General features: G+C 57.8%; 127 protein-coding genes and 3 tRNA genes (1 of these 130 running past the window's edge). 75 read left to right on the top strand and 55 right to left on the bottom strand.

Translation table 11 applies throughout. From position 1 onward, the window contains the following. The 3 genes from FKG95_RS09550 to FKG95_RS09540 all read left to right on the top strand — a co-directional run. Positions 1 to 744: the 3' portion of a DUF4437 domain-containing protein gene (locus FKG95_RS09550; protein ID WP_179954076.1), read on the top strand. Its footprint begins 96 nt before the window's first position; only the last 744 of its 840 coding nucleotides appear in the window; the start codon falls outside the window, past its left edge; the stop codon is at positions 742 to 744. 55 nt (positions 745 to 799) lie between these two features. Beyond that, positions 800 to 2149: an adenylate/guanylate cyclase domain-containing protein gene (locus FKG95_RS09545; protein WP_142896130.1), complete on the top strand. Its 1350-nt coding sequence runs from the start codon at positions 800 to 802 to the stop codon at positions 2147 to 2149. Positions 2150 to 2324: 175 nt separating this feature from the next. Continuing rightward, complete coding sequence (locus FKG95_RS09540; RefSeq protein WP_142896129.1) at positions 2325 to 2837, top strand: DUF2867 domain-containing protein; 513 nt, start codon at positions 2325 to 2327, stop codon at positions 2835 to 2837. 100 nt (positions 2838 to 2937) lie between these two features. On the opposite strand, the gene FKG95_RS09535 is transcribed toward FKG95_RS09540, so the two are convergent. Further along, the gene (locus tag FKG95_RS09535) at positions 2938 to 3333 is read right to left on the bottom strand and encodes a DUF805 domain-containing protein (RefSeq protein ID WP_142896128.1); all 396 of its coding nucleotides are present in this window, start codon (positions 3331 to 3333) and stop codon (positions 2938 to 2940) included. A 117-nt stretch (positions 3334 to 3450) separates the two neighbouring features. On the opposite strand from FKG95_RS09535, the gene FKG95_RS09530 reads away from it, so the two are divergent. The 3 genes from FKG95_RS09530 to FKG95_RS09520 all read left to right on the top strand — a co-directional run bounded on the left by FKG95_RS09530 (position 3451) and on the right by FKG95_RS09520 (position 6719). Beyond that, positions 3451 to 3996, top strand: a complete 546-nt coding sequence (locus tag FKG95_RS09530) for a cupin domain-containing protein (protein ID WP_218940147.1) — start codon at positions 3451 to 3453, stop codon at positions 3994 to 3996. Positions 3997 to 4129: 133 nt separating this feature from the next. Further along, on the top strand, positions 4130 to 6103 hold the full coding sequence (locus FKG95_RS09525; RefSeq protein WP_142896127.1) for a bifunctional 2',3'-cyclic-nucleotide 2'-phosphodiesterase/3'-nucleotidase: 1974 nt from the start codon (positions 4130 to 4132) through the stop codon (positions 6101 to 6103). 49 nt (positions 6104 to 6152) lie between these two features. Continuing rightward, entirely contained in the window at positions 6153 to 6719 is a 567-nt protein-coding gene (locus FKG95_RS09520) for a gamma carbonic anhydrase family protein (protein WP_218940146.1), read from the top strand. On the opposite strand, the gene FKG95_RS09515 is transcribed toward FKG95_RS09520, so the two are convergent. Both FKG95_RS09515 and FKG95_RS29600 read right to left on the bottom strand, forming a co-directional pair. Beyond that, positions 6689 to 8512 (bottom strand): PHA/PHB synthase family protein, encoded by a 1824-nt coding sequence (locus FKG95_RS09515; protein WP_142896126.1) that lies wholly within the window; start codon positions 8510 to 8512, stop codon positions 6689 to 6691. The genes FKG95_RS09520 and FKG95_RS09515 overlap by 31 nt on opposite strands. Before the next feature lie 643 nt (positions 8513 to 9155). Continuing rightward, a complete protein-coding gene (locus FKG95_RS29600) occupies positions 9156 to 9596 on the bottom strand; it encodes a hypothetical protein (protein ID WP_179954017.1) in 441 nt (146 codons plus the stop codon). A 32-nt stretch (positions 9597 to 9628) separates the two neighbouring features. Here FKG95_RS29600 and FKG95_RS29595 point away from each other — a divergent pair, with 32 nt between their 5' ends. From FKG95_RS29595 to FKG95_RS09475, 8 genes are all read left to right on the top strand, one after another. Next, positions 9629 to 9997: an OmpA family protein gene (locus FKG95_RS29595; protein ID WP_179954016.1), complete on the top strand. Its 369-nt coding sequence runs from the start codon at positions 9629 to 9631 to the stop codon at positions 9995 to 9997. 136 nt (positions 9998 to 10133) lie between these two features. Continuing rightward, positions 10134 to 11354, top strand: coding sequence for an LL-diaminopimelate aminotransferase (locus tag FKG95_RS09505; protein WP_142896124.1), 1221 nt, complete (start codon positions 10134 to 10136; stop codon positions 11352 to 11354). Then, the gene (locus FKG95_RS09500; protein ID WP_142896123.1) at positions 11351 to 12643 is read left to right on the top strand and encodes a homoserine dehydrogenase; all 1293 of its coding nucleotides are present in this window, start codon (positions 11351 to 11353) and stop codon (positions 12641 to 12643) included. The genes FKG95_RS09505 and FKG95_RS09500 overlap by 4 nt, the downstream gene beginning before the upstream one ends. A 113-nt stretch (positions 12644 to 12756) precedes the next feature. Beyond that, a complete protein-coding gene (gene glpX / locus FKG95_RS09495; RefSeq protein ID WP_142896122.1) occupies positions 12757 to 13725 on the top strand; it encodes a class II fructose-bisphosphatase in 969 nt (322 codons plus the stop codon). A 13-nt stretch (positions 13726 to 13738) separates the two neighbouring features. Beyond that, positions 13739 to 15541 (top strand): single-stranded-DNA-specific exonuclease RecJ, encoded by a 1803-nt coding sequence (recJ, locus tag FKG95_RS09490; RefSeq protein ID WP_142896121.1) that lies wholly within the window; start codon positions 13739 to 13741, stop codon positions 15539 to 15541. Between the two features lie 15 nt (positions 15542 to 15556). Then, the gene (locus FKG95_RS09485; protein WP_142896120.1) at positions 15557 to 16465 is read left to right on the top strand and encodes a DUF1194 domain-containing protein; all 909 of its coding nucleotides are present in this window, start codon (positions 15557 to 15559) and stop codon (positions 16463 to 16465) included. A gap of 62 nt (positions 16466 to 16527) precedes the next feature. Then, positions 16528 to 16603: transfer RNA gene (locus FKG95_RS09480), tRNA-Glu, on the top strand. Positions 16604 to 17350: 747 nt separating this feature from the next. After that, a complete protein-coding gene (locus FKG95_RS09475; protein WP_142896119.1) occupies positions 17351 to 17833 on the top strand; it encodes a PAS domain-containing protein in 483 nt (160 codons plus the stop codon). Between the two features lie 59 nt (positions 17834 to 17892). Here the strand turns inward: FKG95_RS09475 and FKG95_RS09470 are convergent, their stop codons facing one another. Further along, positions 17893 to 18483, bottom strand: coding sequence for a PAS domain-containing protein (locus FKG95_RS09470; protein ID WP_142896118.1), 591 nt, complete (start codon positions 18481 to 18483; stop codon positions 17893 to 17895). 417 nt (positions 18484 to 18900) lie between these two features. Here FKG95_RS09470 and FKG95_RS09465 point away from each other — a divergent pair, with 417 nt between their 5' ends. Further along, positions 18901 to 19278 (top strand): hypothetical protein, encoded by a 378-nt coding sequence (locus tag FKG95_RS09465; protein ID WP_142896117.1) that lies wholly within the window; start codon positions 18901 to 18903, stop codon positions 19276 to 19278. A 33-nt stretch (positions 19279 to 19311) separates the two neighbouring features. Here the strand turns inward: FKG95_RS09465 and FKG95_RS09460 are convergent, their stop codons facing one another. From FKG95_RS09460 to FKG95_RS09445, 4 genes are all read right to left on the bottom strand, one after another. Continuing rightward, positions 19312 to 19659 (bottom strand): DUF5658 family protein, encoded by a 348-nt coding sequence (locus tag FKG95_RS09460; RefSeq protein ID WP_142896116.1) that lies wholly within the window; start codon positions 19657 to 19659, stop codon positions 19312 to 19314. A gap of 157 nt (positions 19660 to 19816) precedes the next feature. Beyond that, complete coding sequence (locus FKG95_RS09455; RefSeq protein ID WP_142896115.1) at positions 19817 to 20062, bottom strand: hypothetical protein; 246 nt, start codon at positions 20060 to 20062, stop codon at positions 19817 to 19819. Between the two features lie 382 nt (positions 20063 to 20444). Beyond that, the gene (locus FKG95_RS09450) at positions 20445 to 20945 is read right to left on the bottom strand and encodes a PaaI family thioesterase (protein WP_246116734.1); all 501 of its coding nucleotides are present in this window, start codon (positions 20943 to 20945) and stop codon (positions 20445 to 20447) included. Continuing rightward, positions 20908 to 21594 carry a TetR/AcrR family transcriptional regulator gene (locus FKG95_RS09445; RefSeq protein WP_142896114.1) on the bottom strand — a complete coding sequence of 229 codons (687 nt, stop codon included), beginning with the start codon at positions 21592 to 21594 and terminating at the stop codon, positions 20908 to 20910. The genes FKG95_RS09450 and FKG95_RS09445 overlap by 38 nt, the downstream gene beginning before the upstream one ends. A gap of 265 nt (positions 21595 to 21859) precedes the next feature. Here FKG95_RS09445 and FKG95_RS09440 point away from each other — a divergent pair, with 265 nt between their 5' ends. Next, on the top strand, positions 21860 to 22282 hold the full coding sequence (locus FKG95_RS09440; RefSeq protein ID WP_142896113.1) for a PilZ domain-containing protein: 423 nt from the start codon (positions 21860 to 21862) through the stop codon (positions 22280 to 22282). Between the two features lie 18 nt (positions 22283 to 22300). Here the strand turns inward: FKG95_RS09440 and FKG95_RS09435 are convergent, their stop codons facing one another. Next, the gene (locus FKG95_RS09435) at positions 22301 to 24334 is read right to left on the bottom strand and encodes a hydantoinase/oxoprolinase N-terminal domain-containing protein (protein WP_142896112.1); all 2034 of its coding nucleotides are present in this window, start codon (positions 24332 to 24334) and stop codon (positions 22301 to 22303) included. 310 nt (positions 24335 to 24644) lie between these two features. Between FKG95_RS09435 and FKG95_RS09430 the strand changes: the two genes are divergently transcribed. The 3 genes from FKG95_RS09430 (at position 24645) to FKG95_RS09420 (ending at position 28575) form a co-directional block, all read left to right on the top strand. After that, positions 24645 to 26195: a BCCT family transporter gene (locus FKG95_RS09430; protein ID WP_142896111.1), complete on the top strand. Its 1551-nt coding sequence runs from the start codon at positions 24645 to 24647 to the stop codon at positions 26193 to 26195. Positions 26196 to 26212: 17 nt separating this feature from the next. Beyond that, complete coding sequence (locus FKG95_RS09425) at positions 26213 to 28051, top strand: glycine betaine ABC transporter substrate-binding protein (RefSeq protein ID WP_142896110.1); 1839 nt, start codon at positions 26213 to 26215, stop codon at positions 28049 to 28051. Positions 28052 to 28122: 71 nt separating this feature from the next. Continuing rightward, on the top strand, positions 28123 to 28575 hold the full coding sequence (locus FKG95_RS09420; protein ID WP_142896109.1) for a universal stress protein: 453 nt from the start codon (positions 28123 to 28125) through the stop codon (positions 28573 to 28575). An 84-nt stretch (positions 28576 to 28659) separates the two neighbouring features. Here FKG95_RS09420 and FKG95_RS09415 read toward each other — a convergent pair whose 3' ends face one another. Further along, the gene (locus FKG95_RS09415; RefSeq protein ID WP_142896108.1) at positions 28660 to 29187 is read right to left on the bottom strand and encodes a PAS domain-containing protein; all 528 of its coding nucleotides are present in this window, start codon (positions 29185 to 29187) and stop codon (positions 28660 to 28662) included. A gap of 261 nt (positions 29188 to 29448) precedes the next feature. Here FKG95_RS09415 and FKG95_RS09410 point away from each other — a divergent pair, with 261 nt between their 5' ends. Together FKG95_RS09410 and FKG95_RS09405 are read left to right on the top strand one after the other, a co-directional pair. Then, positions 29449 to 30063 carry a 2-hydroxychromene-2-carboxylate isomerase gene (locus tag FKG95_RS09410; RefSeq protein ID WP_179954015.1) on the top strand — a complete coding sequence of 205 codons (615 nt, stop codon included), beginning with the start codon at positions 29449 to 29451 and terminating at the stop codon, positions 30061 to 30063. Position 30064: 1 nt separating this feature from the next. Next, positions 30065 to 31102: an isopenicillin N synthase family dioxygenase gene (locus FKG95_RS09405; RefSeq protein ID WP_142896106.1), complete on the top strand. Its 1038-nt coding sequence runs from the start codon at positions 30065 to 30067 to the stop codon at positions 31100 to 31102. Between the two features lie 17 nt (positions 31103 to 31119). Here the strand turns inward: FKG95_RS09405 and FKG95_RS09400 are convergent, their stop codons facing one another. The 3 genes from FKG95_RS09400 to ppa all read right to left on the bottom strand — a co-directional run bounded on the left by FKG95_RS09400 (position 31120) and on the right by ppa (position 38276). After that, positions 31120 to 35532, bottom strand: coding sequence for a translocation/assembly module TamB domain-containing protein (locus FKG95_RS09400; protein WP_179954014.1), 4413 nt, complete (start codon positions 35530 to 35532; stop codon positions 31120 to 31122). Between the two features lies 1 nt (position 35533). Further along, positions 35534 to 37456: an autotransporter assembly complex protein TamA gene (locus FKG95_RS09395; RefSeq protein ID WP_142896104.1), complete on the bottom strand. Its 1923-nt coding sequence runs from the start codon at positions 37454 to 37456 to the stop codon at positions 35534 to 35536. Positions 37457 to 37739: 283 nt separating this feature from the next. Continuing rightward, positions 37740 to 38276, bottom strand: a complete 537-nt coding sequence (gene ppa / locus FKG95_RS09390) for an inorganic diphosphatase (protein WP_142896103.1) — start codon at positions 38274 to 38276, stop codon at positions 37740 to 37742. Between the two features lie 307 nt (positions 38277 to 38583). Between ppa and FKG95_RS29590 the strand changes: the two genes are divergently transcribed. Then, positions 38584 to 39039 carry a bactofilin family protein gene (locus FKG95_RS29590; RefSeq protein WP_179954013.1) on the top strand — a complete coding sequence of 152 codons (456 nt, stop codon included), beginning with the start codon at positions 38584 to 38586 and terminating at the stop codon, positions 39037 to 39039. A 26-nt stretch (positions 39040 to 39065) separates the two neighbouring features. Here the strand turns inward: FKG95_RS29590 and fghA are convergent, their stop codons facing one another. From fghA to FKG95_RS09365, 4 genes are all read right to left on the bottom strand, one after another. After that, entirely contained in the window at positions 39066 to 39914 is an 849-nt protein-coding gene (gene fghA, locus FKG95_RS09380; RefSeq protein ID WP_142896101.1) for an S-formylglutathione hydrolase, read from the bottom strand. A 51-nt stretch (positions 39915 to 39965) separates the two neighbouring features. Beyond that, on the bottom strand, positions 39966 to 41075 hold the full coding sequence (locus FKG95_RS09375) for an S-(hydroxymethyl)glutathione dehydrogenase/class III alcohol dehydrogenase (protein ID WP_142896100.1): 1110 nt from the start codon (positions 41073 to 41075) through the stop codon (positions 39966 to 39968). 271 nt (positions 41076 to 41346) lie between these two features. Further along, positions 41347 to 43284, bottom strand: coding sequence for a methyl-accepting chemotaxis protein (locus FKG95_RS09370; RefSeq protein WP_142896099.1), 1938 nt, complete (start codon positions 43282 to 43284; stop codon positions 41347 to 41349). A gap of 482 nt (positions 43285 to 43766) precedes the next feature. Beyond that, positions 43767 to 44735 (bottom strand): ATP-grasp domain-containing protein, encoded by a 969-nt coding sequence (locus tag FKG95_RS09365; RefSeq protein ID WP_142896098.1) that lies wholly within the window; start codon positions 44733 to 44735, stop codon positions 43767 to 43769. A gap of 310 nt (positions 44736 to 45045) precedes the next feature. Between FKG95_RS09365 and FKG95_RS09360 the strand changes: the two genes are divergently transcribed. Continuing rightward, complete coding sequence (locus FKG95_RS09360) at positions 45046 to 45849, top strand: alpha/beta hydrolase (RefSeq protein WP_179954012.1); 804 nt, start codon at positions 45046 to 45048, stop codon at positions 45847 to 45849. 28 nt (positions 45850 to 45877) lie between these two features. Here FKG95_RS09360 and FKG95_RS09355 read toward each other — a convergent pair whose 3' ends face one another. Beyond that, the gene (locus FKG95_RS09355) at positions 45878 to 46267 is read right to left on the bottom strand and encodes a RidA family protein (protein ID WP_142896096.1); all 390 of its coding nucleotides are present in this window, start codon (positions 46265 to 46267) and stop codon (positions 45878 to 45880) included. A 224-nt stretch (positions 46268 to 46491) separates the two neighbouring features. Here FKG95_RS09355 and FKG95_RS09350 point away from each other — a divergent pair, with 224 nt between their 5' ends. From FKG95_RS09350 to FKG95_RS09330, 5 genes are all read left to right on the top strand, one after another. Beyond that, the gene (locus FKG95_RS09350; protein WP_142896095.1) at positions 46492 to 47472 is read left to right on the top strand and encodes a TAXI family TRAP transporter solute-binding subunit; all 981 of its coding nucleotides are present in this window, start codon (positions 46492 to 46494) and stop codon (positions 47470 to 47472) included. A gap of 286 nt (positions 47473 to 47758) precedes the next feature. Next, positions 47759 to 49996, top strand: coding sequence for a TRAP transporter permease (locus FKG95_RS09345; RefSeq protein ID WP_142896094.1), 2238 nt, complete (start codon positions 47759 to 47761; stop codon positions 49994 to 49996). Between the two features lie 238 nt (positions 49997 to 50234). Further along, positions 50235 to 51698, top strand: coding sequence for a sodium:proton antiporter (locus FKG95_RS09340; protein ID WP_246116733.1), 1464 nt, complete (start codon positions 50235 to 50237; stop codon positions 51696 to 51698). Positions 51699 to 51844: 146 nt separating this feature from the next. Continuing rightward, entirely contained in the window at positions 51845 to 52318 is a 474-nt protein-coding gene (locus FKG95_RS09335) for a MarR family winged helix-turn-helix transcriptional regulator (RefSeq protein WP_142896092.1), read from the top strand. 3 nt (positions 52319 to 52321) lie between these two features. Beyond that, complete coding sequence (locus FKG95_RS09330; protein ID WP_142896091.1) at positions 52322 to 52780, top strand: GFA family protein; 459 nt, start codon at positions 52322 to 52324, stop codon at positions 52778 to 52780. Between the two features lie 16 nt (positions 52781 to 52796). Here FKG95_RS09330 and FKG95_RS09325 read toward each other — a convergent pair whose 3' ends face one another. The 7 genes from FKG95_RS09325 to FKG95_RS09295 all read right to left on the bottom strand — a co-directional run bounded on the left by FKG95_RS09325 (position 52797) and on the right by FKG95_RS09295 (position 58009). Beyond that, the gene (locus FKG95_RS09325) at positions 52797 to 53453 is read right to left on the bottom strand and encodes a CDP-alcohol phosphatidyltransferase family protein (protein WP_142896090.1); all 657 of its coding nucleotides are present in this window, start codon (positions 53451 to 53453) and stop codon (positions 52797 to 52799) included. Positions 53454 to 53456: 3 nt separating this feature from the next. Then, the gene (locus tag FKG95_RS09320) at positions 53457 to 53855 is read right to left on the bottom strand and encodes a hypothetical protein (protein WP_218940145.1); all 399 of its coding nucleotides are present in this window, start codon (positions 53853 to 53855) and stop codon (positions 53457 to 53459) included. Then, the gene (locus FKG95_RS09315; protein WP_142896089.1) at positions 53843 to 54790 is read right to left on the bottom strand and encodes a phosphatidate cytidylyltransferase; all 948 of its coding nucleotides are present in this window, start codon (positions 54788 to 54790) and stop codon (positions 53843 to 53845) included. The genes FKG95_RS09320 and FKG95_RS09315 overlap by 13 nt, the downstream gene beginning before the upstream one ends. Then, on the bottom strand, positions 54787 to 55434 hold the full coding sequence (locus FKG95_RS09310) for a lysophospholipid acyltransferase family protein (protein ID WP_218940144.1): 648 nt from the start codon (positions 55432 to 55434) through the stop codon (positions 54787 to 54789). The genes FKG95_RS09315 and FKG95_RS09310 overlap by 4 nt, the downstream gene beginning before the upstream one ends. Before the next feature lie 38 nt (positions 55435 to 55472). Beyond that, positions 55473 to 56300 (bottom strand): universal stress protein, encoded by an 828-nt coding sequence (locus FKG95_RS09305; protein ID WP_142896088.1) that lies wholly within the window; start codon positions 56298 to 56300, stop codon positions 55473 to 55475. Positions 56301 to 56429: 129 nt separating this feature from the next. Next, positions 56430 to 57179 carry an ABC transporter permease gene (locus tag FKG95_RS09300; protein WP_218940143.1) on the bottom strand — a complete coding sequence of 250 codons (750 nt, stop codon included), beginning with the start codon at positions 57177 to 57179 and terminating at the stop codon, positions 56430 to 56432. Then, entirely contained in the window at positions 57176 to 58009 is an 834-nt protein-coding gene (locus tag FKG95_RS09295) for an ABC transporter ATP-binding protein (RefSeq protein WP_246116732.1), read from the bottom strand. Before FKG95_RS09295 ends, FKG95_RS09300 begins: the two co-directional genes overlap by 4 nt. Positions 58010 to 58171: 162 nt before the next feature. Between FKG95_RS09295 and FKG95_RS09290 the strand changes: the two genes are divergently transcribed. Continuing rightward, positions 58172 to 59290, top strand: a complete 1119-nt coding sequence (locus FKG95_RS09290; RefSeq protein WP_246116731.1) for an acetoin utilization protein AcuC — start codon at positions 58172 to 58174, stop codon at positions 59288 to 59290. Between the two features lie 35 nt (positions 59291 to 59325). Beyond that, positions 59326 to 59790, top strand: coding sequence for a DUF192 domain-containing protein (locus FKG95_RS09285; RefSeq protein ID WP_142896087.1), 465 nt, complete (start codon positions 59326 to 59328; stop codon positions 59788 to 59790). 8 nt (positions 59791 to 59798) lie between these two features. On the opposite strand, the gene FKG95_RS09280 is transcribed toward FKG95_RS09285, so the two are convergent. Then, complete coding sequence (locus FKG95_RS09280) at positions 59799 to 60260, bottom strand: DUF6882 domain-containing protein (protein WP_142896086.1); 462 nt, start codon at positions 60258 to 60260, stop codon at positions 59799 to 59801. Continuing rightward, positions 60257 to 60922, bottom strand: a complete 666-nt coding sequence (locus tag FKG95_RS09275; RefSeq protein ID WP_142896085.1) for a class I SAM-dependent methyltransferase — start codon at positions 60920 to 60922, stop codon at positions 60257 to 60259. The genes FKG95_RS09280 and FKG95_RS09275 overlap by 4 nt, the downstream gene beginning before the upstream one ends. Before the next feature lie 221 nt (positions 60923 to 61143). Between FKG95_RS09275 and FKG95_RS09270 the strand changes: the two genes are divergently transcribed. Together FKG95_RS09270 and FKG95_RS09265 are read left to right on the top strand one after the other, a co-directional pair. After that, complete coding sequence (locus tag FKG95_RS09270) at positions 61144 to 62763, top strand: peptide chain release factor 3 (protein WP_218940142.1); 1620 nt, start codon at positions 61144 to 61146, stop codon at positions 62761 to 62763. A gap of 26 nt (positions 62764 to 62789) precedes the next feature. Continuing rightward, on the top strand, positions 62790 to 63257 hold the full coding sequence (locus tag FKG95_RS09265; RefSeq protein ID WP_142896084.1) for an Lrp/AsnC family transcriptional regulator: 468 nt from the start codon (positions 62790 to 62792) through the stop codon (positions 63255 to 63257). A gap of 10 nt (positions 63258 to 63267) precedes the next feature. Here FKG95_RS09265 and FKG95_RS09260 read toward each other — a convergent pair whose 3' ends face one another. From FKG95_RS09260 to FKG95_RS09250, 3 genes are all read right to left on the bottom strand, one after another. After that, positions 63268 to 64317: a diaminopropionate ammonia-lyase gene (locus tag FKG95_RS09260; RefSeq protein ID WP_142896083.1), complete on the bottom strand. Its 1050-nt coding sequence runs from the start codon at positions 64315 to 64317 to the stop codon at positions 63268 to 63270. Positions 64318 to 64454: 137 nt separating this feature from the next. Next, positions 64455 to 65204, bottom strand: coding sequence for an SIMPL domain-containing protein (locus FKG95_RS09255; protein ID WP_142896082.1), 750 nt, complete (start codon positions 65202 to 65204; stop codon positions 64455 to 64457). Positions 65205 to 65313: 109 nt separating this feature from the next. Continuing rightward, the gene (locus FKG95_RS09250) at positions 65314 to 65652 is read right to left on the bottom strand and encodes a DUF1491 family protein (protein WP_142896081.1); all 339 of its coding nucleotides are present in this window, start codon (positions 65650 to 65652) and stop codon (positions 65314 to 65316) included. Positions 65653 to 65832: 180 nt separating this feature from the next. Between FKG95_RS09250 and FKG95_RS09245 the strand changes: the two genes are divergently transcribed. From FKG95_RS09245 to FKG95_RS09225, 5 genes are all read left to right on the top strand, one after another. Then, on the top strand, positions 65833 to 66411 hold the full coding sequence (locus FKG95_RS09245; protein ID WP_142896080.1) for a GNAT family N-acetyltransferase: 579 nt from the start codon (positions 65833 to 65835) through the stop codon (positions 66409 to 66411). Continuing rightward, complete coding sequence (locus FKG95_RS09240) at positions 66408 to 66926, top strand: GFA family protein (protein WP_218940141.1); 519 nt, start codon at positions 66408 to 66410, stop codon at positions 66924 to 66926. The genes FKG95_RS09245 and FKG95_RS09240 overlap by 4 nt, the downstream gene beginning before the upstream one ends. A gap of 143 nt (positions 66927 to 67069) precedes the next feature. Further along, positions 67070 to 67146 (top strand) — tRNA-Pro (locus FKG95_RS09235). Between the two features lie 192 nt (positions 67147 to 67338). After that, on the top strand, positions 67339 to 67683 hold the full coding sequence (locus FKG95_RS09230; protein ID WP_342779215.1) for an ETC complex I subunit: 345 nt from the start codon (positions 67339 to 67341) through the stop codon (positions 67681 to 67683). Positions 67684 to 67841: 158 nt separating this feature from the next. Then, positions 67842 to 67918: transfer RNA gene (locus FKG95_RS09225), tRNA-Arg, on the top strand. A gap of 79 nt (positions 67919 to 67997) precedes the next feature. Here the strand turns inward: FKG95_RS09225 and FKG95_RS09220 are convergent. The 17 genes from FKG95_RS09220 to FKG95_RS09140 all read right to left on the bottom strand — a co-directional run bounded on the left by FKG95_RS09220 (position 67998) and on the right by FKG95_RS09140 (position 75600). Beyond that, positions 67998 to 69098 carry a tyrosine-type recombinase/integrase gene (locus FKG95_RS09220; protein WP_142896079.1) on the bottom strand — a complete coding sequence of 367 codons (1101 nt, stop codon included), beginning with the start codon at positions 69096 to 69098 and terminating at the stop codon, positions 67998 to 68000. Continuing rightward, complete coding sequence (locus tag FKG95_RS09215) at positions 69079 to 69333, bottom strand: hypothetical protein (RefSeq protein WP_142896078.1); 255 nt, start codon at positions 69331 to 69333, stop codon at positions 69079 to 69081. The genes FKG95_RS09220 and FKG95_RS09215 overlap by 20 nt, the downstream gene beginning before the upstream one ends. A gap of 194 nt (positions 69334 to 69527) precedes the next feature. Then, on the bottom strand, positions 69528 to 69755 hold the full coding sequence (locus FKG95_RS09210; protein ID WP_142896077.1) for a hypothetical protein: 228 nt from the start codon (positions 69753 to 69755) through the stop codon (positions 69528 to 69530). 407 nt (positions 69756 to 70162) lie between these two features. Continuing rightward, a complete protein-coding gene (locus tag FKG95_RS09205) occupies positions 70163 to 70597 on the bottom strand; it encodes a DUF1367 family protein (RefSeq protein ID WP_142896076.1) in 435 nt (144 codons plus the stop codon). Between the two features lie 8 nt (positions 70598 to 70605). Next, a complete protein-coding gene (ssb, locus tag FKG95_RS09200) occupies positions 70606 to 71088 on the bottom strand; it encodes a single-stranded DNA-binding protein (protein WP_142896075.1) in 483 nt (160 codons plus the stop codon). After that, positions 71085 to 72101: a phage recombination protein Bet gene (gene bet, locus FKG95_RS09195; RefSeq protein WP_142896074.1), complete on the bottom strand. Its 1017-nt coding sequence runs from the start codon at positions 72099 to 72101 to the stop codon at positions 71085 to 71087. The genes ssb and bet overlap by 4 nt, the downstream gene beginning before the upstream one ends. Continuing rightward, positions 72098 to 72652 carry a siphovirus Gp157 family protein gene (locus FKG95_RS09190; RefSeq protein WP_142896073.1) on the bottom strand — a complete coding sequence of 185 codons (555 nt, stop codon included), beginning with the start codon at positions 72650 to 72652 and terminating at the stop codon, positions 72098 to 72100. The genes bet and FKG95_RS09190 overlap by 4 nt, the downstream gene beginning before the upstream one ends. Beyond that, complete coding sequence (locus FKG95_RS09185; RefSeq protein WP_142896072.1) at positions 72649 to 72888, bottom strand: hypothetical protein; 240 nt, start codon at positions 72886 to 72888, stop codon at positions 72649 to 72651. Before FKG95_RS09185 ends, FKG95_RS09190 begins: the two co-directional genes overlap by 4 nt. Continuing rightward, positions 72885 to 73235: a hypothetical protein gene (locus FKG95_RS09180; protein ID WP_142896071.1), complete on the bottom strand. Its 351-nt coding sequence runs from the start codon at positions 73233 to 73235 to the stop codon at positions 72885 to 72887. Before FKG95_RS09180 ends, FKG95_RS09185 begins: the two co-directional genes overlap by 4 nt. Then, entirely contained in the window at positions 73232 to 73444 is a 213-nt protein-coding gene (locus FKG95_RS09175) for a hypothetical protein (RefSeq protein WP_142896070.1), read from the bottom strand. The genes FKG95_RS09180 and FKG95_RS09175 overlap by 4 nt, the downstream gene beginning before the upstream one ends. Further along, complete coding sequence (locus tag FKG95_RS09170) at positions 73437 to 73739, bottom strand: hypothetical protein (RefSeq protein ID WP_142896069.1); 303 nt, start codon at positions 73737 to 73739, stop codon at positions 73437 to 73439. Before FKG95_RS09170 ends, FKG95_RS09175 begins: the two co-directional genes overlap by 8 nt. Before the next feature lie 109 nt (positions 73740 to 73848). Next, a complete protein-coding gene (locus tag FKG95_RS09165; protein WP_142896068.1) occupies positions 73849 to 74154 on the bottom strand; it encodes a hypothetical protein in 306 nt (101 codons plus the stop codon). Then, entirely contained in the window at positions 74151 to 74360 is a 210-nt protein-coding gene (locus FKG95_RS30445) for a DUF551 domain-containing protein (RefSeq protein ID WP_179954011.1), read from the bottom strand. Before FKG95_RS30445 ends, FKG95_RS09165 begins: the two co-directional genes overlap by 4 nt. A gap of 159 nt (positions 74361 to 74519) precedes the next feature. Then, positions 74520 to 74825 (bottom strand): hypothetical protein, encoded by a 306-nt coding sequence (locus tag FKG95_RS09155; protein WP_142896066.1) that lies wholly within the window; start codon positions 74823 to 74825, stop codon positions 74520 to 74522. Position 74826: 1 nt separating this feature from the next. Further along, the gene (locus tag FKG95_RS09150; protein WP_142896065.1) at positions 74827 to 75162 is read right to left on the bottom strand and encodes a hypothetical protein; all 336 of its coding nucleotides are present in this window, start codon (positions 75160 to 75162) and stop codon (positions 74827 to 74829) included. After that, positions 75162 to 75371, bottom strand: coding sequence for a hypothetical protein (locus FKG95_RS09145; RefSeq protein ID WP_142896064.1), 210 nt, complete (start codon positions 75369 to 75371; stop codon positions 75162 to 75164). Before FKG95_RS09145 ends, FKG95_RS09150 begins: the two co-directional genes overlap by 1 nt. 7 nt (positions 75372 to 75378) lie before the next feature. Further along, positions 75379 to 75600, bottom strand: coding sequence for a hypothetical protein (locus FKG95_RS09140; protein ID WP_142896063.1), 222 nt, complete (start codon positions 75598 to 75600; stop codon positions 75379 to 75381). A 316-nt stretch (positions 75601 to 75916) separates the two neighbouring features. Here FKG95_RS09140 and FKG95_RS09135 point away from each other — a divergent pair, with 316 nt between their 5' ends. Both FKG95_RS09135 and FKG95_RS09130 read left to right on the top strand, forming a co-directional pair. Then, the gene (locus FKG95_RS09135; RefSeq protein ID WP_142896062.1) at positions 75917 to 76183 is read left to right on the top strand and encodes a type II toxin-antitoxin system HicA family toxin; all 267 of its coding nucleotides are present in this window, start codon (positions 75917 to 75919) and stop codon (positions 76181 to 76183) included. 2 nt (positions 76184 to 76185) lie between these two features. Further along, positions 76186 to 76626 carry a type II toxin-antitoxin system HicB family antitoxin gene (locus FKG95_RS09130; protein WP_142896061.1) on the top strand — a complete coding sequence of 147 codons (441 nt, stop codon included), beginning with the start codon at positions 76186 to 76188 and terminating at the stop codon, positions 76624 to 76626. Positions 76627 to 76661: 35 nt separating this feature from the next. Here the strand turns inward: FKG95_RS09130 and FKG95_RS09125 are convergent, their stop codons facing one another. From FKG95_RS09125 to FKG95_RS09115, 3 genes are read right to left on the bottom strand one after another with little or no spacing between them, the layout of a single operon-like run. Further along, positions 76662 to 77177, bottom strand: a complete 516-nt coding sequence (locus tag FKG95_RS09125; protein ID WP_142896060.1) for a thermonuclease family protein — start codon at positions 77175 to 77177, stop codon at positions 76662 to 76664. Between the two features lie 22 nt (positions 77178 to 77199). Continuing rightward, complete coding sequence (locus FKG95_RS09120) at positions 77200 to 77790, bottom strand: hypothetical protein (protein ID WP_142896059.1); 591 nt, start codon at positions 77788 to 77790, stop codon at positions 77200 to 77202. A 2-nt stretch (positions 77791 to 77792) separates the two neighbouring features. After that, on the bottom strand, positions 77793 to 78404 hold the full coding sequence (locus FKG95_RS09115) for a site-specific DNA-methyltransferase (RefSeq protein WP_142896058.1): 612 nt from the start codon (positions 78402 to 78404) through the stop codon (positions 77793 to 77795). 209 nt (positions 78405 to 78613) lie between these two features. On the opposite strand from FKG95_RS09115, the gene FKG95_RS09110 reads away from it, so the two are divergent. Then, positions 78614 to 79339: an alpha/beta fold hydrolase gene (locus tag FKG95_RS09110; RefSeq protein WP_142896057.1), complete on the top strand. Its 726-nt coding sequence runs from the start codon at positions 78614 to 78616 to the stop codon at positions 79337 to 79339. Here FKG95_RS09110 and FKG95_RS09105 read toward each other — a convergent pair. Beyond that, positions 79336 to 79851 (bottom strand): helix-turn-helix domain-containing protein, encoded by a 516-nt coding sequence (locus tag FKG95_RS09105; protein WP_142896056.1) that lies wholly within the window; start codon positions 79849 to 79851, stop codon positions 79336 to 79338. The genes FKG95_RS09110 and FKG95_RS09105 overlap by 4 nt on opposite strands. 136 nt (positions 79852 to 79987) lie before the next feature. Between FKG95_RS09105 and FKG95_RS09100 the strand changes: the two genes are divergently transcribed. Beyond that, entirely contained in the window at positions 79988 to 80242 is a 255-nt protein-coding gene (locus FKG95_RS09100) for a hypothetical protein (protein WP_142896055.1), read from the top strand. A gap of 10 nt (positions 80243 to 80252) precedes the next feature. Here the strand turns inward: FKG95_RS09100 and FKG95_RS09095 are convergent, their stop codons facing one another. Then, positions 80253 to 81101 carry a DUF4145 domain-containing protein gene (locus FKG95_RS09095; protein ID WP_142896054.1) on the bottom strand — a complete coding sequence of 283 codons (849 nt, stop codon included), beginning with the start codon at positions 81099 to 81101 and terminating at the stop codon, positions 80253 to 80255. 61 nt (positions 81102 to 81162) lie between these two features. Between FKG95_RS09095 and FKG95_RS09090 the strand changes: the two genes are divergently transcribed. From FKG95_RS09090 to FKG95_RS09040, 11 genes are all read left to right on the top strand, one after another. Then, positions 81163 to 81660, top strand: coding sequence for a phage regulatory CII family protein (locus FKG95_RS09090; protein ID WP_142896053.1), 498 nt, complete (start codon positions 81163 to 81165; stop codon positions 81658 to 81660). After that, positions 81657 to 82175 carry a hypothetical protein gene (locus FKG95_RS09085; RefSeq protein ID WP_142896052.1) on the top strand — a complete coding sequence of 173 codons (519 nt, stop codon included), beginning with the start codon at positions 81657 to 81659 and terminating at the stop codon, positions 82173 to 82175. Before FKG95_RS09090 ends, FKG95_RS09085 begins: the two co-directional genes overlap by 4 nt. A gap of 121 nt (positions 82176 to 82296) precedes the next feature. Further along, positions 82297 to 82797, top strand: a complete 501-nt coding sequence (locus FKG95_RS09080; protein WP_142896051.1) for a hypothetical protein — start codon at positions 82297 to 82299, stop codon at positions 82795 to 82797. Beyond that, on the top strand, positions 82790 to 83038 hold the full coding sequence (locus FKG95_RS09075; protein WP_142896050.1) for a hypothetical protein: 249 nt from the start codon (positions 82790 to 82792) through the stop codon (positions 83036 to 83038). Before FKG95_RS09080 ends, FKG95_RS09075 begins: the two co-directional genes overlap by 8 nt. Further along, entirely contained in the window at positions 83035 to 83385 is a 351-nt protein-coding gene (locus tag FKG95_RS09070) for a hypothetical protein (protein WP_142896049.1), read from the top strand. Before FKG95_RS09075 ends, FKG95_RS09070 begins: the two co-directional genes overlap by 4 nt. After that, positions 83382 to 83714 carry a LexA family protein gene (locus FKG95_RS09065; RefSeq protein WP_142896048.1) on the top strand — a complete coding sequence of 111 codons (333 nt, stop codon included), beginning with the start codon at positions 83382 to 83384 and terminating at the stop codon, positions 83712 to 83714. Before FKG95_RS09070 ends, FKG95_RS09065 begins: the two co-directional genes overlap by 4 nt. After that, the gene (locus FKG95_RS09060; RefSeq protein ID WP_142896047.1) at positions 83711 to 84055 is read left to right on the top strand and encodes a hypothetical protein; all 345 of its coding nucleotides are present in this window, start codon (positions 83711 to 83713) and stop codon (positions 84053 to 84055) included. The genes FKG95_RS09065 and FKG95_RS09060 overlap by 4 nt, the downstream gene beginning before the upstream one ends. After that, the gene (gene dnaB / locus FKG95_RS09055; protein WP_142896046.1) at positions 84052 to 85497 is read left to right on the top strand and encodes a replicative DNA helicase; all 1446 of its coding nucleotides are present in this window, start codon (positions 84052 to 84054) and stop codon (positions 85495 to 85497) included. The genes FKG95_RS09060 and dnaB overlap by 4 nt, the downstream gene beginning before the upstream one ends. After that, complete coding sequence (locus tag FKG95_RS09050; RefSeq protein WP_142896045.1) at positions 85494 to 86366, top strand: hypothetical protein; 873 nt, start codon at positions 85494 to 85496, stop codon at positions 86364 to 86366. The genes dnaB and FKG95_RS09050 overlap by 4 nt, the downstream gene beginning before the upstream one ends. A gap of 31 nt (positions 86367 to 86397) precedes the next feature. Next, complete coding sequence (locus FKG95_RS09045; protein WP_142896044.1) at positions 86398 to 86883, top strand: hypothetical protein; 486 nt, start codon at positions 86398 to 86400, stop codon at positions 86881 to 86883. Between the two features lie 436 nt (positions 86884 to 87319). Next, the gene (locus FKG95_RS09040) at positions 87320 to 87769 is read left to right on the top strand and encodes a hypothetical protein (protein ID WP_142896043.1); all 450 of its coding nucleotides are present in this window, start codon (positions 87320 to 87322) and stop codon (positions 87767 to 87769) included. Positions 87770 to 87867: 98 nt separating this feature from the next. On the opposite strand, the gene FKG95_RS30440 is transcribed toward FKG95_RS09040, so the two are convergent. Next, positions 87868 to 88083, bottom strand: coding sequence for a helix-turn-helix domain-containing protein (locus FKG95_RS30440; protein ID WP_425456750.1), 216 nt, complete (start codon positions 88081 to 88083; stop codon positions 87868 to 87870). Then, positions 88083 to 88523 (bottom strand): hypothetical protein, encoded by a 441-nt coding sequence (locus FKG95_RS09030; RefSeq protein ID WP_142896041.1) that lies wholly within the window; start codon positions 88521 to 88523, stop codon positions 88083 to 88085. The genes FKG95_RS30440 and FKG95_RS09030 overlap by 1 nt, the downstream gene beginning before the upstream one ends. A 115-nt stretch (positions 88524 to 88638) precedes the next feature. On the opposite strand from FKG95_RS09030, the gene FKG95_RS09025 reads away from it, so the two are divergent. From FKG95_RS09025 to FKG95_RS29575, 23 genes are all read left to right on the top strand, one after another. Then, positions 88639 to 88893, top strand: coding sequence for a hypothetical protein (locus FKG95_RS09025; protein ID WP_142896040.1), 255 nt, complete (start codon positions 88639 to 88641; stop codon positions 88891 to 88893). A gap of 296 nt (positions 88894 to 89189) precedes the next feature. Continuing rightward, on the top strand, positions 89190 to 89756 hold the full coding sequence (locus FKG95_RS29585) for a terminase small subunit-like protein (protein ID WP_342779214.1): 567 nt from the start codon (positions 89190 to 89192) through the stop codon (positions 89754 to 89756). Positions 89757 to 89835: 79 nt separating this feature from the next. Continuing rightward, positions 89836 to 90360: a terminase large subunit domain-containing protein gene (locus tag FKG95_RS09020; RefSeq protein ID WP_218940140.1), complete on the top strand. Its 525-nt coding sequence runs from the start codon at positions 89836 to 89838 to the stop codon at positions 90358 to 90360. Beyond that, on the top strand, positions 90360 to 90536 hold the full coding sequence (locus FKG95_RS29580) for a hypothetical protein (RefSeq protein ID WP_179954009.1): 177 nt from the start codon (positions 90360 to 90362) through the stop codon (positions 90534 to 90536). The genes FKG95_RS09020 and FKG95_RS29580 overlap by 1 nt, the downstream gene beginning before the upstream one ends. Next, complete coding sequence (locus FKG95_RS09015) at positions 90536 to 91282, top strand: phage terminase large subunit family protein (protein ID WP_142896039.1); 747 nt, start codon at positions 90536 to 90538, stop codon at positions 91280 to 91282. Before FKG95_RS29580 ends, FKG95_RS09015 begins: the two co-directional genes overlap by 1 nt. Then, positions 91282 to 93342 (top strand): portal protein, encoded by a 2061-nt coding sequence (locus FKG95_RS09010; RefSeq protein ID WP_142896038.1) that lies wholly within the window; start codon positions 91282 to 91284, stop codon positions 93340 to 93342. The genes FKG95_RS09015 and FKG95_RS09010 overlap by 1 nt, the downstream gene beginning before the upstream one ends. An 18-nt stretch (positions 93343 to 93360) precedes the next feature. Then, on the top strand, positions 93361 to 94239 hold the full coding sequence (locus tag FKG95_RS09005; RefSeq protein WP_142896037.1) for a hypothetical protein: 879 nt from the start codon (positions 93361 to 93363) through the stop codon (positions 94237 to 94239). A gap of 77 nt (positions 94240 to 94316) precedes the next feature. After that, complete coding sequence (locus FKG95_RS09000) at positions 94317 to 95504, top strand: P22 phage major capsid protein family protein (RefSeq protein WP_142896036.1); 1188 nt, start codon at positions 94317 to 94319, stop codon at positions 95502 to 95504. A 73-nt stretch (positions 95505 to 95577) separates the two neighbouring features. Next, positions 95578 to 95997, top strand: coding sequence for a hypothetical protein (locus FKG95_RS08995; RefSeq protein WP_142896035.1), 420 nt, complete (start codon positions 95578 to 95580; stop codon positions 95995 to 95997). 187 nt (positions 95998 to 96184) lie between these two features. Further along, the gene (locus tag FKG95_RS08990) at positions 96185 to 98560 is read left to right on the top strand and encodes a M14 family metallopeptidase (RefSeq protein ID WP_142896034.1); all 2376 of its coding nucleotides are present in this window, start codon (positions 96185 to 96187) and stop codon (positions 98558 to 98560) included. After that, positions 98557 to 98964, top strand: coding sequence for a hypothetical protein (locus FKG95_RS08985; RefSeq protein ID WP_142896033.1), 408 nt, complete (start codon positions 98557 to 98559; stop codon positions 98962 to 98964). The genes FKG95_RS08990 and FKG95_RS08985 overlap by 4 nt, the downstream gene beginning before the upstream one ends. Then, positions 98957 to 100081: a hypothetical protein gene (locus FKG95_RS08980; RefSeq protein ID WP_142896032.1), complete on the top strand. Its 1125-nt coding sequence runs from the start codon at positions 98957 to 98959 to the stop codon at positions 100079 to 100081. The genes FKG95_RS08985 and FKG95_RS08980 overlap by 8 nt, the downstream gene beginning before the upstream one ends. Then, entirely contained in the window at positions 100081 to 101478 is a 1398-nt protein-coding gene (locus FKG95_RS08975; protein ID WP_142896031.1) for a hypothetical protein, read from the top strand. Before FKG95_RS08980 ends, FKG95_RS08975 begins: the two co-directional genes overlap by 1 nt. Next, positions 101475 to 101723, top strand: coding sequence for a hypothetical protein (locus tag FKG95_RS08970; RefSeq protein WP_142896030.1), 249 nt, complete (start codon positions 101475 to 101477; stop codon positions 101721 to 101723). The genes FKG95_RS08975 and FKG95_RS08970 overlap by 4 nt, the downstream gene beginning before the upstream one ends. Continuing rightward, the gene (locus tag FKG95_RS08965) at positions 101720 to 102301 is read left to right on the top strand and encodes a hypothetical protein (RefSeq protein WP_142896029.1); all 582 of its coding nucleotides are present in this window, start codon (positions 101720 to 101722) and stop codon (positions 102299 to 102301) included. The genes FKG95_RS08970 and FKG95_RS08965 overlap by 4 nt, the downstream gene beginning before the upstream one ends. A 9-nt stretch (positions 102302 to 102310) precedes the next feature. Continuing rightward, positions 102311 to 103546: a hypothetical protein gene (locus FKG95_RS08960; protein WP_142896028.1), complete on the top strand. Its 1236-nt coding sequence runs from the start codon at positions 102311 to 102313 to the stop codon at positions 103544 to 103546. Further along, complete coding sequence (locus FKG95_RS08955) at positions 103539 to 104990, top strand: hypothetical protein (RefSeq protein WP_142896027.1); 1452 nt, start codon at positions 103539 to 103541, stop codon at positions 104988 to 104990. The genes FKG95_RS08960 and FKG95_RS08955 overlap by 8 nt, the downstream gene beginning before the upstream one ends. 209 nt (positions 104991 to 105199) lie before the next feature. Beyond that, entirely contained in the window at positions 105200 to 106663 is a 1464-nt protein-coding gene (locus FKG95_RS08950) for a hypothetical protein (protein WP_142896026.1), read from the top strand. 10 nt (positions 106664 to 106673) lie between these two features. Beyond that, complete coding sequence (locus FKG95_RS08945) at positions 106674 to 107060, top strand: hypothetical protein (protein ID WP_142896025.1); 387 nt, start codon at positions 106674 to 106676, stop codon at positions 107058 to 107060. A 20-nt stretch (positions 107061 to 107080) separates the two neighbouring features. Next, positions 107081 to 107332, top strand: coding sequence for a hypothetical protein (locus tag FKG95_RS08940; protein WP_142896024.1), 252 nt, complete (start codon positions 107081 to 107083; stop codon positions 107330 to 107332). Positions 107333 to 107335: 3 nt separating this feature from the next. After that, positions 107336 to 107521, top strand: coding sequence for a hypothetical protein (locus tag FKG95_RS08935; RefSeq protein WP_142896023.1), 186 nt, complete (start codon positions 107336 to 107338; stop codon positions 107519 to 107521). Positions 107522 to 107529: 8 nt separating this feature from the next. Further along, positions 107530 to 107844, top strand: a complete 315-nt coding sequence (locus tag FKG95_RS08930) for a hypothetical protein (protein WP_142896022.1) — start codon at positions 107530 to 107532, stop codon at positions 107842 to 107844. Continuing rightward, a complete protein-coding gene (locus FKG95_RS29575; RefSeq protein WP_179954008.1) occupies positions 107834 to 108010 on the top strand; it encodes a hypothetical protein in 177 nt (58 codons plus the stop codon). Before FKG95_RS08930 ends, FKG95_RS29575 begins: the two co-directional genes overlap by 11 nt. A gap of 259 nt (positions 108011 to 108269) precedes the next feature. Here the strand turns inward: FKG95_RS29575 and FKG95_RS08925 are convergent, their stop codons facing one another. Further along, entirely contained in the window at positions 108270 to 108497 is a 228-nt protein-coding gene (locus tag FKG95_RS08925; protein ID WP_142896021.1) for a hypothetical protein, read from the bottom strand. Positions 108498 to 108998: the final 501 nt, after the last annotated feature.

Genomic DNA, 108998 nt, shown 5'->3' with positions numbered 1-108998 from the left:
GACGTCTCTTTTCAGGCTCTCAATCCGCTTCGGGGGGAGGCGAGCCCAAAAGCGGGTGTGCTCTGGGGGGATATCAGGAATCCGGCTGCGACCGGAACCCTGGTCCAGTTCCGCGACGGATTTTCGTCACCACCGCATATCCACAACATCACCTATCGGGCGGTCGTTATCAGTGGTGAAGTTCATAACGATGATCCCGAAGCCGCACAGCTGTGGATGGGACCGGGGTCGTTTTGGACGCAGCCCGCCGGCGAAACGCATGTCACGTCAGCTCAAGGCGAGGCGACCAAGATATTTCTCGAGATCCTGGAGGGACCGTATCTGGTTCGACCTAAGGAGGAGGCCTTCGACAACGGCGAACGTCCTGTCAATATCGAAGCCCGCAACGTTGTTTGGTTAGATCCATCGGATGTTTCCTGGATCGATGCCCCGCGCGACGCGCTCGGACCTCAAATGGCGTTTCTGTGGGGTGAACCGGGAGACAACGGACGCAACGGTACATTTCTTCGGCTGCCGGCCGGATTTGACGGGATCCTGAGTAGCGCGGGAGACTGGCTTAAGGCAGTCGTCATTGAGGGGATCATCACCCATCAACGGACCGATAGCAAAACTCGAACGCGCCTGGAACCGGGGAGTTACTTCGGTACGCCCACAGACATCGACCACGCGCTTGCCTGCGATTCTTCGGCTGGATGCTTGTTGTATGTAAGTGCCAAAGGGAAGTTTGCCTTCTCGTCTCGATAACAGGGCGCCTTTGCAGGGGCGCCGAGACACGAGAAGAGTTTGGGAGAACAAGCGATTGCAGAGGTCGTCGGCAGAGGGTGCTTCAGATAAGTCTCGTATTGCGACCGAAGCGATAGCGCGGGAGCAACGCATTGGTTTGTCCTTCATGCTCTGGGGGCGGCTGGCGGTGCTGGGCCTTTTGGCGATCTGGGTGCTGGTGACTGTTTCCGGGGAACGTGCGGGCACATATCTCGCGTTGATAGCGGTCTTTGCATTTCTCGGGACCTTGCCTTACCTGCTTGCCCGCAAAGGCAGCGGCGGATTTGTCATCATCGCCGCACTTTTGGTGTTGGAAGCCGGCGCGCTGAGTTACATCGTCACAATTCCAATGCCCTTCGAAATCGAGAGCTGGACACGGCAACTGAATCTTCGCTTGCCCGGTTTTTTGTATCTGGGGGTGTTCCTCGTCTCGATTGGCTTGAGCTACTCACCTGCGCTCGTGATTTGGGCTGGCGCGGCGTCAATACTTGCCTGGTCGGCCGGCTATCTTTGGATCGCAAACCTGCCTGACACCATCCCTATGTGGCCATTGGATTTGCTGAACGAGGGCATAAACTCGGAGGAGTTCATCGATCGATATCTGGATCCGCACGTGGTCCGCCCGAACTTCTTTTTGAACCAGATCGCGTTTCTTTCTGCCGTCACTGTTGTTTTAGCTCTTACGGTGTGGCGCTCTCGGACTTTAGTCTACCGAGTCTTATTTGCCGAGCAACAACGCAAAGACGCACTTGAGCAGCAGCACTTCATTCGCGAGACGTTCGGCAAGTTCGTGCCGGATACAGTCGTTACAGAGATTCTGCGCGATCGTGGTCAGTTGCTGCCTAAAAAGCGGCTCGCGACTGTTCTTTTTGCAGACCTGGAAGGCTTTACAGAACTGAGTAAACGCGTCCCGCCGGAAAAGCTTTTGCGTGTCCTGAACGAATTTTTCGAGGCAGCTGGCGCAATCATAACCAAACATGGTGGGACTATTACCCAGTTTCAGGGGGATGCCTTGCTCGCCAGCTTTAACGTACCGATCACCGACGAGAAGCACGCGTTTCATGCAGTCAGCGCGGCGAAGTCTCTCGTGTTATTGGTTGCATCGAGAGCGTTCGAAGATGTGACTTTGCGGGTTCGGATCGGAATTAACACCGGAGACGTTGCGGCGGGTGCCGTGGGTGGCGGTAATCGGCTTACATACACGATCTACGGTGAGTGCGTTAATATCGCATCGAGGCTTGAACAGCTTAACAAGCGGACCAACACGCAAATCCTGATGACAGCGGCAACTGCCGATGCAATCAAAGGGGTGCTGAAATGCGAACCTTTAGGGACATTTGAGATCCGGGGCGTTGCAGAACCGCTTGAATTGTATTCGACGAAGTAGAATTCGGCCCCAAAGTCCTACGACCTCTTTTTACGGACAAATCTTCAGAAGTGTAAAACTCCAGGATTAGATGAGCCCTTTTCGGCGGCACCTATTCGACGGGGGAGTGGCATGTTGTCGCTCGCCCGGTTTGCGTTTGCAGTTCGCAGACCGTTCCGAATAGCCTGCAATTGCTATGACAGTCAGAAAGACAAATCTGGCGGCAGGCAGTGAACTGCATCGTTTTGTAAGAGCGGGCGATTTTCTGGACTGCTACGCCACCGACATCGAACGCACGGGCCTGCCGATAGGAGACATCGCGCAACGGATTTTTACCGGACTGCCCGGCTGGATTAGAGCGCTGCTGGCAACGCGCGATTTAGGGGTCAAGGCCTTTGGCCTGAAATCAACCGCACAATTGCCCACCGACAACGACCGCCGGTCTCCGGTTCAGGTCGGTGAGCCCATCAACTTCTTCTGTGTGCGCAGTATCACTGAGAATGAAATCATTCTCGGAGAAGATGACGCGCATTTGGACTTTAAGATTTCGGTCTTCCGGGAGAGCGAGGATTCCAAACAGATTTCGCTCGCAACCTGGGTTCACACCCACAACCCGCTCGGCAGGGTTTACCTGCGCGGCATTTACCGATTTCACGTCATGATCGTCAAATCAAGGCTGAGGGCGCTATCGCGCGAGCTTGCAGGTTAATCGGTTCGAAGTGAAGAGCGCCCGTTGCCGTTCAAGGTCAACGAACCGCTCTTTTCCAAACAGCCTTGATCGTCTTGCTGCATCAGTGGCGCGAACGCAGTTAGCCCGCGTTGCTGAAAACCGCCGGGGCTTCGGACGAGATCCGTGCCGAGACACCGGGCGCAATGAGCAGTATCAGGCTCGTGATCAGGCTTACGAGTGGGATGATTGAGAGGAACGCGATTGTCTTGCTCATGCCGGCATCACGGGCCCGCTGAACGTAACGTTGCATAACAGGATAAGTCAGCGCGAGGGAAACGGCCAAACCTGCAAATAATCCGCCTGCGAGGTTGCCGATACCCGGTAGCAAGAGCAAGGCCGCCATCCAACCCAGGAAAGGCAAACGGCCTATCGTCTTATCTGACTCCTCGAACAGAACAGCGAGGATCGAGACGGTTAATATCGCGAGTCCAAAGCCGAAAAAGATCAAAAGATCGGTACTCGTAATGCTTTCCACGATAGTCTCCTTTCGATCATTGCAGGTTCGCCACGACGGAGAGTGAACTCTCTGCGTTCAAGCGGGCCCGCGCCTACAACCGACGTTCCGTTAAAGTTGTTCACAAAATGATAAAGAGTGACTTTTAGTAGAATTTTGCAAAACGGCGGCAGGATCGAAACGGCGGATGTCGTTCAAGTCAAAGTGAATGCGAACAACGGGATACCCAATAATCCTGATCTGCCGGCGCTGATTTATCCTCAAGCCCTTGGCGGTGAGCTCGTCAGCGGCGATATCATCGCGCTCTATGCCGTGAACCACTGGGACAAAGCATGGGTTTACGGGATTTTCGACTTTCACCACTACCACTACGCGGCGCACGAGGTTCTCGCGGTCATCGCCGGTCAAGCGACCCTTCAACTCGGCGGCCAGGATGGCCCTTGCCATGAGGTGAGGGAGGGTGACGTGGTCATTCTTCCAGCCGGGTTCGGCCACAGGCTTGTGGAAGCGACGCGGGGCTTTACTGTGGTTGGGGCCTATCCTGAAGGGCAGGAGGACATCGGGTTTGCGCGGCCCGGCGATGGTGTCCGGCTATCGTCTCGTGAAGCCGCCCGGGTCCCGGCCTCCGATCCGATTTACGGCGCAGACGGGCCTCTTGGTGCGCTCTGGCACTCGCCCCGGTAGATCCCGCATTTCATCGCTCGTAACTTCTTTTCCCACTTTAATTTCAAGCGTATCGTAAAGGATCGCATGCCGAGGAGAATCCCGGCGAGGCGAGTCGTTCGGCGTGAGTCTGTGACCAAGCGGGAGAGTCGAAATGTCTGCGTCCATCGGAAGAAGTCCGCGCCCCACAATTGCCGTCGCCGCATTCTGCCTCGGGTTCATGGCATTTTCTGGCTCTGCACTGAGCGAGACGACCGCGACGCTGAGGATCATGCAAACCACGGACATTCATGTTCATGTGGCCGATTACGATTATTACGCCAATAAACAGTCGGCATCGGTCGGTCTGGCCAAGGTTGCGACCCTGATCGAGCAGGCCCGCGCGGAAAATCCTAATCACCTGATGATCGATAACGGAGATCTCATTCAGGGCAATCCGCTTGGCGACTACATGGCGAAGCGGCGCGGCTTGCAGAAGGACGAGGTTCATCCGGTTTTCAAAGCCATGAACCTGATTGATTACGATGTCGGCAACATCGGAAATCACGAGTTCAACTATGGCCTGGAATACCTGGGGATAGCGCTTGCGGGCGCTAAGTTTCCCTATGTGAGCGCCAACGTTTTCTATGATGATGGTGATCTGGACCCGACAAACGACAAACCCTACTTTGCACCCTACGTGATTCTGGAGCGTGAGCTTCTGGCCGCAGATGGCCAACGTTATCCCATTAAAATTGGCGTGATTGGTTTTGTGCCGCCTCAGATTATGCAGTGGGATAAGGCTCATTTATCCGGCAAGCTGATCGCGCGCGACATTATTGATTCTGCCCATCGTTACGTTCCTGAGATGGAGGCGATGGGCGCCGACGTCATTGTGGCCGTGCCGCATTCAGGACTTACCGCGGAACGTCCGAAAGTCCTGGATGAAAACGCAACCTACGAGTTGAGTCTCGTGCCCGGGATCGATGCCATTCTCTTCGGTCACGCGCACCAGGTTTTCCCCTCTGAAACCTATGCCGATCTTCCAGGTGTGGACGTCAAGACAGGAACGATCAATGGCGTTCCCGCGACCATGCCCGGGTTCTGGGGCAGTCACCTGGGGCTCGTGGATCTTGAGCTTCGCCGCAGCACGGTCGGGAAATGGTATGTGAACGGGGGCGAAGGCAAGGTGCGCGCGACCTATAAACGTGAGGGGCGCGAGAAAATCGCTCTGGTCGACGCGGATCCGAAGATCATGGCGGCGATCGCCGAAGAGCATCAGGCGACGATCGCTTACATGAGCGAAGCGGTGGGCAGAACCGAAGCGCCGATCAACAGTTACTTCGCGCTTGTGGCCGACGATCCTTCCATTCAGATCGTGACCAACGCGCAGAAGTGGTACGTTGAGCGGTTGATCAAAGGGACGGAATACGACGGATTGCCCGTGCTCTCGGCGGGCGCGCCCTTCAAGGCCGGCGGGCGGGGTGGCCCCGAATACTATACGGCGATCGAAAGCGGCGATATCGCACTGCGCAACGTTGCCGACCTCTATATCTACCCCAACACACTGCGCGCCGTCCTTCTCACGGGAGCCCAGGTGCAGGAATGGCTGGAGATGTCGGCGGGCGCTTTCAACCAGATCGATCCTGGCACCAGGTCTGAACAGGCGCTTCTGAACCCCGAATTTCCCTCATACAATTTTGATGTCATCGATGGCGTAACCTATCGGATCGATCTCACACAGCCTGCGCGCTATGCCAGGGACGGGTCCCTGACGGATCCCGACGCCCGGCGGATTGTCGATCTGCAGTTTCAGGGGGCCGCAATCGATCCCGAAGCGAAGTTCATCGTGGCGACCAACAACTACCGTGCCGGTGGCGGCGGTAATTTTCCGGCCCTTGATGGAACGACAACCATTATCGAAGCACCGGATGAAAACCGCACGGTTTTGGCGAACTACATCTTCGAGCTCAAAAGCTTCAACCCCTCGGCTGATATGAACTGGTCTTTCGAGCCGGTATCGGGCGATGTCAACGTCACCTTCTCCTCCTCACCCGCGGCAGCGAAGGTGCTGGACGGCAGCCTGCCGATCGAAGCGGCGGGGGAGGCCGATGACGGTTTCGCGAAGTACCGGATGATCATGCAGTGATCACAGACGGGATTTTTCAGGTGAATGCCGGCGGGCGGGTAGAAAGATCGTGAGCGGTGTTCTTCGGCCTTATCGCGGCATTATGCCCAAGATCCATGAGACCGCTTTTGTGGCTGAGAACGCGATCATCATCGGCGATGTCGAAATTGGCCCCCACGCCTCGATCTGGTATGGCTGCGTCATCCGAGGCGATGTCAATGCCATCAGGATCGGCGCGGAAACAAACATCCAGGATGGCAGCGTTGTTCATGCAACCCATGACCGGAACGGCGACTACAGGCAGACCGGCGGCGGTGTGCCGACGCTGATCGGGGAGGGCGTGACTGTCGGTCATATGGCGCTTCTGCATGCCTGCGAGGTGCAGTCCCGGGCTTTTATCGGCATGCGCTCCGTGGTGATGGATAGAGCCGTGGTTGAGAGCGGGGCCATGGTGGCCGCGGGGGCTGTCGTGACGCCGGGAAAACGCGTTCCGGGAGGCGAGCTCTGGTCCGGGACACCTGCGGCATTCATGCGCAGTCTCAGACCGGAGGAAGTGGACATGATCCCCTACCTGCGGGACAACTACCTTCAGCTTGCCGCTTCGTATCAGGACTCGGGTTCGTCCGAGGGTTCGTGAAGAATGCTGACCCTGACGTAACTGCCTGGTGCGTCTTCGATCACCTTGATTTTGCCGCCGCCCGGTTTGCGGGCGGCGACGTCTTTGCCCTGGTGTTTATGCAGCCATTTCGCCCAATCGTTCCACCAGGAGCCATCATGTTTCTTGGCGTTTTTGTACCAGACTTCGGGATGTTTGGCGCGCCGGCTGTTGGTCCAGTAGGCGTATTTGTTTTTATGGGGAGGATTGACGACGCCTGCGATGTGTCCCGCCGCCGTGAGCACAAAACGGATCGGTCCGTTAAAGAGGTCAATGGCCAGATAAGTGGAGCGCCAGGGTGCGATGTGGTCTTCTCTGGCTGAAACCATGTAGACGGGAACCTTGATCTTTGCGAGATCGATCGGAACTCCCCCGAGTTCAATGCCGCCCGGCACCGCCAGCAGGTTCTCCAGATACATTTTTCGAAGGTAAAAGGAATGCATGGCCGCGGGCATGCGGGTCGCGTCTTCATTCCAATAAAGCAGATCGAAAGGAAAGGGTTCCTTGCCGAGGAGGTAGTTGTTCACGACGAAAGACCAAATAAGATCGTTGGCGCGTAAGAGATTGAAGGTCGCGGCCATGTCTTTGCCTTCGAGATAACCCTTTTCGGCCATCTTCTCTTCCAGCAACGTGACCTGTTCGTCATCGATGAAGACGCCCAGTTCGCCCGGTTCTGAGAAATCGGTCAGCGTCGCGATGAAGGTTGCTGCATGCACCAGCGGTTTTTTCTTCACCGCCAGATACGCCAGTGTCACGGAAAGCAGCGTCCCGCCCAGGCAGTAGCCGACGGCGTTCACATCCTTCCGTCCTGTTGCCTTTTGTATGACGTCGATCGCAGCGAGGGGACCTTCGAACATGTAGTCCTCAAAGGTCTTCTGGGCCAAAGTCTCGTCAGGATTGACCCAGGAGATACAGAATACGGTCTGGCCCTGATCGACCATCCACTGGATAAAGGAGTTCTCCGGCCGCAGATCGAGGATGTAGTATTTATTGATCCACGGCGGGATGATCAGGACCGGCCGCTCGGCCACCTTTTTGGTCGAGGGCTCGTATTGGATAAGCTGGATCAGGTCGTTCTGGAAGATGACTTTACCCGGGGTGATCGCAACGTTTTCACCCAAAGCGAAAGCGTCGTCATCGGTCATGCTGATTTTAAGCTGACCGCCACCGCGCCTGAGATCATGGAGCAGATGATCCAGGCCCTTCAAGAGGTTCTGGCCCCCGCTTTCCATGGTCGCCTCCAGAACTTCAGGATTGGTGAGCATGAAGTTTGACGGGGCAAGGGCGTCAACAAACTGTCGGGTAAAGAAATCAATTTTCTCGGCTTCATGCTCGTCTTTGCCGTGCAGGGTCTTCACGGTCGAACGCAGCCATCGCGCGCTAAGAAGATAAGACTGTTTGATGTAGTCGAAGAGTTCGTTGTCTTCCCAGGCTTCATGGCGAAACCGCCGGTCATGCTGCTCAGGTTCGATCGTCGGTTCTACATCGTGGCCCAGCATGCGTTGGGTTGTCGAATGCCAGAGATCCATGTGGCTTTTCCACAGAGACATCTGCGCTTGAACCAGAAGCGCCGGATTGGTCATCATGCGGGTGGTCAATTCCAGGAAGGCACCGCCGATGTTGAGGGGATCGACCTGTGACGCATAATCGATGCCATAGGTCTCCTTCAGGAAATCACTGACCATCTCGCTGCTTTGCTCTGCAATGGTGCTCAGCGTGGTCGCGAGATCCTGTGTTTCTTCTGAGGTGTCGTCGGCGGACGGTTGCTCAACCATGAAGCCTTGCCTATGATTCCAGCGAATCGAACGTAAAGCGGTCTAACGGCAACTGTTATAATGATCTCATCCAACACTGCGATGAAAGACATGCTTATTCAAATCCAGAATAACAGCTTCTAACGGCCCTATAAGGGGGCAAACAATGCTTGTTGTGGATTTTTAAAGCTTCGTAACGTTATAAGGACTGAGTTTGCGCCAATTATGCGTAATGGATCTAGGGGATAAGGCTGGAATATGACTGTGGCCAGCGATAATACGTTCGAAGACAAACGTCGTGGTTTCTGGTGCAGAAGCTCCGCGTTCTTGGCCGTTGCGATCATTTTAACGGGCTGTTCATCCGGTATAGATGAGGTGTTCTCCAGCGATGATGAGCCAGGCACGACGGTTACTGCTCCTGACGGAGCCGAGCCGGCTGAGGGTTTTCCTAATCTATCGAGTGTTCCCGGCGAATCGCCAGCGGCATCGACGCGCGCCGAGCGCGAGAGCCTGAGCGAGGGCTTGTCGGCGGATCGCTCGAACGCGCGCTACAGCGATCAGTCGTTGACGGCTGAATCGACCCTGATCCCACCTGCGCCGCCGCCGCCCAGCGCACCGCGACGGGAGCCGGCACCTGCTGCGCCGCCAGCTCCTTCAACGCCTGCTACAGCTCAGCAAGCTCCGGCTGCGCCTGCGGCCCAACCCACACCCGCACCTGCCGCACCTCAGGCGGCGCAAGCGCCCGCGGCGCCTGCAGCCGCGCCCGCAGCACCACCGCCGCCACCGCCGGCACCTGCGCCGGCCGGAACTTCGGTTGCGGAGGTCGCACCGTCTTCACCTGCGACACCCTCCGCGCCGACACCCTCCGCATCGACACCTGCAGCCCCGGCACCCGCAGCCCCGGCACCCGCAGCACCAGCTCCGGCAGCCCCTCAGTCAGGGACTGCGTCCGCTGCGGGATCGAGCACGGAACTGCCACCTGCTTTTCCGGCCAGGTCCGGAAACGAGACAACGTCTGACTACGTTCCGCCCACCTTTGAGCCACCGCGTTACCAGCTTCCGGGCTCATCAGGTGCAGGTTCTCAACAGGCGCAAGCAACACCACGCGTCCAGGTTCCGGGTGCGCCCGGCGCGGCCGTGCCAAGCGCAGCAGGTCAGCTGACGGCGGTCATTTACTTCGGTCATGGCTCGACGGGGCTGGACAATAACGATCTGAGTGTTTTGCGTGATGTTGTCGCGATCCAGCGGCAAAACAACGCCCGCATCCTGGTTGTCGGGCACTCGAGTTCGCGGACCGGTTCGACGGACGCTGTGAACCATCGGGCGGTAAACCTTGAAACCTCGCTGAAACGCGCGGATTCCGTCGCCAGAGCGCTGCGGCGGCTTGGCGTGCCGGCAGGACAGGTCGTGACGGAAGCCCGGGCCGACAATCAGCCGGTTTTCCACGAATTCATGCCCACAGGCGAAGCCGGCAACCGTCGGGCTGAGATCTATCTGGCATATTAGGCGGCGGAGCGCTAAAAAGCGGGACGTGGGCGGCTTTGCAGCCGTGATGAGGGCGCAGCGCGCTGCTTTTCACCTGCCTTGAGGCCGGCTTTTTCAGATCACACGCCCCGGGATGGCGCAATCCCAAGAGATTCAGATGGAGCAGGAATTTCACCGTATCAAGCGTTTGCCGCCCTATGTGTTCGCGGAGGTCAATGCTCTTAAAGCAAAGGCCCGGGCGGCTGGTGAAGATATCATCGATTTCGGCATGGGAAATCCGGACCAGCCGCCGCCGCCGCATGTGATTGCGAAGCTGGTCGAGGCCGCACAGGATCCCAGAACGCACCGCTATTCCACGTCTCGCGGCATTCCCGGGCTTCGCAAGGCACTTGCAGCCTATTATCAGCGCCGTTTCGGGGTTGAGGTCGACCCCGAGAGCGAGACCTGTGTCACCATCGGCTCGAAGGAAGGCCTTGCCAACCTTGCGCAGGCGATCACTTCGCCGGGTGATATCATCCTGGTGCCCAACCCCAGTTATCCGATCCATGCCTTTGGCTTCATCATCGCCGGGGCCTCTATCCGAAGCATGCCGGCCGGACAGGGTTTCGACTTCATGGCCCAGTTGGAGCGGGCGGTGAAGCACTCGGTGCCCAAGCCAACCGCGGTGGTTCTGAATTACCCGGCCAATCCGACGGCCGAAGTGGTGGGGCTCGATTTTTATGCGGAAGTGGTCGACTTCTGCCGCCGTCAGGGCATCTATATCATTTCCGACCTCGCCTACGCAGAGGTCTATTTCGAGGGTGAACCGCCACCTTCCATCCTGCAGGTGCCCGGCGCGCGCGATATCGCTGTCGAGTTCACATCCCTCAGCAAGACCTACTCGATGCCGGGCTGGCGCGTTGGCTTCTGCACCGGCAACAAAAAGCTGGTAGCGGCGTTGATGCGGGTGAAATCCTATGTCGACTATGGCGCTTTCACACCTATCCAGGTTGCGGCCACGACGGCTCTGAATGGCGATCAAAGCTGCATCGATGAGATGCGGGCGCGCTACAAGTCCCGCCGTGATGTTTTGATTTCGGGCCTGGAGGCGGCTGGATGGGATGTTCCCAGCCCACCTGCGACAATGTTTGCCTGGGCGCCTTTGCCGCCGGCCTTTGCCGACCTCGGCTCTCTGGAATTCTCAAAAATACTTCTGCAGCATGCCAAGGTCGCCGTGGCACCGGGTGTGGGATTCGGTGAGTACGGCGATGGTCATGTGCGCCTGGGACTGGTCGAAAACGAACACCGGACCCGCCAGGCGGTACGCAATATCAAGGCGCTGTTCAAGGATACTGAGAAAGTGCGCAACCTTTTAGAAGAGCGGAAAATAGCATCGTGACGAAACCCTTGCGTATCGGTATCGCCGGCCTGGGCACAGTGGGTGCCGGCACACTCAGCATCATTGAAGCGCACGGAAAGTTGCTTGCGGCCCGCTGTGGCCGCGAATTTCATGTGACTGCCGTTTCCGCGCGGGACCGGACGCGGGACCGAGGTGTCGATCTTTCCGCGGTTCGCTGGTTCGACAACGCGGTCGAACTGGCAGCTGACAGTGAGATCGACGTGGTTCTGGAGTTGATCGGCGGTTCGGACGGCATCGCGAAAGAGGTCGTCGAAACCGCGCTCGCCAACGGAAAGCATGTGGTGACCGCAAACAAGGCCTTGTTGGCCCATCACGGAACACAGTTGGCGCGCGCCGCTGAGGATGCCCGCGTCTACCTGGGTTACGAAGCGGCCGTTGCCGGCGGTATCCCGGTCATCAAGAGCCTGCGGGAAGGCTTGGGCGGTAACGCGATCGACCGGGTCTACGGTATCCTGAACGGTACCTGCAATTACATCCTGACCGCGATGCGCGAGAGTGGACGGGATTTCAGCGAAGTGCTCGAGGAAGCGCAGGCGCTTGGTTACGCCGAGGCGGATCCGAGCTTCGACGTCGACGGTGTCGATGCCGCGCACAAGCTTGCGATCCTGACTGCCCTGGCATTCGGATGCGAAGTCGATTTTGACTCGGTATCGGTCGAGGGAATCCGGGAAATCTCTGCCCTGGATATCGCGTACGCTGAGGAACTGGGGTATCGAATCAAGCTGCTGGGTATTGCGCAGCAGTCCGAGGGTGCAGTCCTCCAGCGGGTGCATCCCTGCATGGTGGCGAAGGAGACGCCGATCGCGAATGTCGAGGGCGTGTTCAACGCGGTGGTTGCCGAGGGCGACTTTGTCGGTCGCATTCTCTCCGAAGGCGCAGGTGCCGGGGCGGGACCGACGGCCTCGGCGGTTGTCGCCGATATGATGGATATCGCGCGTGGAAGCACTCTGCCGACCTTTGCGATCCCTGCGGCCCAACTCGCGCCGAGCAAAGGGACATCGATGGCCGCGCATGTGTCGTCGCACTACGTGCGTTTGATGGTGACAGACCGTCCCGGCGTGATTGCCGATGTCGCTGCGGCACTCCGCGATGAGGAAATATCCATGGAAGCAATGCTGCAACGGGGCCATGCGCCCGGTGAACCGGTACCGGTGGTCATCACGACCCATGCGACGACACAACAGCATATCGCAAGCGCGCTGCAGCGCATCGAAGCGATGGAGGCGGTGCTCGAACCACCGCGCATGATCAGAATTGAATCGCTGTAATCAAACCGCTGTAGGTTTGGCGAAGCGGCGCCCGGAAAGCGGGCGATGGATGTTTTTTAGGATTGAATTGGAGTAGATGAACGATGGCAAATTCCGACGCAGCAGAGAGCGCAATGGATCGAAATCTTGCGCTTGAGACGGTCCGTGTTACCGAGGCTGCGGCCCTGGCGGCCTCGAGACTGATGGGCCGCGGCGATGAGAAGGCGGCGGACCAGGCCGCGGTCAATGCCATGCGCGAATCGCTCAACGAGTTGTCCATCGACGGCACGGTCGTGATCGGCGAAGGAGAACGCGATGAAGCCCCCATGCTTTACATCGGCGAGAAGGTCGGCAAAGGCGGACCCAAGATCGATATTTCACTTGACCCGCTGGAGGGAACGACGCTGACCGCAAAGGGCGGTCCGAACGCGCTTGCGGTTATCGCGCTTGCCGAGTCAGGTGGTTTTTTGAACGCGCCCGATACCTACATGAGCAAGATTGCCGTGGGCGGCGGCCTGCCCGAGGGGGTTGTCGATCTGGATGAGACGCCCGCCAATAACCTGAAAAATCTCTCCAAAGCGACCAAGACCGATGTTTCGGACCTGGTCGTCTGCATCCTTGACCGCCCCAGGCACAGCGAACTGATCGCCGAGGTGCGTGCCGCCGGAGCGCGGATTATGCTGATCGGCGACGGCGATGTCTCGGGCGCGATGGCGACCAGCCGTCCGGAAAGCGGTGTCGATCTCTACATGGGCGTCGGCGGAGCGCCCGAGGGCGTCCTGGCCGCTGCGGCCCTGCGCTGCATTGGCGGACAGTTCCAGGGGCGTCTGGTATTCCGCAATGAAGACGAGCGGGAGCGGGGCCGGCGCTGGGGCATCGAGGACTTCGACCGTAAGTATCAACTGGATGAACTTGCCGGCGGCGATGTGATGTTTGTCGCGACCGGCGTCACGGATGGTAGCATGTTGCGCGGCGTGCGGCGTCACCACGGCGGGGCCACCACCCATTCCATGGTGATGCGCTCCAAGACGGGCACGGTTCGCATGGTCGAGGCGCATCACGATTTCACCCGCAAGACCTGGTACGACAAGCTGGGCGTATAGGAAAGAGGAAGGCATGGGGCAGACACCAGAACAGCATTCGCCGCGTGCCAGCTTTCTGAATGTCGAAAATTCCGCGTCCGGGAAACGCTGGGAGGAACGCCTGGCCGACCCGCGGCGCGGACTCGCTTTGTCTCAGCGTCTGGGGCTGCCTGAGATTGTCGGCCGGGTTCTCGCGGCCCGTGACGTCGGCCTGGAAGACGCCGAAGCGTACCTGAACCCGACTTTGCGTCAGTTTCTGCCTGACCCTTCTCATCTGAGGGATATGGACCTGGCGGTCGAACGGCTCGTAACCGCGATCCGGAACCGGGAAGCGATCGCTGTGTTCGGCGACTACGACGTTGATGGGGCGACCTCCTCGGCCTTGCTTCAACGGTTTCTCAAGCAGGTTGGCGCAGACCTTCGCGTCTACATTCCTGACCGGATTTCAGAGGGTTACGGGCCCAACGCAGCGGCTATGCGCCAGTTGAAGTCTGAAGGTATCGAGGTCGTGATCACGGTGGATTGCGGCATTACCGCGTTCGATGCGCTCGAAGATGCAGCTACGCAGGGGCTGGAGGTGATCGTTGTGGACCACCATGCAGCCGAACCGCGGCTGCCAATCGCCACCGCCGTCGTGAACCCCAACCGGCAGGACGAGGACTCGGATTGTGGCCATCTAGCTGCGGTTGGCGTGACCTTTTTGCTGGTGGTTGCCCTCAACCGGGGGCTGCGCACGGCGGGCTGGTTTCAGCAGGCAGGGATCGCGGAACCGGATCTCAAGCAATGGCTAGATCTGGTGGCGCTCGGCACTGTCTGCGATGTGGTGCCTCTCTACGGGCTTAACAGAGCGTTCGTCAGCCAGGGCCTGAAGGTCATGGCGCAACGCAGAAACAGCGGTATTGTTGCGCTGTCGGACGTCGCAAAACTGAGTGAGCGTCCAGATAGTTTCCATCTCGGCTTTATGTTGGGGCCAAGGGTCAACGCGGGCGGCCGGGTCGGGGAGGCGGGACTGGGGGCCACGCTTCTGGCGACCGATGACGCGGCGCAGGCTCGCGATCTGGCCGTGCGTCTGGACCGGCACAATGCTGAGCGCCGGGAGCTCGAGGCCCTTGTGCTCGATCAGGCCATTGAACAGGTGGAAGCGGACGGGGAGGTCGGATCCGGTGTCGTGATTGCCGCTGCGCCTGGCTGGCATCCCGGCGTCATCGGCATTGTCGCAAGCCGGCTCAAGGATCGCTATAACGTGCCTGCGATCGTGATCGCGCTGGATGAGACCGGTCTCGGCAAAGGCTCGGGCCGGTCCGTGCCGGGTGTCGATCTGGGCGCGACAGTCATTGCGGCACGGCAGGCGGGGCTGCTGGTCAATGGAGGCGGTCACCCCATGGCGGCCGGACTTACGGTTGCCGCCGGCGGACTGGAGCCGTTGAGAGCCTTCCTGAGAAACCGGATCGGGGCGCAGCTGGCGGCGGCCAACTATATTCCGTCCCTGGGCATCGACGGCGCGCTGCAGCCAGGGGGAGCAACCGCCGAACTCCTGCGTGAGATCGAGCGTTGCGGGCCCTTTGGAGTCGGCAATCCGCAACCACGGTTCGTCTTGTCTTCGGTGCAGGTTGCTAATGCCGGCGTGGTTGGCGCGGACCATGTCCGCTGCAGCCTTGTCGGTCTGGACGGCAAACGGATCAAGGGGATCGCCTTCCGGGCTTTGGACAATCCTCTGGGCGAATTGCTGCTGAAATCGAACGCCTTGCCGCTTCATGTGGCCGGAAAGCTCAAGCTCGACAGCTGGACCGGGCGGGACGCGGTTCAGATCATTATCGAAGACGCCGCTTCCATATAAGTCTACACTCGCTTTATGAAGCGACCAAATCACTCGGCGGACCGGACTCTCCTGGCAAGCTTTGCTTCGGCGGACCGGAACAAAAAATCCCCCAGAAACAGGTTCTCAGCCGCCGCCCTGTCGGCGGCGCGATTGGGTTTTGCCGGCCTGGCCGCGTCGGTGATGACCGCAACTGCATCGCTCTCGGAGAGCCTTGGACCGGAAACGCTTCAACAAACGGCGCAGGAAAGAACCGTCGATCTCGAGCTGATACTGGCGATTGACACCTCTTCAAGTGTTTCCTCGCAGGAATTTGATCTCCAGATGCGTGGAATGTCCCAGGCGTTTCGGAATGAAGCAGTGATCGGTGCCATCAGAGCCTCTGGCGACCGGGGCATCGTCGTAGCGATGGTGCAGTGGTCCGACGCGCGCAAGCAACTGCTGGCGATTGACTGGTTTGAGATTAAGGACGAGGAATCCGCGGAACGCTTCGCTCAGGAGATCGATAATACGCCCCGCTTTCTCTTCGGGGGCGGCACGGCCCTGGGCGGTGCACTGACTTTCGCAGCCCGCCAGTTCGAGAAGAATAGCTATGCCGGCCGGCGCAAGGTGATTGACGTGTCGGGGGACGGCCGTACAAACCAGGGAACGCGGCCGGAGCGGGTACGGGATCAGGTGGTGGATTCGGGAATTACCATCAACGGCCTGGCGATCCTGAACGAAGATCCGACCATCGACACCTACTATCGGTACAATGTGATCGGAGGCACCGGCGCCTTCGTCATGACAGCGACAGATTACGAGGATTTTTCGGCGGCAATGCTGGAAAAACTGATTAAGGAAATTTCAGGTGTTCCAATTGTAGAGTTGTCCGGGCCGCACCCAACGCAAGAAGCGCACTACCTTGATCGGCTTGAGAAAAGCGGCCCGAGTGAGGAAAATTGAATTTATGGAACTGTTGGGCTTGCATTAGAGACGCGAAGCCTTTAAATCCCTCCTCACACAGCGACCCCATCGTCTAGAGGCCTAGGACACCGGCCTTTCACGCCGGCAACACGGGTTCGAATCCCGTTGGGGTCGCCATTTCTCTCCCGCAGTAAAAACACTCTAGACAAAACGAAAACCGCGCCTGCCGGGCGCCGGGTTGTCGCCGCGACCATTGGTTCTCAATCCCTGCGGGTCAGGCCTATGGCAGATCGCAAGCAGCGCTTGCCGCACCGCAGGCAAGCGTCAAGCTCTACAGACGTGGCCGGAAGAAATCAAAGCTCGGGAAAGCTGCGCGTAGAATCTCATGGTCACGCAAACGCGGGGCGATTCTGCTGCGCCGTAACAGGTGGCGGCATCCTAGGTAATGACGAGGACGGCCCAGGTCACGATGCTCCACACACCCACAGATGCCACCAGAAGAATTGCGGCGGTGCGCCGGGTTGGCCACTTTGCGGCTCTTGTCGATTGAGCAATCATTTTTCACTCCCATCGTGATCTGCGGAAATACGCTACCAATCGAACTATTTGGGTGTTGTGCCAAAGTTGTGTCCTCGTTGACGCGTTTGGGCATAAAACGGCGACTGATGCCTGAATTCCTTGAACAAAGCCTTGGGTTTCATTGCATTGATGAAATATTTATTTGACTGCGTATGATTTTAATAGTTGGGCCTGCCTGTTAAATCTTGCTTAAAGAGTTGAGATCTGAGGATTGTTTAAAAAAATCCTTGAAACAGTGCCGAATAGCACAGCGAATGGGTTGTTTTCTGTAGCAGATTTGACGTAATTATAGGCGAGTTCGAGCTTTTGGCCGTTGGCCCGGACCGGGGGAGCGATACGAGATCTATGCTTGAGCAAATTCGCACTGAACCACTGAGAGAGATCTATCGCTACTGGCAGTCGAAATGCCGGGACGGTGTGGTTCCCTCTCGTACCGATATCGATCCGCCGGTCGAATTAACGGGTAAGATACTGCCCTACTGTGCGATGATCGAGGTGGAAGAAAACCCGCGCCGATACAAGTACTGTCTGGTCGGGACAGCAATCAACAAACAGTATGGCGAAGAAACGACGGGCCGCTATGTCGATGAAATCGACCTGGGCGACATGAAAAGCTGGGTCATCAGCACTTATGATGAATTGGCTGCGACACTCCAACCTTCTGTTATTTCACGCGAATTCAGAAAGCAAAGCGGCGAATTTATCTGGTTCGAACGCCTCGCCCTGCCGCTTTCCAGCGACGGCAAGACTGTTGATATGATATTCGGTGGGGCCGTTGTCGAGCCGCTAACGCCGCTGCAGGCACTGAGGGGATTTGGAGGCGTCTGAGTGAGGGCAGCCGGTCTTTTCGCCCTCTCTTCAGGAACCACTGGGTATTTCACCAGACTTTAACGCGCTGAAGCGCCCAGGATGTGGACCTGACCGTCGTTGGTAATGATGTCATTTACCGTCTGGGAAGCATCCTGAAAATCCCCTTGAATGCCGCCGAGACAGGTGGAGTAGAAGATCTGGTCGACATCTTCACGACCTTTCGTCAGCGGCAGGAGAAGCCGCTGGATACTCCGGACCGATGAATCCCGGTAGCGGCACTTGCCCAGCGAGTAGACCGGGCACCGCGTTTGAACGACCTTTCTATACAGCAGAGTAATGAACTGGCTGTATCCGATGGGGGCCACGTCGTCGAGATAGTGTCCTGTGTAGTCGTGTCCGAACGAGCGGTTGATGTTGCTTCCCACCACCCGGAAATAGAAGCGCCGCCCTCCGTCAATCACATCAAGGAGCCCAATATCCGGCAACAGCTTCGGGATATCGATCGGATCAACATCAGATCTGTCCGGCATAAGCCGCTGCGCGCGTTTGCCGGTCCAGTAGTCGAGAAGCGCTTTGTGGCGATCATCGATAATCTGGTCAGAAAAGCTGCTGAGCGAAGTGTGAACTTCGCTAGAGATCTCCTCAGGAACCGAAATCAGATCCAACACTTTACGCGGTCTCCGAATGTAAACAGAGGGTAACCAGACTATGAGTGCCGCAAAGAAATACAACCAAAGGGATCAAAATTAATGCAGGAAGATTATATCAAGGTTGCCGATATGTCACGACGAGAATGCGGCTATCGTATGGCATTCAGCTCAAATTTGACGTGCCACGTACGTCAGGGACCTCCGGTGCTTCAATGACCTGGGAGCGAGGTTGACTTTCACTCGGTTGGCGGTGCGTTACGCCCGCTTGAGCCAAAAACCCGCGGCCGCTCCGCCGTCGGCTCCCGCTGAGGGGAGCCTAGGGACCGCATCCTCGGACAAGTCAAATGCGATCTTCCCACCTGTCAAAGTATCGGCTTTGTATGCGTGGTTACTTTCGTGCCGAGGGTCGATCGGGTGTTCTGGCGAAAGTGGCCGATGAATTTTGGTTTTGTCCAATTCATGCCCGCGCAAGGTGTTGAAAGATGTTATCTTCCGGCAATTGCAGAGCGGGAGGAGGGAACGATGCACGCGCGCTTGATAACAATGCATTTAACCCACGGGAATGCGGATGAACTCGAGGCTCTCTACAGAAACTCAATCTTACCGGCGTTGCGAGAGCAACGAGGTTTTGTCGAAACGAACTTTGGAATCGATAAGAATGGAAAAGCGGTTGCGTTTGTTGTCTTCGAAAATGAAGCGGATGCAATTATGAGCGAGGAGAATGGGTATCTCGGCCAGCAAATCGCCAAGGCATCGCCCTTCTTGGACTATCCTCCGATTGTGGAGTATTTCAACCTAGTGGTGAAATCGTAATTGTGACGTGGGTGGTCGTACGGTTTCTCGGTTTCAAGACAGCATGCCGACAATTCTGGCATTGTTCCACACATAGAAACCTAGGATCGGAACGACGGGCGATATGACCAGCAGAACCAGGCGGTGGGGGTACCAGACGATCATCATGGCCGGAATGAGTTGCCCTATGAGGCGAGGCAAGAACCACCAGTCTCCCATAGTGCTCTGGAACCAACGGATAATCCTGTTTGCTTCATAAGCACCAACTGCCAAACCAAGATTTGTGGTCACGATGTCCAAGACGGCCAATGTAATGAGGCAGGTTGCGATGAAATAGCTGGCCGCCATCAAACGTGGGCTATTACGATTTTTCGCCGCAATTCCCGGTAACCATTTAAACACGATAGAAGCCTCACGTTCGGGTGTAGTCTTATGGCAAGCTCTTAGAACAAGAGATGTAGCCTGACTCTGCTTTCTCGATCGTTAACCGCGGCGTGGATTGCTGCTGTATGTCCGTGCTTGGAAGGAGTGGCTGGCGCAAAATGCGGCTTCATTCGCGCTATGAGCGGATTTTCTGCTCCCTGATCTCCGTAAGAACCGCCTCGAGCCGTTCATGAAGGCTGTGTTCAGAGGCGATGAAGAGTTCGGCCTTTGCGAGATTCGCTTTTTGTTGCAGACGCATGGCCCTGCCGAGCATACCCACTCTGATCCAAATCAGAATGCCGGCAAGCGCGACCACGATTTCGGTACTGGCATTACCGGCAAACTCGAAAATGAGGTCCAGGTTTGGGATCACGGTATCCATGGGCGCATCCTTTTAGGTCATGGAAAGTGGTTGTTTGTTTCACCATTCTCGTGTGTTTGGCGAAAAGTTTATCACTCAGTGAGAGTTTTGCAGTCTGGAAGTAATGCTGAAAAAACAGAGGTTTCCGGGCTTTTTCGCCATGACTTTAGCGATCAACTGCCCCGAAGCGAAGAATTGGCTTACGGCACATTTCACTGGCCACAGTTTTAACACACCGTTTTCGATCGGATCTTGGCACTGTGTGTTCACCGAGAGGTTGGTTGTTAACGCAACCGACAACGGCCTTCCCCAAGGCCTATTCCTCGCAAAGACCCCCACGGTATACGCCGAACCGTGGGGGTCTTCCTATTTGGGGCTCAAGAACGCCAAAGAGACTTTGACGTTACATGGCGAAAATCAGGCAGGTGGTTGTGCCGTGCGCCGCGAGCTTGCCATCAGCGCCGTAGAGCTGTCCCTCGGCTGTCGCAATGCGCGAGCCCTGATGAATGACACGGGACTCAGCGCGGACGGTACCAGTCTCGATCGTAATTGCCCTTACGAAATTCACCTTCAATTCGACCGTGGTGTAGCCTGTTCCGGCCGGAAGGGTAGAGTGGACGCTGCAGGCCATGACCGAATCCAGGACGGTCGCCGCGAACCCGCCATGGACAGAGCCAATCGGATTATAGTGCTGTGGTCCCGGCTGGCCTTCGAACACCACTTTTCCCGATTCGACCTGTACGAGGCGAAAGTCCATCAAGGTGGCAATCGGCGGCTGCGGCAGCTCACCCTTTGCAATCGCCGTCAGGAAGTCAAAGCCGCTTAAATGCTTCATCTCACTGGCAGCAATCACACTGGGCGCGTCACTATTGGGGGGCGGGGCCACAGGCATTTCGGTGGTCATCTCTTTCTGTTTCCTTTTCACACGGAATGTTGGATTGGTCAGGGGCTTGTGGCTTTCCGGCGTTAGACCTCTTTACGAGGAGGGATTGAAACGCCGTTCTTGCTTGATGACGCGCATGAGGTTCACGCAGAAATCTGTTCGAGAAGTGATAGCCGAAGCCAATGGCGTTGAATTCAAAGGCAAACTGCTCGCTATCAAAACTGTCGGCAAGATGACCCATGTCGATAGCGATCTCTGCCGCCTGCCCAATCGTGCCCAACCATTTTCGCTGTTGGGAAAGCAGGTAGTCGCGCAGTGGACCTGGCCGGTCGTCCAGTTCAAGCGTGGCGGCCATGATCGGGCATCCACCCGGGAACTCCCGGCTTTCTGACCAGTTGAGCCAGTTTTCGAACAGCCTCTCGAGCCTTGGGCGCCCTGCAGGCTCCTGAAACGCGGGACGTATGACCACTGCAACAAAGCGCTGTGACGCTGCCTCCGTTACAGCCATCAGCAAGGCGTCTTTCGAGCCGAAGTGCGCAAACAAACCACTTTTTGACAAGCCAAGCTTCTTTGCAAGGGTACCGATACTCAATCCGCCGAGCCCTTCCTTACTCGCGATATCGGTCGCAGCCTCGAGAATTGCCGCCTTTGTCTGCTTGCCTTTAATCATGTTGATAAGTTAACGAACGATCGTGCTATTTTCAACTTACAACTCGCGTGTTGGTGAAATTTCTGTAGAATTAGGCCTGTGTGCACGACCCTATAAGTGGTAGGGCTGCTGTCTCGAAAGCATTTTTAAATTTTCTCTGAAGTAGATTGGAGAACGGCCGTTTTTCTGTGCTGACTGTTCTCGGTACTGAAATGAAGAACGCGCTTTGGCCGCTGCAGCATTCCGTTGCAGAGACCTCTTCTGATCAGCAGCTTGGAAAAGCGCCATGTCCAAAATCGTTGCCATCACGCAAAAAGAGCGCCGCCGCGATCTGCGCCGCAGCGTCAGTTTCGATGGCCTGGTGAATGACGGCCCGGTCTCGGTTATCGACATCAGTGCCAGCGGTGTTGGCGCTCGAGTTCTGGATACGCCCGGTCCAATGGCTGTTGGCGACGAGGGATATGAAATCGAGATCGTTCCTAGCCATGGCAGCGATACCCATGGCAACGACACTGCGCGGAGTTTTGAGGTTGGGAGTGAGGCTACGCTTACGGTTTTAAAGGACGGCGACCGTATTCTGAGCGTTTCCATTGAGATTGTCCGGTTCGATCCCGAGGCCGACAGCCTCGGCGCAAGATTTATCAATATCGCCGATGAACAGTATCGGGTTATCGAACGTCTGGTGACGGGCCGCCCCATCAAAAAATAGCCTTTGAATAAAGTCAGTTTAACTCTTCGCGGCCTGACCCAATCCGGGGCGTCCAATTGCCACGGCGTCAATCTTGCTTTCCACGAAGACACGCCGGCCGCCGATATCCTCGACCAGTGTGTCGTTTCGGTTTGAATGAATTTCCGGATCGCGGGCGCCTGCGCTAACGGCTGCTTCACGGGCAAGACGTTTCGATTCCTCGTCCGCGAAGGCAATGGCATGCTCCAATGAGGCAAACTCGCGCATCGTCGTGACCAGGTGTACGCGATAACGCCCTTCACCAGGTGTCGTCACCGTTGCCGTCACGCTCTGGGAGACGCTGCTGACCACGGCGCCGATCGCATTGCAGACTTCGGCATGTCCGGGAACTGTGATCTCTGCGTTGAGGCGCCCGGCAATATCAGGATAGTAGTTTGCCGCAGGCGCTCCGATCGCCACAACAGGCAGCTTCAGCCGGAGCGTAAAATCGATCGGGCTCTCGTGTATCGGTGACCCGGAGTCGCAAGGGCGCTTGACGGCTTGATCAAGAAAGTAGCGCCCAAGCTCGTCCGGCTTGTCGCCCAGAGCGGCAGGCAAGCTCTCGGTGAGGCTGGCCATGACCAAAAGCCTGGCCGATGCCGTCACCATGGACTCATGGACGGTTGCTGCCAGTTGCGCTGGTTCTTCCGGTAAAGTGATGCCGAGCAGATCAGCCCGCCGGGAGAAAAGTCGCGCTGCTGTCTCTGCCGCCGCTTGAGACCAGCCTTCATGCCTGTTCAGAACGTGCGACGCGTCGCTGGGGGTAAAGCCCGAGACAATGGCAAGACCCCGGTCGAGCAAGCGTTTGAAGGGCCTTTCCATGGCGGCTCCGGAAAGGAGTTCGGCAACTGCAACCGGACCGTCCTGCAAGCTCCGCCACAGACTGCGTTCCGACGACGTCATGGCTGCCTCGCTGGTGTCCAGCGCGCGCTGCCGCATGGCAAAGAGGCCGGCATAGGCGGGCAGACGTTCGGCGGCGAGCTGCTCTTCGAGACTCTCAAGCACCGACGGAAATTCGTGCGCCAGGAGAGAAATCGGCAGGTTGCGCCTTGGCCCCAATTGGAGACCGGAGCCACGCTCCATTCGGATCTCGCTGTCTCCCCCTAATCCAAATGTCTCTACAGCGATGGCCTGCACCATTGTTTTCCGACCGCCAATCGTTGCCCCGTCTTCACTGAGCAGGGGGCGGCCGTCGCGCAGAACCGCGATATCCGAAGTCGTCCCGCCTATATCAACCACAAGCATATTGGATTGACCGGCCAGATAGGTCGCGCCGATCGTGCTGGCGGCCGGTCCCGACAGAACCGTCTCAATCGGCCGTTTCAGGGCGACCTCTGCGGATATCAGGGATCCGTCGCCCTTCACGATCATGAGCGGCGCGCCGATCTGGCGTTCGGCAAGCAGTTTCCGGACGGAGAGAATGAGGTCCTGCAACTGGGGAATCAGACGGGCGTTGAGAACGGCGGTCAACGCGCGGCGTGGCGCGTCGAGGCTGGAGGCAAGTTGGTGCGCAGCTGTGACCGGCCGTCCTGTGAGTTCCTGCACCAATGCACAAACCTCAATTTCGTGGGCCGGGTTCCGAACGGCGAAGAGACCCGCGACCGCGAAGGCCGAAACATTGGGGGCATGGCGCTCGATAGCTTCCCGTGCCGCTGCGAGATCCAGAGGCGCGGCTTCATCGCCCGAAGCATCGTGACCGCCGGTCAGAAAGACGACCGGATCCTGACCCAGGGCCGAGCCCAGGCCCGCCCGGTCCAGGGCTTTTTCATCGTGACCGATCAAAAGCAGGCAAACCGGACTGCCTTGCCCCTCGACCACTGCGTTCGTTGCCAGGGTGGTCGAGATTGAAACAAGCTCGATAGCGGTCTGATCCGCGAGACCATCAAGCACGGTGCCGATGGCTTCACCGATACAGATTGAAAGATCGTGCTTGGTCGTCAGGGCCTTGGCAGAGGCAAGCACACCGCTGTCACGGCTGAAAAGGACCGCGTCTGTATAGGTTCCGCCGGTGTCGATACCAAGCAGTTGTGCCATGAAAGTCCATTCCTAAACTCGATCCCTGAAGGTGGGTTTTACCTCTTGTCGTCCCCACAAATCCTGTAGCACCAACGGCAAGCGGATGTCTTGGGGAATAAGGCTGCTGTCGTGAAGATTTTTGATTTCCGCGCCGCAGGTTTTTGGGGCTGACCTGTAAAACCGGGGCGTCGACAGAACAGCCCGTAGGATTGCACTTTGGGATAATTACGACAAAAGAGGTGCGGCTCGCATTAGCGGAAAAAAGAAAAAAAGGTTACTCTTTCTACCGCTCACATAAAAAAACAGTCTTGTGCCGGGGGAGAGACAGATGTCGTCGAACGCGTCCAAGTTGACCATCAATACGGTGTTCACCGTGTCGATGGCATGTTGTGCAGGGATCGGAGTCTGGGGGATCGTCAGTCCGGATGGAATGACCGGAACGATGCTTGGGTTCACCAATTATTCGCTGACTGGTGTCAGTTGGGCCTGGCTTTTCATCTGTTCCAGCTTTCTCTTCCTTTCAATTTACATGGCGTTCGGTCCCTACGGTCACATCAGACTTGGCAAAGACGACGAGGAGCCGGAGTTCTCGACGGTGTCCTGGATTGCGATGCTCTTCGCCGGTGGCATGGGCTCCGGCCTTTTGCTCTGGGGGCCGGCCGAGCCGATGTATCATTACATCAGTCCGCCCGGCATGGAAGGCGGCACGGCTGCTGCGGCCCGGCAGGCGCTTGTGATCACGAATTTGCACTGGGGCTTCCATGCCTGGGCAATCTACGCCATCTGTGCGCTGGTGATCGCTTACTTCACCTTCCGGCGGGGTCAGCCCTCGATGATCTCGACACCGATCAAGGCTTTGTTTAACGGACGCACGGGTGATGCCATGGGCAACGTGGCGGACACGCTCGCCGTGCTATCTGTTGTGTTCGGTCTGGCCGGATCTTTGGCCATGGGGACCCTGGCCGTGCGCTCCGGGTCCTTCTATGCCTTTGGCACGGATGAGAGCGTGACGACGGCCATCATCATTCTGGGGATCCTGTTCGTCTGCTACATGCTGTCCGCCACGACCGGCGTGGACAAAGGGATCAAGATCCTTTCGAACGTCAATATGGTGATTGCCATCCTCATCATGTTGCTGGTGCTTTTTGCCGGTCCGACGCGCTTCCTGCTCGAGACTTTCATCGATTCCATCGGCAACTATTTCGCCGGCATGATTACCATGTCGTTTAAGCTCTTCCCCTTTGAGGATCTTGGCGGATGGAGCGCGGGCTGGACCCTGACCTATCTGATCTGGTGGATCGCCTGGGGCCCCTTCATCGGGATCTTTGTCGCCCGCATCAGCCGGGGGCGTACCATCCGTGAATTCTGCGTTGGCGTGATCCTGGTACCGACGCTTTTTTCCATGCTGTGGTTTGCGGTCTTTGGCGGTGCGGGGTTTTACATTGAAATGTTCGCCGGTGGCGGTCTTCAGGAGATCATATTTGAGGATGCGACCAAGGCGCTCTTTGCCTTTCTGGGATATTTTCCCGGTGGACATGTCCTGAACATCCTGGCCGTCACCCTGATGTTTATCTTCCTGGTGACCTCCGCAGATTCGGGGACCTTTGTTCTGTCCATGATGACGACCGACGGAAACCTCAATCCGCCGGTCATGCAAAAGATGGTCTGGGGCACACTGATTGCCGCGATTACGACTGGGACGATCCTCTCGGAATCTGTGGCTGTTGCAAAAGCAATGGCGATCACCGGCGCGATTCCCTTCACGGTGATCGTGCTGCTGCAGATCGTCGGCTTCATGAGGGAAATCAAAAAAGAACGCGCACCACTGAAACCGATCGAAGCCCGTGGCGAGGCCGTGGGCAGCAGTGGCGCCAGTTGAGCAGAGGAGGGAGCAAAATGTTTAGATCGTTACTCATTGCATTTCTCGCCTTGACGCTCACTGCCTGCGAGGACAGCGAGAGCCAGATCAAGATCGGGGCGAAGAACTTCGGGGAAAGCCGTGTTCTTGCCCACATGCTGGCCGAACTGGCGTCCGAGCAGGGGCTACCGGTTTCCGGTGTCGTGGACTATCCCAACACGCAGGCAATCCAGGCGGCTTTGAAGCAAGGCGATATCGATGCCTATCCCGAATACAACGGCACCGGGCTCGTCATGCTGGGACAGAACCCAACTGCCGACGGCGATGCTGCGATGGCCCGTGTGAAGGAACTCTACGAGCCGCTCGGACTCTCGTGGCGTCCGCGGATAGGCTTCGCCAACAACTACGGCCTGGCCATGAGACCGGATCGAGCGGCTGAGCTCGGCTTGACCACGATGAGCCAGCTGGTCGGGCAGGCGCGGGCGCTCACTATAGGGATCGAAGACGATTTCCTGAAACGCCCGCTCGACGGGTTTCAGCCAATGTCGCAGCGTTACAGCTACGAGTTCTCAGAGACAGATGTTGTCCCGCTTGGCGAGCGCGCGCAGCTTTACGACAAACTGCTTGATGGACAGGTCGATCTGATCGAGGTCTATACCAGTGACGGACAGATTGCCGACTATGGACTGGTCCTGCTGGAGGATGATCTGGCGTTCTTTCCAGTCTACGAGGCGGCTGTGCTCGCGAGTGCCTCATCGCTTGCCGCGCACAACGGCCTGGGCGGCGCTCTCGATGCCTTGGCCGGTAAGATCGACATCCAACTTATGCGTGACCTAAACCGGAAGGTCGATATCGAGAGCCGGGCGCCGCGCGCGGTGGCACGGGATGCCCTGGCGCGCCTCGGCCTGATCGACAGCGGTGCGGTCGAAGCAGACGATCCCCTTTTCATCGCTGCGTCGCCTTTTATCAGTGAAAGCGCCGCTGCCAACACAGCCCTCCGAACCGCCAGGAACGCATTCCAGGGACGGGATGTTCAGATCCTGCCCAGCCACGCGCCGCTGGAGTCGGTGGCCCGTGGAGAGGCGCGTCTGGCTCTTGTGGCGTCGGACGCTTTCTTTGACGTCTCCAAACCGGCACCGGAGCGGGACGAAAGTTACGAGGCGGTCGCGGCAATCGGACAGAACCTCATCCATCTGGTGACCGCGCAGGGCGGACCGGAAGCCCTCTCGGATATCACGCGGATTGCGACTGGTCCCGAGGGTTCGGCATCTCACCGTCTTGCGACGGTCCTGAAGGCGGGGCTGTCCCTCACTGCGGAACTGGTCCCAGGCGAGGCCGATACCACGTCCGCCTTGCTGGCAAACCTGACGAGTGGTGGCGCTGACGCCGCGCTTGTCTCGGCGCCTGAGGGCGACAGCGCCTTGCTCGCCAGTTTCGCCGATACCAGTTTTCGGCTTCTGCCGATCGACGGCTGGAGCGACGGCGCCAATCTTGTGCGCTTCCCCTTCATCCGGCAGAATCGGATTTCCAGACGCGTGTACCGGGGACAGTTTAATCCTGTGGAAACACTTGGACAGCAACTGGTGCTGGCCGGCCCGGCACCTGACACGCAGTCGATTGTCGGCGATCAGGGGCCCAGTGCGATCGCGACCGGTTTGTCGCCGATCTCAAGTGCCGCGGTGATCGCGCTCAATGATACACTGCCGGGAGCGACGCTGATCGATCCGACATTGAAGCAGGCAGTTGCACTTGCGCCGGTCTTGCCGGAGCCGCCCGCGTCAATCAATCCAGCCGCCGACGTGTCTGTTCTCAGCCTTATTGTGGTGGCTATGTTCGTCTGGTTGACCTGGCTTTATATTCGACCGGACTACCGTTAAGTGGCGTACTACTGTTACGTGCCGCACTACTGTTATGTGCCGCACTACTGTCACGTGAAGGAGACACTGCCATGACAGCAATTGTACTCGCACCGATCGACATCACGGACATTGAGACGACGAAGAAGGTCTTCGAGGCGGCGGTGGCACAAACCAAGGCCCTGGAAGCAGACCTCTACGTCATGACCGTGGTGCCGGACATCGTGAGCGGTCTGGACTGGCGGTACGCGATCAGGGGGGAGACCGGCGGTTCCGCTGAGTTCGATATGTCCAAGGTTGTTTCGGAGTGCCTCGAAAAGCTCAATCAGATTGTTTCAGAGCACACACCGGCGGGGATGACGGTTAAAACGATCGTCCGTCATGGCTCGGTTTACGAGCAGGTCTTGGATGTGGCTGAAGAAATCAAAGCGGATCAAATCGTAATGGGCGCGCATCGTCCCGGCCTCGGTGACTTCCTGCTGGGTCCGAATACGGCGCGCATTGTGCGCCACGCGACTTGTTCCGTGAATGTCATCCGTATCTGAAGTATCCCCGTGCGGCCGCCCCACGGAGGTCGGGCAATTGTTGAAGGTCAGGCGGCGTTGCGGCTCGGGTGAGAACGGCCCTCGTCAAAAAGTGAACTTGGAGTCCCGTTTGATGGAGTAGACCATGATTTGGCTGACGGTGTCGCCGTCTTCGGACAAAGGTAGAAAGATTGTCGATTCATCACGCCAACGACCGTCCGGTGTTTCGTATTCGAGAGGGTCATATATAAAAATACCCTCGCGCCGGACGTAGTCGTAACACTCAATGACATCTTCGAGGCTCGGGCCGAAAAAACCTTCCCGCACGTCTCTTCCGGTCGGATCGTAGCCACGCAAGGCGACTTCTTCCGTACCGACCACCCGGTACCTGAAGATCCCGACGCCGTTGCGATCAAGGCCCTCGACGTCAACGAGAAGAATCCCCGGCAGGTGCGATACAAAATCTTCCGGCGCTATTTCGCTGCGGCTCGGCATGCGGCGATCGCCGCGTTTCCGGTTCCAATAATGAAAAATCTCGGCAATTTTTGGGTGGCAGTTGGCGAGAAGGGCCCGGCTGGTGATGTAACGCGGACTGGCCTTGTTCTTCTGGTTGTCGCTGCTGCTTTCAACCATATGACCTCCCCGGCCATGAGTGTTACAAAGGATACGCGCTGTTTGATGCCGATGAACTGTCCAGAAAGTGTAACAAGTTTGGCGGGAAAAATGCAAAAAAATGAAGGTGTTAAATTTACGACAGCCTGTTGCAAGCCTGCACTTTTATCAGGAGCGCGAGTAGAGTTGATGCGTTGGGCGCGTCACGGGTGATCTTGTAAGGGGTGGGTTTCTAGCCGGACGGGTGCCGGTGGATTTTTAGATGCATTGGAGCCGATGCTGATGTCCTTTGAAGTGCCTTTTTACTATGGCCTTGGAAGCCGCTATTCCTATCTCGCCGCGAGTCAGCTCGAGAGGATTGAGCGCGAGACATCCTGCTGCTTTGAGTGGTTGCCCTTACAATCGGGCGAATTGATCCGGCGTGCAAATCAAGGGTTGTCGCCCTTTTCAGGGCCACCCATCTCGGGGCAGTACGACTGGAATTTTCGGCAGAGAGATGCTGAATCCTGGGCGCGATACTATGGTGTGCCCTACCACGAGCCGCATGCTTTTCGGATCGATCCTGCGGACCTGGCACGCGCGTGTTGGGTGGCCGAAGGGCAGGGTTGCTTGAAGGAAATGTCTGTTCTGATCTTTCAGGCGATCTTCGTTAAAAGCCACGTTATCACGCGTGATTTGCTGGGAACGCTGGCCCGCGAGCTCGGTATGGATGTGCAGATGTTCCTGGACGAGATCGATGGGGAAGAAACCGCAGCCAAACATGAAAGCGTCCTGAGGCGTGCGATGACCGACGGGGTCTTTGGTGTGCCGAGCTTTGTGGTGGGTAAAGAGATGTTTTGGGGAAACGACCGGCTGCCGCTGGTCAAGCACGCGTTGTTGAGAGAAGGTGAGGCCTGAAATGAATGAGTTGGCCGGGCAACTTGAGAACGTGACACTGCCCGTCATCGATATGGCGCCGCTCTTTACGGAACGCAGTGATGGGCGGGCCGAGGTCGCCGCCAGGATTCAACTGGCCTGCCGGGAGAGTGGCTTTTTCTATATCGCCGGGCATGGGATCTCTCCGCAGCTTCTGGAGAATCTCGAGAGAGTCAGCCATGCGTTCTTTGCGCTGCCCTTGGAGCGAAAGATGGCCATCGCAATGGCCAAGGGCGGCCATGCCTGGCGCGGGTTCTTCGCCGTGGGAGGCGAACTTACGTCCGGCGAACCGGATATCAAGGAGGGTCTCTATTTCGGTTCCGAGCTCGCCGCGACGCATCCCAGGGTCCAAGCGGGTTGGCCTTTGCATGGCGCAAATCTCTGGCCTGCCGAGGTGCCTGAACTGCAGGAACTCGTGACCGGTTACATGACAGAGACGACGCGTGCCGCCGCGGCCTTGCTGGAGGGCATAGCGCTGAGCCTCAATCTGGAGGCCGGTTACTTCAGGTCCCACTATACGGCGGATCCCACTGTCCTGTTCCGGATCTTTCATTATCCGGTTCCGGATAAGGCGACACCTGCATCTGCGTGGGGCGTGGGCGAGCATACCGATTACGGACTGCTGACTCTCCTGGCGCAGGACCGTCATGGCGGGTTGCAGGTCAAGACACCGTCCGGCTGGATCGATGCGCCGCCGGTTCCTGGAACCCTGGTCTGCAACATCGGTGATATGCTGGATCGTTTGACAGGCGGCTGGTTCCGCTCGACACCGCACCGAGTGCGCAACGTCAGTGGCCAGGGCCGTCTCTCGTTCCCGCTCTTCTTCGATCCGGACTTCACCGCTGAAATGCGCGCGCTGCCCAAGCAGGCGGCACAGAGTGACGTTGGCGAAAGCAGCACTGTCCGTTGGGACGGCGCGGACCTCCAGGCGTTTGAGGGCACTTATGGAGACTATCTGCTCGGCAAGGTTTCCAAAGTGTTCCCGGAATTGAGCAGTGGTGTGCTGCCCAAGGCAAAGTGACGCTTCGGACCGTTGCCTCAGTAATCGAATTTCCAGAATACGCCGACCCGGCCGCTGGCGTCCTGTCCTACGTCGCTCTCAACGGAAATGTTCGGGGTGACCTCGACCTCCACCGTAACCTTGGTGCTGGTCGGGTCCGTGCCCTGGCTTACGCCGACGAAAACATCGTCGGTGACATATTTGCCGGCGCGGACTTCCACTTCGCCGCTTGTCTCATTGGTGCCCGCCGTGAGCACGTCGACACCGATTGTCTTGCGGACGAGACCGAGAATGCCTTCACCAGACCCGAGCTGCCCGGAGACCGAAGCCACGGCCTCAGCCAGTTGGAGTGCTTCAACCGGCGACAGCTGCCCGGTGGACTTTCCGAAGAGGACCTGCGCGAGGATCTCGTCTTGAGGCAACTCGGGTTCCGAGCTCAAAGTGATTTCCGGGCTGGATGCGGTTCCGGTAATGGCCACAATGGCCTTGAAGCCGTTTGCCTCGTAGACGGCAGAAAGATCAAGTTCCGGATCGATCTCATCGTCGCCTGCAATCGTGACCTTGCCATTCTGCAACGCGAAACTCTTGCCGGCGAACGTGAAGTTGCCGCGCACGGGGCTGAGCGCGCCTTCGATCTGAGGGTTGTCGGCCGTTCCGGTGATTTTGAATTGTCCCGACCATTCCGAATCAAGACCGCGGCCGCGAATAAAAACCCGCCGCGGCAGAGAAAGCGCCAGATTTAATCTGGTTGTGGAGGGCGCAGTTTCCTGCTCGTGATTCCCGTTAAGCTCGGCTGCTTCCTGGCCAGGGACGTTTCTTTCTTCAACCGGAAGCTCGACGATAGAGGCGGGCAGGTCGCCGCCGATATTGATCTCTACCAAATCTGTCGCAACGTCGCCTGTCACGGCGATGGCACTGAGCGGTCCCTCCACCTGAATGTCGCCACTGGCTTGAGCAAGGATGTCATCCCGGCGGAGTAGGCGGGCACGAGTCAGATTAGCCGAGATATCGATGACCGGTTCTCCGCTTCCGCCTGGCAGACTGATCAAGCCCTCTGCCGTGAGGCTTCCGTCATCGCCGTCACGAGCTGCGAAGGTGAAAGCCGTTTGATCGACCGCGTCCAGTTCCGCTGATAACGTCATGTCCGTCAATAGTGTTCCGAGTTCCAGGCTCTCGTAGCGGCCATCGGAAAGCGTCGCCGTTCCCTGGAGCTTCGGGTTGGCAAGATTGCCCCGTGCCTGAGCGTCGGCGGCCAGTTGGCCGGCCAGCAGATGTTCATCAAGCTCCAGGAGAGGCCAGAGTTTGGCCAGATCGCCAGATAGTTTGGCGTCCGCCTCCAGCGGTTCGCTGTCCGGAATGGCGGCAGTGAGCGGGTCGAGAGTCACTCTGAGCGGTAAGGAGGCGCGGGCTTCGAAAGACGTGTCTTCCAGACCCGCAATTTCTGCGTTGAACGCCAGGCGGTCGCCTACGAGCTCGCCCGTGAGCAAACCGTTCAGTGCAGGCAGGTTTGAGAAACTCTCGTCCTTCGGCTTCGCGCCTGTGGCTTCGAATTGGAATTGGCCTGCTGCTTTTCCAGCGGCGAAGGAAAACTTCGCCTCACCGTCAAGCACTCCGCCTGAAGCCAGTTGCGGGTCCAAGAGCGCAAGAAGATCGAGCGGAAGCTCTTTGATCCTGAGCTGAGCGTCCGCCGCGGTCGTGTTCATGTCAGCCGATCCCGTTAACTCTGCATCATCCAGGCGCAGCTTGAACTCTTCGACACGCGTGTCTGATCCGGACTGCCGCACGCGAAGAGGCTGCAGCAGTTGAAGCACTCTGTCTTCGTAGTTTCCCTCCAGAGCGGCGAGCGTCAGTAATGTCGCGTCAGCAGCGAGCTCCAAGCGTCCGCCGCCGGTGAAGTCCAATGCGGGCTCGGCCGCCTTGCGAAGGCCAAAGGTAAAGTCGGCTGTTTCCTGAGTTCCTTGGGCGTCGACTTCCAAGGCGTCCAGGATAAAGTCTCCCGCGGTCAAATCCGCCGCCTCGGCCTGTACGTCGAAGCTTGCCGTCCGAAGCAGGTCCCGCCCGCTCAGCGTCGCCTTCAATGCCGCGACTGTGAGACTGTCAGGATCCCGCGCGTCTGCCTGCAGATCGGAAGCGTCGAGAGTCACCTGCGCATTCTGCCGGTTTTCTTCACCTGAGAGATTGGCAGTGAAGTTGAGAGACCCATCGGCTGTCTGATCCGCAAGTCCGGAGAGCGCAGAAAGGTCAGACACCTCGCCCTTGAGCGCCCCGGTGATCGGCATGCCGTCCAGGGGAACCGTCAGCTTGCCGCTCACGACTGCTGCATCCGCGATCGAGAGCGATAGACCGCTCAGGTCCAAACGATCAGGCGATGTGAGGGCAAAGTCGGTTGTGAGATCTGCGACGGTTTTCGGGTGCTCCAGACGGGATCGAAGCGCGCCCTTCGGACCTGACACCAGGTCCTGAATCTCGTATTCGTTACTCAGCTTACCGATCTCGATGCTGTCGACATTGAGGCGCTCGAGGTTCGCCGTACCTGTAAGAGCCGGGTCGTCTAGCGGGCCGTTCAGCTTTCCGGAGACTTTGGCGCTTCCTGAAAGGGCAGTCCCGATAAGCGCCTCCAGGCTTGATAAATCATCCGCATTGACCTGGAAGTCAGCCGCGACGCGCTCGAAGGTCAGGGGGACTTCTGCCGTCGCCGCGAGTCTCGCAGAGGCGGTCGTGAGATCAAGGGATCTGAGCGCCAGAGTTTCGGGCGTTGTATCGAGCGTCGCCTCCATCTCGATGCTTTCGCCCAGCAGTGCCTTCAACTGCGGGTCGCCCGGATTCAGTTGCTCGGAGACCGCACGAATTTCGATCGCGGCCTGTTGCGTGATGTCTTCGCCATTCAGCTTTGCATCGATTTTGAGCTGACCCGCGATCGCCTGTCCCACGGCCGGGGCGAGAAGTGAGAGGTCTGTCAGAAGGAGCGAGATATCGGCATCCGCAGCCTGTGTCTCGAGGCCGAACTCTCCCATGCCGGACAAAGAAAAGCCCGTGCCGCTGGCATTCACTTCGGCGAGGTCGACCCGGTTATCCACGGCGTCAAACTGCAACCGGTAATCAAGGTCGACCTGCTCGCCGAGCAGAGCGTTTGCTTCGGGCGGGAGGCCGGAGAGAGACGTGAGACGTGCCGTACCCTCGAGAGGCAGCTTCTCTGGACGGAGGGGAGACAGCATCGTTTGGAAACGACCATCCAGGCGTTGGGCCGAAAGCTCGTTGAGTTCCGGACCTTCGAACAGGAACTCGATATCGGCCTTTATCGATTGCAGGTCACCTGTCGCCGTGATGTCGAGCTGTCCGGTCTGAAACTCGGCGGGCGTGATCAGGGGCTCCAAAACTTCATTGTTCAGAGGCGTCAGGCTGATCTTAGCTGCAATTGCTTCCTCCGCCAGCGCATAGCTACCCTCGAGGCGCACGCGTAGTGCAGGCGATTGCAGGCTCGTGGAGGCGACTTGGAGCGTCCGGTTACTCTCCGACCAGGTCAGTTCGGACTCGATGTTCAGACGCGGCGCCACGAGAGGGGCAAACTCCGGGGGCAAAAGCGCAGCAAAGCCGCTACTGCCTTGAAGGCCGATCGTGATTTCCCGCGCCTCCGGGCTTCCATCGAGCGCTGTCGAGACGATCAGTTCACTCTCGAGCAGGTCTCCAGCCTTTGCGAGCAGCTGACCCTGCCAGGAGGTAATCGCGCCGTCGCCCAGGATCGTGAGCTCGACCGCCGGGAGGCCCGGCAATTCAAGAGTCCGGGCAAGGAGGCCGTTTTCCGGTTCGCTCAGCGTGATATCGACACCCAGAGTGTCCTTTACGGGATGAAACTCGACCAGTCCGGCAAGCATGGCTTCGCCGCCTTCGAGTTGCCGTAGGTCGATTTCGCTGCGGATCCGGTCTTCACTTGGGGCATTCAAGCTCAGTCCGAGCCGGAACACCGCCTCTTGACCTGCAAGAGCCTCGTGAAGCCGGATGCGGTCAATCTGCAGCGTCTGGAGCGCAACATCGACGGGCAGGGAGGGGATGGTATCCCCGCTGCCGTCATCCGATGAGGCTGGCGAAGGGGGCAGGTGAGGCTCCCGCAGAATTTCGAGACTTCCGAGTTTGACTTCAGCGATACTAAGGCGCTTGTTCAGGAGCTCCCAGGGCGACCAGCCAACCGTCAGGTCCTCGGCGATCAGCCATTCGCCGTCTTTGTCGGCCAGGGCGATGCGCGCAACCTTGAAGTCGGAGAGAAGACTGCCGTCGATTTTGCCCAGCGACAGCTTCAGGCCATCTTCTTCACTGATTAAGGCTTCCGCCTGTTGACGCAGCATATCCCGGCCTAGGTCGGTCTGGGTTCCAAGGAAAAGCAGTGCGCCAACAGCCGCCAGAACGAGGAGAGGCAGGGCAAGCAACGATGTGATGAGCAAGCGCTTACGGGACATCCTAGAAGGCTTGTCCGAGGCTGATGTAGAACTGGAAGGCGTCATCTATATCGTCACTGCGGGGGTTGACCGGAACGGCGACGTCGAGCCTTAAGGGGCCGACCGCTGTATAGTAACGGAACCCGAGGCCGGCTGCCCACTGAAGCTCTTCCGAGAGGTCGGGTATCTCGTCGTCGAACACATTTCCGCCCTCGACGAAGGGAACGACCCCGATGTCCTCGGTGACTTTAACGCGCAACTCGAACCCCAGTTCCACAACGGAGCGGCCGCCGAGCGGATCGTCGTCCTCGTCAAGGGGGCCAAGCGTGCGGAACTCATAACCACGTACCGAACCACCGCCGCCGGAATAAAAGCGTTTGGTGGCCGGAATGTCGTCAGTCTGTTCCCCGGCGATCGAGCCCACGGTGCCGCGCGCGGCCAGGACCAGCCGGTCTTCCTCCAAGACCGAATAGTAGGTCGAGGCGTTGACTTCCCCGCGAATGAAATTTGTCGATTCCGTCAGGACGCCTGCATAAGGGGTGAGCGAAGTCCCGACCCGGAACCCGCGTGTGGGATCCAGGAGGCTGTCGCTGTTGTCATAGCGCGCCGTGAGAGGCAGGCCGATCAGTGCGAAGGTCTCTTCCCCCTCCTGATCGTCGATGATGGAATACTCGAAAGACGTGCCGGCGCCGAGAGTCCAGTTGTCCCGCCATTTGCGCTCGAGCCCCACGAAACTCTCGATCGTCTGTTCCTCGAAAGCCTCGGTGTCTTCGGACTTGATGCCGGCGCTCACACGGAGGTCCTGGTCGAGCTGCCAGATATCCGGTTTGACAAAGCTGCCGGAGAGTTCCTGCCTGAGCTCGGCGACGACCAGATCTCCCCGAAGGCGTTCCGCACGGCCGAAGAGATTGCGGTGTTCCCAGTAGAACTGGGTTCCAGCACCTTCACTGGATGAGTAGTTAACACCCGCGCCAATCGAACGGCGCTCACGCTCCTTCACTTCAGCGCTCACCGGCAATTGACCATCGGCACCGACGGTCTCGGATTCACTGACCTTGACCGACTCGAACAAGCCGGTGCCGGAAAGTTCCCGACGTAAAGACGTCAGCTGTGTCCTGTCGAAGACCTGCCCCAGCGGCCAGCGCGCGATGCGGCGCAGATAGTCTTCCTCCACGTCTTCGAGACCTGAAAAGCCCAAGGCCCCGAAACGCGTTGCCGGTCCGGTGTCGATCATCAGGACAACTGACATGGTCATGGTCGCATGATCGACCACGGCTTGCTGTTTGGTGACTTCGGCCCGTGGAAAGCCCCGCGTGCCAAGCAGGCGGATGGCCTGGCGCTGCGCGGCGACAATCTCCTCGGCTCTCGCGGCGATGCCCGGCTCGATTCCGAGTTCGCTCGGATCGATCGTAGCTGGCAGGGGCGTATTTGCCGGCGTCTGGAATTCGACTTTATAACTCTCCAGGCGAAAGAGCGGGCCTGTCGTCACCATGATGACGACGCGCTGCTCAGCATCCTCCTCGATAATGCGGTAGCTCACCTTGTTGGCATAATAGCCCTCGGATCGCAGGGCCTTGTCGAAGGCTTGGATATCCTTTTCGATCCGGCGTTCCAGGGCCGGCAAACTGGCCGGCGGTTTGCCTTGAAGGCGTTCCAACTGCGAGGAGCCGCGCAGTAGAGAAATGATCGCACTGTCCTCGGTGCCCTCGAACTCCAGCGCATAAGCGATTTCGCTGGAGGTGCTCTCGTCATCTTGAGGGGGGCTCCCTCCGTTGCCGCCGCCACTGTTACGGGAGGGCGAATCTGCCTCCGGGCCTTGATAGCCTTCGTAGGCGCGTTCCCCGGCACTTTGCGAAAATGCTGGCCCAGCCGGAAGGCTCAGCACAAGAATGGCCGAGAGGATGGAAAGACCAATGGTAGGAAGTGTGCGGCGAAGGAAGGGCATAGAGGTCTGCCTCAAGTGAGCGACCGAGAGGTTTTCACCCAATCCGGCCTCTTGCCTTCATACAACAGCTTCATGTGTTAACTACCTGACACAGCTGTCTTTTTGTATTTGTGTTTGCGTCCATTCCCGTCAATGTAACGATAAAGTCCGCAAGGGTACATACTAATGCGGTAAGGGATTATCCCGATGCGGCAATGGCCTGGAATAAACTTAACCCGGAGAGTTGTTCACTCTCCGGGTTTTTCATCAAATGGTCTTACCGGTCTGTTCCTGGCTTCTCATCTCAGCCCTCTTGTTCTTTGGCCCGTTTCATCGCGCTTTCGATCATGCGGCTTGCCTCTTCAGCTTCGCCCCAGCCCGTCACCTTTACCCACTTACCGTGCTCAAGGTCTTTGTAATGCTCGAAGAAATGCGCAATCTGCTCGCGCAGGATCTCGGGCAGAGAGCGGTATGACGTGACGTTCGAGTAGAAGGGATGAAGCGCATCGACGGGAACCGAGAGGATTTTTTCGTCGTGTCCGGCTTCATCTTCCATCATCAGCACACCGATTGGGCGGGCCCGTACGATGGCGCCAGGAACGACTGCGTGGGTGCCGGCCACCAGTACATCTATGGGATCGCCGTCGTCGGACAGCGTATGCGGCACGAAACCGTAGTTGCAGGGATAGCTCATCGAGGTGTGCAGGAAGCGGTCCACGAACATCGCGCCCGATTCCTTATCGAGCTCGTATTTGACCGGTTCGCCGCCGAGCGGCACCTCAATGACGACGTTGACGTCCCACGGCGGGTTCTCGCCGACCGCGATTTTTTTAAGATCCACGTGCCTTCTCCATCGGATCAAGAGCTATATTGCGGTGCAATATGACGAGTTCTGCCGAGAATACAAGCGTTCAGAAAGTCATGTTCAACTCCGGAACGCAGCGCCGCGGTTGGGACGGCTGAGGATGCGGGTTGGCCACCGGAGGGTAAGAAAGACTGCTGGCAGAGGCGAAACTGCAACAAATGACATCTTTTTGCCCGATTTTTGTCCCAAGTCATGCCCCAGTCGCCTGCGTAGATTTGCGAAGTTCCACGCGAAGCGGTTACACGATTCCAGTGCCACCCGATTCGGTTTCTCAGAGGTAACAATGTCACATCAGAGCACTCCTCATTTACCCGCTCGTCTCGCCGGTATTCCGGGCGCCCGCGCTCCCAGCGTCGTTTCAGCGGCACAGGAACGCTCACCCGAAGCTCTTGCCGGAACCCTGGTTGTGGGCGCCGGTATTCAGCTGAAAGCCGAGGTGAGTGCCTGCGAAGTTCTTCATGTCGATGGTAAGATCGAGTCCTCGGGCCTCAAGGCAAAAACCCTGAAGATCCGCAAAGACGGCGCGTTTGTGGGAAATGCCGAGATCGAGACCGCCATTGTTGCCGGCAAGTTCGAAGGCAACCTGAACGTGCTGGAACATCTGACGATCAAGCCGACCGGCCGGGTGTCCGGCAAGATCCGTTACGCCAAACTGACCATAGAGGAAGGTGGCCAGATCGCCGGAGACGCGGACATTCTCAAAAACGCGAAGTACCAGAAGGAGCGGGATCAGGCCTGAAGCCCGGGTGGATCCTTACGTTCCCGTCAGGCCAGGAGCGTCGCCGCATGGTGACGCAAATGGTCTTCCATGAAAGTTTGGATGAAGTAATAACTGTGGTCATAGCCGGGCTGCATGCGCAGCTCCACGGCCTGACCCGCTTGTTTACAGGCCTCGACGAAGACCTCCGGCAGAAGTTGTTCCTTCAGGAAATCATCCTCGGCCCCCTGATCGATCAGGATTCCCGCGCCTGAGGCCTTGCTTTTGACCAGTTCGGTGGCGTCGTAGGGACGCCAGGTCTCCCGGTCACCGCCAAGATAGCCTGTAAAGGCCTTCTCGCCCCAGGGGCACTGCATCGGCGCACAAATCGGAGAGAAGGCGGAGACCGAACGATAGGTATCCGGATTTTTCAGGTGGATGGTGAGGGCGCCATGACCGCCCATCGAATGCCCCATAATGCCCTGACGCGACATATCGGCCGGGAAGCGTTCAGCGATCAGCGCAGGGAGCTCCCGGGTGATATAGCTGTACATGCGGTAGCGGTCCGACCAGGGGGATTCCGTGGCATCCAGGTAGAAACCGGCGCCGGTGCCGAAGTCGTAGCTGTCGTCTTCGCCGGGATAGCCCGCACCCCTGGGTGAGGTATCTGGCGCCAGAACCATCACACCGAGTTCGGCTGCAACCCGCTGAGCTCCGGCCTTGGTGGTAAAATTCTCGTCCGTGCAGGTTAGACCCGAAAGAAAGGTCACCAGCGGCAGCTTTCCACTATTGCGCACTTGGGGCGGCTGATAGAGCGCAAAATTCATGGAGCCGCCGCAGGCCTCGGACTCGTGGCTGTAGAATCCCTGGGTGCCGCCGAAGCAGACCTGTTCGCTCCGGACCGTGATATCGGTCATGACGCTTCCTATTTCCGACTGTGATCGCTGCTGACTGACCTTTGGGGCGGGTTAATAGACCACGACACCGCGGATGGACTCGCCCCCATGCATCAGATCAAAGCCCTTGTTGATGTCTTCCAGGGGCATGGTGTGGGTGATGAGATCGTCGATGTTGATCTTGCCGTCCATGTACCAGTCGACAATCCGCGGCACGTCGGTTCGTCCCCGGGCGCCGCCGAATGCCGTGCCCCGCCAGGACCGGCCGGTGACCAGCTGGAAGGGCCGGGTGGCGATTTCCTGTCCGGCACCCGCGACGCCGATGATGACGGACTCGCCCCAGCCTTTGTGACAGCACTCCAGCGCCTGACGCATGACGTTGACGTTGCCGATGCATTCGAAGCTGTAGTCCGCGCCGCCTCCCGTCAGATCAACCAGATAGGGCACCAGATCGCCCTCGACCTCGTTCGGATTGACGAAGTGGGTCATACCGAACTTCTCGCCGATCGCCTTGCGGTCGTTGTTGAGATCGACGCCGATGATCTTGTCGGCACCGACCATGCGCGCGCCCTGCAAAACATTGAGGCCGATACCGCCTAAGCCGAAAACGACCACGTTTGAGCCAGGCTCGACCTTTGCCGTGTTCACGACTGCGCCCACGCCCGTCGTGACACCGCAACCGATATAGCAGACCTTGTCGAAGGGGGCGTCTTCACGGATCTTCGCAAGTGCGATTTCGGGCAGAACCGAATAGTTCGCAAAAGTGGAGCAACCCATGTAATGGAACAGTGGATCACCGTTCAGCGAGAAGCGGCTGGTCCCGTCAGGCATCAGGCCCTTGCCCTGGGTTTCGCGGATGGCCTGACAGAGGTTGGTCTTCGGGTTCAGGCAGTACTCACACTCGCGGCATTCCGGTGTGTAGAGAGGGATGACGTGGTCGCCTTTTTTCAAAGAACTGACCCCTGGTCCGACGTCAACCACGACGCCAGCGCCTTCATGGCCAAGGATGGCGGGGAAGATACCCTCAGGGTCGGCGCCCGACAGCGTAAAGGCGTCAGTGTGACAGAGGCCCGTGGCCTTCATCTCGACAAGGACTTCGCCCTGCCTCGGGCCATCGAGCTGCACTGTCTCGATCGAAAGTGGTTTTCCTGCCTGAAGGGCAACTGCGGCGCGCACGTCCATGCGACTTCTCTCCGTACAAAGCGATTATCGTTGTTAACGGTATACTTTGTTCGCAGAGCGCGGCGCAACCATTGGCAGGCGAAAACCTCTTGTCCCTTTGTCTAATAGGTTCAGTGAAGCTGTATGAGACGCAGCAAGCAGCGTCGAGCCATCACGCAGGGAAGAGGGCCCGATGTGAGTCTCGTGAGAGCGCCTAGCGCTGAGCGGCGTCTGAGCGCCGGAGATATCAGGGATGAAGCAGTGCGCGGCAGACTTGAGAGCTGCAGGTGATTTAAGCCGCCTGTTTCTTCGAAAGTTCGAAGAAGCTGCGGACCTTCTCCCGCTGGTCTTCTTCCAGAATAAACTTCAGATGAGCCCCCTGTGGCGACACGGAAACGACATGCCCCGAGAGGTTTTCGCCAAAGCCGTCGATGGCGAGCGTCACCACGATACCTTCCTGAAGTCCTGTGCAGTTCTTGAGAAGAACACCGCCCAGTGAGACGTTGGCGATCACGCAATCCAGAGCCCGTTCGCCGTCGATTACCTGCGCGCTCCAGGATCCGTCCTTACGATCGTCCGCGCGCCGGTCCACATTGGCCGATTCCCGCAGTTGGCTCAGCACGGTACCCATGCGCGTTTCCAAGCGGCCGATATTGGTCGAGGTTTGCTCCGCATTCTCCATAACGGTGTTGGAGTGCTGATTGACCTGTTCCGTGCCGCCGATCACATCGGCGACCTGGCTGGATACTTCCGACATATGCTGAACCGTATCCTGGACGCTGGCACTGATCTCCTGAGTCGCGTTGCTTTGCTGCTGCACGGCGCCCGCAATGCTCTCGGAGATTTCGTTGATTTTTTCGATGGTTCCGCTGATCGAGCGGATCGCCCCGACCGCGCCGTCGGTTTCTTCCCGTATCGCGCCGATCTGAGTGCTGATCTCTTCCGTTGCCTTGGCGGTCTGGCTGGCCAGGTGCTTGACCTCGGACGCGACAACGGCAAAACCCTTGCCCATTTCACCCGCGCGGGCCGCCTCAATGGTGGCATTCAGAGCCAGCAGATTGGTTTGCTTGGCAATGTCCTGGATCATGTTGATCACATCGCCGATCTTCTGAGCCGCTTCAGACAGCCCGCCGACGGTTTGGTCGGTCCGTGCCGCTTCCTTCGAGGCGTCCTGCGCGATGCTGGACGCCTGTTCGACCTGCCGCGTGATCTCACTGATCGAGGCGGAGAGCTCTTCGGTCGCGGAGGCCACGGCCTGGATCGATCCGGACGCCCGTTCTGCGCCCTTGCCGACGGTTGAGGTCTGATCACCGAGTTGAGCGATCACGTCGCGCATTTCGGCGCTGCTGTTTTTCATGCTGTCAGCTTGTGTGTTGGTGTCACTGACGGCGGATTTGACTTCCTTGTCCAATACGTCGGCGATGCGCAGCAGATCGGACTTCTTCTCGGCGTCGAGTTGTGCGTTGCGCGCGTCTTCCTGTTCCTTCATTCGGACGATCTCGCCGGCGTTCTCTTTGAAAATCAGCAGAGCCTGGGCCATCTGACCGATCTCATCCTGGTTTTTGACGTAGGGAACCTCGGTCTTGAGGTGGCCGTCGGCCAGCCGTGACATGACGTCCTTGATGTTTCTGATCGGCTTGATCGCCATGGATTTGAGAAGGAAGATGAGAGACGCGGCGATAATCAAAATTATTACCGCGGACGCAGCCAACGAGGAGTTCCGGACGGCGGCCATCGAATCCAATGCGGACTGTTTGCTCCAGGCCATGGCCACGTAACCGATCGTATTTTTCGATTTCGCGTCGATGATCGCCGTCACGGTGATGACATGATGATCGATGATTTTGGTCGTAAAGGGTGTTGCGCTCTCCTGAACCTCGAAGTCCTCTAAAACCGCCGCGAGATCGGTGGACTCGTATATTTCCGATGTAAAGGATGACAACGGGGTCTTTTCCGCATCCGTAATCAAAGCGTTTGCGAGGTTTGAGTTCTCTTCCTTCAGAGTCTGTTTCTCATAAACACTGTTGATCTTATCGGCCTTTTTCCACTTGATGCCGCCGTCCATTTGCGACGCCAAAAGAAGCGTCTCTTTCTCGTAAAACCGGGCCAACTCACCCGAGAAAAATGACTGAGAGAGATATGTTTGAACAAAGAGCAGGACGGCCATTCCGCCGATCAGCAGGAGGATGATTTTCGAAGCGATGCGCATTGAAAGCGAATTTTGATACATCGTTTTTCCTGCCAGTCTCAATTGACGCGATGGCGCGTACCTGCCGCCACAACAGCTTGCCGAACGGATCTAACTCGAAACGTCCAGAACTCTGCGATAATCCCTCGATCAAGAGTTCGGGCAAATAATGCCCGTTAGTTGTAAATATTGATTTAACATAGAGTCCTGCGGGAAAGGCTATTGCAAGCAAAGAGATTTATAAAGCTGAAGCAGGAAATAAAAATTAGACTTAAATACAGGTTTGGTTGAGGCCAGGGGAGGGGTGTTCGGTGTATAAGCCGCATTCCTACTGTGTCGTTCCGAGAGAGCGAAACACACCTTAATCGAGAATCGGCCACGAGCGCGTAGCGCTCTTGGAATACAGCTCAAGTGAAGCAGGAAAGCCCGGACCACTTGGCCGGGGAACCGGTCGGGCTGTCGGGGTATGAATCTTACTTAAGTTGTTTTGGATCCCGTGGAAAATCCATCTTAAGTAATCGCACTTACTCTGCTGCGATGATTTCTTGCGAAGTCTCCAAGAGAGCGTCCAATTCGCTACTAAGAAAACGGGCAATCGCTTCCATTCCGGTTTCGGCCAGATGGGCTTTTCGCTCTGCATCGGCATTGTAGTTGGTATTGGTGTTCACGTCGTAGGTAAAGACCTGGCCGTTCGCGTCGCGAATGAACTCAATTCCCGCGATCTCGATCTCGTTGGCCCGCAGAAAACGTTCGTAAGACGCAATGAGAGCGCAATCGACGTCACCGGTGATCGTGAAGTTAACTGCGGGGGCCGATGAATTGGGTTTTTTATCAATTGCGCAGACGTCGGCGGGGCAGAGCTCAAAACTGCCGCCGGTTTCGACTCTGACCGCGTAGTGGAAACGTCCGTCGACGAACTCGCAGCGAGTAATGAATGGCTCAGGCGAACGGATGTAGTCTTGGATAAGCCAAAGACCGTCGATTGGGGCCTCGCCGGCCGCTTCGTCGGACGCGAGGTAGGCTTCTGCTTCTTCTGCGGTCGAGAAGAGGCGTACTCCCAATCCTTTGCCCCCGCGATTTGGCTTCAGGATAAAAGGTGCGGGCGCAAAGCTTCGCGCCGCTTCAACAACGGCGTCGCGACCAACGGCCACTCGCGTGCGTGGTGTTCTGATCCCGGCTGCTTGCAGGGCGGCATACTGCGCAACCTTACTGACCTCCAGATAAAGCGCGCGCGGTCCGTTGACGACCCGTCTTCCATGAAGCGTCAGCCAGTTCAGCACGGCGTGGGTCAATTCCGGCGCGAAGCGGTGTCCCCGGGTGTGGGACGATGCACTCATCCGATTGTAAAAAACGCCAGCCGGCGGCGGTGTGTCGAACGCGACGCTGCCTTCGTCAAGCAGCCACTCTTCTGCCTGGATGCCGCGCTTTTCGAACGCCGCATGCAAAGGCGTAACCCACTCGGGATTTTCGTGAAGAATGTATATCTTCGACATAATACACCACCAATTTAAGTGTGATATTTTATTAAATATCATTAGAGAGTGTAAAATAGGATTATTCCCCATCTCGTGCAAGGGAAATTAGGTGGTCACAGAGTTGTTCCAGATTCGTTATCGAAACATTTTCAATTGCCAGCTAAATAAGAAGAGCCACATCGAGAGTGACTGAGGTCGGATGGAGCGCAGAGTCACCGGGACGCGACAGTGCGGACTGCGCATGTGTCTCTCCTGAAGCTGCTCCGATGCCGCTCTCGTGAAATAAGGGGCGTAGATAATGGCGAAGCGAACGGCCGGGGAAAGTGTCATGACGATTTTGTGGTTGGGTGTGGTCGGGTACCTGCTGCTGACCGGACTCATGTTCGCGTTCCAGCGCACGCTGATGTACCCCGCCGGCCAAACGCTCCCGGAGATTGAAGCCGTTGGATTGCCTGGCTTGAGTGAAGTGGAGCTGACGACCAAAGACGGCCTTCTTCAACGGCACTGGTATGTTCCGGCGCGCAAACCCGGCGCGCCGACAGTCGTTGTTTTCCATGGAAATGCGGGACAGCTGGCCGATCGCGTGCCCAAATTCTCGTTTTTTGCCGACGCGGGATACGGCGTATTCTTTGTCGGTTACCGCGGCTACAGCGGCAACGAAGGATCGCCGACCCAAAGTGATCTGGTGGAGGATGCCGCCACCGTTCTTAACTGGATGAGGGATCAGGGAATTTCGCCAGAAAAAACCGTGCTTTACGGCGAGTCGCTCGGCAGCGGCGTTGCCGTCCAACTGGCGGCCGAGCAGCAGTTCGCGGCGGTTGTACTAGAGGCTCCCTTTACATCGGTTGCCGATGTTGCTCAGGCGCACTACTGGTATCTTCCTGCCCGCTGGCTGATCCTGGATCAATGGAATTCATTGGCGAAGGCCGACATGCTGAGAGCTCCGGTGCTCCTGATCCATGGAGAACAGGATGCTGTGACCAATGTTCGTTTCGGCCGGCAGCTATTGGATGCCATCCAAGCGCCCAAGGAAGGGATCTTTGTCCCGCAAGCCGGTCATAACGATCTCTACAATTTCGGCCTTCGCGAGCGCGTCACCAATTTTGTCGCCCAGACCATAACCGTGCAGTAGCCGCGTCTCTGCAGCTCAGGTGGCGAGATCAGGGCGCGCGTGCGATGACCCGGATCTCGACAATTGCGCCTTCACGGACAAAGCCCGCGACCTCGATTGCCGTCCAGGCCGGGTAGGGCTCGACGACGAAGCTGTCACGCACGGATTTGAAGATGTCCAAATGATCCCGGAGGCCGACATGATAACTGGTCATCTCGACAAGGTGTCCGAAGCCCATTCCTCCTGCCTCGAGAACGGACTGAACCTTGTCAAAGGCATCGCGGATCTGCATTTCAGGGTCGCTTGAGAGGCTGCCGTCCGCCCTTGTGCCAGTGAAACCGGTAAAGAAGACAAAACCGTTACAGGCCAGGCCGGGCGACATATGCCAGTCGTCGTAATAGCTCTTTAGATCGTCCGGAATGATTGCTTTTGCTGTCATGCGCGCAGAATACAGGCTCCGGGCTTTCTGAAAATAGAAAACATCGAGACATTGGCACAGCGCGGAGTAGAAGTGCGGTCGGGAAGATCGCCGATACGAATGCGACGACGGATTATCTTGAACTGGAAGCACAGAACACTTTTGAATATAACTATCGCCGATTCTGACGTATCAATCAAAACGCTCAGCATGAAAGCTGCGCAAAACAGTACAGGGAGTTCCAAATGAGATTTACAGCACTCACCAGCGGCGCCGTCGCTCTTGCACTCACTGCATCAGCTGCCTTTGCCCAGGATCGGGCGGGTTGGCCGGACAGCTTTACCGTCGGTACCGCTTCCCAGGGCGGAACCTACTTCGCTTACGGTTCGGGGTGGGCCAACCTTGTGGCCGACGAGCTGGGGATTTCCGGCGGTGGCGAAGTCACCGGCGGTCCCATGCAGAATATGGCGCTGGTTCACACCGGTGACGCGGCCTTTGGCATGACCACCATGGGGCCTGCCGCAGAATCGATTCAGGGCACAAACCCGATTGCTCCGGGCCTGCAGATGACCAATGCCTGCGCAATGTTCCCGATGTATCAGACACCGTTCTCGGTCACCACGCTGTCGTCTTCCGGGATTGCATCGATCAAGGACATTCCCGATGGCGCCCGTATCGGTTTCGGCCCCGCGGGTTCGACGTCCGACACCTATTTCCCCCGCATGATGGAGACGCTCGGTGTTAACTTCGAACGCCGGAACGGCGGCTGGACGGATCTGGGCGGTCAGCTGCAGGATGGTCTGCTCGATGTGATTGCCTTTGCGGCCGGCGTACCCGTTCCGGCGGTCAGCCAGCTTGAAGTGCAGACCAAGGTGAACATCATCGAGTTTACGGAAGAAGAGCAGGGAAAAATTCTTGAGACCTTCCCTGTTTCCTCCTTCAGCATCGAGTCCAGCACCTACACGACGCTGGAAAACGATGCGCGTTCGGTTTCCATGTGGAACTTCGCGATCGCCAATTGCGATTTGCCGGACGACTTTGTTTATGCGGTTGTTGACGTCGTGATGTCCGATAACGATCGGATGGTCAGCATTCACCGTGCGGCCCGTTCGACGTTGCCTGAGCACTGGAACAAGAACGAAGTGATGAAATGGCATCCGGGTGCGGCCAAGTGGTTCAATGAGAACGGTGCCTCGATCGCCGGTGAAATGGTCCACGGCGGCTAAGTCACATTCTCCGATAGTGAAGAAGGGCCGCTTTGCCGAGCAAGGCGGCCCTTTTTTGGGCGCGCACCCTCAGATAGACGTGGGTTGGATGGATCGCTCTGTGGTGTTTTGCCGCTCAAATGACCGGCCAACACAGTGACCACCAACCACGCGGCATAGAGCGGATTAGCGTCTTTGAGCGAGACGGCAAGGTGGCTGCGTCAAAAGACCTAGGGCGCGAGAGGCGGGAATAAGCGCTGGTATTCTGGAGTCTTTTAGGCAGACTAACGGAAAACAGGGGGGTGCCGTGACAAACCAAAATGAAACCGAGAGTAAGATCACTGTCGAAGGGATCGATGAAGAGCCCGTCGAGAGCAATCGACGCCTCTTCGCAGGACGGGCGCATATCGTAGTCGCTGTTTTAGCGGCGGTTTACGCGGGCTTCCACATGGCTGCGCTCAACGGTCTCTCCTTGAGCGCCATGACCGGCGGTCTGGTCGATCTTCCGTTCCTCCCGGTCTTCCCCATGGAAACCTGGAACTTCCGCATCGTCCATGTTGCCGGGGCGCTTGGTCTTGGTTTTATTCTCTTCTCGGCGCGCAATTTCGCCAGCGGCCCGGCCAACGAAACCCGGCTGCTGGACTACCTGTCCTATCTGTTAATCCTGCCCGCGCTTCTTGCGCTTGGCATGGCCTTGTCATTCGCTGTCGATATTGCCGGCGGTGTGCTGTGGAACGGCATTGATGCGGAGATTAAATTCAAAGAAACCTGGCTCTTTGGCGTGCCGCTTCTGCTCGCAACGGTTGGGGCGGTTCTGCTCTCCTGGGCCGACCGTCAGGAGCGCAGCCACCTGGCCTTTCCCGACATCGTCCTGGCGGTGTGCGGTTTAGCCGTGGCGGCCTACCTGATCGCAATCTACGGCACCTTGATGCGCAATTCGACGGGAACACCCTTTGCTCCGATCGGGATCTCCATCGCTGCCGTCGCCGGCACGATTCTGATCATGGAGCTGACCCGCCGCGTCGCCGGTCTGGCGCTGGTGATCATCGCGGGCATCTTTCTGATCTATGTCTTTACCGGGCAGTATCTCCCCGGCTTTCTGAGCGCGCCCGCCATTACCTGGCAGCGCTTTTTCAGCCAGGTTTATACGGATGCGGGCATCCTTGGGCCTACGACCGCCGTCTCCTCCACCTACATCATTCTCTTCATTATCTTCGCGGCGTTTCTCCAGGCCTCGAAGGTCGGCGCCTACTTCGTCAACTTTGCTTTCGCGGCAGCAGGTCGGGCGCGTGGCGGTCCGGCCAAGGTGGCGATCTTTGCCAGTGGCCTGATGGGGATGATCAACGGCACCTCGGCCGGCAACGTGGTTGCCACGGGCTCGCTCACCATCCCGCTGATGAAGAAAGTCGGGTACCACCGCAAGACCGCCGGGGCGATTGAGGCCGCTGCCTCGACCGGTGGACAGATCATGCCGCCGATCATGGGCGCCGGCGCTTTCATCATGGCGGAGATCACGGGTATTCCCTACACCGAGATCGCAATTGCAGCGATCATTCCGGCGATCCTGTACTTCGTTTCGATCTACTTCATGGTTGACTTCGAGGCCGCAAAGCTCGGCATGCGGGGGATGCGCGACGACGAGTTGCCCAAGCTGCGCGAGATGATGCGGCAGGTCTTCCTGTTCCTGCCGATCATTATTCTGATCGCGGCGCTTTTCATGGGGTATTCGGTCATTCGGGCCGGTACACTCGCGACGGCTGCCGCGGCCGTGGTGAGCTGGCTGACACCCTACCGGATGGGACCCCGTTCAATCGGCAAGGCCTTTGAGATCGCCGGTATCATGTCGGTGCAGATCATCGCCGTTTGTGCCTGTGCGGGTATCATCGTCGGGGTAATCTCACTGACCGGTGTGGGCGCACGCTTCTCAAACCTGCTGCTCGGACTTGCCGAGGCGTCGCAGATCCTGGCGCTGTTCTTTGCAATGTGCATTGCAATCCTTCTTGGAATGGGTATGCCGACAACCGCAGCTTACGCGGTCGCGGCATCGGTCGTGGCGCCCGGGCTGATCGAACTGGGGATTCCGGCACTTACGGCACACTTCTTTGTCTTCTACTTCGCCGTCGTCTCGGCGATAACGCCCCCGGTGGCGTTGGCATCCTACGCCGCCGCCGGTATCTCCGGCGCCAATCCGATGGAAACCTCGGTCGCCTCATTCAAGATCGGCATCGCGGCCTTCATCGTGCCCTTCATGTTTTTCTACAACCAGGCGATCCTTATGGACGGCAGCGCATTCGAAATCGGACGGGCGCTGGTCACGGCCGTGCTGGGCGTATTTCTGTTGTCGGCTGGTGTGCAGGGTTGGTTCCTGGGGGCGCAAACAGTCTGGTTCCTGCGTATTGCCCTGGTCCTCGCGGCGCTTTTCATGATCGAAGGGGGCATCGTGTCAGATATTATCGGTGTTGGTCTGGCCGCGGGAATTCTGTTCATTCAAAGGGTCATAAAACCGCGGCCAGGAGCTGTCATATCGGTTCGAGGCCCCGATTGAATGAATGAGCGATAGCATTGGCTCTCGCCCCGGTGGTATCCCGAGAAGATCACATTTTGTTGTTCCGGCAGGGGCGGGTCCGCTGAGCGGTCGTTCCTGCGCCCGCGCCCGGAATCCCGGGCTTGCCTGGCGTGACGCTTCCGACTAAATGACCTGTCCCCGAGGGTTTTCGAGCCCTGGCTGGAGGTATAGACTTCTGTGGGGATTAAAGGGGCGCATTCGGGGGGATTTAACGACCGTGACCTTTTCACTGTTTGGCAGGACATCTTTGCGTGTCCTGATTGCGAGTTTGTCTTGTATCGTCGCCGCACCGACGGCGGCGTTTGCGGCGGGGGCTGGTGCGCCACATCTGGATGGTGGAACGCTTGGATTGATCTGGGTTGTGCCCTTTGCCGGCATATTGCTTTCAATCGCGATTTTTCCTCTGGTGGCGCCGCACTTCTGGCACAGTCATTTCGGCAAGGTGTCGGCTGTCTGGGCCCTGGCGTTTCTGATCCCCTTTACGCTTGTGCAAGGTTACGAACTGGCACTCTTCGAGCTGCTGCATGTTGGGTTTCTCGAGTATCTGCCTTTTATTATTCTGCTGCTATCGCTCTTCACGGTCGCCGGCGGTGTGCGGGTCACGGGCACACTCAAGGGGACGCCTGCGGTCAATACCCTGATCCTGCTGATCGGTACGCTCATCGCGAGCTGGATGGGAACCACCGGCGCGGCAATGCTGCTGATTCGCCCAATCCTGAATGCAAACGCGGAGCGGAAAAACAAAGTCCACGTCGTGGTCTTTTTCATCTTTCTGGTGGCGAACGTCGGCGGCTCCCTGACTCCCCTGGGTGATCCGCCGCTGTTCCTGGGCTTTTTGAAGGGTGTGGATTTCTTCTGGCCGACCACGAACATGTTCCTGCCAATGGTCCTGGTATCCTCGTTCCTGCTCGTCCTTTTCTTCGCGGTTGATAGCTTTTTGCATAAGCGTGAAGGCGGCCTGGAAGCCCCGGCCGAAGCTGTGTCCGAGGGTGGAGAGCCTCAGGAGAAACTGGGATTGGATGGAAAGATCAATATTCTTCTCCTCGGCGGTGTCATTGGCGCGGTGTTGCTGAGCGGCATCTGGAAACCGGGCATCGACTTCACGATCTTTCATGTACATATCGAGCTCCAAAACATCGCCCGGGATGTCCTTCTGCTGGCCATCGCGGGCTTGTCGCTGATTGTGACCAGTAAGGAAAACCGGGATGCCAACGGTTTCTCCTGGTTCCCGATCGTCGAGGTCGCGAAGCTGTTCGCTGCAATCTTCATCACGATCGTTCCGGCCATCGCCATCCTGAAGGCAGGAACCGACGGCGCGATGGGTATCATCGTCTCTTCCGTGAGCAACGAGGCAGGCGAGCCGCTGAACGTGATGTATTTCTGGGCGACAGGCATTCTCTCGAGCTTCCTGGATAACGCGCCGACCTACCTGGTGTTTTTCAACACCGCGGGTGGCGACGCCGTAAACCTGATGGGGCCGCGTGCCGACACCCTGCTGGCGATTTCGGCCGGTGCCGTCTTTATGGGAGCGAACACCTATATCGGGAATGCGCCAAACTTCATGGTGCGCGCGATCGCGGAAGAGCGGGGCGTCGCGATGCCGAGCTTCTTCGGGTACATGGCCTGGTCGTGCGTCATACTGATGCCGATCTTTGTCGTGGTGAGCTTCGTGTTCTTTTAGGACGACGTCGCACGCGACCGGATATTTAAAAAAGCGCTGACCAGCGGGATGAAGCTGGTCGGCGCTTTCTATTCAAGCTCCTGGACGCCCCGAATCGCTGTCAATTTTATTGACATCAAAGATGTCATTATGACATATTTGGTGTCATGAAAGATAGTCAACAATCCAGCCCGGACTCGCTCTACGAATTGATTCGTCTGGTCCGGCCGCTTTACAAAACGCTTGAGTCCTCAGTGGCTCAGGAGCTGGAGCGGACGGGCATATCTGTCTCACAGCGGGCGGTTCTGGAACAGCTTTTGGACCATGGTCCCATAACAGTTCCGGCCATAGGCCGTCAGCTGATGCTGCCGCGCCAGTTCATTCAGAAGATCGCCAACGAGCTTTTTGAGCAGGAGCTGATCCGCAGGCGCGAGAACGAAGCGCACAAGCGGTCGGTTCTTTTGGAACTGACAGATAAGGGTGAGGGGGCGATCGCAGTGATCAAGGAGCGGGAAGCGGAGGTCATGCTGCCCATCGCGGCCGCTTTGAATTCCGATGATCTTGCCATCACCCGGACTGTCATAACCGAAATCATCCGTGCATTTAGTGCCCACAATTCAGATTTTGCGAAAAAAGGATAAGACATGAAAAAGCATAAAGGCGGCTGTCTCTGCGGCGCCGTTCGCTTTGAAGTCAAAGGCGATCCGCTTCTCTCAGGTGTCTGCTATTGCCGCGACTGTCAGTACGTCGCCGGCGGTGCCGGTGCTTACGGTATGATGTTCCCGGCCGAGGCTTTAACCATCACGCAAGGTGAGACCAGTGTTTTTACCGTAAAGGGCGGGAGCGGTGCGGACGTCTACCGGCATTTTTGCCCGAATTGCGGCGTACACCTGATATCCCATAACGGCGCCCATCCGCAGTTCCGTGCAATCAAGGCCGGTGTTCTCGATGATCCCAGCTGTTTCAAGTCCGAGGGCAGTATCTGGACGTCTTCGGCGCAACCCTGGCATCGGATAGATCCCGATCTGCCGAATATTCCAAGAAATCCGGAACCCATTGATGAACAGAATGTGCCGGCAGACGAGGTATCCTTCTCACGCTAAGATCCGGTGAGGGTTTCTATTGCTCTTCTTTTCCTTTGCATAGCCAGGCGCGAAGCCGCAATGCGCGGCGGAAAGTCGTTACGCCAGAGCCGATTGTGATGACCCATAAGGCAATAGTGAGAACCTCACCCTGGCCGTGCCAGAGGGGTTCCAGGGCCGCAATCACGGCGGCGAGCGTGATGGCGGCCATGCGATGCGGTTTTGCCATGGGTCCGGAGAAATCCGCGGGCATGCCATTGGCGCCGCCCAGCTCGCGCACATAAGCGGTGAAAACGGCAAAGGCTGCGGCGGTCCATCCGAGTGATACCTCGCCGACCGCATAGCCGGCGCCGACCAGAATCAGGATGTCGGCCACCCGATCGGGAAACTCGTTCCAGAAGGCTCCGTCTGGGGCGCTTTTTCCGGCTTCAATGGCAAGCAATCCATCAAAGAGATTGCAGAGCAGCCGAAGTTGGCAGAAGACGGCGGCGCCCACCAGTAAGGCACCCCGCAAAACCGCGTCGCCCGTGTCGCCGGAAAACCAGAAGGCAACTCCCGCAAGCGCCGCCGCGAGCATACTGGCCTGTGAGACCTGGTTGGGCGAGATGGACGTCGCTGCCAGGGCCTTGGTTATGCCTTTCGCCCAACCGGAGCCCCGGCTGGTCAGGGGACGGCGGCTCATCTTATCTGCCATGTTTTACTCTCTCCGAAGCGACCAGCGGGAATAGTTATAAATCGTCGCATAGCTGGCGGCGACCATCAGTGGTAATGAGATAGTCTGCGGGATTTCAGGCGTTTCACTCACGTTATGAATGACGACCAGCAGGCAGGCCGAGACGCTGACTGCTATGAGCGGCGGCAGCCATAGAGCCGTATGACCTGAGAAGCGTTCCGCAAGACGATCGATGATGGTCTTGAGCACCAGCGTCAAAAAGGCGGACAGCATGCCCTGAACAACTCCAGCGATGACGGGGTCTGGCATCGGATGTGCGCGATTGGAGAAGACGGCCCAGCTTCCCATGCCCGCAAAGGCGAAGAGGACGTGCGTAATACTATGACCTGCAACACGCCTGAAGAGCGCAATCAAGGCGTCCACCAGTAACGCACCAGATGGAAGAAAACCGGTGCCGAGAAGACAACGGAATCAAGCCGGTCGATGAAGCCGCCGTGACCGGCGATCAGGTGACCCCAGTCCTTGATGCCCCGATCGCGCTTGATGGCCGACATCACCAGCCCTCCGAAAAAGCCCATCAGCGCGATCACCAGCGCGAGCAGCCCGGCCTGCACGAAGGTAAAGGGTGTCATCCACCAGAGGCAGGCGCCGAGCAACATCGATGAAAGAACGCCGCCGACAAAGCCCTCAAGGGTCTTCGAGGGCGAGAGCTTAGGCGCGATCTTGCGGCGTCCGTAAAGCTTGCCCCAGACATATTGGAGAACGTCACTCGACTGAACCACGACCACGAGGAATGCGATCAGCAGGACATTGCGACCCTCATAGCCTGGAATATCGAGGCTCAGGAGGGCAGGGACATGGGAGGCGCAGAAGACGCAGATCATCAGGGCCCACTGGGTTTCGGCAACCCTAACCAGGAAGTTCTCCGTGTCCCCGCGCAGGGCCGCCACAATCGGCATCAGCAAAAAGGCGTAGACGGGAATGAAGATGGAAAAGAGTCCGTACCAGTCGATCCAGATCAGCCAGTACTGAATGGGCAGCACTACGAAAAACGCGCTTGCCAGCGCCCAATGGTCCGCGCGCTTGGTATTGGTCAGAGTTGCAAACTCCCGCAACGCCGCGAAAGAGCAAAAGGCAAACAGCAGAATCACACCGGTGCGCCCACCGAGAAACGCCAGCCCCATCAGGATTACCATGGCCCACCAGGCCTGGATCCTGGCGTTGAGGTTCTCGATCACCGCGTTCGAGCCGTCAGGTGACAATCGCCGCTGCAGCACATATCCGATGATCGAGGCGACGACCAGAATTGCGCCAACGCCGCCCAGGAGCTTCAGAAGGTCGAAGTGGAAGCCGCTCACGTGTCCTTGCCCCCGTTATCCGGTGACAGCGCAAGCAGCGCGGCTTCGGCGCGCGCGATGAAATCCACTTTGCTCTCCTCCACGGCGATGTGAAGCGGCGCGCCGAAGGTGACGGTGCAGATCAGCGGAATTGGGACCAGTTCGCCCTTGGGCATCACCCGGTTGAGGTTATTGATCCAGACCGGAATCATCTCGATCGAGGGACGGCTTTTCCCAAGGTGATAGAGCCCAGCCTTGAAAGGCAGAAGGGGGGCATCGGTCTCGTTCCGCGTGCCTTCGGGAAAGAGGATGAGAGACGCGCCATCGTCGAGCGCTTCAGCCATGGTCTGGATGGGATCGGCCGCACGTGTCTCGGGGTTCCGGTCGATCAGGACCGCGTCGAAAACATCCCGGCCAATAAAGCGTTTCAGGGGTGTTTTGAGCCAGTAGTCCGACCCGGCCACAGGGCGTGTCCTGCGGCGCAACCGCCAGGGCAGAACCGTCCAGATCAGGATGAAATCGCCATGACTGACGTGGTTGGCGAAGTAGATACGCTCTTTCGGCGTTGGCTCGATGCCCTGCCAGATACCGCGAACCGCCGTGATGAAACGCGCGAAGAGAACGATGGCGGTTCCCGCCAAGCGTGCCAGACCCTGCTTCACCACTGCGACCTCATAGCTGACCCTTCAGGAGCAAGCGCCAGTCAGTGAGAGATCACAACCGGCAACTCGGTATTTTTGACGATGTGATCCGTCACACTGCCCATGATCAGTTCGCGCAAGCGGGAATGTCCATGGGCCCCCAGAACAACCAGGTCGGCTTCGCAGCTGTCCGCAGCGTCCAAAATCGTCTCGCCCACCGAGGTTTCATAGTTGGCGATGTGCTGGGTCTCGACGTTCACACCGTGGCGTTTGATGTAGTCCGCGACTTCGTGCAGCGAGAGCGCGTCGCCGGTGTCGGGTGCGACAGCGAGCACGAAGACTTTGTCTGCGTCGACCAGAAGAGAGATGTTGTCGCGAACGGCCCGGACGGTTTCGCGCGTGTCCTTCCAGGCGATCATGATCCGTTTGCCGATCTTTTCGATGTTGCTGTCCCTGGGCAGGATAAGAACGGGCAGACCGCTGTGGAGGGCGAGCTCCTCGGGGAGGCGCATCCGGAGGCGGTCTTCGAAGCTGTCGTAAGTGGGTTGGCTGGCAATCACCAAATCCGCGGCGTGGGCGTGTCTTGCCAAAAGGTCCAGGTGGTCGCCTTCGGTGATGATCCAGCTGAATTCGACGTTGTTGCGTTCGCAGTTTTCCTTGAATTCCTGCTCGAGCGCTTCCGCCTTGATCTTCGCTTGCGCCGTTGCTTCGGAGAGATACGCGGCAGAGGCGCCGCGGCCCGTGATTTGGGCCGGCATGCCGATCGGTGTGGTAATGAAGAGGGCCGTGACATGAGCCTTCTGCTCGCGCGCAAGCATCAGGGCAACCTCAAGCCTTTTCAGATGTTCTTCGTCATCGGCGAGGTGCACCAGAATCGTCTTGATTGCCATCGTCTTCCCCCTTGCGCAGGTCTTGTGATTGCGTCCGCCCAAACCACAAGCCTTTTATGTTCAAAGACAACAGGCTAGCGAGCGGCGCAGCTTGACGCAACCAGTCGTTAGTCTCGCCGCTGCATGGCTTTAGAGGGCTTTGTCCGGTTGCCAGGAGATCAGAACGCGCAGAATCCGATCGATCGCGAAGTAGAGGCAGACGGCGAAGACTGCGAGCACAAGCAGAGCCGCAAACATCACATCAACCTGAAGGCGCGCGTTCGCATGGAGCATCAGATAGCCGAGCCCCGCGCTGGAGCCGACCCATTCGCCTATAATGGCTCCGATCGGGGCAACGGAGGCGGCGACGCGCAGGCCCGACGCCAGGGCGGGCAGGGCTGCCGGAATACGGATCTGCATCAGCGTCCGCCAGCCCGAGCCCCCCATCACCTGGGCCAGATCGAGCCATCCCGGCTCTGTCCGGCGCAGACCGTCGTAAAAGGCGACCGTCACCGGGAAATAGATGATGAGCGTGGCCATGGCCACCTTGGAGGCCAATCCATATCCCAGCCAGAGAACCAGAATGGGTGCCAGGGCAAAGACCGGAATGGCCTGACTGACGACCAGAACCGGCAGAATCCAAAGGCGCGCGCCGCGATACTGAGCGATCACAAGCGCCGAGAGGCATCCCAGGACAGTACCCAGAACAAGTCCGAGCAGAATTTCTGTGATCGTGACCCCGGCATGAGACATAAGTTCTGGCCAGCGCTGATAGAGCGCGGAGAACACGGAAAGCGGGTCGGGAAGGATGAATTTGGCAACGCCGGTGATGCTGACAATGAGCTGCCAAACGACCAGCAGGCCGAGAAAGATGATGAGAGGGCGTGCCAGCTTCATCATGTTTGAGGCTCTGCTGCCGTCGCGGTTTTTGAGCGCGCGCGCTGCCGGGCTGCGGTCAGGCGTTCCATGATGTTTGCCTGCAGCGCCGCGAGTTCGGGCGTGCCGAGATCACGCAGGGGATCACCGGGTGGGTCGATCGGCGTCTCGATTAAAGCCGGCGCGCCGGTCAGCAACAGCAGGCGGTGGCCGATGCGCAAGGCTTCCAGCGGGTCGTGCGTGACCAAGAGCGTAGTCTTCCCGGCAAGCAGTTCCGATGCGAGCTCCTGAAGCTCGAAGCGGGTGATGGCGTCGAGCGCAGAGAAGGGCTCGTCCATGAGAACGACCGGACGGTCCTCCATCAGAGTGCGCGCGAGTGCCGCGCGCTGGCGCATACCGCCGGAGAGTCGGGCAGGCAGGTCGCCATGGTGAGCGTCCAGGCCGACCTGCGTGAGCAGCCCGAGTGCGCGTTTGCGGTCTGGTTGCTCACCCCGCAGGCGGCTGCCCAGCATGACGTTGTCGAGAACGCTCAACCAGGGAAGCAGAAGGTCCTGCTGCGCCAGGTAGGCTATGTTCGACGCCGGGCCTTCACGGCCGCCAAACATCAGACGGCCGGATACCGCGGCCTCGCTTCCGGCACCGGTCAATCCAGCGATGTACCTGAGAAGACTGGACTTACCGACCCCGGAGGGACCGAGCAGGCATGTCATGCGCTCCGCCGGAAGGTCGAGATTCAGGTCATTAAAGACCCGCGTGCCTGCATAGCTCAAGCTGGCGCCGCGCAGGCTGACCCCCGGCGGTTTTTGGGGCGTTTCGCCAGAACTGGCGGGACTAGATGGTGAAACGCCGGTCACAAGGCTCACTGCTCCGCTGGGTGTTATCCGTCATTAGGCAGCGGCGCTTGACCTCGCGTCAGCCGTGCTTAGGTTCCTTACTGCGCGCGACTATGCCAGCGGTGCTCTGTGGCGGCAAGCCGGGGGCCTCGTACGGAGCTCCGAATAGGGAAGAAGCAAAATTTGACAGCGGAACCGCAGTTCATCGGCAGCGAGATCTATCGGCATTCGACCTATGGAATGCGTCATCCGCTCGCCATTCCACGCGTGTCGACCTGCATCGATCTGTGCCGTGCCATGGGCTGGCTGCCGGAGCGCCAGTATCACGATTCGCCTCTCGCCACCGACGCGCAACTGGCGCGCTTTCACGATCCGGCCTATATCGCGGCACTGCGCCGGGCCGAGGCCCGGCAAACCCTAACCGACGAAGAGAAGGAAAAATTCAACCTCGGCCGCAACGGCAATCCGATCTTTCCGGAGGTCTTCCGCCGCCCGGCAACGGCTTCTGGGGGTTCGATCCTGGCGGCACATTTGTCCGGGGAGGCAGGGGTTGTCTACAACCCCGCGGGTGGAACCCATCACGGCCGGCCGGGCTATGCCAGCGGCTTTTGCTTCTTCAACGACCCGGCGCTTTGTATTCTCGAACTCCTCGACCAAGGCGCGGAGCGCGTCTTCTACCTGGATGTGGATGCACACCACGGGGACGGCGTGCAGGACGCTTTTCACGACCGGGACGAGGTGATGACCCTCTCCATCCATGAAGGGGGGCGTTGGCCCATGAACGGTAGCGGGCTGGGCGAACTCGGGGACCGGGCTGCAGGAATGGCCCGCAATTTGCCGGTCCCGGCTGATTTCAACGACAGTGAGATGGATTACATCATGGAGGCCTGCGTCCTGCCGCTGCTGGAGAAATTCGAGGCAGACAGCATCCTGCTTCAGTGTGGCGCCGACGGGCTGGCGGAGGATCCTATGAGCCGCCTGGGGCTGTCCAACGGAGCCCTCTGGCGCGTGGTATCCCGCCTCAAAGGCCTGGCGCCGCGACTGATTGTGTTGGGTGGCGGCGGCTATAACCCCTGGTCGGTCGGGCGCTGCTGGGCAGGTGTCTGGGCCGTGCTCAATGGGTTCGACATCCCGGACCGGCTGTCCGATGAGGCGGAAAAGGTGCTGCGGGCACTGAGCTGGCGTCATAGCAAGGGGAGAAACCCGCCGGACCACTGGATGACCACTTTGCTCGATCCTGCGCGGTCGGGCCCGGTGCGCAGCGAAATCCGGCATATTGTCTCGGAAGTCTTGAGACCTTAGCTTACAGGGCTCGCGAATAACATCCGGACTGCTTCATGATCTCCAATCTTCACCGTCTCGTTCTGATCTGCGTTTTCTGCCTGACCGGCTTTGCTGCCTTTGCGCAAAGCGGCCTCGCGACCTTCGAGCGCGAGGAACTGACGATTGTCACGCAAGACGGTGAAGAACACAGCTTTACCGTCGAGATGGCATTGGATCCGAAGCAGCAGGCGCAGGGCCTGATGTTCCGGCGGGAAATGGCGGCTGACGCGGGGATGCTCTTTATCTATCAGCCCTCACGCGAGGCGGTGATGTGGATGCAGAACACCTTTCTGCCGTTGGACATGCTCTTCATCAAGGGCGACGGCCGTATCGTAAAAATCGTTGAGCGGACCGTGCCGCAGTCCACCAAGCGGATTCCCTCCGGTGAGGCGATTACCGGGGTGCTGGAGCTGAACGGCGGAACGGTCTCTCGCCTGGGTATCAAAGAAGGCGACCGGGTCGAACACGCGAGCTTCTAAAGGGCTCATCAAGCGTTGAAGTGTTCCCGCAGCAAGACGAAGAGGCTGGTGTCCGCGGCAATCGGACAGCGGTACACAGCGGTTCCTCCGAGGACCTTTAAGGCGATCGCCGCCGCACTCCAGGCGTCATCTTCAATCGCATCTTCCCAAAGCGGCTGAGCGAAGAAAGCCAGGCCTGAGGTTTCGGTCAACTGCTTCAGTTTGGCTGATTCCGACGAGAAGTTTTCAAGAATCGAGTCGTTGGCCCAGGCCCACATCCATGTTTTCTTTGCGAGGGAGCCGATGGCAACGGCATCGAAGGTCAGTGGCGCTCTGCCTTCTGCCGCCAGCGTCACCGTACCCTGTTGCTGATCCATCTGCCAATCGCGGTCCTCGAGATCGAAACGCCGTGTCAGGGCCGACTGTGCCGCTTCCAGTCCTTCCCAGGCTTCTGCCGTAAAGGCCTCGATCTCTTGTTGGTTCCAGCTCATGGACGTTTCCGGGCCAGGGTCAGGCCGTCGCCGATCGGCACCAGGGAGAGATCGATCCGCTCGTCGTTCTTAAGGGCATCGTTCAAGGCGCGAATGGCCTGGGTATCGGCGCTGATGTCCTTGGGACTCACGACCGAGCCGTCCCAGAGCACGTTGTCGATAGCAATCAGGCCGCCAGGGCGGAGCAATTTCAGGCAGCGCTCATAGTAGTTGGCATAGTTGGTTTTGTCGGCGTCGATGAAGGCGAAATCGAAACCGGTTTCCTGACCGTCCACGATCAGTGCGTCCAGGGTCGCGACTGCCGGACCGATGCGAAGATCTATCTTGTCAGCCACGCCCGCTTCCTCCCAGTAGGGGCGGCCGACCGAGGTAAAGGACTCGCTGATATCACAAGCGATCAGCTTGCCGTTTTCGGGAAGTTCAGTGGCCACGGCCAAAGCGCTATAGCCGGTGAAGGTTCCGATCTCCAGGGCGTTTTTTGCGCCGGTCAGTTTGACCAGAAGCTGCATGAACTGTCCCTGTTCCGGGCTGATCTGCATCATGGCCTCGGGCATGCCTTCGGTCTCGCGGCGCAGGCGGGCAAAGAGGTCCGGTTCGCGCAGAGAAACCCTGATCAGATAATTGTAAAGATCGTCATCGAGGCCGATTGAGCGTGTGGACATGAAGGATTCCGCATATGGAAAGAGGAAATGATCAATGCTTTGGGCCGAGACTAACCTACCCGCGCAAGGCCGGTAAGGTCGTAAAGCCCTGATCGGCCGCTCAGGACCGTTTTGCGCTTCAACATTTGAATTTCAGGCGGTTTCAGGTCATAGAAGGGCCGAAATCAACGGTCGGGCTTTTTTGGGAGCGCCGCGCCGAAGCAACGGAGCAGATTTTGTCAATGAACGACATGGCGTCAGCGGCGGGCGATTCGGGTCCTGCGAGCATTGGAGAGGCCGCCGAGAAACGGCGGACTTTCGCCATTATCGCGCACCCCGATGCCGGTAAAACCACGCTGACCGAAAAGCTGCTGCTGATGGGCGGCGCCATCCATCTCGCCGGACAGGTCAAAGCCAAGGGCGAGGGCAGGCGCGCGCGCTCCGACTGGATGAAAATCGAGCAATCGCGCGGTATTTCCGTGACCACCTCGGTCATGACCTTCGAATACCGGGACGTGACCTTCAACCTACTCGATACGCCGGGCCATGAAGACTTCAGTGAAGATACCTACCGCACCCTGACGGCGGTCGATTCCGCGATCATGGTGATCGACGGCGCAAAGGGTATCGAGGCGCAGACCCGCAAGCTCTTCGAGGTCTGCCGTTTGCGCGACGTGCCGATCATCACCTTTATCAACAAGATGGACCGGGAGGCCCGCGACAATTTCGAGATCCTAGACGAGATCTCGGAAATCCTGGCCCTGGATACCACCCCGATGTCCTGGCCGGTGGGCATGGGCGGCATTTTCCGCGGCTGTTACGACATGCGCGAGCAGAAGATGATGCTGTTCGACGGTAACAAGGACTCGAGCGAACTCACCGATGTGATCGATGCGCCGGTGGACGACCCCAAGCTGGATGCTGCCTTGCCGGCGGACCAGCTGGCGCAAGCCCGCGAGGAGATGGAACTGGTGCAGGCCGCCTGTCCCGAGTTCGACCTGGAGAACTATCGGGCGGGTCACCTGACCCCTGTGTTCTTCGGCTCGGCCCTGCGATCCTTCGGCATCAAGCAACTGCTCGACGCCGTGGTCGACTTCGCGCCCTCGCCACGCCCTCAGCCGACCGATAGGCGCGAGATCGAACCTGACGAAAAACCGGTCACCGGCTTTGTCTTCAAGGTTCAGGCCAATATGGATCCGAACCACCGGGACCGGATCGCCTTCATGCGGCTCTGCTCGGGCAAGTTCAAGCGCGGCCTGAAGATGCATCAGGTCCGGACCGGGAAATCGATTGGTATATACAACCCGATCCTCTTCTTCGCCCAGAGCCGGGAACTGGCCGAAGAGGCTTGGCCGGGCGACATCATCGGTGTGCCGAACCACGGTACGCTCAGGGTCGGCGACACACTGACCGAGGGTGAAAACCTGCGCTTTACGGGCATTCCGAACTTCGCGCCGGAAATCCTGCGGCGGGTACGCCTGGACGATCCCATGAAGGCGAAACATCTCAAGAAAGCGCTGGAGAGTTTGGCCGAGGAGGGTGTGACCCAGGTGTTTCGTCCCATGATCGGGGCCGATTGGATCGTCGGCGTGGTCGGTCAGCTTCAGATCGACGTTCTGGCGACCCGGATCGAGAGCGAATACGGCATCAAGGTCGGCTTCGAGGCCGCGCCTTTCTATTCCGCGCGCTGGGTCGACGGAGACCCGGCGGAAATGAAGCGCTTCCTGGATCGCAATCAAAGCAGTGCCGCTGAGGACCGCGACGGCGCGCCGGTCTACATGGCGCGCAACAGCTGGGACTTGAACCGGGCGATCGAGGACTGGCCGAAACTGAAGTTCACGGCGACCCGGGAACGGTCTTAAATTTAGCCTCTGAAACCGAGGGCGGAATGAGCGAACTGAGCCCGGCCGACACCAGAATCCTGCGCCTTTTGCAGGAGAACGCGCGGGAGCGCCTGGAGACGATTGCGGCGGAAACCGGCCTGTCGGTGGCGACCGTTCAGCGGCGGATCAGGAACCTGAGGGCTGACGGCCTGATCCTGGGCGATTTCACTGTCGTTTCTCCCGAAGCCGCGGGTTACGCCATGACTTTTCTGGTCATGGTGGAACTTGAGCGCGAACGCCTGGATCAGCTGGACGCCTTCCGCCGCAAGGCAAGGGCGGAACCTCAAGTGCAGCAATGCTACTACATCACCGGTGAAGCCGACTTCGCACTGATTGTTCTGGCCAGGGACATGGCAGATTTCGAGAGCCTGACGCAGCGGTTGTTCTTCGACGATACCAATGTGAAACGCTTTCGGACCTCGGTGGTCATGGACCGCACAAAGGTCGGGCTTTCGGTACCCCTGTCCGAGTGATTCCCATTGCTCAAGTGCCGCCTTCCGAAACAATCAACAGACAACGGCTGTCCGGCCCGGGCGCAATAAGCTGGAGGGCGGCCAGAGTGGCGGCACCGCTCGGGGTCGTCGTGATACCGTTGCGAGCGTAAAGGGCGACAGCCTCGGCCGCTTCCTCATCCGAGACGGTAACGAAGCTCTGCGCATCCCGTCGAAGCGAGTCGTAAGCAATCAGGGAGGCATCCTTGCAGTCGAGCCGGCCCATGTTGGAGAGCGGTCCCTCGGCGCGGGTTAAACCGCCCGCTTTGACGCTTGCCATCAGACAGGGGGCGGCATCCGGTTCGACCACGATGATGTGCGGCTGCTCGTCCCAGAATTCCCGGATGTGTGCTGCCACCGCCGCCGCCAGGCCACCAACTCCGGCCTGCAGGAAGACATGGGTCGGCCAAAGCCTGGCCATTGCGAAATCCGCGCGGCATTCTTCGGCCAGGACCGTGTAGCCTTCCATGACCATGGCCGGGCGTTCGATGTAACCCTCCCAGGAGCCATCGGCGAGCAGCAGCCAATTCTCCGTTTCGGCCAGGCGCGTGGCTTCCGCGACGCTGTCCTCGTAGCTGCCGTCCACCCGCACGACCTCGGCGTTGAGGGTGCGGATGCGCTCGGCAAAGGACTCCGGCACCGACGTCGAGAAGACGATAACTGCCCGGGCGCCGAAGACCCGGGCACCGGCGGCGACCGAGAGGCCGTGGTTACCGGCGCTGGCGGTGATGAAGGTCATGTCTGCGGCTGCGTTCCTGGCCTGTTGGCTTGTGAGGTCGGAGGTCGCGGCAACGTCGGAGATCATCTGTGCCACCGCAAAGGCGCCGCCGAGGGCCTTGAAGCTGCCCAGCCCCATACGTTGTGTCTCGTCTTTTGCCCAGAGGATTGCGACCTCCAATTTGCCAGCCAGTGGCTCCAGGCGATGCAGAGGTGTCGCCTCATATGCCGGACAGTTCCGCAGCATGGCGAGCGGTCGACCGGCAGTCGTTCTGAACAGGCGCGGTGTGGTGGCCCGAAGGGGCGTATGTGTGTGATGCAGCATCCGGGCATGATAGCCGGACTCTCTTGCGCTGACGCCTCTGTTTGGATCACAAAATGAGAAAACTTATCGTATTCACGTTTAAAATGATCATATAGCCGCAGGTTTGTTGGGTCTGTTCAGACTGTTCCCCAAGTGATCTATTCGACCAACTCATAGCGGACCGTGCTGACCACGCGGATGACTTTGAAACGCTCAAAGCGTTCGTCGTAATTGCCGTCCCGAGCAAGAAACTGAACCACACCCTGGTTCGCAGAGGCGATCCGGCCAATCGAACTGCCGGAGTCTTCGGCAAAGCGCTGCGCGGCCTCACGGGCGCTCTTGGTCGCCTCGGCGATCATCTCAGGCTTGATGTCATTGATGCCGGTAAAGATGTACTCGGCGCGGGGCGTTTCGCCGTAGTCCGTGTCGCCCAGCAGGACGCCCCGGTCCAGGAGGGTGGGGGTGTTCGCGGTCAGATTGGCGATCGCGGCCGTATTCTCGCTACGCAGGCGGATCGCGCCGGAGGCGACGTAACGCAGTTGCTCCCGCTGCTCGCCATCGATAGTCAAGAAATTCCGTTCAACCCTCAAGGTGAAAGGCTCAACCACCAGTTCGCTCCGGTTCAGGCCGCCTTCCTCGGCGAAGGCGATGATGGTGTCGCGGGATTTGATGGCTTCGGCAACGGCGGACTGGCGTTCGCTGGCCGTGCCGCGAAAGGGAAGGCGCCAACTGGCGATCGAGGCCTCGACTTCGCGCTCGGACAGCCCTTTGACCGACACGATGCGCTCTGCGCGGCGCATTTCGATGAGACTCTGCCCGAGAAGCGCGGCGGAGGTGCCCAGGCCGAGGGCGACAAAGAGGCCGGCCGTGGCAAGGCCGAAGCCGGATTGTTTGATGATATCTGACACGAGGGTTTTCCTTTACTGGAGGGCCCCTCAATTCAGCAAAGGAATGCGTTCCCATTCGGTCGGGAATACGGCAGGTCTGGGGCAGATGATCGCTCGATAGCAACAGACCCTAGAGCAGCTTGCCTTCGAAGGGATGGCTGCCGTCGCGGCTCTCGATTTCGACGACCCAAAGGTCGGGGTCGCGCTTAACCGCACGGGCGATGTATTCGTCCGCTTCAGGTTCCGCGACCAACTCGCCTTTCAGGGCGGGCATCCAGCCGAGCTTTCCGTCGATATCGCGCATTTGCGTCAGGACTCGGCAGCCAAGATCGAGCTGATTGAGTTTGAGCAACAGCATTCCACTCATCCTCTCGCCCTTGTGCATGACGGTCGCGGGTGTTCCTTCTATGGAACAGGTGCGTATGTGTGCCTGGATCCAGAGATGGGTCGGCAATCTGTCGTCGAACATAAGGAGCTCAGGCGGTTGAGAAGGAGTGGGGCACCCGCAAACTAGCCACGTGAAGGCGGTGCGGTAAAGCCCTTTGCAATGAGAGCCGATAGAGGACCACAAGGAAAAATGCTTGAGAACAAAATAGGAACATATTAAAGTTTCCAAAAGCGGATCGGGCTTCATGAGGGTGGCTCTGCAATGAGCGAAAAAGACATCATTATCCACGCGGCGACCGCCGACCGCTGGCCGGACTTTGAGGATCTGATGGGTAAGAAGGGCGGGTACGGCGGCTGCTGGTGTATGACCTGGCGTTTGACCAATAAGTCGTTCGACGCGCAAAAGGGCGAAGGCAACCGCTTGGCCATGAAGAAGACTTTCGAATTGGGCAGGCCACCGGGGCTCCTGGCCTATGACGGCTCGCAGGCTGTCGCCTGGTGTTCCGTAGCGCCACGGACCGATTTCACGCGGCTGGAGGCTTCGCGGGTTTTGAAACCGGTCGATGAAAGGGATGTCTGGAGTGTTTCCTGCTTCCTCATTCGCAAGAGCCATCGGAAAACAGGGCTGACGGTGGCGCTGCTGAAAGCGGCCTGTGAATTTGTCCGGGAGCAGGGCGGTGACGTTCTCGAGGGCTATCCGATTGCCCCGAACAAAAAGCCTTATCCGGCGGTCTACGCCTGGACCGGGTTTGAGGCTGCGTTCGTCAGAGCGGGCTTTACGGAGGTATTGAGGCGGTCTGATACGCGCCCCATCATGCGTAAGACACTGATTGCAGCATGACGGCGGATCTACTGGAACTGGCGTTCCCGGCCCGCAGCAAAAGGAGGAATTTGAGCGATATGCCCGAGTCCGACGTGTCAGAGGCCGATCTGTCTGGGAAGGGGACAGTTACACGCGGCGTTTGCCTCTGCGGCGCCGTGGCGTTCGAGGTCGGTGGGCCGCTCGAACCCGTCGTCAATTGCCACTGTGGTCAGTGCCGGAAAATGACAGGGCATTACCTTGCCTCGACCAACGCATCGCATGAAGATTTCCGCTTTATCAGGGACGGCGGGTTGAAGTGGTACCACGCCAGCGATACCGCCCGCCGCGGGTTTTGCCGGGACTGCGGCGCGACACTCTTCTGGGAACAGCATGGGAGCGGACGAATCGCAATTGCCGCCGGCAGCCTTGAAAAGGCGCCCGGTTTGACGACGGCAGGGCATATTTTTGTCGCCGACAAGGCGGCTTATTACGACCTGGAGGATGGCCTGCCGCAGTTCGCCCAGGATGGGGAATTTAAGAAAATGACGGATTAGTCAATTAAAACAGTTTATTAACTGTCTTTTTTGCTGCTTTTTATGAGCTTTCCCAACGTCTGAGAGATGGGGCTGTGTTTTTTGCACAAAAGACACTCAATCTGGTTGCCATCGTCAGAAAGAAGTCTTAGGTTCCGCGCTGTCGGGGAGTAGCGCAGCCTGGTAGCGCATCTGGTTTGGGACCAGAGGGTCGGAGGTTCGAATCCTCTCTCCCCGACCATCAAAACATCGGTGATCTGTTTTTCGCCGGTTTTGGTGGGCGGTTCGCGTTCCGGGCGTTCAAGACTGCAGCCGCGCTGGACCCCGGACCCTGAATCACCTTAAATTCCAAACGGATGACGGATTAACCCGGCATAGATGTTGCTGCGTTAAGTTGGGTCATTCGTCAGAGTCTGCGCCCGAACGGGCCCTGATGCAGTTGGTCACAGCAGTGAGTGCGAAGGACATTTCGATGCAGGTGCGTATTTTCCAACCCCCCAAAACCTCCATGCAGTCGGGCCGTGCCCGCACGGAACGCTGGGTCGTCGAGTTCGAGCCGGAAACCGCGCGTCAGGTCGAACCCCTGATGGGCTGGACCTCTTCCGCGGACACCAAGACGCAGTTGCGCCTCTGGTTCGACAGCAAGGACGAAGCCATCGCCTACGCCCAGCGCAAGGGATACATGTATTCCCTGGAGCAGCCGCACGAACGCAGAATTACGCCCAAGGCCTATGCCGATAACTTCGCCTTCAAGCGCACAGGCCGCTGGACCCATTGAGCACTGGCCCAGATGAGCCGTCATCCCTTGCGGGTTTTCGCGGCTCATTTCTGATCTTTTCCGCGCGTTTGACGGACTGCACACCAAGAGTTGCCCTCAAGCCCCGAAATCTGCCATAAGAGGCAATCCATCCAGGAACCAGTATCTGGCTCCCCGATGCGCCCGTAGCTCAGCTGGATAGAGCAACGGACTTCTAATCCGTAGGTCGCAGGTTCGAATCCTGCCGGGCGCGCCATTATGGCATTGATTTAGAATAGTAAATTAAACCACACAAACCGACCGCACAATAGGTTAGACAGCATTCTCGGCCAAGGTTAGACAGACTTTGGCCTTCTTTCGTTCAGGGCGACGTCGAAAACCTTCACCACTCCAGTCATCTTTTTCTTCAGATTTGCGTGCCTCATATAGTGCCGCGCCATCTCTTCCGTCGCATGCCCGAGAGCGTCTGCGATCGTGCTTGCGTCAAAGCCTTCCTCAGCAAGTATGGTGCCCACTGTGTGCCGGAGTCCATGGAAGGTGAGGCCCGGCGCAACCTTCGCCTCGATACCCTTTTCCTCATCGCCCTGAAGCATTCGTATGAATTTGTAGAATGACGACTGGAAGCCGTGATAGCTCCAGGCGCGTCCACGACTGTTGATGCACAGTGTGAGAGCCTCGATATCACGAGGGTTCTTCGCTCGATGCGCAATGCCTTCGTCAAGAATGGCCTTCAGGTCTTTGGGGCAGGGCCACCAGATATCCTGCTTGGACTTATTTGTCTCTCGGGAGATCTCGATACCGTTGTATTCCGTGCGTAAGAGCATCAGCACGTCTTCAACCCGCAGGCCGGTGTACATGCCAAGCGCGATCGGCACCTTGAGGTGAATTGGCGCGGCGTCCAACACGATATGGCGCTCTGCATCCGTCCAGGGGCGATTGGGGTCTGGTAGCTCTTCGGGTCGGGGAATGTTTTTAATGCCCAATAGCGGGTTCGTGGCGGGCGTATAGCCGTACTCACTGCCCCAGCTGAACATGGCAGAGATGACCGTTTTGACGTAGTTTCCGAACCGCCGCCCGCGCATCTGTGCCGCCTCGTCTCTGAGCTTCGCAACGAATGGCTTATCTATCTTCCCAAGCGGGGCGTCTTCTATCGATTTAAGGTGGTCAATGACCTTCTGATAGTCGCTCTTGGTTCTGGGCTTACGGGATTTGAAGTGATCTCCGGCGCGATAAAGCTTGATGAGGTGCCCGAGTGTACCCGGCTTCGTGCTCGGCTCCGCATCTGCAAATGGCTTCCTGGCTTCGTCGATTTCACGAAAGAACTCAGCGGAGCCCCAATCGGACTTGATGGCCTTTCCGGACACCCGGCAGTACACACGCCGTTTGCCATGGCGGTCCTTGTAAACTTTAAGATGCTTAACTGGAATTCTGGTCACGGAATTTGCTCAGCCAGTATTCGTCCGAATTCTCGTCTGTCGCCAGCTTAAGCCCATCAATCCACTTGTCCAAATCCTTAACATCGTAGCGGATCTGATTCTGTGCGAACTCGATGGGCGAGGCCGGGCAGTCCCGCTTGAATTTGGCCAGCGCCATACCGCAGTACCGGGCGGCTTCTGAGGTCTTCAGGAGCCGGATAGGCTGGTAAGCAATGCTGAACGTGGCGTTGGGCATCTCTCACTCCTCCGGGGGTAGGGTGGTCATCACCAAAATCCCAGCAGTTGACCCATGAGACCGGTAATGCCGGCACAAAACATAACTGCTCCGATCCACATGACAGCGATAATCAAATTGGCTTTCATTCTGCTCATGCCATCTCCTTAAGCTTCATGCTGGGTTCAGTGGCAGCGCGGAGACGGGGGAGAAGGTCAGTCATGGGTACACCCAAAATTACCGGCATAACCGGTCTCCCGCAGCACCCGTCTCGAATTCTCTTTGATTGCCAAGCCTTCAGGTGTAGCAGCGCGGAAATCGAGTGTCTTGATAAGTCCAGCTTGCGCTTCTGATAGAAGTCCTTCGAGGCGACCGATTTCGACTTCGGCGTCAATAATTTCGTCCGGATGGTGGCCGAACTTCGCAAGCGTTTCATCGGTCATCTACTCATCCTCCAATGTAATCGACATGGTGCATTTGACGGGCTTGTAGCGGCGGAGAACTTGGCGGCGGGTAAGGCCGCTGTACTCATGACACATCTTGTTGATGGTCAATTTCCGCCAGCCGGTGAACACAAAGTCAGCAACCCGATCGTTCTTGCGATCCACCATCACCCAGCCTTACGCGTTGTTTTAGTCATTGGGACGCACCTCTCTCCTTTTGGGATTGTTTGGTGGCCAATACTTATCTGTGCGCGGGTTGCACTTGTCTCGGCACGTACTGCCACATCCCCAAATGATCTGGTCCAAGGCAGAGCGGTCACATGCTGCGCAGACGTATCGCTTTAGAGTGCTGATACTGCAGCCTGCCCATTCAGCCGCTTGCTTCTGGGTCATGCGCTTTGTTTCAGTCATGCCACCGCTCCAATGCCGCAAAGGTTCTCGATCTCGCTGCGCAATCCACCTGGATCCAGATGTGGTATGATCTTGGCGCAGGTGAGGTTGATGACTTGGTCGAAGAATGCTTCGAACTTGGCTGCCTCCATGCTGGCGATAGACATGCTGTGTGGCACGCGGTCGATCCCGCCGTTAGGCCGCAGAACCTCGTCATAGTGACCGGTCGCGATCTTCAGCATGTGCGAGGCGCGTTCCTTGGTCGGCCAGCGCTCGGAGTTGTCTGCGATGATCGTGCACAGCACCCAATATTTGTTGTGGTTGTGCATGTTCCGGTGGCGCTTAATCTCAACCATCACATCCCTATCGAGCTTGCACTTGCTGAACTCGCTGTGTGCGTCTTCATCGACTGGAACAAGGCCGCGCAAGGTTTTTCTGAACACGGTTTTCATGCTTCACCTCAAAATCCAATTTCATCGTCAAGGTCATTGCCCTGCCCGAAGCTGGCGCCAAAGCTCCCAGAGCCCTGATGATTGCCGCTGTGCCTCTCAGGCCCGCCGTAGTCGCCACTGCCGCCCTGCTGCCCCTCGCTGCGGCCGTCAAGCATGGTCAGCTCGCCGCGATACTTCTGGAGCACGACCTCTGTGCTGTATTTGTCGTTGCCCTGCTGGTCGGTCCATTTCCTCGTGGCAAGCTGCCCCTCCAGATAGACTTTCGAGCCCTTGCGCAGGAACTTCTCGCAGACGTCGACAAAGTGCTCGTTGAAAATCACAACGCGGTGCCATTCGGTTCGTTCCCGGCGCTCACCACTGTTGCGATCTTTCCAGGTATCGCTTGTGGCGATGGAAAGGTTGGCGATCTTGTTGCCGTCTTGTGTGCTGCGGATTTCTGGGTCGCGGCCAAGGTTGCCTATCAGCATAACTCGGTTCAGTGACCCGCTCATTCACCCGCCTCCGCCATAAGTGTTTCCGGCTCATCCGCCTGAAGTGCCTTAAGCTTCTCTTCGAGCAGACGCTTGATCTCCAGCGCGTCAGACTTAGACCGCGCGAAGAACTCTTGCAGGCTGTGCTTATTGATATGCCGCCATGTCTCAAGCTGGGTCGGCGAGGCGCACTGCTCGATAAACGCCGCGCAGCGGTCCACCATCTGCCCGAGAGTCACGGCTTCCAAAGGGTCCCCAGCACGCCACTGGATCATGATGGTGTCTTTGGTCTTGGTCGCGAGGAGAAGACGCTCTTGCTCGGCGCGTTCTACACGCTCGGCAGCGGTTGCTTCGTCGGCATCGGCCACGGCCATCTCTTCCGGCGCATAGATGCCGCTCATATCGTTCGGCCAGCCACGGCGCAAAGCCTGAGCTTCGGCGCACTTCGCCAGCATGTGACGGCCCATCTTCCGCCAGAAGTTGTTCTTCGGGTCCAGCATCATCTTGCCGTTGGGAATGCGGGTCATCTTGGGATTGCCGCTATTGTCCCAGGTCTCGCCCCGGTCTTCTTCATCATAGCCTTCGACTAGGGGGGCGAACTCATCCCAATAGGCCACGCCCTTGATTGGGTTCCAGTCACCGCGCTGATCCATCTTCCAGACGGTCACGACCGCCTTTTCAATGCCAAGCGGGTTCGAGTCCGGGTTGGCAAATTCCTTGTGTGTGGTGACCTCAGGCTCGTTCTCGTCAGGACGATAGAGGCCCGTCCGCTCAGCAATGCCCCGGAAGCCGTCAATGGCCGTGATGAAAACCATTGTGCGCTGCTTCTTATCGTTCGGCTTGGCGTCCTTGTTGTAGATGTTGCAGTACATCTGCTTCTTGAACGGGTCCAGACCGTAGCGCTTGGCAACCTCGATAAAGACGTTGAATTCCTGCGCGGTGCAGTCCTTCGCGTAAGTCTGGTGGATCAGCTGCAGCTGGTTGTCGGTGTAGCTGCGCGGTGCCATCGGTGGCATGACCGTCACTTGGTTCATAGGTTCCTCACTTGCAGGGTTATGCCGCCGTTCGACAGCGTTGCGCCAGGTATCGCCACCTTTTCCTTGAGGTCTGCTGCGATGGCGCGTTTGTCGATGACGGGGTCTTTCGTCACCCAGTATTTCACCGGGATTTCGGCCTCATCCTCGATCACCACAGATCGCGGTGTAGGCTTGGCTGTGATGGTGCAGGACACGCCTTGAATGGACTTCTTGCTGGCCTTCTCCATGGCCGCGAGAACAACGTTTTTCAGGGTCTCTGAGGACTTCTTGAGGCGGTCTTTGCGTGACTGCAAACTCTTGATATAATTGTCCAAGCCATCGGCGTAGGACCGGAACAACTGTGCCTGCCGAACAACCGCCTCGCAGGCCTCGTCAAAGTTGCCTTCGCCGTCCAGAGTATCTGCCAGCGCAACAGGGTCGAAGTTGTAGTCCTGAAGCTGGTCGGCCAGTTCAAGCCGATCCTTCAGCTCCCTCTTGAGCGCCACGACCTCAGAGCCCGGTTTCGCCCGGTATTCCTCAGACTGCACTACAGCTGTATCTTTGGTCATGATGGTTCCTTTTTGAGATCTGGGCCTTGTAGGTCGATCCAGTGCGTCGGAAGATCGGCCGTCAGGTCTTCTCCATGGATTGTGAACCAGCAAGGCTCTTCGTTTTCGTCTAGTTGCCCGTACTCATCGAGCGGACCGACAAATTGGACGATGAGCACCCCGGCATCTTCGCGCCACGCGATCACCTCGCGACCATCGTCTGGGGCAGTTGAGAAACTCAGCCAGGCTTCGGTCATCTTTCCGTCCTCTCAAACTCAGTAAGGGCTTTGCGGGCTTCAGTCGCTGCGTCTGCTATGACTTCGCGATCATCTCGGATGAACGGGTTTGTCGCGCAATCGTAGTCGGCCAAATGTTTCTCCAACCCCTCAGCTATAGCTGTCATGGCGATCTGTAGCTTCGCCTCTCGTGCCTTGAGGGCTTCGAGTTCAGCGGCGGGGACGTGCGGGTAAAATCTGGGCGCGCCGTATTTACAAACTTGACCCTCAACACCCTTACGTTTGTTTTCGCGGCAATCCCCTTTACAGCAGGTTGCAGTGCTGCCGTCGCTAAAAGTGCCAACCCAAATCGTATCTTGCTCGCTCATAGCTTCACCTGTTCGACCATGTCGCTTAGCCGGTCGAACAGTTCTTGGTTTTCTTCCAGCAGCTTCGCCTCTCGTGCCTTGAGGGCTTCGAGTTCAGCGGCGGGGACGTAGGGGGTGAAGCTGTCGTCGACGTCTAATAGGAGGCCATCAAGGGCCCACTCGCCGCTCGTGCAGCACTTAACGTTTCTCGCCCAAATCACGTCACTCATGTTCTTTCTCCTCAGCACGAGCGAGGGCGGCGTTGATCTGGAGGCTGTTGTAATCTTCGCCTACGAACTCGGTTGCGTATGCCTCAAGTTCTTTCCGGGCGTATAGCAACGCTTCGTACAGATCATCTGCTGCTTCACGCTTGGGAGTGGCGATGACATACTTGAGCGGTTGTTTTGTGCATCGCTCAACGCCGCAGACCGCGTAGTGCCTCTTCCGCTCCCATCTGCCGCTGTTGCCCGGCTGCTCAACGCACCGCGGACAGCTTGGCCAGGTGAAGATCTCATCGCTGCTCATAACGGCAGTCCCTCCAGAGCCCAGTTTGCGAGACGGCACACGCCAACCGTTGTAAACACGCAGCCGATCGACATGACTATCCAGAGCCAAAAGAGCTTTTCTTCGTGGGTCATGATTCTTCCTCCGCGTACTGCTCGTTACAGTGGTCGCAGGTCTCGCCTCGCATCAGATGGCAGGTGCAACCGGACGAGATATAGGCGTCAGCGCGAGTCTCCTTGCTTTCTTGCGCGGACAAGATTCGCTCGAACGCTTTTGCGGCGCCTTGAGCAAGAGACACTTCGCTGTTTGAGTTCCAGCGTTGGTCAAAGTAGATGTATGAATTGGCCTCTAGGTGAACCCAGTCGCGGTGCTGCTGTGCTCGGCGGATGTTTTTTCCCAGAGCATCACGCACTTCCCTGATATCCTCGCGGTTCATCCCTCTTCTCCCGGTGGGGTGGGGAGAGGCATCCAGTGGCTTGGTTGCTCGTCAAAGTCATTCGAGTCTGCAGCGTTTATCCAAAGGTTTTCAGAGTAGCTGAACGTCCAGACCTGAATTGTGTCTTGCGGCGCGCTGCGCCTCTGAAAGCCAAGAACCCATGTCCCATCCTTCGGCGCTGTCTCTATCGGCTGCCACTCACTCATGACGCACCTATTGCGATGAGGGCGCCGTAGTAGAACAGCAGCCATGAGGACAGGGAGACCGCGAACATGACCGCGATAGCCTTTCGCCGAGCCCAGAGCACTTGCCTGCGCTCTTCTCGCAAGCAGGCGTGGTAGCTGGTTCTGTGCATGGGGGTCATCTCACCGGCTCCCTATTGCTGTGACGTAGTGAGGTGGCGCCATCAGCGGATTGCAGATTTCGCAGGGCTCGACCTCGCACGGCCGGAGACCGGGTTCGATGCGCTCTAACATGTCGCGGTACAGGTCGTTGCGGCCCCACGGGCCGACAGGCTGACTGTGGCAGTGGTAATGCAGATCAGTTGCGCTGAAGACAAAACCGATCGGAGCGTCAACTATGAAATCAACGTCATACGGCCCGCTGTTGTCTTCCATTGTTGCGTTCAGTTCTGCAACGCGCGCCACCAATTTCTGCTTTAGCGTTGTCATCTCACCGGCTCCCTATTGCTTGGCAGAGGTCTGTGTGGAGGCTTTCGGTCTGCTCGCGGTTTGCCTGGGCGTCCAATGCCTCGTTGGAGATGTCCGCTGCTTTTGAAGCCGCGTCACAGCCTTTCTCGATGAAGACCAGAACCTCTTCGAGCTTCATGTAGGCGTCGCGCTCTTCAATGCGGTCGATCTGGGTCACGACATCCGCAGCCATGTTTCCAAGCCGGGTGCGCAGGTCCATTGCTATGCCGAAGAGGTTGTGATGGGTCAGGCGCAGGATACGGCGGTTCTGCGTTTCAGGCCGCTGGTCCAGACCCTCTATGCTGTTTGGATGCTCCATCAGCTTGCCTCCGCCAGAGCACGGGAGAGACCTGTTCCATAGGCTACGCCGCGACGATACGCGAGAAACAGTGCGTTGGTTTCGCCGCTCTGGTAGACGACACCCTTCGGCCAAAGCGCTTTTTGCTCTTTGTCTAGGCGATAATCCTTAAACTCCGCCTCAAACATCTCCATGAGTTCGTAGTGTTCTTTTGACGTTAGGACCATCATTCTCTCCTTACCTGTAGTCTGCTTCCGTGGGCTCCCAACCGATCCACTTCTGCAGCGGATGGAATTCAGCATCGCGTGCCTTGACGCAGAGCTTGCAAGTCGCCTGAGCCGGAGTGTCGGCTACGTTTGAGTCATCGAGAGAGTTGTCGACACGGCCACAAAGGGTCGTGGTGCGGATGCCGCCGAAAGCGCTGGGTTTGAAAATCCCTACATGTGTGACTGGCATCATTCTCTCCCTCAGGTATGAGAGCGGTGGAGGGGCTTTCCCCTGCTGCGGTGCTCTTTGGGTGTGAAGAGAATGTAGTGCGGACAAAAATCCGTGTCAACAAAAAATGCGGAAAAAAATCCGCATCAAGACGTGCAATCAGCCTGAGTGTTTGCTATAACTCTCTCGTCAGCTCGATGTTTCGGGCAAAAAGAAACCGGCGCCGGGAGGTGGACGGGTAGGGTTAACAGCACCAATTGTAAGCTGTTAGGGTCGAATCGGTTGGCAGTGCTTAGTCCGGGATGTAGCCTAGTTACTAAGTGCAACCGGCGAGACACACATGGCCTCGAAGAAGCCAATTCTTGAGAAAATGAAATCCAACCCGAAAGGTTGGAAAATCAATGACATAGAGAAGGTTTGCAATCAAGAGGGACTGATTATCAAGCCACCATCAAGGGGCAGCCATTACAAAGTTTTGAGCAATCTGTTGCAGGGATCAATAACAGTGCCCTTTAAACGCCCTATTAAGCCGGTTTATATAAAAGAATTTGTAAGCTTTGCTGAAGCGCACATTGAGGTGCGTGAAGCTCGTGAGAAGGAGGGATAGGGATGAGCGACCACCACGAATATCTTATCGTTGTTGCCCCTCTCTCAGAAGAGGACGGCGGAGGATTCCTCGCGCATGTCCCCGATCTTCCCGGCTGCATGGGTGATGGAGACACCCCACAGGCTGCCGTTCAGGATGCGTCAAACGCCATTATCGAGTGGATCGACGGGTACACTGAGATGGGCAGGGAAATTCCCGCGCCGGGCACCGCGGAACAAGAAGCTCGCTCGCGGCGCGATGCCGAAATCAATTTGCTGGCCGACTTGAGAGATCGTTTGCGTGAAGTTGAAAAGGACTTTGAATCGCTCGATTCTAGAGTCGAGGTGATTGAGCGCACAGTTCAGTATCTGTCTGAAGTTGTCGATAACGCCGAAGAGCAAGAGCGCTTCGAGGTTATTACAAAGATGACGCGAGCCCAACAGCGCGAGCTATTTAGCCAGTAGCAACACACATATGCCGGATATCCCCACTAGGCTTACTACGATCCGCAGCCGGTTGAGCGTCTTCCACGCCGCCAATCCCAAGGCATTGTGAATTCACCCTGCCACATACCCGCTTTATCCCGCTCAGCCTCTTGCTCGGCCGCCAGATAGGGCACACGCTTGCCAGGGACTTCACCCAGATATCTCCTGGAAGCCACCGCCCAGCCGCTCTGGAGCATCAGAACAGCCAGGTCATTGCCGCCGGCACTGCAGACACCGATCATACGATCATAGGAGCGCTTGCCCGTGAGAGCACAGGTCACGCGGAGGCCGGCAATCAGTTCCTGCATGTGTTCAGTTGATTCGGTGCCGCAGGCATAGCAGGTGCCATCCGCGCGCTTACATTGCTGGGTGCTCTCTGGGGCGTCGATGCCGTGGATCCGGATCTTGGTGCCAGCAATCTTGAAGGTGTCACCGTCGCCCGATCGGGGGATGCCGGTGATGGTGTCGGCCACAGATCCAAAGGCGGTCAGGGCTGTGAGGAAGAGCGCAATCACTATTGGCCGAAGCATGAGTGCCTCCAGAGATCGGAGTTTAGTTTAGCGTCTCTTCTTTGACAGTGAATCCTGTGTCGAGCAGGGGAGCCTCACAAATATATTTACGGCCCTTGGATTCAGAGTTTCCAGACTCTTCAGTGTATTCAAACCTTATGACAAAAATTCGATCTATCCTGGCGGCGTAGTCAGTTGGTTCAGTTGATGTGGTATATCCATCGTGACCGAATTGATTTGCCATTATTGACGCCTTGTCATCTGGGAGCATTAAATTTTTCCCCACATATCTCATGCCGGCGTTGTATCTAACTGAGGCGAAAAAGACACCGCACGCCTTGCGTGCGTTGAGTTTGAATAATAGAACATCTTCTCGCGGCTGTGGGCTCTGGTTCCGCCCTTCTATGAAAATTCGGTTCTGCTCCCAATCGTACCAACTGAACAAGGCGATTGGGTAGCCAATTTGGTCGCCCAGTGCTTCCTGGATGCCGTTCAGCCTATTGTTTATTCGCATTATCCCGACATCAAACAATGAGGCTGGCTCATTCATTAGCCACCTCACAACCGGCCCCGGATCTGCCCTTGTTGCCCCGGTCAGACTTGCACAGAAAAAAAGAGCGAGCAGGGTGCGCATGGTCAATGTTCCGCCGCCGGACGAATAAGCATTGGGCAAAAGAAATCAGTCACTTGGTCTGACTCATTGGCAACAGGCAGCGGAGCAAAATGCATGTCACAGGTCTTTTTCAATGCGTTGACGTATTGGATGTAGAGGAAGCGGGATTCTCCTGTCGCTGCGGCCTCGCAGAGCATTGTGAAGAAGTGCGACTGCATCCCACCAGAGCCATAGGCATTCGCCATCTTGCGAGCCCGATCAAGGATTTGATCGCCTTGGAATTCACGCCCATTGTTGGCGAGTAGATTATTGCCGACGAATCTATATCGAAAATCAATCAGACGATTGGCGTTGGTATATCGGTCGTTGGGTTTGACTATCTGTATCCACACCACATCTTCTATTACAGGCTTAAGCCATTCTAAAGCGGCGTCATTCAAACGGCGACACAAGTACCTCCCATCCTTAGAGTACACTTGTTCGCACCGCTCCCAAAACTCTGAGGCGAATTGAATGATCCTATTCCACTCATTGGTAAAAGAGTCTGACGGAGTAGATGCCAGACCTGACATAATCGATTTAGGGTCGGACTTTTGGCTTCTTATTGATTCAATGAGATTTTTGCCGTCTTGCATTACATACGCCGCCGAACGTGATCCTGCCTAGATCACAAAAGCGTAATCTATACATAATCGCGTATGCAAGAGAATTTCATTCCCCAAAGATTATTAATGGTTGTACCGTATGAGCACGTCTTAGTAAGTCCATGTTATGGTTAATACTATAAGGGGTAGAGTTTCTTTGTTGCGGGCGCATCGGGTGCCCGGCTACGAGCGAGGAAACCATGACTACCAGAAAGACTCCCGTGGTGTTTATCCCTGGCATCGGCTGCACTGGCCAGATGTTCAGAACTCAAATCGAGGATCTTCAGGAAATCATGGAGCCGTGGGAGGCTCCACTCTATCCCGTCGACACCATTGAAGAGATGGGCCGACTGATCCTCAAGAATTGTCCATTTGATCGCTTTGCGGTCGTGGGCGCATCTATGGGTGGCTATCTGTGCTTCGAGATCTACAAACAGGCGCCTGACCGAGTAATTGCGCTGGCTCCGGTCTGCACGATGCCGCAGCCAGATTCAGTTGAACTGGCGGCGCGCCGTTTGATCATGAACAGGCAGATAATAAATGGTCGATGGCGGACCATGTGGGGCGCCATCATACGCAAATGCCTTGCCCCGAGCAGGCGAGACGACACCGCGATTGCTACAGAGGTGATTTCCCACATGACCTCAACCTGCCCCGATGCGTTCTTGCTGCATCAAAGAGCTATGGCAAGCCGAGAGGGGTATGAGGCGATGCTGGGTGATATTAGGTGCCCTACAACGGTAATTGCAGGCATCGACGATGAGGTTATCACATTGCGCACACAAGCAGCTATGCAGGCCGACATTCCCGGATCGCATCTAATTGCTGTTCGTGACTGTGGACACCTTCCGACTTGGGAGCAGCCCACGAAAATCAGCCAAGCGCTGTCGAGATGGCTGGGTTACACTGAGGCGTTAGCCGCCTAGTTTTCTTTATCGAATCTGCCGCCCGCTTGCCAGTCCGGATCTTGCTCGAGTCGCTGTTTTAGGTCTTTGGCAGGTGCGGCGGCATATTCGGAGTATACGTTTGCCATCGAGGCGATTTCTTTAGAGAGGTCTGTCAGGGTAGGCTTGGGTTCACTCTGAAGGCGCCCCATCACCGTTGTGATCATACTTGCGAGGAAGTCGTTCGGCAGATCGAACTTCTTAGGCCCCAGCTCATCCAGCACAAAAACAATTGATGACTTCACAAGTGCGGTTGTGCTCTCACGGCCATTTGCATCGGTGCGCTGGTTGATCTCTTTTTCGCCAATGCCTGTGCTGAGCCACGTGTAGTTCACACCCAGCACTTTCGCTATGGCCTCAAGCTTCCCAGCGGCTGGTCGCTGCCCTTTGGTTTTCATCTTTCGTATCTGGTCGGGTCCCGTACCTGCCCGCAAGGAGACATTGCGCTCGGTCGCATCCTCGCCCTGAGCGTTCAATTCGTCAATGCGCGCCAAAATGCGCTCTACTATAGCCGGGACATCCATGCGGACAGAGTACCGTGTATCAATCCGCACTGCATCCGGACTATAATACGTTGACGATGCGGATTTTAGTCCGTATATAATGGCGTGATCCAATTTGGAGTACGTCATGACCCTCAAAGATCAACTCCTAAAAAGGGCAGAGGCGTTCTGCACAAAAGAACGCATTAGCACCGCACGGTTTGCAACTATTGTCCACAATCAAGGCGCTTTTTTCGAACGCCTGGAGCGCGGCGGCACACTGACTACAGCCACGTACGAAAAGTTTGAGCGGGTCTTCTCTGATCCTGTCGCATGGGAGGAGGCTAAGGCCGCTGCTGCTGCACGTGAGCGCGCCTCCCGGCAAGAGCGCATGGCTTCCTGATATGAGTGCGTCACTCCCCATCCCCCTCAGGCTTCGCCCGCATGGCTTTAACGGTTTCGGGCATCGTGAAGATGTAGGTCAGCATCATTTGCGCGAAGTCTCGGACCTCTTCCGCTTCCAGCGCCGAGTACTCGTAATCGTCGTGCAAGGCCTCATTACCCTCAAGGCGGATGCCGTGCGCCCACTCGGCGAGGTCCGGTGTAACCAAGCTGTTCTCGGCTGCTTTATCGATCTTCTTCACAAGCCGATCCTTGGATTTGCCAAGCATTCGGTTCAATCCCAATTCAAGCGCTCGCCTGAACAAGGCCACCGACCCATTTGGCGATGCCTGAAGGATTTCGCAGCCCTGCGAGAATGCGCTGCGAACGGCCTCGGGAAGGTGCGCCGGTATGTTTGGCTGAGGTTGCCGAGGAGAGAAATGATAGGTGTGGCTTCTTCCCTCAGATGCAGCTTTCAGATCCTTGAGAATTACGGCAAACGAGCCGTAATCGCACTCCGGACATCGAAGGTAAAGGTGCTGGACCTTCTTGTAGCCCGAGCGGACAGGCCTTTCACGGTAGTCGCTATACACCACGTCGAGTGCAATGGATTTCGTCCCGCAGTGTGGGCAGTCGTGCCGGAAGTGCCTGGGGGTATCCGCCATGTCTAATAGTCCTCTCACCGAGATAAGCCACCATGGCGAGAAGATATCAGAAATCTGCCGATCGTCGAGGTCGCCCGCTGAAGTGCTGACCGACTTGCTGCAGGCATACCGGTTTTCGACAGACAAAGACGCGTTTGCTGCTGCGCTGTGCTCGCACATAGCCATAACCGGCAGAGCCTCAACCACCTCCTCTGCAATCTCTCCAATCAGCCTCATAGGCTGAACATAGGGGCGGGGAGGGCGGCACCGCCACTCAAATAAGAAGGGAATATTTTCCGTGACGTTGATCAGAGAGCCTGGAACGGTCGAACACGCAATCCATAAAGCGGCCTGTGATCTAACGGCTGATGGCGAGAGCGGCTATGACATTCTGGCCCGCGCTCTCGGTCTCGCGTCCGGCAACTTGGTGCGCAAGTGGAGCAATCCAAATCAGCCGGAACGACCGAGCCTACTGCAGTGTCTCGTGATTGATCAGGTTTATGTAAACCGGAGCTGCGGCACACCGCCTATCCACGCCGTCTATGAGGCGCGTCTGGAGGCGGCAACCAGTCAGCGACCGCCGCATGTGGCTGAAGATCCACTCCACCGTATCACGAAGACCATGAAAGAGGTGTCCGAAGGCATCGAGCGTTTCGGTGAGCTGGTCAAAGCTGGCAAGGCGTCGCCCAACTGTCTGTTTGAGCTTGAGCGAGAGTTGCAGGAGGCCGCAGACCAGATTGAGGGAATGCGCCGGGACGCAAGAGCGCTTTACCCGATAACGGAGGTCCCGGCATGAGCAAGATCGATGATGACGCACTCCGCGCCGCGTACCTGAAGGGCTTTATGGCAAGCGGCGAAGGATGGAACGGCGAATATGGTGCTGGGGACAACCCGGAATCTGATGACTACTTCTGTCGGATTAGGGAGGAAGCGCTTTTCGCGGCCCAAGAACCTGATCTGGAAGAGGGGTGGTATGAGGTGTCGTTTGGTTCGGCGGGACTCACGTTCGCATTCTACAGCGAGCCTAATTGGTATAGGGACGACGATAGCGCTCATGAGGCGTTAGACCCACTGCCGATCCCGCATTTTATTGGTCAGCGTCACTACCTATCGGATCAATACCGCCCAGCAGACATCTGCCCACCACCTCTGACAGGTGAACCCTTCGAGGTAGAAGGGATGCCGCAAATAACCTTCTCGCTTGGATTCGCCGTAAGCGGCGTTCTGGAGGTCATTTCCTCTGGGTCCCGACGACCTGTCTACGACTGGCTTAGCGGTAAGCGCTGGCGTCCCCAGCAGGCCCAGCCATGAACACCCCACACCATACGGCAGGGTCTCCCCCCTCTCTGCCGTTACGGGGGCAGGCGCCACTCACAGACGGTTGCAGCCGTCGGCGACGCCCCCGTCCATATCCTGCGCATGAGGTGCCGGCATGACTGACACCATCCTCTACCAGACACCCCGCAGGAAGCCACGCAGAGACATGCTGGCCATCCGCGCAGCAGCCATGACGGTCGGTGACATGCGCCGCCTTATCTGCCCGAGGCCGCTATCGAGCAATGTCGTGCTCCAGCCTGAAGAGTCCGAGGCCGTCAGAGTAGCGAATTTCCTGCGCGAGGTCACGCTGCAGGGCCGCTTAAATGCCGTGTGGCTGCACGTCGCCAATGAGGCCGCAGGCGGCTCACGCACAGCCAAGCTTAGATATGCCAAGGCCCTCAACATGGGCATGATTCCCGGCATGGCGGATTACCTTTTCCTGCCGCAAGGCCCTGCGTTTCTCTGCGAACTGAAAGTGGGGAAGGGCAGGCAAAACGACAATCAAATCGCTGTCGAGAAGTGGGCCAGGGAGACCGGCCTGCACTACCACCTTTTTTACAGCGCAGGCGAGCTTGAGCAGATCCTCATCGATGAAAGGGTTTTGACCAATGGCTAAGCAATGGAAGCCCACACCGGCGCAGCGCGCTCTTATGGACAAGGTGAGGGGGGGCAATCCTGTGTGTGTTGAGAAGGACGGCGAGAACGCCTGCGGGCTTGCCTACTACTATGCCAACGGAGGCCACAGGCCATCGCCCAAAACCGTTCAGTCGCTCATCAAGCACGGCGCGCTAATTCCTCAAGCTGACGGCTTGTTCGGTGACAGCCAGTCCTTCACGCTCGCGGAGACTTCAGCATGAGACGCCGCAAGCCCATCCAACGGAAGACACCCCGCACAGTCGGCTTCCGTGACCGCAACCTCTTCAACCAGATCATGGGTGCTGTCTGCCGTGTTTACGGTGTCCATGAAACAGCCGTCTGGGGTCACTCGATAGGGCCTACAGCCTGCCGGGCGCGTCTGATGGCCCTTTACATCATGCGCAGCAGAATGACAGCCAGAAACGCTGAGATCGCCGCCATGATGGGTGTGCCAACCGATGAGGTTGCCGACTCACAGAAGCTCGTAGATCAGCAGATCGAGCACTGCGCCGGTATGCAGGAGAACTACCACAAGATTGTCGGGCAGCTTCCACAGGTGGCCGCATGATTACTCTCCGCCAACGCGAAGTTCTTGTCTTCGTCTACAGCTACATATGCCTCAAGGGCATCAGCCCCACCTATGAGGAAATCATGGCGGGTGCCAACGTCAGCACCAAGTCAGGCGTTCACCGCCTCCTGAGCGGGCTCAAGGACCGTGGATACATCGACTGGGAGCCACACCTGACACGCTGCCTGACGGTTACGCGCCTGCCTGATGAAACCCCTCCGATGGTCAACGAAATCGCCGACCTCAAAGCGCGCGTGGAGGCCCTGGAAGCACGCTTTAAGCGGCAAGACAACACCATCGTGGTGCCAATCACCGGGAGCATCCGTTGAACAAGCGCCAGTACCTCACCCCAACCGAGAAGCTGGCCATCCTGGTCAAGCAGGACTGGCGCTGCTCCTGCGGCTGCGGGCGTCCCATATGGCCGGTCCACCGCATAGAGTGGGAGCACACTTTACCTATCGGCCTCGGTGGCCCCAGCAAGCCTGACGCGGCCATGCTCTACCTCTGCCACAAGATCAAGACCAAAGGCGACAAGCGACGGATAGCGAAGGCCAAGAGAATGCGGAACAAGTTCCTCGGCATCGTCACCCGTAAGAAAAAGCCGATACCCAGCCGCCCATTCAGCACATGCCTCCGCAAGAAGATGAACGGTGAGGTGGTGGCGAGATGAGCGTTGAGCCTTTGTCTTCTGATTCCTTCATGGATCTGCCGCAGAACGTCGAAGCGGAGCAGGGGCTCTTAGGTGCGATCCTGGCCAACAACCAAGCCTATGACCGCGTGGCCGACTTCCTGGCGCCGGATCATTTCTTTGAGGAGCCGCACCGCAGAATCTTTGAAGCTGCCGGCCACCTGATCAACACCGGCAAGCGAGCCGATGCGATCACCCTGAAAGCCTACTTCGAGCGCGACAGGGCTCTGGAGCACGTAGGCGGCGCAGAGTATCTGGCGGGCCTGCAAACCTCATTCGTGACCATCACGGGCGCACGCGACTATGGGCAGACAATCTATGACGCATGGCTACGCCGTAGCCTGATCGACATCGGCGGCAACCTCCAGCACGAGAGCATGGCCGCTGATCTTGAACACGACGGCAGCCAGTTGGCAGAGCAGGCCATGGACGAGCTTACGGGTCTGATGGAATCCGGACAGCGTGACAGCAATGCCGCCGATATCTCAACGCTGCTGACAAGGGTTGCTGAGCAGACAGACGCTATCAGGCGCGGGGAGGTGCCTCCGGGCCTCATGACGGGCCTTGTCGACCTGGACCGCATGACAGGCGGTTTCCATGGGGGCGAACTGATCATCCTCGCCGGACGCCCTGGCATGGGTAAGACTGCGCTCGCTACCAAGATTGCGCAGAACATCGGCCGCCGTGACGAGGGCCATGTTGCCTTCTTCAGCTTGGAGATGTCAGAAGAGGCCATAGCGCGCCGCATCATCTGCGAGACCGCTGGTCTGGACTACCAAAGTTCCCTGCAGCGAGACGGTCTGAACGATAGCGACTTCGAACGCTTCAAGTCCGCAGCACAGCGCCTTCAGGGCATGAACCTGCATATCGATGCAACGCCGCGCCTTGCTCCTGCAATGATGCATGCGCGCTCCCTGGGCCTTCAGAGGCGCAAGGGGCTGTCCATGATCGTTGTGGACCATCTTGGCCATGTGAAGCCGCCCAGGAGCACCGGCAGCCGCCACCTGGACCTCGGCGAGATCACCAAGGCCCTGAAGGCCACTGCAAAGCGCCTGGACGTGCCTGTCCTGCTGCTCTGCCAGCTCAACAGAGGTGTGGAAACCCGAGAGGACAAGCGGCCCACCATGGCGGACCTGAGAGAGTCCGGACATATCGAAGAGGACGCGGACGCCATCCTGCTTGCATACCGCGATCACTACTATGCCAGCCGGACGGAACCCACCCAGAACGAGGGCGAGAATAGGGAGAAGTTCGAGTCCCGCGAACTCGAATGGTTCGATCGCATTCAGACCACCAAAAACAAGGGCGATGTGATCGTTGCCAAGCAGCGAAACGGGGCCACTGGAACCGTGCATCTGGCATTCATCGAAGACTACATGCGCTGGGACAATCTGGCGCCGGATTATCGGAGTGAACAGCGTTGAGCAAGCAACAGTACATTCTCCCGAAAGGCTGGAAAGACTTCCAGCACTATAAGGATCGAGATCCGAAATGGATCAAGCTGCACCTGAGCCTCTTGAATGACTACAAGTTCAGGCGGATGACCGAAACTCAGCAGCTCATTTGCATAAAACTATGGCTGCTTTTCGCTGAGCAAAACCAGGATTTAGCGCTTGATACACGGTTTATCTCGGGACGTATGGGCATTTCATCTATTGTCTTAGGTCGCGTTATCTCTGTCCTGGTATCCAATGATTTCATAGAGTTAGTCGATAAACCCGCTAGCGAAGTGCTAGCAGAACGCTATCAAAATGCTAGCCCTAAGAGAGTAAGAGATAAGAACACCCCTATAGTCCCCTCAGAAGGGGACAGCCCTGATTTGCAGGAATGTCTCGACACCTGGAACACCATGGCGAAAGCCAATGGCTTGCCAACAGCCAGCCTGACAGACAAACGCCGCAAAGCCCTGAGAGCGAGGCTGAAGGATCACGGCCTTGAGGACTTCGCGAAGGCTGTCCAGCAGATCCCTGCGGATGCATTCCGGCTGGGCAAGAACGACCGCCGCTGGAAAGCAAACATCGATTACCTGCTGAGGCCGGACAGCATCACGAAGTTGCTGGAGGAGATTGTTGCCGAGCCGCCAGAGCCGGAGGGCACACGTGTCTGGTGTTTGCCACCGAACCGAACGCTTGAGCAGGAGAACCGAGCGCGAGCAGCTATGGGCAAGAAACCTATGCGCGCTGATGGCAGCATTGACGAGGCCGCGCCTGATGGTTGGGGGGATCAGATGCTGGCGGATTTTCGCGCTCAGCACCTTGCCCGGACTGAGCAAAGCAATCGGACAACCCACTGAAAACAGCCGAGAGGCAGAGGAGAGATAGACAATGGGTTTCGAGGCCTTCTCAGCCGCATGGTGGGTGATTGCCAGAGAGTGCAGGTCAAGCCACCCACCGGCCCATTGTTCAGACAACAAAGCGTTTGTTGCAGAGGTGCGGCGGCGCGCAGGAATGGAGGAGAAGATGGAATCAGAGAAGCACCTTAGACGGATGTTGGCGGATCCGCCAAAGCCGCGTCCTGAAATGCAGAAAATTACTGATGATGCAATTCGAGAGATAGGCGAGGCCTTCGAGCCCGCGCCAACCCCCGCAGGGGTATCGAAACTAAGCCCAGTCGACGCCACCCTCGACACCCCACCAACCCCCGCAGATATCTGGAAAGGACATGCTCAAATTTGGCGGGAGGAGCTGGAGGCGACACTGAGCGGTCTCACCGAGATACCGCTGCGCACAGAATTTAGTCATGCGCACATCAGGTTCTGCGAGCGAATGGTTGAACGTTACGAGTCCAAAGCAGCACAGGAGACAGAGTAAATGACCATACGACCGCTCTTTGCTTGGTATGACGTTTGGGTTGGCGCGTTCTGGGACCGCAAGTCCCGCAGACTGTATGTCTTGCCATTACCGTGCCTCGGAATCGCAATTCAGTTTTCAGCACAGGAGACAGAGGGATGACAGCAAAAGAACACCTAATTCACCGGATTCGATGTAGTCAAAGTGAAACATACCGAAGGCAGGTCGGCGCAAAGGCCAGTTACCAATGCGCCGATTGCAAGAGGGTTTTTGAGGCTGAAAAATTTGATTGGGTTTGTCCGGACTGCAAGCAGAGGGACCCTAGGTATGAAACCTGATTTCCAGGCTTTACAAGCCAAATCTGCCAAGCAGGGCGAAGAGTGATGGAGTGGGCTGACCTGCTTTTGCTTCCGCTGGCATACGTCTTGGCCGTCACCGTCTGGGATTGGATGAAAAAATGAACACCGAACCCCTCGACATCCAGGAGCACCACAGCCCCACAGAGCCTGTAACGGTAGAGCAGGGTACTGGACGTGGCATCAGCAAGACAGAGACCCGTCAGAGGTCCAGCGAGAAGCAGGTTATGGATGCTTTGGCTGAAGCTGATGTGCTGCAACTCGCGATGACACTCCGCCGAGGCTGGATGCTTCACGGTGGAGCTAATATCCAGGCTCAGGATCATAGCAGGCAGCGCTTTGGCATGCCGAGCGAGTTTATGTCCAAGTCAGACATGATTGTCTATCGGACCTACAAGGAGTGGCGCCAGCGCTGTAAGGCGGAACACGTCAGCATCGGGCCGTTATATGATGTCTGGTTTTGCGGTCACGGCATGAAGAAGGTTGCGCGCTGGTACAAGGTCCGGGACAGCCGCGTGATTGATCTGATGATTGAGGCGTTGGAGGCATGACTTGACATCTGGGCACCGTTATTGCAGAATCCAGGCAAGCTTTAGACGTGCGTCTAGAGCACCACACAGACCCTCGCATACAGCGGGGGTTTTTGCGTTTAGCCCTGCGGCCCATCATATGAGGATATACCGAGAGCCACTGCAGCGCAGGCCAATTCAATATGTTTTGGCACTTCGACCGGCTTCGGTGAGTCGGGGCGCTCTCCGGCCTCATAGAGCCTGACGGACGCGAACGAAATACCCAGGGCCTCTGCGGCTTGTTTTTGCGTGAAGCTCTGGTGTTTACGCCAGCGTTTGAATTGATCCGGGGTCATCATTTGTTCAGGGCCTTTGCCAGTGTTGCGTTGATTTCCGCAGCGTCTTCGAAGTATTCGCGAGCGGACTCAACCAGGGCTTCGACCTCTGACATGAACGCGGTTTTGGAAACTTCAAAGTCAGGGTCGGTGTAGTTGTCCGTCCGGCCATCATGAGAGTAGGCGCCGTATGCACTTTCGTGGTCCGATATCCGGATGTTGAACACGTCGCCATCGCCGAAAAGCTTATAATCGGGGTCGTATTGACCTGACTGTACTTCGATGTAGACCGTGCCTGTCTTGGCGACCGAAAGGCCTGTGATGTAGAGGTTTGGCTGGTCCAGAATGGTGTTCACGGTGGCTTTGACGGCGTTTTTGCAGGTGACGGTCTTCCAGCAGTGTTGGTTGAGAAAGAACTGACCGGCCTGGTTTTCGATCTTGATTGGGAAGTCGGCGGTCATTGGCTATCTCCATGTGCTGGTGAGCTGCTGATGTATCTAATATAGCTACTGAGTAGCAGCATTGCAAGGGTTGATGTTGACACAGTAGCATTTTTTGCGTTTCTGGAGGATGGGTATGAATCGCCGCGAGTTTCTGATTGGCACAGCTATCGCTTCAGCAACAGTTGCGGTGCCGTTTGTGCCATCCATTGCAGATGTGCCGAAAGAGGCGCTAGTCACTGTGTCTATCGATAAAATGACAGACGGCAGGTCTTGGATAACGGTGCGTGGCCCAGATAAAGATCTGATCCTTTTCGCGCCCTATCACGCTGCAGAGCACAAGCACATCGTCGACAGCTGGATGCGGTATTCCTGGGTAACCGCCGCATGACCACAGTCTGTTACCGCGATGTTCGGCGCATCAAGATGGGGTTTGTGAAGTGAGCATCGCAGACTGGCGTGGTGAGCCACCGGTAAAATGGGTGAGAGCCCTGCAAGAGGCCAAGGCGACTGGTCAGGTTAGGGTGCGTCCAGCGCGCTTTCCATACGAAGGCTACTTCGAGGCGAGGGTGTGTTGGCCTGGATCAATCGCGGTTCTATTCAACGCATACGACAGGACGGAAGAAGGCGCGCGTCAAGCAATTCGCAGGGGCTTCAAAGATCTGATCGAACGCTACTCGAGGTTTGATGCCGAGTATCGGGCAGCAGTCATTGCAGCGCAGAACGGAGTGTGAAGTGAGCGGAGGAAGGCCGAGCAAGTATAGTGCAAAGCTTGCGACAGAGATTTGCGACCTTCTGGCACAAGGACAGAGCTTACGAGAGATATGTCGAAACGAAGCCATGCCGACAGATCGAACAGTCCATCGGTGGATAGAGGCTAAGGAGGACTTTCGTCAGCAGTACGCGCGCGCACGAGAAGCTCAAGCCGATGCGATCTTTGATGAAATTCTGGAGATTGTGGACGACGGCACAAACGACTGGGTCGAACGCACGAATAGTGACGGTTCGAAGTACACAGTAGTTGACCATGAGCACGTGAGCCGCTCGAAGCTGCGCGTGGATGCGCGGAAGTGGATCGCTGCCAAGCTGGCGCCAAAAAAGTATGGCGACGAGAAAACCATCAACATCAAGAAGTCACCGCTAGATGATGCAGATCCCTCAGTCCTCGCGCGACTTGCAGATGTTCTCGAACAGTCTGAGTCCGGAGCACAGGAAGGCCCTGTTAGCGGAGACGAAGCGGGTACTGTCCACTAAGCGCCTGCATTTCTACAAGCCCTACACTAAGCAACGAGAGTTCCACGACGCCGGTGCAGAGCATCGCGAGCGGTTGTTCATGGCTGGCAACCAACTGGGGAAGACCTGGGCTGGCGGTGCCGAGTGGGCCATGCACCTGACGGGCCGCTATCCGGATTGGTGGAAGGGCAGGCGCTGGGACCGGCCTGTGCGTCTCTGGGCCTCTGGCGTAACCGGTGAGAGCACGAGAGACAACCCGCAGCGCATATTGGTTGGACCACCGCAACAGAAGCATGCTTGGGGCACGGGTGCGATCCCTGGTGACTGCCTTGTGGATACTGCTAACGCTCGCGGCATTGCTGATGCTTTGGATAGCGTTCGCGTTAAGCATGTCAGCGGCGGTGAGTCTGTACTGGCATTTAAGTCGTATGAGAAGGGCCGCGAGAAGTGGCAGGGCGAAACCCTGGACGGCGTCTGGTTCGACGAGGAGCCGCCGCAGGAGATCTACACCGAAGGCCTGACCCGGACAAATGCGACACGCGGTATCACGATGATCACCTTTACGCCCCTGCTGGGCATGAGCGAGGTGGTTCGCATGTTCCTGACTGAGGAGCCTAAGGACTGATGGACCAAAGAAACGAGCTTGATGACTGGACATTTGAGCGAGATACGGATGGCAACATCATACCGAGCACAATGGTTTTGAAGGCGGAAAGCGCGGGCACAGCCACGCTTTTGCGGCCGGAAGAAGTGGCCCGTGATGCACTTGCGTTGCTGCGCGGGATGAACAAAGCACACTGATGTCCCGCCACGTCACCCGGATGACCATCTGGGATGCTGAGCACTACACCGAGGAAGAGCGCGAAGAGATCATAGCCAGCTATCCGGCCCATGAGCGGGATGCGCGGGCGAAGGGGATACCGATCCTCGGCAGCGGGCGCATCTTTCCGGTGCCCGATGAGGATGTAGCGCAAGAGCCGATCGAGATCCCTGACATCTGGCCACAGATTGGCGCACTGGACTTCGGTTGGGATCATCCGACAGCGGCGGTCAAGCTGGCATGGGATCGCGACGCGGACTGCGTCTATGTCACACATGCCTACCGCAGCGCACAGCAGACACCGATTATCCATGCGGCTGCACTGAAGCCCTGGGGCGACTGGATACCCTGGGCATGGCCGCATGATGGCCTACAGCACGATAAAGGCAGCGGCAACCCCCTGAGTGAGCTTTACGGCGACCAGGGCCTGAAGATGCTTCACGAGCACGCAAAATGGGAAGACGGCAGCACCGGCGTTGAGGCCGGGCTCATGGACATGCTGGAGCGCATGCAGACGGGCAGGCTGAAGGTCTTCGCACATCTGAATGACTGGTTTGACGAGTTCCGCCTCTACCACCGCAAGGATGGGAAGGTGGTGAAGGAGTATGACGACCTTATGGCGGCAACACGGTACGGGATTATGATGCTACGCAAGGCGATCGTTAAGCCCAAGCCATACGTCCGCAGGCGTCGTGTTGGCCTTCCAGGCGGCTGGCAGGGGGCGTGATGACCGCCGAGTACGCCACCGACACCGCAGTCTCTGAGCCACCTAAGGAACCCAAGAACGACGAGGATCTGCTCGTGCTGGCCAGAGAGCGGCACGAGCGCTCCTGGCAGTACGAGGACAACAACCACGAGCAGATGGTTGACGACATGGAGTTCGCTGGTGCTGATCGCATTGGTGGGCAATGGGATGAGCGGGTCAGACAGGAGCGGGAGCAAGACAACCGCCCGGTCCTGACGTTCAACCACATTCCGAAGTACATCCGGCAAGTAACCGGTGATATCCGGCTAAACAAGCCTGCAATCAAGGTGCGGCCCGTCGACAGCGGGTCCGATCCCGAGGTAGCCAAGATCTACACGGGCTTGATCCGCAACATCGAGCAGCGCTCCTTTGCCACGACGGCCTACATCACGGCAGCGGAGAACACAGCCAAGTGTGGACAAGGCCACTGGCGCATCACGACCGAGTACGCCAGCGATGACGTATTCGATCAGGATCTCTGGGTCAGGCGCATCCGCAATCCGCTGTCGGTCTTCTTTGACCCTGATGCGCAGGAGGTCACGCGGGAAGACGCGCGCTGGTGCTTTGTGCTCGAAGAGTACAGCGAGGAGGAGTTCAAGGCGACCTGGCCGAAGGCCCGGATGGAGAACTTCGAGGGCGAGCATAACCGCGAATGGTCCACGCGTTGGTACAAGAACAAGACCATCACTGTTGCGGAGTACTGGTTTAAGCGCGACGTCAAAAAGCAGCTGACGAAGTATCCGGATGGCCGGGTGGTCGACTCGACCGGCTGGACTGCCGAGGAGAAGGCGGCGGCGGAAGAGGAGGCCGGTCAGTGGGCTGAAGCGCAATTGCAGGCCGGAAACTCTCGTGCTCTCGGCATGGGGCTGATGACCCGCGAGGTTGACGGCCATGATGTCATGCGGGCTGTGATCAACGGTGCTGAGGTGCTGGAGCAGCCCCGAAAGTGGCCTGGGAAATACATTCCGATCATTCCGATGATAGGCGAAGAAACCTACATCAACGATCGTGTGATTCGCCACGGCATCGTGCGCCACATGAAGGATGCACAGCGGGTTTACAACTACGATCGCTCGGCAATGGTGGAGCTGATCTCGCTGCAGCCGAAGGCGCCCTACATCGTGACGCCAGCGCAGATTGCAGGCTTTGAGGATCTGTATGAGCGGGCCAACACGGATAACATGCCGTATCTGCTCTACAACCCGGATGACAAAAACCCTGGTCCGCCCAAGCGAGAGCGCACGCCGGAGTTCCCGGTTGCCTTGGCTCAGAGTGCGCAGATCGCTCTTGAGGACATGAACGGTGTCACGGGCATCTATCCAGCGGCGCTTGGCCAGCAGTCCAACGAGACCAGCGGCAAGGCGATTATTGCCCGAGAGCGTCAAGGCGACGTTGGCACGTTCGTCTACATGGACAACCTCAGCCAGTCGATTGGCTACACGGGGCGCCAGCTCGTAGACCTGATTCCCAAGATTTACGATGGCGAACGCATCATTCGGGTTCTGGGTGAAGACGACACTGAGGAACTGATGCAGGTGAATGCGCTTGATCCTGAGACGGGCGCCATCATCAACGACCTGGGAACCGGCAAATACGATGTGATTGTCAACTCCGGGCCAAGCTTCAGCACGAAGCGGCAGGAGTCGGCAGATACCATGATCGAACTGATGAAGAGCAATCCGGAGATCGCGAACCAAATCTCGGACCTTTTTATCAAGAACCTAGATCTCCCTGAAGGCGACGAGATGGTCAAGCGCATCCGCAAGACCATGATTGCGCAGGGGCTGATAGAGCCGGACCCAGAGCAGGGTGAAGAGATGCCGCCAGAGCCAGGTCCGGACCCGGACATGATCGAAGCCGAAGCCAAGGTGATGGAGACCGAGGCGAAGGCAGAGAAGACCCTGGCCGAGGCCGAAGGGCAGCAGATTCAAAACGAGCAGGCGATGGTCAACATGCAGATGGAGCGGCTTATGCGCTCCGGCGCGTTGGAGCTTGCCGTACAGCAGATCCTTATCCACCGGGGGATTGTCCCCAACGGATAACAATCAGGAGAACTATTTATGGAAGGTGAAGAATCCGTTTCAGGCGCTGTAACCGAGGAGCAAGAAGCCCCCCAGGAGACAGAAGAGCTTGAGCCATCGGAGGACGCGCAACAGGCTGCCGGCGAAGATGACGGCGCAGGTGAGGATGATCAGAGCGACGGTGAAGATCAGTCCGAAGACCGCCCCAAGTCCAAGCGCAGACCTAATAAGGCAGAGCGTCGTGCTCTGCGTGCCGAAAGAGACCGGGACCGGTTACTGGATGCACTGTTAGCGGAGCGTGGTGGGTCGAAGGCCCAGCCCGAACCTCAGCAGCAGAACAAGCCGGCAGCGGCTCCGAAGCAGGAAGATTTCGAGACATACGAAGCCTATATCGATGCACGGGTTGAGTATCTGGCAGACCAACGTGTTGCGGAGCAGTTCGCCCAGCGTCAGAAGCAGACGCAGGCGCAGAGACAGCAGCAGCACCAGGAAAAGCTGGTTACGGAGTACCATCAACGCGTAGATGCGGCTCAGGACAAGTACGAAGACTTTGACGATGTCGCTTTTTCCGATGACGTGGTGATTACCGCCGTCATGCGGGATGCGATGGTCGAGTCCGAGTTTGGACCTGATGTTCAGTACTATCTCGGAAGCAATCCTGAAGAGTCGGCGAAGATCGCCGCTCTATCTCCCGTGGCACAGATCCGGGCCATTGGCCGTCTAGAGACGAAATTCGCCCAGGCAGAAGCCAAGGCGGAAAGCGTTAAGGACGACCCACCGCCCCGGAAAACGACATCAGCACCTGAGCCCATCAAACCGATCGGCGGCAAGAAAGCATCGGGGAACATCAACCCTGACAAGCTCTCTACCGAACAGTGGATGGAGCAACGGGCAGCTGGAAAGCTGAACTACCGCTGATGTCATGATGCAACTCGGCCACGTCGTGATGACGTCGCCTATCTCAGTGCAGGCCCGGGCCTGCCGGAAAGATTATCATGCCAAATTCGATTCTCACGCCAACCGCTGTTACGCGGGAAGCTCTCGCTGTGCTTCACCAGAAGTGCAACTTCATCGGCACCATCAATCGGCAATACGACGACCGTTTCGCCAAAACCGGTGCCAAAATCGGCGATACGCTGAATATCCGCTTGCCCAACGAATACGTCGTTGGCGACGGACCGGTCATTACCACGCAGGATACTGAGGAAACCTCGGTTGCCCTGCAGGTCAACAATCAGAAGCACGTTGCTTTGAGCTTCACCGCTGTTGACCTGACTCTGTCGTTGCAGGACTTCTCCAAGCGTATCCTGGAGCCTGCCATGGCGGTTCTGGCGGCCAACATCGAGGCGGACGCTATCTCGATGTACAAGGACGTCTATAACACGGTCTATGCGGGCGCCAACCCGCTTGCCTTCTCCAATGTCTTGCAGGGCCGCAAGCTTTTAACCGACAACCTGGCGCCCAATAGCCAGCGGACGGCTAACCTGAACACTCAGGACAACGTTGATCTGGTCGACGCCCTGAAGGGTCTCTTTAACGACACTGCGACAATTTCCAAGCAGTATAAGGAGGGCATGATGGGCCGGACAGCCGGGTTCGACTTTTACGAGAACACACTGTGGCCTCGTCATCAGTCTGGCTCCGCCGCGGCGACCACCGGCTATCTGGTCAATGGCGCCGCTCAGACCGGATCGAGCATCAACATCGATACCGGTTCAACTTCGCTGCTTAAAGGCGATGTGATCACAATTGCCAATGTCTTCCGCGTTCACCCAGAGACCAAAGCAACAACCAATGTGCTTCAGCAGTTTGTCGTAACGGCTGATCGTACTGGTGCAGGCGCGTTGCAGGTCTCTCCGGCGATCGTCACTGATGGCGGCCGCCAGAATGTGGACGCAGGCCCTGCGGACAACGCTGCGATCTCCAAGGTGAATGGGGTTGCGAACAGCGCCGCTGAAACGTCGTTGCAGTATCACCAGGATGCCTTCACCTTCGCAACCGCAGACCTTCAGATGCCTGATGGTGTCGATTGGTCCGCTCGCGAGGTCTACGACGGCATTTCAATGCGGATTATTCGGGACTACACGATCACCAATGATCAGTTCCCTTGCCGTGTTGACGTCCTCTATGGCTACAAGGCGCTGCGTCCACAGCATGCCGTCCGGCTGCACTCCAATCAGTAACCCTCAGCAAACCCCTCCCTGACTACGGGGCGCTCTTTATGGGCGCCCTTTCTTTTTCTGAGGATTGTAGACGATGGTCGCTCCAGTATTTTTTAACCAGTACTTCGCGGACAAAAACAACGGTGTCCATGACTGGTCATCCCACACGTTCCGGGTGGCCTTTTGCAATGCTGCCAATGCTCCTGTTGTCGGCAACTCTGTGTTGGCCAACCTTACGACTGTCTCCGAAAGCACGATCGCCTCAACTGTCGTGACGGTTACCAGTTCAACGCAAACAGCCGGGGTCTGGTCAGCTGTCTTGGCTGATCGAGACATCGTGGTCACAGGCACCATGCCGACCTGGCGGTACATCGTGCTCTACAACGATACGCCAACGACCCCGGCAGATCCGCTGGTCTATTTCATTGATACCGGTGTGGACAACAACATCACCGACGACACCTACCCGATTGATTTCGCTGCGGCACTCACGCTTTCGGAACAGGCTGCGTAAAGAGGCCTGACCAGTGGCCCAATACTTTACGGATTTCTCGAAATATACGGCTGGCGCTCAGCCGAGTGATTGGACTGAGAGATTCGTCCCCGCCAACATTACTTGGCAGGTTGAGAACAGCGCTATTGTTGGTGTGACCGGCGGCAAGGTTCTGGAGATAGTCAGAACCGGTGCAAACGGTCGCTCCATGCTGTCTTGGGATGATATCGACAGCGACGCCAACCGTGCGGCTGTTGAGATCCTGGTGAAGGGCCGACGGGCCTCCTTGCCTTTCGGCGTGCGCGCCATGGGGCGTGGAAGCGGCGCGGCGGGGTCTGAAGATGCCTGGTACGGCGGTCATAACGGCACAACCGTTGCTGCTGGCGGCTACATCAACGGCACTTTTAGCCAGGGCACGACGAACACCAGCTTTACGCCAGCCGGAGCCACCTGGATCTGGACGCGCTTCCAGCTGAGTGGCAATAATCGCCGCGTTCGAATGTGGAACGATGGCGACCCGGAGCCCGGTACATGGAACATAGAGGACGCTGACGGCGGGTCCATTACCGGTGCTGGATGGGTTGGGCTCTTCAGTTTCAGCCAGAACAATACCGGGCACATTATTGACGTCTTTGGCGTTGGGACCAACGGGGACCCCGCGCCAAGCTCGCCGCCTGGTCTTGCTGGTGTAACTGTCGATGCTATTGCTTCGCAGAGCGCTGCCGCGCAGGTTGCGGTCGGTGGTCCTTTGGGCATCACTGTGGATGCTGTCGCTTCCACAAGCGCTGCGGCTGATGTTCTCGCGGGCGCTGCTACGACGCTCGCTGACGACTTTGAGACCGGCAACTGCGACAGCGCACGGGCGGTTATTACGAACCCGAATTCCTTAACACCGAATATCCGGGTTTTCGCGAGACCGAACCGCAATGTTGAGGGCGCCTCGCCGGACCCAACATTCTACACGATGCTTTGGCGGCTGGATAACGTCAACGGCAAGACGCCAACGTTCGAGATCAATCTGACAAATGCGTCGCCGAACATTATCCCCGCCTTTCAGAGCGGTTTCCCGAGCACCTGGAGGCTTTGGTACACCTACGATGCGCCGTGGGATTTGAACCCGACTTGGCAGCAGATGAACAACAATGGCGGGGTGTCTGGAGGCTTCCAGCTTGCCTCGCACAACGCGGCCTTCAACCAAAACAGCGTCTATGTCAGCACGAGGCCGGAGTACCCGCACACAAGAGCGCGCGCTTGGCTGGACAGCGTTAAAAGCAGCCCTTTAGTCACTGAGCCACCCAGCGCGGTGGCCTTCGTCGGGAATGACTTCACTTACGGCCAGTCGGCGGCAACAACGCGCGATGGTGACGCGCTTGCGGTTCCGGCGCTTGATTTGCTGTGTTTGCGCGTGACGTCACTCAACGCCAACCCGGATGGCACCTCGAAGCGTAGAGTTGCATTGCTTGGGCGCCTGCATGCCAGCGAGCCGCAGGGCAGCTTCATGCTCCAGGGGTCTCTGGACTATCTTCTTGCTGGAAGTCCGACAGCGCTCCAGCTTTTGGATCGCTTCATATTCAACGTATATCTGATGGTGAACACCTCCGGCGTCTGGGGCGGCGCCATGCGGGGGACGCTACAGAATGGCCAGCGCGACCAAGACACTAATAGGGATTGGCCTGGGGGCACGACACCGGGGCTTCTCCAGGTCATCACTGCAACACGAAACGCAATCACGCTGGATACTGCTAACGCCCTTTCTGCGGTGCTGGACTACCACGGGCGGCTGACGGTTGACACTTCGCTGTTCTATGTGAACCGCAATGCCAATCTGAGTTTTTACAACAACCTGAACGCACGACGCACAACTGTTTCGGTCCCACAATCGGCAACGCCACGGGGCCTGACGGACAAGTACTATCAGGAAGAATTCGGGGTTCCTATTTCGGTCACGCCAGAAGGTGATGGCGTGCTGGAGTTCGGCGTAGAGACGCTTGCGAACTTCGCGCTGGACGGACAGGCCCTCATGGAGGCCTTGAACGACAGCTACAGCGCCGGCGACATGCCGGCGCTGTCTTTGGCCGGTGTCTCTGTGGATGCGGTTTCATCGATATCAGCGGCGGCTGACGTTGCTGGTCCGCCGCCACCATTAACCGGTGTTTCGGTAGATGCAATCTCGTCGGTGTCAGCGGCTGCGGATGTTGTTGCGCTCAGTCCCGCTCAAACACAACGGATAGGCCAGTTAGGAACAGACATGCGGCGAAACCTTCGTGTGACGCGCGGCCAGACATTCAAAGTTCGTGGAGTGGCGCGGGACCAGGAGACTGGAGAACGCATCAACATCACCAATGATGTCATGGTCTGGCGCCTGGGGTCCGAGGATCTGCGGCAAACACTTCTGACCGTCACCGAGAGCGATGGAATCGTGAAGACCGATGCGGCGCGGGGTGAATGGGAGATGACCGTGAGCGGTGAAAAGACCCAGAACATCACGCCAGCACGTTATCGGCACCAAGGCGAAATGAGCTACAGCGATATGCCATCCGGCTTTGTGTCCGGTCGCTTCGAGCTTCGGAGGGATCTCGGATGACGACCGCACGGGATACTGTCCAAGGCGCACTGGAGCTTCTGCGTGTGCTGGATATCGAAGACGGCGACATGCAGGCCTATCAGGCTGAGAAGGGGCTTAAGCAGTTCAACGACATGATGCACGGCTTCGTCGGAGCCGGCGCCGATGTGGGTTGGGCGGATTTGGCCCTTACTGACGAATTGCCTCTGCCCAGAGAGCATCACGAGCATGTCCGATACGTTCTGGCGGTTCGGCTGGCACCTGGTTACAGCGCACTTCTCACACCAGAGGTGGCCAAGCAGGCGCAGGACTCTCTGAAGATCCTGCAGGCGGCTTACCGGCGCGTCGGCACACTGCGGCCCGACAGAGCCTTGCAGAACCGGCTTTCCCGTTACTCCAGTGGATGGAACATCAAAAATGGCTAGACGAGCCTTCAACAACGCCATGCGCGAGTTCAGTCCAGGCGGCAAGCGCGCCTATGCGATCTCTGGCAAGGCTCAGACGCGCGAGGTTCCCTTCCTCTACGCTGAGCAGATAGCTGCGCAACAGGCCAATGCTTTCGACCCGGGTGCGGCGGGTGGCGGAGCGGGCACTCCGGCTGCGCTGGCTCCGGGCTCCGCAAGCGGCATTGGCGGTGCGGCTCCGGCTGACATTGGCCTGGATGGCTATCTGGGTGAGGCGGTGCCGGATGATTTCTTCTTTGAAGAGGACTATGGCTATCGGCCACGCGTTGATGAGGGGCGCGGCGGACCGGACCATGCTTCGGAGGATTCACAGGGCTTCAGGTCGCAGGGCACACTCAGCGACTTGGATAAAGATATCCTCTCGGCACTGGGGCAGGTTCCTGGATTCGGCCTCGCCACCAATATCACACGTGCTGCCGACTACTTTGGCGTGCCTGGCGTGATTGGGCCGACAAACCCACAGTCTTTCGGCCTCCCTGGCACGCCTCAGTTTTCAAAGAACATGAGGGATATGCGCGACCGCGAGGAACGCGCCCGGTTTATGCGCGAGATCCAGGAGATCGCAGACGGCACGCGCGACACCATTGGCGATTACAGCATCGGCGACCACGACTTTGGCCCGCCTGCTGGCAGCTTTGACACCGGCTATGATCACCCCAATGCACCAGAGCCCAGCCCTGCAACGGGTGGGTATGGAATTGGCGGTTATGCGGTTGGCGGTGGTCTGAGCTATGGCGGTCAGACAGGCTCAAGCTTTGGGGGCGGAGGCGGCGGCGGAATAGGTGGCGGTGGCAGTCCAAGCGGCGGCAGCGGCGGCTTTGGCGGTCAAGCGGGCGAGGGTGCTGGTTCCGGTAACAATGCCGGTGGTGGTCGCGGAGACAGCCCAGGCTATCACGAAGGCGGATACGTCTCTGAGGATCTGATTCCGGGTGAGCTGCGCGGTGATGTCGAAACGTTCTTGCAGGAGCACGAGCAGGTCTTGACAGCCGACGCAACCGATATCCTGGGGCCGGGGTTTGCCGAGGGCGTCAATATGATGGCCAAGCTTCAGAAACGCAGGCAGGCGCAGGGTCTGTAGTGCCGCGCATACCCTTCGCGACTCAGTCGTATCAATCGGTATCGGTAGAGCTGTCAGCGCAAAGGCTGGTCAATCTCTATCCGGAAACCGCGCCAGCAAGCTCCAAGGCGCCCTATGCGCTATTCGGGACGCCTGGACTGTCTCCTTATCAGGAGGTGGGAACCGGGCCGATCCGGGGCATGCACAATATGAAGGGCTCTGCCTACGTTGTGTCAGGGACAGCGCTCTGGAAGGTCGAAAGCAACGGAGACACGAGAAACTTAGGCTTCATTCCAGGCACTGGCCCGGTCCAGATGGACAACAACGGCCTTCAGGTTGGGATTCTGACGGGTACTGAGGCTGATGACCTTTTCATGGCCACTGCAACGAGCCTGACGCAGGTCAACGATGCGGATTACACCGGGGCATCATCGATCAAGCATCTCGACGGCTATTTTGTCTTCACGCGGCCAAACTCGGGGCAATTCTTTATCTCCGGTCTTCGTGATGGGCTGGCTTACGATGCCCTTGAGTTTGCGACAGCCGAGGGCTCGCCGGACGGGCTTGTGACAGCTGCCGAGGACCACCGGGAACTTTGGCTCTTTGGCGAGACCTCAACGGAGATCTGGTACAACTCGGGCAATGTAGATTTCCCGTTCGAACGCACCAGCGGCGCCTACCTGGAACGGGGTTGCATTGCGGCTGCGTCGGTTCAGAACCTGGACAATTCCTTGTTCTGGGTCGGTGACGACCGAATTGTCTATCGGGCCGAGGGTTACACGCCGCGCCGGATCTCAACGCATGCGATCGAGAAGGTTCTGACTGAAAATCTCGGGCTTGGCGACCTGACATCATTTGCCTACACGCAAAATGGTCACGCCTTCTATGTGCTTAAGAAGCCTAACGTTTTCACTTTCGTCTATGATGTGGCGACTGGACTATGGCATGAGCGGGCGTCTCATCAGCGCGAGGACTACCGTGTCAGCACATTTGTGACGGCATTTGACCGATTGCTCGTCGGGGATGATCAGAGCGGCATGATCTACGAGTTGGACATGGGTCGTTCCGGAACTGAGGGCAGCGACTGTGTGATTGCCCGCGCTGCTGCTCCGCCCCTGTGGGCTGAAGCAATGTCAGCCACGATGAACAATCTTGTAATCGACGTAGAGGGTGGCGTTGGTTTGACGACAGGCCAGGGTTCCGACCCGCAGATTATGTTGCGGTACTCCGATGACGGCGGGCACACCTGGTCGAATGAAAAGTGGCGCTCGATGGGCAGGAAGGGGCGCTACAAGCGCCGTGCGCGTTGGGATGGGCTGGGGCAGTTCCGTCAACGGGTTCTAGAGGTTGCTATTTCAGACCCGGTGGGGCGCATCGTTCTGGGAGCCTACGCCGAGATGGAGCAGAACGGACTATGACCGAGCTTACGAAGCCAATCCGGATTCCCGCGAACCTGGAAGGCCAGAACCGTGTTCTCCTGGGCTTGCTGCAGGCCATCGCAGACCGGGTGGATAAGCCTAGAATGTCTCGCATTACCGACACGGGTGTAACAATCAGTGATCCACCGCAACAGTTTGAGGTAGCGGTCATCGCTGCGAAGCTGGATGAATTGTTGGCAGCCTTGCGAGAGGTGTCTTTTTTGGAACCGGAGCCGGACCCATGAGCTTGTTTTCAGCCGTCAAGGACTACGCGCCCATCATTGGAGGGGTTATTGAGGCGGGCGGCAACTATTTTGCCGCGGAGGAGGCTGCCAGCGGCTCCGATCGTGCGCAGCGCTTCAACGAGTTCGTCTACGGCCAGAACCGCAAGGATCTGAAGCCATACCGTACTATTGGGACCGCAGCGCTGCGGGATATGCGGGACATCTACATGACCGGCTCGAAGCCCTACACTGCCTCGCCGGGCCATGACTTCCGCATGCGTGAGGGTCAGAAGGCCTACGATCGCTCCGGATCGGCGCGCGGCATGTCCATGAGCGGCAGGCAGGCCAAGGAGCTGACCCGCTTTGGCCAGAATGTCGCAGCAGATGATTACGACCGCCATTTCAACCGTTTGTCTTCGATGGCAGGCGTCGGTCAGGTGGCAACGAACACCGGTGTGGCGGCGGGCAATGCCTATGCAGGCCGGGCAGGCACGAACGCCTTCAATGCGGCTCAGGCGCGGGGCAGCGGCTATGCGGGCGTGGGATCGGGGCTGACGTCGGGGATCAACAATTACCTGACCCTGGAAGCGATGCGTTAGGAAGAGATTATGCAGAATAACATGAGCGCTCTCAGGGTTCGTCCAGTTGATGTCGGAGGCTCCATCGGCAAGGGCTTGCAGATCAAAAACGCCATGTCGGAGATGAAAGAGCGTGACCGGCTGCAAAAGGCGAACGCTGCCTTTGCCGAGAGCTTCGCAGACGGCATGCCGACCGATCCTGCCGGACGACAGGCTATGGTGGCCAAGGCGGCTCAGGTGAACCCCAAGATGGCATTCGATGCCAGCACCTACCTTAGCAACATGGACGCCACTACAAGGGCCAGGGAGATCGAAGAAGCGGGGATTTTGAACCGATCATTCAAGAATGTGAAAGACCCGCAGAGCTACGCTGCTGTTCGCCAGGGTTTGCTGAGGATCGGCATTAACGATATCCCTGAGGTGTACAATCCGAATGAGGTCGCGAACGTTCTGGCCATGTCGCAGGCGATTATGGCGCCACAGGAGGGCTTTACCCTCAGTCAGGGCCAGCAGCGCTTCAATGTCGACGGTACGCCGGTTGCCTCTGTTGCACCCAAGTCCAAGCTTCTATCCGACGCCGAGTTAAAGCAGAAGATGCAGGTCGCCCAGGCAGGAAAAACCGATATTGATCTGGGCACGCAGGAGAAGGAAGAGCAGAAACAGCGCGGCAAGTTTTTGGTGGAGAACTTCTCAGCCATTTCTGAGCGCGCCTCTGCTGCCGAGCAAACATTACAGCAGTTGGCTATTGCTCGTGCCATACCGGTCGAGACAGGTGCTGCCGCCCCTATGAAGGCCGCCATCGGGGCATACGCGCGAGCGTTGGGCTTTGAGCCGGAGGCGATCGGACTAGATCAAGCATCCAGCGCGCAGGCATTCACCGGTATCATGAACAACCTAGTTTTAACCAAGATGCAGGCCCAGAAGGGTCCGCAAACCGAGAACGACGCCGCCCGCATTGAGGCGACTCTGGCAAGGCTTGGGAACACGCCTGAAGCAAATGATTTTCTGTTCAGGTCCGCAGAGGCTCTGGAGCGGCGTGCCGTCGAGCAGAGGAGGTTTTACGAAAGTCACTTTGCAGCAAACGGCACCTATGACGGAGCGGGACCCGCCTGGGATAAGTTTAAGGTTGAGACGCCGCTAGTCGGCACAAATCCGAAATCAGGTGTGCCTGTGTTTTTCCACGAGTTCGCAAAAGAGGTTATGCGGGTGAACAGGGGGGCGACACAGGAACAGATCCTGGATCTCTGGAAGTCGAAGTATGACTGATAGTCAACTGATCGATCCCTTTGATGACCCGGCCACGCTGGGCAACATGGGTGCGGCCCCGGTATCTCCGCAAGCGGTTCAGAATGGCGGTTTGATCGATCCGTTCGACGATCCCGGCTTTCTTGACCGCATGACCGCTGAGCAAGTGCAGGGCCGCGTCCAGCCGGTATTGCAGCGGGAGTTTGGAGGCCAGGAGCAGCGCCCGCGCGCAAAGACACTCCAGGAGTTCGCGGACGAAACCTATGCCTTCGAGGATCTTGAAAGCAGAGGCAACATTCTGCCGTTGGGGCGCCGCACCAAAGATGGGCCGATTGTTCCTGCTGTGCCGGGATTCCTGAAGGACATCGCCGAGAAGGCATTGCTTCCGGGGCACGCTGCCAAGGGCGGCGCATACACGGCTGACGATGCTGCGGGATTCACCCTGGATTTTGCTATCCCAGGCTCTCAGGGTCGTGCGCCGGCCAAGCGATCGGATTTTGTGCGTGATGCGCCCTCTACTGAGGCGTTGCGGGCAGAAGGTGTCAGGTTCAAGGACGCGGCATCCAAGTCAGGTGTTCAGGTAAATCCGGACAGCTTTACAGATCTGGTGGCAGGCATGGAGACAACCGTTCGCATGAATGAGTTGGACCCCAAGCTGCACCCCGGCTCCAGTGCCGCATTTGCCCGCCTTGAGAAAGCGGTGGGGCAGGAGCCTGATCTCGATAGGCTGCAGACATTCCGCCGTTTGATCGGACAGGCGCAGAGAACAACGGCTGAAGAACTGAGCGACGACCGGCGCATAGCCGGAATGATGCAGCGCGCTTTGGATGATTACGTCGAGAAGCTGCAGCCCAAAGATCTCAAGTCGGGCGATGCTTCGAAGGCTGGGGCGAACTTGAAGAAGTTCCGCTCACTCTATGCCCGCTCTAAGAAGTCTGAGATTATCGAGGATATCATTGAAAAGGCTGGGCGCCAGGCGAGTGGCTTTGAGAATGGGGTTAGAATCGGTTTTCGGCAACTCATCAATCGCAAGGGTGGCACCCGAGGATTCACCAAGGACGAAGTCAAATTAATCGAGGAAATTGCTCAAGGCGGGTCCAGTGACCAGAAGCTCATGCGATTGCTTGGGAAACTCTCCTTTGACAAACAGGGAGGCTCAAATCTTTTAGGCGGCTCTATTGGCGTTGCAGGAGGCAGTGCAGCAGGCAGTGCGGTCGGAGGCCCTGTAGGTGCCGCAGCTGGCGCTGTGCTGGCCCCTGCCATTGGAGCGATGGCCCAGAAAGGTGCCGAAAAGGCCGCCCTGGACAATGTTATGCTTTTGCGTGCCATGGCGGCTACAGGCCGATCGGCACCCAAGTCCGGGCTTTCACTTAACACGATGCGCGGACTTATGGAGCGGGGTGCGGGGCCGCTTGTTAATTCGATGAATGCGCCAATTGACCCCTACGACCCGGATATTTTATAGGGCGATGGCCATGCCGACAGTGACTGCGATAAACGAGCAGGCGAACACCTTTGCGGCAAAAACCGGGCCGTTCTTCAAGTAGAACAAGGCAATAACCGCCGCTGGCGCGGCAATATACCAAAAGTTGTCAAAAAGCATCTCTCAGCATATGGGCAACCAGCCCGTGCGCGCCACTACAAAATGACACCTAAATTTGCAAAGGAAGCATAATGGCTGGACGCTTTGCCATTCCGCGCGAGTCTGAGTACGGTTCAAACGGCGAACCGCTCGCAGGCGCGAAGCTGTTTTTCTATGAAACGCAGACCAGCACGCCGAACGATACCTTTTCCGATGACGCTCTGACAGTTGCGAACACAAATCCGGTCGTGGCCGATGCGGCAGGCCGGTTTGGCGACATCTTCCTGAAGAATGAGGACTACAAGGTTATCCTCAAAACCTCGGCTGATGTGACGGTCTATACTGCCGATCCGGTGCGGTCCCCCGCTGCCACCACCAAGGAAGTGGTGGCGGTGTCTACGACCTCGCCGGTGGGGGTGAGTGACGACGGCAAGCTGTTCGTTGCAGATGCCACGGCAGCACCGTTTACCATCACCCTGCCGCCAGCTGCCAGTGCGGGGAATGGTTTTGAAGTTCCGATCGGAAAAATCGACCCAAGCTTGAATGCGGTTACAGTAGATGCCGATGGGTCAGAGACCATCAATGGAGCGTCTGACCTGAGCCTGCCCGGCCAGTGGGACTTCGCAACCTTCCGGTCTAACGGCACGCAGTGGTATGCGCACGTCCTCCCTCAAACGCCTGGAAACACGCCGCTTCCTCGCAGTTACCTCGCAGGCTTTGCTGCCAGTCCAGATGCAGGAGATCCCGCCAATGACGTGACCATAGGTCCAGGATCGGCGCGGGATGACAACAACTCAGTCAACATGATCCTGGACACGGATCTGGTAAAGCGCATTGATGCTGCCTGGGCTGTCGGATCGGGAGGCGGGGGGCTCGATACAGGATCAGCGACAGCAGACACGGTTTATCACCTCTGGCTGATCCAGCGAACTGATACCGGCAATGTGGACTGTCTCTTCTCACTGAGCAGCACAAACCCGACAATGCCGACGAACTACGACAAGAAGCGGCGTATCGGCACAGTCTCTTACGACGGTTCGTCAAATCTTGCTGTCGTTCACACCTTCTCTACCCCTGTAGAGGGTCGCTTCCAAAAGGCAACGACAGAGGGCACGTCAGTCACTTTAGCGGACGATCTTACGGATCTGGAGACAGCAACCCGGATCGAGATCCGCCCTAAGGGCGTGAGCACCAACACGAATGGGCAGGGGCCTGTTATCAGGGTGGGACCGACTGCTGGTGCCGTCGATACCGGCTACGACAGCAACGCTACTGCGGGGGGCGCGAACAGTTTCGAGACGGACGGCCTGCACCTCGTTCGCCAAAGTCTCGTTTTAGCAACGCATTCCCTTAATGGAACAGTCGTTCTGTCGCGAGACAGCGTAGATTCTAATTTTTGGCAGTTTTCAGGCTCAATCGGCGTAGCAGGCCTTTCTAGCCTAACTCTTCTACTGGGCTCAATCGATCTGTCAGGCCCACTGACCAACATACTGGTGACGACTCCGGGCGGCGTGGCGCTCTTCGATGCTGGCGAAATTGTCATCATCTACAGTTAGCGAGGAACCCATGAAAATCTTCGGCGTACTGGCTGCCCTCTGGGCGGCTTTTTTATTGTCCGCATGCAGCACGACACCGGTGCCTGAGCCACCGCCAGCACCAGTCGTGGCGCAGCCAGCGTGTAAGACCCCGAGTCAGATCGTGGCCGAGGTGCCCGCCGACATTAGTGTCCTGGCTTATCTCACGGGCAGCCGGGCAATAGCCTTCATGAATGCCTACAATGAAATGCCTCCGCGCTCTTTCATCCGTGCTGATGAGGTGCTCATCCTTCAAAAAGCGGGCGTTACCAGTGTCGCCGTTCTGAGGTTCATGGGCGGGTGTGCGCAGCGCTTTGGCATTCATCCGAGGAAATTAGTCAGGGATCTGATGGCGGAAGCCTTTGGCCCCTCAGCATAACAGGTAGTCGGCGAGGACTCGTGAAAGAACATAGTGATTTGTGGATGTGGGTCAGCGGAGGGCTGGCCGCAACAATTGCGTGGCTATTTAAGTTGATAATCACCACGCGTAATGAGCTATCGGGCCACAAGCTGCACGTGGCCCACAAGTACGTCTGCAAGGACGATATCCGTCAGATGGTCAAAGAGGTGAAAGAGCACACGGACGAACGTGCGGACCGAATCGAAGACAAAGTAGACCGGCTCATTGCCGACAGAAGCGAAGGAAGATGAAAGATGAAAGGTTATCGAACAGTCGTGATGAACGTCTTGATGGCTCTCGCGGCCATTGGGGCCGTCTTTGGCATTGAGATCCCGCCCGAGGATCTGGATACGGTTGCGGCGGGAATCATCTCGGCAATAGGCATTATCAATGTCGTCTTGCGCGCCATGACAACCACACCGATAGGTGAAAAGGAGTAAGTAACATAATGAAACACAGCGTGATAGCAGCCGCCTTCGGGGCGGCTTTTTTATTGGCCGGCTGCGCGTCGTCCAGCCTGTCCACCCAGGAAAGCCTGCTGATCGCCTGCAGGGGCTACACAGCCACCCTGACGTCGTTGGCGGGCTTCCGTGCTGCAGACCGCCTCTCTGACGATCAGGTGGCCACCGTAGAGCAGGCACGGCCCATCTTGAACCAGGCTTGCAGCGGCGAGGTTATGGCTACCGATGACCTGCTGGCGGTCGTGGAGGCCGGGCTTATTCAGATGATCTTTATTGAAAAGGAAGTTCGTGATGAATCCTGAAACAATCCTGGCATTGATCCAGCTTGGCCGCTTTGCCCTCGACGCGCTTGAGGCCCTTGAGAAGGGCGAGAAGACCGAAGAGGAAATAGTGGCCGAGTGGGCCGAGGTGCGCACCCGGCTCGACTCCGCAAACGCGCTCTGGGAAGAGGCAGGGCAGGAGGGTTAAGCCGTGGCGGGGGAGGGGCCGATCGAGTGGGGCAACTGCCTCTGTAAGGGCTTCCTCCGCTGGCGCCGGAATGGCTATCGCGGTTCACTGGTGTTCACCAAGTCGCCGAATCTGGGCTTCAGAACACATGTGACCGAGGATATCCCACCTGGACTGACAAGCTTTGTGCCGGTCAGTCCGAAGCGGTGGCCGTTTTCCTGCCTGCACAAGATCTGCTTTCCGGGGTATTGGCGGACGCGGCGGTAATCAGCGGAGCCCTCTATTTGTAGACTACCCTTACCGTCGCACCATCAAGCGCTTCTTGGCTGGTATTTCCGAGCACAAGGTCTGGCTGAGCCTTGTCAACAGCTTCAATGATCGCCAAGGCTTTTGCCAGTCCAGGCGTGCATTCTGGCTCTGCACCCACTTCCTCACTAGCCCACAGCGCCAGATCCCTGAGCGCCTGCAACACTTCCTTATCCATCTGCTCTGCTGTGAGATCATCCATCAGCCATTGTCCCTGTGTTGTGCCCGCCAGACCGCCTCGGCACCAGTTCATAATCCCGCTCTATCTCTTTCAAAACCTGCTGAGCAGCCTTCCTGGTATCTGCTCCGCGCACGATAGCACGTGAATCCTTCAGAGCGCGCTCTATCAGCCTGACCTCGTATCTCATATCTCATGCTATCGTGAGAACGTAATGAGAACAACAGGCGGTTATTCCCATGGGAAAAGGTTAGACAAATCGCCCCTAAGTCGTTGATTCTCTCATCAAGGGTAGACAGAAAATAATTCTCCAACATGTTGATTTCATGCCAAAAGTAGGGGACTTCTAATCCGTAGGTCGCAGGTTCGAATCCTGCCGGGCGCGCCATAACATTTTTTGTCCGACCTGGAGACATAGGTAACAGCTTGTACCTATGACATGGGTAACACACTGGAGCCGAACGGTGTGTCGATGGTTTGCAGAGTTTTCTGCTCCAGGTCTATGTATCCCAAATCATAGTTCAT

The organism is Denitrobaculum tricleocarpae (assembly GCF_007004665.1).
Classification (GTDB): domain Bacteria; phylum Pseudomonadota; class Alphaproteobacteria; order Kiloniellales; family Kiloniellaceae; genus Denitrobaculum; species Denitrobaculum tricleocarpae.
This window is presented reverse-complemented; position numbering and strand designations above follow the sequence as displayed.

What these genes read in the sequence shown, in the direction of transcription:
- FKG95_RS09540 (WP_142896129.1), top strand. Translation starts at nt 2,325, where the DNA reads ATGACAGTCAGAAAGACAAATCTGGCGGCAGGCAGTGAACTGCATCGT.
- FKG95_RS09525 (WP_142896127.1), top strand. Translation starts at nt 4,130, where the DNA reads ATGTCTGCGTCCATCGGAAGAAGTCCGCGCCCCACAATTGCCGTCGCC.
- FKG95_RS09515 (WP_142896126.1), bottom strand. Translation starts at nt 8,512, where the DNA reads ATGGTTGAGCAACCGTCCGCCGACGACACCTCAGAAGAAACACAGGAT.
- FKG95_RS09505 (WP_142896124.1), top strand. Translation starts at nt 10,134, where the DNA reads ATGGAGCAGGAATTTCACCGTATCAAGCGTTTGCCGCCCTATGTGTTC.
- glpX (WP_142896122.1), top strand. Translation starts at nt 12,757, where the DNA reads ATGGATCGAAATCTTGCGCTTGAGACGGTCCGTGTTACCGAGGCTGCG.
- recJ (WP_142896121.1), top strand. Translation starts at nt 13,739, where the DNA reads ATGGGGCAGACACCAGAACAGCATTCGCCGCGTGCCAGCTTTCTGAAT.
- FKG95_RS09485 (WP_142896120.1), top strand. Translation starts at nt 15,557, where the DNA reads ATGAAGCGACCAAATCACTCGGCGGACCGGACTCTCCTGGCAAGCTTT.
- FKG95_RS09475 (WP_142896119.1), top strand. Translation starts at nt 17,351, where the DNA reads ATGCTTGAGCAAATTCGCACTGAACCACTGAGAGAGATCTATCGCTAC.
- FKG95_RS09465 (WP_142896117.1), top strand. Translation starts at nt 18,901, where the DNA reads ATGAATTTTGGTTTTGTCCAATTCATGCCCGCGCAAGGTGTTGAAAGA.
- FKG95_RS09455 (WP_142896115.1), bottom strand. Translation starts at nt 20,062, where the DNA reads ATGGATACCGTGATCCCAAACCTGGACCTCATTTTCGAGTTTGCCGGT.
- FKG95_RS09450 (WP_246116734.1), bottom strand. Translation starts at nt 20,945, where the DNA reads ATGACCACCGAAATGCCTGTGGCCCCGCCCCCCAATAGTGACGCGCCC.
- FKG95_RS09445 (WP_142896114.1), bottom strand. Translation starts at nt 21,594, where the DNA reads ATGATTAAAGGCAAGCAGACAAAGGCGGCAATTCTCGAGGCTGCGACC.
- FKG95_RS09440 (WP_142896113.1), top strand. Translation starts at nt 21,860, where the DNA reads ATGTCCAAAATCGTTGCCATCACGCAAAAAGAGCGCCGCCGCGATCTG.
- FKG95_RS09435 (WP_142896112.1), bottom strand. Translation starts at nt 24,334, where the DNA reads ATGGCACAACTGCTTGGTATCGACACCGGCGGAACCTATACAGACGCG.
- FKG95_RS09430 (WP_142896111.1), top strand. Translation starts at nt 24,645, where the DNA reads ATGTCGTCGAACGCGTCCAAGTTGACCATCAATACGGTGTTCACCGTG.
- FKG95_RS09425 (WP_142896110.1), top strand. Translation starts at nt 26,213, where the DNA reads ATGTTTAGATCGTTACTCATTGCATTTCTCGCCTTGACGCTCACTGCC.
- FKG95_RS09420 (WP_142896109.1), top strand. Translation starts at nt 28,123, where the DNA reads ATGACAGCAATTGTACTCGCACCGATCGACATCACGGACATTGAGACG.
- FKG95_RS09415 (WP_142896108.1), bottom strand. Translation starts at nt 29,187, where the DNA reads ATGGTTGAAAGCAGCAGCGACAACCAGAAGAACAAGGCCAGTCCGCGT.
- FKG95_RS09410 (WP_179954015.1), top strand. Translation starts at nt 29,449, where the DNA reads ATGTCCTTTGAAGTGCCTTTTTACTATGGCCTTGGAAGCCGCTATTCC.
- FKG95_RS09405 (WP_142896106.1), top strand. Translation starts at nt 30,065, where the DNA reads ATGAATGAGTTGGCCGGGCAACTTGAGAACGTGACACTGCCCGTCATC.
- FKG95_RS09400 (WP_179954014.1), bottom strand. Translation starts at nt 35,532, where the DNA reads ATGTCCCGTAAGCGCTTGCTCATCACATCGTTGCTTGCCCTGCCTCTC.
- FKG95_RS09395 (WP_142896104.1), bottom strand. Translation starts at nt 37,456, where the DNA reads ATGCCCTTCCTTCGCCGCACACTTCCTACCATTGGTCTTTCCATCCTC.
- FKG95_RS29590 (WP_179954013.1), top strand. Translation starts at nt 38,584, where the DNA reads ATGTCACATCAGAGCACTCCTCATTTACCCGCTCGTCTCGCCGGTATT.
- fghA (WP_142896101.1), bottom strand. Translation starts at nt 39,914, where the DNA reads ATGACCGATATCACGGTCCGGAGCGAACAGGTCTGCTTCGGCGGCACC.
- FKG95_RS09375 (WP_142896100.1), bottom strand. Translation starts at nt 41,075, where the DNA reads ATGGACGTGCGCGCCGCAGTTGCCCTTCAGGCAGGAAAACCACTTTCG.
- FKG95_RS09370 (WP_142896099.1), bottom strand. Translation starts at nt 43,284, where the DNA reads ATGTATCAAAATTCGCTTTCAATGCGCATCGCTTCGAAAATCATCCTC.
- FKG95_RS09365 (WP_142896098.1), bottom strand. Translation starts at nt 44,735, where the DNA reads ATGTCGAAGATATACATTCTTCACGAAAATCCCGAGTGGGTTACGCCT.
- FKG95_RS09360 (WP_179954012.1), top strand. Translation starts at nt 45,046, where the DNA reads ATGACGATTTTGTGGTTGGGTGTGGTCGGGTACCTGCTGCTGACCGGA.
- FKG95_RS09355 (WP_142896096.1), bottom strand. Translation starts at nt 46,267, where the DNA reads ATGACAGCAAAAGCAATCATTCCGGACGATCTAAAGAGCTATTACGAC.
- FKG95_RS09350 (WP_142896095.1), top strand. Translation starts at nt 46,492, where the DNA reads ATGAGATTTACAGCACTCACCAGCGGCGCCGTCGCTCTTGCACTCACT.
- FKG95_RS09335 (WP_142896092.1), top strand. Translation starts at nt 51,845, where the DNA reads ATGAAAGATAGTCAACAATCCAGCCCGGACTCGCTCTACGAATTGATT.
- FKG95_RS09330 (WP_142896091.1), top strand. Translation starts at nt 52,322, where the DNA reads ATGAAAAAGCATAAAGGCGGCTGTCTCTGCGGCGCCGTTCGCTTTGAA.
- FKG95_RS09325 (WP_142896090.1), bottom strand. Translation starts at nt 53,453, where the DNA reads ATGGCAGATAAGATGAGCCGCCGTCCCCTGACCAGCCGGGGCTCCGGT.
- FKG95_RS09305 (WP_142896088.1), bottom strand. Translation starts at nt 56,300, where the DNA reads ATGGCAATCAAGACGATTCTGGTGCACCTCGCCGATGACGAAGAACAT.
- FKG95_RS09300 (WP_218940143.1), bottom strand. Translation starts at nt 57,179, where the DNA reads ATGATGAAGCTGGCACGCCCTCTCATCATCTTTCTCGGCCTGCTGGTC.
- FKG95_RS09285 (WP_142896087.1), top strand. Translation starts at nt 59,326, where the DNA reads ATGATCTCCAATCTTCACCGTCTCGTTCTGATCTGCGTTTTCTGCCTG.
- FKG95_RS09280 (WP_142896086.1), bottom strand. Translation starts at nt 60,260, where the DNA reads ATGAGCTGGAACCAACAAGAGATCGAGGCCTTTACGGCAGAAGCCTGG.
- FKG95_RS09275 (WP_142896085.1), bottom strand. Translation starts at nt 60,922, where the DNA reads ATGTCCACACGCTCAATCGGCCTCGATGACGATCTTTACAATTATCTG.
- FKG95_RS09270 (WP_218940142.1), top strand. Translation starts at nt 61,144, where the DNA reads ATGAACGACATGGCGTCAGCGGCGGGCGATTCGGGTCCTGCGAGCATT.
- FKG95_RS09265 (WP_142896084.1), top strand. Translation starts at nt 62,790, where the DNA reads ATGAGCGAACTGAGCCCGGCCGACACCAGAATCCTGCGCCTTTTGCAG.
- FKG95_RS09260 (WP_142896083.1), bottom strand. Translation starts at nt 64,317, where the DNA reads ATGCTGCATCACACACATACGCCCCTTCGGGCCACCACACCGCGCCTG.
- FKG95_RS09250 (WP_142896081.1), bottom strand. Translation starts at nt 65,652, where the DNA reads ATGTTCGACGACAGATTGCCGACCCATCTCTGGATCCAGGCACACATA.
- FKG95_RS09245 (WP_142896080.1), top strand. Translation starts at nt 65,833, where the DNA reads ATGAGCGAAAAAGACATCATTATCCACGCGGCGACCGCCGACCGCTGG.
- FKG95_RS09240 (WP_218940141.1), top strand. Translation starts at nt 66,408, where the DNA reads ATGACGGCGGATCTACTGGAACTGGCGTTCCCGGCCCGCAGCAAAAGG.
- FKG95_RS09230 (WP_342779215.1), top strand. Translation starts at nt 67,339, where the DNA reads ATGCAGTTGGTCACAGCAGTGAGTGCGAAGGACATTTCGATGCAGGTG.
- FKG95_RS09215 (WP_142896078.1), bottom strand. Translation starts at nt 69,333, where the DNA reads ATGCCCAACGCCACGTTCAGCATTGCTTACCAGCCTATCCGGCTCCTG.
- FKG95_RS09210 (WP_142896077.1), bottom strand. Translation starts at nt 69,755, where the DNA reads ATGACCGATGAAACGCTTGCGAAGTTCGGCCACCATCCGGACGAAATT.
- FKG95_RS09205 (WP_142896076.1), bottom strand. Translation starts at nt 70,597, where the DNA reads ATGAAAACCGTGTTCAGAAAAACCTTGCGCGGCCTTGTTCCAGTCGAT.
- ssb (WP_142896075.1), bottom strand. Translation starts at nt 71,088, where the DNA reads ATGAGCGGGTCACTGAACCGAGTTATGCTGATAGGCAACCTTGGCCGC.
- bet (WP_142896074.1), bottom strand. Translation starts at nt 72,101, where the DNA reads ATGAACCAAGTGACGGTCATGCCACCGATGGCACCGCGCAGCTACACC.
- FKG95_RS09190 (WP_142896073.1), bottom strand. Translation starts at nt 72,652, where the DNA reads ATGACCAAAGATACAGCTGTAGTGCAGTCTGAGGAATACCGGGCGAAA.
- FKG95_RS09185 (WP_142896072.1), bottom strand. Translation starts at nt 72,888, where the DNA reads ATGACCGAAGCCTGGCTGAGTTTCTCAACTGCCCCAGACGATGGTCGC.
- FKG95_RS09180 (WP_142896071.1), bottom strand. Translation starts at nt 73,235, where the DNA reads ATGAGCGAGCAAGATACGATTTGGGTTGGCACTTTTAGCGACGGCAGC.
- FKG95_RS09175 (WP_142896070.1), bottom strand. Translation starts at nt 73,444, where the DNA reads ATGAGTGACGTGATTTGGGCGAGAAACGTTAAGTGCTGCACGAGCGGC.
- FKG95_RS09170 (WP_142896069.1), bottom strand. Translation starts at nt 73,739, where the DNA reads ATGAGCAGCGATGAGATCTTCACCTGGCCAAGCTGTCCGCGGTGCGTT.
- FKG95_RS09165 (WP_142896068.1), bottom strand. Translation starts at nt 74,154, where the DNA reads ATGAACCGCGAGGATATCAGGGAAGTGCGTGATGCTCTGGGAAAAAAC.
- FKG95_RS30445 (WP_179954011.1), bottom strand. Translation starts at nt 74,360, where the DNA reads ATGAGTGAGTGGCAGCCGATAGAGACAGCGCCGAAGGATGGGACATGG.
- FKG95_RS09155 (WP_142896066.1), bottom strand. Translation starts at nt 74,825, where the DNA reads ATGACAACGCTAAAGCAGAAATTGGTGGCGCGCGTTGCAGAACTGAAC.
- FKG95_RS09150 (WP_142896065.1), bottom strand. Translation starts at nt 75,162, where the DNA reads ATGGAGCATCCAAACAGCATAGAGGGTCTGGACCAGCGGCCTGAAACG.
- FKG95_RS09145 (WP_142896064.1), bottom strand. Translation starts at nt 75,371, where the DNA reads ATGATGGTCCTAACGTCAAAAGAACACTACGAACTCATGGAGATGTTT.
- FKG95_RS09140 (WP_142896063.1), bottom strand. Translation starts at nt 75,600, where the DNA reads ATGATGCCAGTCACACATGTAGGGATTTTCAAACCCAGCGCTTTCGGC.
- FKG95_RS09135 (WP_142896062.1), top strand. Translation starts at nt 75,917, where the DNA reads ATGGCCTCGAAGAAGCCAATTCTTGAGAAAATGAAATCCAACCCGAAA.
- FKG95_RS09130 (WP_142896061.1), top strand. Translation starts at nt 76,186, where the DNA reads ATGAGCGACCACCACGAATATCTTATCGTTGTTGCCCCTCTCTCAGAA.
- FKG95_RS09125 (WP_142896060.1), bottom strand. Translation starts at nt 77,177, where the DNA reads ATGCTTCGGCCAATAGTGATTGCGCTCTTCCTCACAGCCCTGACCGCC.
- FKG95_RS09120 (WP_142896059.1), bottom strand. Translation starts at nt 77,790, where the DNA reads ATGCGCACCCTGCTCGCTCTTTTTTTCTGTGCAAGTCTGACCGGGGCA.
- FKG95_RS09115 (WP_142896058.1), bottom strand. Translation starts at nt 78,404, where the DNA reads ATGCAAGACGGCAAAAATCTCATTGAATCAATAAGAAGCCAAAAGTCC.
- FKG95_RS09110 (WP_142896057.1), top strand. Translation starts at nt 78,614, where the DNA reads ATGACTACCAGAAAGACTCCCGTGGTGTTTATCCCTGGCATCGGCTGC.
- FKG95_RS09100 (WP_142896055.1), top strand. Translation starts at nt 79,988, where the DNA reads ATGACCCTCAAAGATCAACTCCTAAAAAGGGCAGAGGCGTTCTGCACA.
- FKG95_RS09095 (WP_142896054.1), bottom strand. Translation starts at nt 81,101, where the DNA reads ATGAGGCTGATTGGAGAGATTGCAGAGGAGGTGGTTGAGGCTCTGCCG.
- FKG95_RS09085 (WP_142896052.1), top strand. Translation starts at nt 81,657, where the DNA reads ATGAGCAAGATCGATGATGACGCACTCCGCGCCGCGTACCTGAAGGGC.
- FKG95_RS09080 (WP_142896051.1), top strand. Translation starts at nt 82,297, where the DNA reads ATGACTGACACCATCCTCTACCAGACACCCCGCAGGAAGCCACGCAGA.
- FKG95_RS09075 (WP_142896050.1), top strand. Translation starts at nt 82,790, where the DNA reads ATGGCTAAGCAATGGAAGCCCACACCGGCGCAGCGCGCTCTTATGGAC.
- FKG95_RS09070 (WP_142896049.1), top strand. Translation starts at nt 83,035, where the DNA reads ATGAGACGCCGCAAGCCCATCCAACGGAAGACACCCCGCACAGTCGGC.
- FKG95_RS09065 (WP_142896048.1), top strand. Translation starts at nt 83,382, where the DNA reads ATGATTACTCTCCGCCAACGCGAAGTTCTTGTCTTCGTCTACAGCTAC.
- dnaB (WP_142896046.1), top strand. Translation starts at nt 84,052, where the DNA reads ATGAGCGTTGAGCCTTTGTCTTCTGATTCCTTCATGGATCTGCCGCAG.
- FKG95_RS09045 (WP_142896044.1), top strand. Translation starts at nt 86,398, where the DNA reads ATGGGTTTCGAGGCCTTCTCAGCCGCATGGTGGGTGATTGCCAGAGAG.
- FKG95_RS09040 (WP_142896043.1), top strand. Translation starts at nt 87,320, where the DNA reads ATGAACACCGAACCCCTCGACATCCAGGAGCACCACAGCCCCACAGAG.
- FKG95_RS30440 (WP_425456750.1), bottom strand. Translation starts at nt 88,083, where the DNA reads ATGACCCCGGATCAATTCAAACGCTGGCGTAAACACCAGAGCTTCACG.
- FKG95_RS09030 (WP_142896041.1), bottom strand. Translation starts at nt 88,523, where the DNA reads ATGACCGCCGACTTCCCAATCAAGATCGAAAACCAGGCCGGTCAGTTC.
- FKG95_RS09025 (WP_142896040.1), top strand. Translation starts at nt 88,639, where the DNA reads ATGAATCGCCGCGAGTTTCTGATTGGCACAGCTATCGCTTCAGCAACA.
- FKG95_RS29585 (WP_342779214.1), top strand. Translation starts at nt 89,190, where the DNA reads ATGCCGAGTATCGGGCAGCAGTCATTGCAGCGCAGAACGGAGTGTGAA.
- FKG95_RS09020 (WP_218940140.1), top strand. Translation starts at nt 89,836, where the DNA reads ATGGCTGGCAACCAACTGGGGAAGACCTGGGCTGGCGGTGCCGAGTGG.
- FKG95_RS29580 (WP_179954009.1), top strand. Translation starts at nt 90,360, where the DNA reads ATGGACCAAAGAAACGAGCTTGATGACTGGACATTTGAGCGAGATACG.
- FKG95_RS09015 (WP_142896039.1), top strand. Translation starts at nt 90,536, where the DNA reads ATGTCCCGCCACGTCACCCGGATGACCATCTGGGATGCTGAGCACTAC.
- FKG95_RS09010 (WP_142896038.1), top strand. Translation starts at nt 91,282, where the DNA reads ATGACCGCCGAGTACGCCACCGACACCGCAGTCTCTGAGCCACCTAAG.
- FKG95_RS09005 (WP_142896037.1), top strand. Translation starts at nt 93,361, where the DNA reads ATGGAAGGTGAAGAATCCGTTTCAGGCGCTGTAACCGAGGAGCAAGAA.
- FKG95_RS09000 (WP_142896036.1), top strand. Translation starts at nt 94,317, where the DNA reads ATGCCAAATTCGATTCTCACGCCAACCGCTGTTACGCGGGAAGCTCTC.
- FKG95_RS08995 (WP_142896035.1), top strand. Translation starts at nt 95,578, where the DNA reads ATGGTCGCTCCAGTATTTTTTAACCAGTACTTCGCGGACAAAAACAAC.
- FKG95_RS08990 (WP_142896034.1), top strand. Translation starts at nt 96,185, where the DNA reads ATGCTGTCTTGGGATGATATCGACAGCGACGCCAACCGTGCGGCTGTT.
- FKG95_RS08985 (WP_142896033.1), top strand. Translation starts at nt 98,557, where the DNA reads ATGACGACCGCACGGGATACTGTCCAAGGCGCACTGGAGCTTCTGCGT.
- FKG95_RS08980 (WP_142896032.1), top strand. Translation starts at nt 98,957, where the DNA reads ATGGCTAGACGAGCCTTCAACAACGCCATGCGCGAGTTCAGTCCAGGC.
- FKG95_RS08970 (WP_142896030.1), top strand. Translation starts at nt 101,475, where the DNA reads ATGACCGAGCTTACGAAGCCAATCCGGATTCCCGCGAACCTGGAAGGC.
- FKG95_RS08965 (WP_142896029.1), top strand. Translation starts at nt 101,720, where the DNA reads ATGAGCTTGTTTTCAGCCGTCAAGGACTACGCGCCCATCATTGGAGGG.
- FKG95_RS08960 (WP_142896028.1), top strand. Translation starts at nt 102,311, where the DNA reads ATGCAGAATAACATGAGCGCTCTCAGGGTTCGTCCAGTTGATGTCGGA.
- FKG95_RS08955 (WP_142896027.1), top strand. Translation starts at nt 103,539, where the DNA reads ATGACTGATAGTCAACTGATCGATCCCTTTGATGACCCGGCCACGCTG.
- FKG95_RS08950 (WP_142896026.1), top strand. Translation starts at nt 105,200, where the DNA reads ATGGCTGGACGCTTTGCCATTCCGCGCGAGTCTGAGTACGGTTCAAAC.
- FKG95_RS08945 (WP_142896025.1), top strand. Translation starts at nt 106,674, where the DNA reads ATGAAAATCTTCGGCGTACTGGCTGCCCTCTGGGCGGCTTTTTTATTG.
- FKG95_RS08935 (WP_142896023.1), top strand. Translation starts at nt 107,336, where the DNA reads ATGAAAGGTTATCGAACAGTCGTGATGAACGTCTTGATGGCTCTCGCG.
- FKG95_RS08930 (WP_142896022.1), top strand. Translation starts at nt 107,530, where the DNA reads ATGAAACACAGCGTGATAGCAGCCGCCTTCGGGGCGGCTTTTTTATTG.
- FKG95_RS29575 (WP_179954008.1), top strand. Translation starts at nt 107,834, where the DNA reads ATGAATCCTGAAACAATCCTGGCATTGATCCAGCTTGGCCGCTTTGCC.
- FKG95_RS08925 (WP_142896021.1), bottom strand. Translation starts at nt 108,497, where the DNA reads ATGGATGATCTCACAGCAGAGCAGATGGATAAGGAAGTGTTGCAGGCG.